The sequence below is a fragment of the Niabella ginsenosidivorans genome, assembly GCF_001654455.1.
Taxonomy (GTDB): Bacteria; Bacteroidota; Bacteroidia; order Chitinophagales; family Chitinophagaceae; genus Niabella; species Niabella ginsenosidivorans.
On sequence record NZ_CP015772.1, the window covers coordinates 3,863,988 to 3,979,330 of the forward strand.

A 115,343-nucleotide genomic window follows, 5' to 3' on the forward strand; every position below is an offset into this window, starting at 1 on the left:
TGTATAATTTAATAGCATCAGGATAGATCAATTCTTTAGTACAACGGAACAGCCTGACAACTGAATACAAATGTTTCCTTTCCAATTTCATATTCCTCATTTCTTATTTATTATTCCTAGAAGGAATAGATCGCCGCTAATAAAAATGTTCCGGTGCTTTTGGTATCAGCTCCTGAATTTTTTGAAAAGATCGGGTCTTTGGCACTGTCTAACCGGAACTCTGGGATTAGGGTGAGCCCTGTTACCGGTTTAATGTTAAAAGATAATGTGCCCTGCACAACTGAAGTTCCTACTGCAGTAAAGCCTTTCTTATCGTCAAAATATTCGCCACGCAGGGTAATGCCAAATTTTTCTGACGGATCCACATTGAAATATAATGCAGATCCCCACCAGGAACCAGATCCTCCCGTAACCGGATCAATAAATTTCACTGTGCCATCATATCCGATAGAGAACTGATCTACGATCTTTGCCGTAACCGTAAGCCCCAGCTGGTTACTGTTATTATTGGCTGTGTCCTTACCGCCTACATAGTTTAAATAAGCGCTTACCGATTCAGAAGTTTTGCTGAGCTGACCGATAATATTCTTTTTAGCAAAGGAGGCTGATAAAAAATCAGTCGGGTTTGTTACCCCTGCCATAAGACCAAAGCCATCGCCCAAAGTAACATTGGCCTTGAGCCCGGTATGTGAAAAAGGTCCGTATGAGAACATATAGCTCATGCTATAGTTCCTGTTCAGCTGCGGATCCAGCACCTCATAGCCCAGGTGCGTTCCCCATTTACCTGCAGAAAAAGTAAGATAATCTGTAGGAGAATAAGTTACATAAGCCTGTTTGATCGCCTGGGAAATTCCGCTTTCAGCATAGGCAAACTCCTTTGCCCGCGGGCCAAAGCCCAGGTCCACCACTACTCCGGCTTTTCCTTTTGTATAGCTGGCCTTTACCGAAGCCATGCCCAGCTCTATTGAATTCTGGGAATTGGTAAAACTGGTAACATTGTTGTTCAAAACACCGGAAGAGGAAGACTTCGCGTTTTGAAAATTGTACCGGTAATAGACATCTACGGAACCGTTGATCTGCAGGTCGCCCTTTTCCTTAATATCAACAGTTGTTGTATCCTGGGCAAACACTGCGCCCGAAACAAGAATGGTCTTTGTAAGCAATAAAATCCTCCTCATTAAACAAAAATTTAATTTATTTATAATTTGGTTTATAGTTTTTCTTATGACAAATCGTAAACCCAGGTATAATTGTGTTTTTTTACCAGCCAGCAGTATTTTAAAACGTTTTCAAATATATATTATTAAATATTTAAATATAATATATTATAAAGAAATTATGGTAATTTTTATAATTGTAACATATATTTTCAATATAATGTGAATAAAAATATATAATTATTACAAAAAACACAAAAATATATTCATATATTTATATCTATAATATGTATTAAACTTCTTTCATGCCCCAGTCAGTATACTTTTTTTGCCTGTGTTTTTGAGAACTTGCAGGCATCAGCTATCTTTGCCGCCTCAAAAAAAATTAAATGGCAAATACTTCCGACATCAGCCGCGGCATGATCTTGAAGCTCGATGGCAACCTTTATTCAGTAGTTGAGTTTGGCGAAAACAAAACTGCCCGTGCAGCAGCAAAAGTTTGGGCGAAATTAAAAGGTGTAGATAATACCCGTACTATTGAAAAAACATGGAACTCCGGGGATACCATCTTCCCGGTACGTGTTGAGAAAAGAGCGTTCCAGTATTTATACAAGGACGATACGGGCTATAACTTCATGGATAACGACACGTTTGAGCAGATCAGCGTTGCCGAAAACCTGATCGATGCGCCCCAATTCTTAAAAGAAGGACAGGAAGTAGCTATTGCAATGAATACCGAAACAGAGTTGCCGGTTAGTGTAGAACTACCTGATAAGATTGTGATGCTGGTAACTTATACCGAGCCGGGATTAAAGGGAGATACAGCAACCCGTACTTTAAAGCCGGCTACCGTTGAAACCGGGGCAACCATCAGCGTTCCCCTGTTTGTAAATGAAGGAGAGCTGATCCGGGTGAACACGAAGACCGGGGAATACGTTGAACGTGTAAAAGATTAATTTAAAATATCATCAAAAAATGGCTTAAATCGACCGATTTTAAGCCATTTTTCGTTTAAACCAAGGTATTTTTGGTAAAATATCGTTCAAAATGTAGTTGAATTACTTACCTTAGCTTTTATCTTTTTGCATACGTTCTCCATTGGTTCTTTATACAGAAAAATCAGACTACAAACTCATTAATAAATCTTGAATAATTATGGACTTTAAGCAAATCCAGGAGTTAATCAAAATGGTTAACAAATCCAATATTGGCGAATTAAGCATTGAACAAAAGGACTTCAAAGTAACCATCCGCCAAAAGGAAGAATCCGTTACACAGGTAGTAACAGCCGCCCCGGTTCAATACCAGCAACCCCAGGCTCCGGCCCAGCTTCCTTCTCAAACTGCACCAACTCCACCTGCCCAGGCTCCCAAAACTGCTGAACCCCCGGCCAATACCATTACTATAAAAAGCCCGATGATCGGTACTTTTTACCGCAAACCGGCTCCGGATAAACCCAATTTTGTTGAAGAGGGCGATGTAGTAAGCCCCGGAAAGGTCATCTGTGTTATAGAAGCCATGAAACTGTTTAATGAAATTGAAAGCGAAGTGAGCGGAAAGATCGTCAAAGTACTGGTAGAAGACGCCTCACCGGTAGAATTTGACCAGCCGTTGTTCATTGTGGAACCCTGATTTAATGTGATAATTTGCCAATTTGAGAATTTGAAAATAGCTCTACTATTTCCAAATTGTTTGAGTTGGTTTTTATTTTCAGATTAGCACATTTTCAAATTATCAAATTTGTTCAATGTTTAAAAAAATATTAATTGCCAACAGGGGCGAAATTGCCCTGCGTGTTATAAGAACCTGCCGGGAAATGGGCATTCAGACAGTAGCCGTATATTCTACAGCAGACAGCGAAAGCCTGCATGTAAAATTTGCGGATGAAGCCGTTTGCATCGGAAAACCGGCCAGCATTGATTCCTACTTAAATGTGCCCAATATAATGGCAGCCGTAGAGATCACCAACGCGGATGCCGTGCACCCGGGTTACGGGTTCCTGGCCGAAAATGCGAAGTTTGCCCAGATCTGTAATGAGAACAAAATAAAATTCATTGGCCCTACTGCCGAAATGATCAATAAGATGGGTGATAAGATCACCGCCAAGGAAACTATGATCAGGGCAGGCGTACCGGTAGTTCCCGGAGGTGAAGGACTGCTGCATAGCCTGGATGAGGCAAAAGGACTGGCTAAAGAGATCGGCTACCCGGTTATCCTGAAAGCAACAGCCGGCGGTGGCGGCAAGGGTATGCGCGTTGTATGGAAGGAATCCGATATGGAGCATGCCTATGATACGGCTAAAGCGGAAGCCGCAGCAGCGTTCAAGAACGATGGCATTTATATGGAGAAATTTGTGGAAGAGCCCCGCCATATTGAAATACAGGTTGCCGGCGACCAGTACGGAACCATCTGCCACCTCAGCGAACGGGATTGTTCTATCCAACGCCGTCACCAGAAACTGGTGGAAGAGTCCCCGTCTCCTTTTATGACGGATGAATTGCGTTATAAAATGGGGGAAGCCGCCAAAAAAGCAGCTGCTGCCATCGGGTATGAGAGCGTGGGCACCATTGAGTTCCTGGTGGATAAGCACCGGAATTTTTACTTTATGGAAATGAACACGCGCATACAGGTAGAGCATTGTGTAACGGAAGAGGTGATCAATTTTGACCTGATCAAAGAACAAATCAAGATCGCAATGGGCGAGAAAGTTTCCGGGGCCGACTACTACCCTGAAATGCATGCTATTGAATGCCGCATCAATGCGGAGGATCCTTATAATGACTTCCGGCCTTCACCGGGAAAGATTACCAACCTGCATGTACCGGGCGGGCATGGAGTGCGCGTAGACAGTCATGTTTATGCAGGCTATACCATTCCTCCCTACTATGATTCCATGATCGGGAAACTGATAACGGTAGCCCGCACACGGGATGAAGCCATTGATACCATGTACCGGGCGCTGAGTGAATATGTCATTGAAGGGGTTAAAACAACCATCCCTTTCCATCTGCAATTAATGCAGAATGAAGACTTCCGCAGTGGCAACTTTAATACCAAGTTCATGGAAAGCTTTGTTATGAAGAAATAAGCTGTATAAAAATTGTGAAAACCGCTGCTAATCCGGCGGTTTTTTATGCATTCACAGATCCGCTGCCGGTATCAGCAGCCTCGCATCACTTAAATTAGTCATTTTTTACATGCGTGATCCTGCGTAAATTCAGGTATTGAAACATTTACCTGTAAACGCAGTTAATGGCTACAATTACCAATACGGATACTAATGCCGCGGACAGTCATCCTGCTCCCAAAGCATCCGGATACAGCCTGCTGGCAACAGCTATCTCAGGGGTCATTGCAGGTTCTGCCTTAATTTACCTTGCCTACCGTGTAGGGCCTGCGCCCGATATTTACCCGATCACCTATCTTATTTGCATTTTCGGTTATATAACCGGCTGGATCATAGCTATTATTTCAACGCCCATGAATAAATATGATGAAACAGATCTGGGCAAGTTTACTAAACTATTGGGCAGTTTTTTGACCGGTTATATATTAAGCAAGTGCGATAAACTGCTTGAAACCATTCTGGATACCAGCAATGTGTTCATGACCATTACCGGTGCCCGGCTGCTGCTTTTCTCCTGTTGTTTCGGGCTTACCTTTATACTCGTTTTTTATTACCGGAGATATAAATGGAGGTTTAACCGCTGACCGGTATTCCTACCTGAACAATAATGCGTGCTCTATAATAAAGAGCATAACATTTTTGTGGTTGGAATGGCGCGTGATGACACGCGCCACGGCGAAAGGCCACTTTGTGTCACGAACCGAAAAATGTTATGTACCTCAGGAAATGCAGTCCCCCATTAATTCCGTATTTTTATACAGGCTGCCCTACAGCAAAGAAAGGCCGCCAATTCTTTTACAGGTACGGCTGGTGCAGCGCCAACGATAGAATAGCGGTGCGTTTGCCAATGTTCTGAAGCTTCAGAATTCAGGAAAACGTTCTATTCAGCACCATTCTGCGGAAGTATTTCTACCGATGTTGTAAACCTCATATAGCACTATTTATCAAATGCCCGGTCCGTTAAGCAATAAATTTCCGTTTACAGCAGCTCAATGGCTTCAATATAAAAATTATTTTAAGCGCATCACCGTGCCTTCAAAAACGGTGCTTTTAAACGAAGGCGCTGTTTCAAAGAAGCTATACCTGATTGAAAAAGGCTGTATCCGTGTTTGGTTTAACAATAACGGTAGGGATATCACGTTCCAGTTTTTCTTTGAGAACGATACGGTTGCCTCTATTGAAAGCTTCCGCAAAAAGATTCCCAGCCTTGTTACCATTGAGACCATTGAGCCCAGCACACTCTGGTGGATCTATAAAAAAGATATGGACAGGATCATTGAAGAAGTGCTGACCACACCTGCTTTAAGAGATCAGTTCATCAATGCAGTATTTGAGCGGACATTCGACTATATGAAGCATTTCTTCTCCTTTATCCGGAATACCCCCGAACAGCGCTATACCCACCTGCTTAATGAACGGCCACAACTCATACAGCGCGTGCCGCAACATTATATCGCTTCTTATTTAGGGATCACGCCTGTGCACCTGAGCCGTATAAAGAATAAGCTGGCAAAAAACAAACCTCCCCGCTGATTTCATAACAAATGTTATTGCCCGGGCAATAACCACCTGATAGCTTTGCTGCATTAAAATTAAGATAACATGAAAGCAGCAATATTATTTGAAAAAGGCGGCATACCTCGATACACAGAAGATTTTCCCGAACCGGCAGCAAAAAACGATAAGGAGTGTTTGTTGTTTGTGAAAGCCGTATCCATTAAACACTTTGATAAATTAAGGGCTGCCGGCAAACATTATGCTGCAGCGCCTGAAGAAAAGCCGGCGCAGATAATAGGCGGGGATGGTGTTGGCCTGCTGGAGGATAGTACCCGGGTATTTGCCTTTAACGGTAAAGGCATGATGGCTGAAAAGGCCATCGTGGAGAAGAATAAAATAATTCCGTTACCCGATGGTATTGATGACGCCGCAGCTGCTGCCCTGCCCAATGCGGTTGCCGGTTCTGTAATGGCGCTTCGATTCAGAGCCGGTATGAAAGAGGGTGAAACCGTACTGATCAACGGAGCTACCGGTTTTACCGGCAAAACATCCGTTCAGGTGGCAAAGCTCCTGGGTGCAAAAAAAACCATTGCAACCGGCAGGAACGAGGAATCCTTACAAGCACTGGCAGCATTGGGAGCGCACGAAATTGTTTCCCTGAAACAGGACGATGAGCAATTTATTACGCAAATCCAAAAGATACACAGAGCTACCCCTGTTGATATCGTTATTGATTATCTGTGGGGACATACCGCAACATTGCTTCTGCAGGCGCTGAAAGGCAACGGGTCTTTTACACATAAAACACGGTTCGTATCTGTAGGCGCCATGACAGGAGATACAATTGTACTTTCATCAGAAATATTAAGAAGCACTGACCTGTACCTGGCAGGATCAGGAATAGGCAGCTGGACAAAAGAAGAAATACAGCAATTGTTCCATGAAATACTACCGCAGTTTCTTCAGATGGCTGCCGATCATAAGCTGATCGTTAATACCCAGACCGTGCACTTACAGGATATTGCAGCATTTTGGGACACCGTTGCTTCGGGGGGCAAACGGTTAGTGGTACTGATCTGAAAAAAGCCCCGGCAGATAACTGCCGGGACTACAACTATAAACTATACACCCAAAACTCCTCCCGCCGGTTGGCAGGATTTGAATTTTCACAGGAATCAGTCTGGTTTTTTACCATCCAGAAAGGTGTTAATGGTATTGATCTGACCCTGATTCTTGTCATCGGAGCTTACTTCAAACTTACTGTAATAGCTTTCTATGTGACTGGTGTTGTCCTGCAACTCCATATTACGGCGGATGTAGGCGGGTATGGTCTCATATTCGCTGTTGGGGTCGCTGTTATTTACATTAAAAGAAAGATTGCGCAGTTTTTGCAAACGCTCTACCTGTTTGCGCTTTTGCAATTGTAATTCTTCCTCTGCCGATAATTGGGGCTGTACAGGCGGTTCTTCCTGCTTGCCGCTTACCCGGCTGTATAGGGTGGCAGGCGCTTCTTCTCTTTTTGCTTCTTCACGCTCTACCAGCTCCATCTTCTCTTCACCATATACCGGTTTTGCTGCTTCTTTATTTGCAGCCGGCTCTTCTTTCCTGGGCTCTGCGTAGATGTTGGAAGGTTTTGCCAGATAGCTGCGCACGCCTGCACCTGCTGCATAATCCGGCTCAGCCTCCGGCTCTTTCACAATGGGCTGCTCCATTACGCGGTCTTCAGCCGGAATCGCAGGTGAATAAAATGCTGTATCTTCTTCTGCAACGATCTCAACCACTACTTCTTTCTCCGGTTCTGCATGTGCCCCTATTTTTTCATTGTCTTCTGCCGACAATGTATAGTGCACCTCTGCATTATTGGCATATTCCAGATCAGAAATATCTTCCAGTGTAGGCATTGGTGCATCAAAATAAGGCTCATCTACCAGTTTGGGCATCATCGGATCCGTGGGTATGCCCAGGCTTTTTTCTGCTTCCTTTAGTTCATGCTCCAGCACTTCCGGCTGCGTTACTTTATTTTCAATTTTAGGGGCTGTATTTTCCTGGGGCGTTAAGGTCATTACAATTTTCCCTTCTGCCTGTTCTTCTTTCTTTAATACCGGTTTTACAAACGGGTCTTTATTCTCAAAACCGGTTGCGATCAGCGTAATACCTATTTCATCTCCCAGTGAGTTATCATAACCCAAACCAAGGATCACATCTGTATTTTCACCGGCCTGGCTCAGCAGGTGCGCCTGGATCACTTCCACTTCATCCATTGTAAATTCTGAATCTCCTTCAGCTGAGTTGATATTGATCAGGATCCATTTTGCGCCACGGATATCGTTATCATTAAGCAGCGGAGAATTCAATGCTTCTTCAATGGCCCGCTGTGCCCGGTTTTCACCGGATGCGGTTGCGCTTCCCAAAATAGCCACGCCACCATTTTTCATTACGGTGCAAACATCCGCAAAGTCTACGTTGATCTGGCCGGTGCTGTTAATAACATCAGTAATACATTTGGCGGCAGTTGCCAGCACATTATCTGCTTTTTCAAATGCTTCGCGCATCTTCAGGTTTCCAAACTGATGGCGCAGCTTGTCATTGCTGATCACCAGCAGGGTGTCTACATATTGCTTCAGGATCTTAATGCCTTCTTCTGCCTGCTTGTGCCGTTTTTTTCCTTCATAGGCAAAGGGCATGGTCACAATGCCCACTGTAAGCACACCAAGGTCCTTGCAGATCTTTGCAATGATGGGCGCGCCACCGGTACCGGTACCTCCTCCCATTCCGGCGGTAATAAAGGCCATTTTGGTATTTACCTCTACAATGCGTTTGATCTCTTCTAATGACTCTTCGGTTGCCTGGCGGCCGATCTCCGGGTTAGCACCGGCCCCCAAACCGGAAGTCAGCTGTGGCCCTAACTGAATGCGGTTGGGTATCTGGCTGTTAGACAGCGCCTGGGCATCCGTATTACAAATAATAAAATTTACTCCGTCGATGTTTTGACTGAACATGTGGTTCACAGCGTTACCACCACCGCCGCCAACACCAATGACTTTGATAATGGATGACTGTTCTTTGGGTAGATCAAAATGTATCATCTGTTAAAAAAATTTGTGGCTCACACCTTTCTGTGAAAACCTGTTTAGTAAATGGGTTAGGCCTCACTTCCGGCCCGTCTTCAGAAAAGAAGGAACAGGAGTGAAGAGTTATAGTTGAAATTTTTTTTTAAACTTATAGCCTCATCTCAGCACCTCTCCTCCAGGGGAGAGGGTTTGAGAAAGAGGATTTAGTAACAATTAAAAGAGCTACAAATGCCGCGTGTCTTCCGCACCTTTCAGAAGATGCGCGGCATATCTGTTATTTACAAGTGGCCATCTTCTTCTTCCTTAAAGATGTCGATAATGCCGTTTTTAAATTTGTCCCAGAAATTTTTCAGCGGTTGTCTTTTTTCAACGGAGGCCGTAGCAATATTTTCTTCAGGACCGGCTATTTCAGCCACGTCACCTGCCAGTGCCGGCTGCTTAATCAGGTCCTGCGGTACCGGAACAGTGATGAAGCTTTTTTCAAACACTTTACGGTTATTTTCAAAATCATCATATCCTTTCAGGATCAGCCCCAGACAGGTAGAATAGGTCGGCTTTGCCAGTTCTTCAATATGCCCTGCTGCCAGGTGCTCGTTGGGCAGGCCGATCCTTGCAGGCAAACCGGTTACATATTCTGTAAGCTGGATCAGGTGTCTTAGCTGTGAGCCACCGCCGGTAAGTACAATACCGCCGTTTAGCTGACGGTTGTCCATCCCGATCTGTTTTAAATGGTAGGTAACAAAATCAAGGATCTCGCTCATTCTGGCCTGAATGATATTTGCCAGGTTTTTAACACTGATCTCTTTTGCAGGCATCCCGCGCAGACCCGGGATGGTGATATAAGCATTGGCTTTTGCCTCATTGGCCAGCGCACTGCCAAACTGTGTTTTCATCTGCTCTGCCTGGCTTTTCAAAACGCCCAGCCCGGTTTTAATATCATTGGTGATATTTTCTCCTGCAAACGGAATTACTGCTGTATGGCGCAGTACCCCATCCGCAAAGACAGCCAGGTCCGTAGTACCGCCACCTATATCCACAATGGCCACTCCTGCTTCCAGGTCTTCCTGCCCCATCACTGCCGCTGCCGAGGCCAAAGGCTGCAATACCAGGTCTTTTGTATACAAACCTGCTTTTTCAACACTGCGGTTAATATTCCGGATAGCATTCTTATCTCCGGTGATAATATGAAAGTTGGCACCCAGTTTTACACCACTATACCCGATGGGCCGAACAATGTTGGGCATATTATCTACCGTATATTCCTGTGGAATGACATCAATGATCTGATCCCCTGCAGGAATATAGGTCTTATACTGCTTACTTACCAGCAGGTCTACTTCTGCCTGGGTAATTTCCTCTTCTTCATTTTCCCGCACAATATCACCGCGGGTTTGCAAACTCTTTATATGATGCCCGGCAATACCCACATATACTTCACTGATGTTCAGGTTTGGATTTACGGTCAGACAATTTTCCAGAGCCGTTTTAATGGCTTTTATGGTTTCATCAATATTCAGTACCTGGCCATGCTTTACCCCGTTGGAGTTGGCTTTTCCAAAGCCCAGTATTTCCAGTTTTCCAAATTCATTTTTACGTCCTGCAATAACAGCAATTTTTGTGGTTCCTATGTCCAGTCCTACGATAATGGGTTGTTCAGCATTCATATACTTCGTTTTTAGTTGTTTTATTTAATGAGTGTTTTTCTTTGTAGTTGCCTTCTTCCTGTCTGCCACCTTAGTACCTGTTGCATGAGCAGATTCCGATGCCGGCGTTTTTGTTCCTTTTTTCAGTTCTGTCTTCTTCTTTGCCGCGGGTCTGCTCTTCTCTTTCTGCGCAGCCGTATGGGCCGGCTTTACCGCCTCTTTTTTTACTGCTGCTTTTTTGGAGCTCGTTTTTTCTGAAGCCGGACGGTCTGATCTGTTTGTTTCCCGTTTTTCCGGGTTCTTCTTTTCCTCTGTTTTTTTCACCTCCCGGGGCCTGGCTGCCGGCTTTTGCTCCGCTTCTTTTTTTACAGCTTCTTCACCGGATGCTGACCCGGCGGGTACAGGATCCTGCTTCACACCTACCGGCATCAGATCCAGCGTATCCAAGCCATCATCATTTACCGGTGGTGTATACAATTCCCTTGCATCTGCCAAAGTATCTATATCCATTTTCATTACTCCGGGCATGGGATGAGCTACTTCTATAAGATCATTTGCCTGGCGGGATTGCTGCAATAACTGTTCAATATTTTTACGAAGCTGAATAGAATCCAGCTTGGTATAAGCACCTTTAATACCCACAACCTGTCCGTCATATTGCACATCCACCATTTTATATTTGTCAAAGCCTGTACGTTTTAATACCTGGTCATAAAACAGGTACAGACGATGAAATTTGGAGGCAATCTCGCTGCCATCGCCCAGGTCTACACGGTGGTTGCCTACTACCGGGATCATTTGCATGTCCCAGCAATCCTTACCGCAACTGCGGATATCAATTTGCGAAACCTGGGCTGCCCAGAAAGAGTCGCTATTGATAAATGATGCCGCAGCGATCATATTTTCTAACAAAGAACTGTCTGATGCTTTCATGATCTTGTTATCCGGATACCCTGTAAAGACCGGTACCTCCAGCGTCACCTTATCAGAAAGCGGGATCTGCTTTCCGGCCTCGTCAATATAAAAGGACCGGCCTCCTGCTGTAAACACTCTTGCCAGGGGTTTGCGCTCTGTTACATTTACCCGAAGCATTTCTTTATTATCAAAATAGAGCTCAGCATTGTACACCCATGCGCTTTGCTCCAAAAGATCTTCAATACGAGGCAGGTCAAAGCTGCTTTTTCGCTGGCCTTTAATATTACCCCTGGTGGCTTCTTTTAATAATTTTACGATCTGGCCCTCAGAAGTAAATAAACTGCCGCCTCCGCCAGCGCCTTTTATATTAATGTCATATCCTGCGCAAACACTATCATCCTGAACACGCATTGCGGCTGCTATTACGATAAACATCCCAATACCAACACCCAGCCACATAAGTGTTAATAACATTCGTTTTATTGCCCTTTTCGTATTCACTTTAATTTTCTAAACTGCTTTTTATGAGTCCTACCAGCTTATCTATATCTCCGGCCCCGGCGGTAATGATCACTTCTCCAAACGCTCTGTTCCTTTTCTCCGAAAATTCATTTCCAACCCAATCCAATAGTTCGTCTTTCGTCATGATTTCAGGGGCTCCTCCATCCATCTTTTCAGCAATGCGATTGCTTTCAATTCCGGGGATCGGTTGCTCCCTTGCAGGATAAATCGGCAATAAGATCAACTTATCAACCCTACTCAAAACAGCAGCAAATTCCTGGGCAAAATCTTTTGTACGGCTGTACAAATGCGGCTGGAAAATTAGTGTACATTTTTCTTGGGGAAACAATGTTTTTACACCATTTATCAACGCCTTCAATTCTTCAGGGTGATGCGCATAATCATCAATAAAAACCAGACCTTTCCGCCTGATGATATACTCAAACCTGCGCTTTACGCCCTTAAAGGAAGCTACCGCTGCTTTTATTTTATCCTGATCAATATTTAAAGAACTTGCTACTGTTATGGCGGCGATCATGTTCTCTACATTGTGCATTCCTCCCATATTCAACCGAACGCCGTCTATGATTTGTGAGGGCAGCACCGCATCAAACCGGTACCCGCCATCTTCTATTTTTATATTTGCAGCATAAGCATTGGCCTGGTCGTTCTGCAAGCTATACTGCCACATACGTTCTGCCTTTAGCTCTTTACCAATTCCCAGCTTCCTTATTAAGAGCCCACCGGGCTTCAGGCGCTGTGCAAAATCAGCAAAGGCCCGGCGCACATTTTCCTCTGTTCCGTAAATATCCAGGTGATCCGGATCTACAGCTGTTACAACCGCTATATCCGGGCTCAATCTTAAAAAACTACGGTCGTATTCATCCGCTTCAATAACACAAACTTCTTTTTCACTGCCCCAGAAATTGGTATTGTAGTTTGCAGCAATTCCACCTAAGAACGCATTACAGCCATAACCACTGTCCCGCAGCAAATGAGCGATCATGGTGGTGGTGGTGGTTTTGCCATGGGTGCCTGCCACACATATATTAAAAGAACTTTCTGTTATCTGCTGAAGCACCTCACTCCGCTTGAGCACTGTATATCCCCGCTCCTTATAAAAATTCAGCTCTTTATGATTTTTGGGCACAGCGGGTGTGTATACCACCCAATCCGCATCCTTTGGAGCCTCATTTATATCATCCTCATAATGCACCGGTATGCCTTCCTGCTCCAATGCTTTTGTTAAGGGCGTTTCCGTTTTATCATAACCGCTTACGGCAATGCCTTTTGAGTGAAAATAGCGTGCAAGCGCACTCATTCCTATGCCGCCGATCCCTATAAAATAAACCTTTCTTAAGGCTCCTGTTTCTTTTTCCTGCACGTTATAGCTGTTTTAATATTTCATCCGCTATTCTTTCATCTGCGTCCGTAACGGATAAGCCGGACAGGGCCTCGCTCATATACCTGCGGGTAGCTGTGTCTTTTGCCAGCTCAATCACTTTTGCAATGGCTGTATCCTTTGCTTCACGATCCTTTACCAGCCAGGCAGCGCCCTTGTTTACCAACTGCATAGCATTTGCCGTCTGGTGATCCTCTGCTGCAAACGGGTAAGGAACAAAGATCACCGGCTTTTTTGCCACGCAGATTTCAGCTACCGTCATAGCCCCGGCCCTTGCCATAATGATATCTGCCGCGGCATAAGCATGCTGCATTTCACCAATAAAAGGGTTGGCCCATATCTCCTTATGCTCTACTGCTATTTCAGCAGCTTCTTTTGCCAGGGTATTGCCTGTTTGCCAGATCAGTTGCAAGCCTGCCTTCAGCAGCTCATTATAATGGGCGATCACCGCTTCATTAATAGATCTTGCTCCCAGGCTGCCACCTACCACCAGCACGGTCAGTTTATCCGGGTCCAGAGAAAAAAAGCTGATCCCTTCTTTCCGGCTTACCTTCATAGCGGCAATCTGCCGCCTTACCGGGTTTCCCGTTATACGGATCTTATTTCCCGGGAAAAACTTTTCCATTCCCTCCGTTGCGGTAAAAATCTTTGTGGCTTTTTTTCCTAACAGGATGTTTGCCCTACCGGCAAAGGAGTTGGATTCATGAATAAAAGTGGGAATTCCTTTTGACTGCGCATATCGTAGCACAGGAAATGTTGAATAGCCTCCCACACCAACCACTGCATCCGGCTGAAAAGACCTGAAGATCTTTTTCACCTGGAAAAAGCTTTTCACCAGCTTAAATGGCAGCGATATATTTTTTATCAAAGAACTACGGTTCAGTCCCGCAATGTCTAATCCTTTTATTTCATAACCGGCCTCCGGCACCTTCTTCATTTCCATTTTTCCTTTTGCACCAATGAACAGGATCTGTATCGAAGGATCTTTTTTTTGTAGCGCATTGGCGATAGCAATGGCAGGGAAGATATGCCCCCCGGTTCCACCACCTGCTATGATTATTTTTTTACTCATTTACTTTTCTGCTTCAATGGGCTCTTCTGCTGCCACCACTACTTCCTCGGCCTCATCAGTAGCTGCTGCCACGGGCTTTGGCCGTTCCAGGCTTTCCACGTTCCTGGACACACTTAAAATAATTCCTATTGCCAGACAAGTGAACAGGAAGCTGGATCCGCCCATACTTACCAGCGGCAGTGTTACCCCTGTTACAGGAAACAGGTTCACCGTTACTGCCATATTGGCCACTGCCTGTATGGCCAGTGTGAAACTCAGCCCCAATGCCAGGAAAGCGCCAAATGCAAACGGGCACCTCTTAAAGATCCTTATACAGCGGTAAAGGAACACGATGTATACAAACAGGATAAAAGCGCCTCCTACCAAACCATACTCTTCAATAATAATAGCGAAGATAAAATCATTATATGCCTGCGGCAGGTAATCCCTGGTGGTGCTGTTGCCCGGGCCTACGCCGAAAAGGCCACCTCTTGAAATAGCGATCTTGGCCTGGTTTACCTGGTACATTTCATCATTGTCTGCTTCTTTGCCACCATATATAAAGTTCTCAACACGACCAATCCAGGTACTTACCCTTCCTGTAAGCCCGCTTCCGGATTTCTTTGCTGCATCGGAGGTAGCCGTTGCTGCCGCTGCCCCGTCTCCTTTTTTATGCTGCACCACTGCTGCCATAATCAGCATCATGATGGGTATTAGGGCAAGGCCAATAACGAGCAATATGTGCCTGACGCTTACACGCCCTATAAATAATAACAGCAGGCAACTGGCGCCCAGCAACAACGCTGTTGACAAATTTGCCGGGGCAATTAATAAGCAGGTAATACCCACCGGCAGGATTACGGGCAGAAATCCCTTTTTAAAGCTTTTGATCACCTGCTGTTTCCGGCTGAGCAAACGTGCCAGGTACATGAATAAGGCCAGCTTTGCAAGATCGGAGGTCTGCATGGTCATATTGATCAGCGGCACTCTTATCCAGCGGCTGCCTTCATTCATTTTTACACCAAAGAACAGGGTATACGCCAGCAGCGGAATGCTTAATATGAACAGGATCCTGGCCACCTTTGAATAAATAGTATAATTGACCCTATGTGCAAAGTAAACAATAGCAAAGCCCAGTAAAATAAAGATGACCTGTTTAAATAAATAGACCTCTGTATTCCCTTTATATTTTTTATAGGCCAGAGAGCCTGTTGCACTATACACTGCCAGCAGGGAAATGAGCGTCAGCAATACCACCAGCGCCCAGATCACTTTATCGCCACGGGCATGTTGATCCAGTCCTCCTTTCCAGCCCTTCAATTTAGCGGCTTTCTCTTCCGATGTTATTTCTGCTATTGCCGACATCTTAACAATTCATTTATAATTCGATCACGGCGCGTTTGAACTGCCTGCCCCGATCTTCATAATTTTTAAACAGGTCAAAGCTTGCACAGGCAGGGCTTAATAAAACCACGTCGCCTTTTTCAGCATGTGCAAAAGCGGCGCCCACTGCCTCTTCAGCACTGGTGGTGTCAATAATAATGGATACCGTATTCCCGAATGCTTCATGTATCTTTTTATTATCCACACCCAGGCAAATAATGGCTTTCACTTTTTCAGCCACCATTTCCTGCATCAGCGAGTAATCATTACCCTTGTCAACGCCTCCAAGGATTAACACGGTGGGTTTGGTCATGCTTTCCAAAGCATACCATGTAGAGTTTACATTGGTGGCCTTACTGTCATTAATAAACTCTACCCCACGGATGGTGGCCACATGCTCCATACGGTGCTCCAGGTTCTGAAAAGTCTGCACTGCTTCCCGGATCTTTTCCTTGCGAATGTCCATTGTTGCCGCCGTCACACATGCTGCCATAGTATTATACTGGTTGTGTTTACCTTTAAGCGTAAAGTCATAAATGCTCATATTTATGAAATCTTCGCCCGTTCTTACATACATGTCCCCATCTTTTATAAATGCCGCGCTGTTTTCATTCTCCATGCTAATCGGTAATTGAATTGATTGAATATTGAATTTGTCTAATGATCTTTTTGTTACTTCATCGTCTGCGTTATATATAAAATAATCCGTTGCCTGCTGATTCCTGATAATGCGGAATTTGCTGGCTATATAATTATCGAAATTGTATCCGTAACGATCCAGGTGATCCTCCGTAATATTGGTCAGCACGCTGATATAGGGCCTGAACTGATCAATATCATCCAGCTGAAAACTGCTTACCTCCACCACGTAAACCGGTTTGGGATCCAGCGCTACCTGTTTTGCAAAGGACATGCCTATATTGCCTGCCAGCGCAGCATCCAGCCCTCCTGTTTTTAAAATATGATGAATGAGGGCCGTTGTGGTGGTTTTACCATTGCTGCCGGTAATCGCCACAATTTTACTGCTGCCTGCAAAACGATAGGCCAGCTCTATTTCACTGATCACCGGAATGCCCTTTGCCCTGATCTTTTGCATCAGCTCATTTTTTTCAGGAATACCGGGGCTTTTGACGATCTCATCCGCCACCAGTATTTTTTCTTCCGTATGACCGCCTTCTTCCCAACTGATCCCTTCCTGTTCCAGCTCGTTACGATATACTTCTTTCAAAGAACCTCCGTCTGATAAAAAAACCCCGTAGCCTTTTTGCCGGGCCAGTATTGCTGCTCCAACACCACTTTCTCCGCCACCCAGTATAACCAAATGTTTTTCCATTGCCTACCTTAGCTTTAAGGTTACGATGCATACAACCACCAGTAAGATCTGCACGATCCAGAATCTTGTTACGATCTTTGCCTCATGATAGCCCAGCTTCTGATAATGATGGTGCAATGGGCTCATTAAAAAGATCCTCCTTCCTTCCCCATATTTCTTCTTTGTGTATTTGAAATAAGCCACCTGTAGCATCACGCTGATATTCTCTACAAGGAACACCCCGCAAAAAATAGGAATCAGCAGCTCTTTATGAACAATGATTGCTATTGACGCAATGATACCACCCAGCGTTAAACTGCCCGTGTCGCCCATAAAAACCTGTGCCGGATAAGAGTTGTACCAGAGGAAACCCACACAGGCCCCGATCATTGCGGCAAGGAAAATAGACAGCTCTCCCAGGTTGGGGATGTACATAATATTCAGGTAATCTGCAAAATTGAAGTTACCGCTGGCATAAGCAAAAATACCGAGCATTACCCCGATCAATGCTGATGTTCCTGTGGCCAGCCCATCCAGCCCGTCTGTTATATTTGCACCGTTTGAAACCGCTACAATAATGAACACGACAATAGCGATATACAATATCCACGAATAAGGCCGCAACGGTTCCGGCAGTAACTTTGAATAATTAAATTCATGAGTTTTTACAAACGGAATAGTGGTAACAGGCTCTTTGGTGGCTACAAAATGCTTGGTTTTATTATTAACGGTCTTGGTGATCACTTCTGTTTCAGAAGGGCCCGGCGTACCTATGAATTCGCGCCAGATCTTTACATTGCTGTTGAAATATAAAACAGCGCCTACAGTAACCCCCAACACCACCTGTCCGAAAATCTTAAATTTCCCGGCCAATCCATCCTTATCGCTTTTTTTATACACTTCCCCTTTTTCTGCTGCCTGTCTTTTGGCCCGCAGCTTCAGGTAATCGTCCGTAAAGCCAACCGCCCCTAACCAGATCGTTGTAAAGAGCATTAGCAAAATATAAACCGTATCCAGTCTTGCAAAGAGCAATGTAGGCACCAATATGCCCAGTATAATGATCAGTCCTCCCATGGTAGGCGTTCCTTTTTTAGCCTGCTCACCGGCAAGACCAAGGTCCCTGACGGTTTCCCCTGCCAGCCTTCTGCGCAACACGTTGATCAGTCGTTTACCAAATATCAGCGTGATGGTAAGCGCCAGCAAAACCGCCATCATTACCCGGAAGGTGATAAAATCCATCAGGTTCCTTCCCGGGAAATTGATCCCCTGCGCTTTCAACCACTCAAATAAATGATATAACATATTTTAATTTAATGTGCTAATTAGCTAAAGTGCTGATCTGCCAATAAGTTTACCCTGTTCACTTAACAACCGCACAACTGATCAACCAGCCTCAGCTTCTACTTCCCCAACAATTCAAAAACTTCCCTTACTGTTTCTTTATCGTCAAAATGAGTTCGTACTCCCTTCACCTCCTGGTAGGTCTCATGGCCTTTACCAGCTACCAGCACTATATCCTCTGTACCCGCCAGGCTGATTGCCGTCTTTATAGCCTCTTTCCGGTCTGCAATAGAAAGGCATTTTCTCCTGCAACCCGCACTTACCCCGGCCTCCATGTCTTTAATGATTTCCTGCGGATCTTCATTCCTTGGGTTATCACTCGTAAAAATTATTTTATCGCTATACTCACAGGCTACTTCTGCCATTACCGGCCTTTTTGTTTTATCCCTGTTGCCGCCACAACCTACCACCGTAATCACCTGCTCAAATCCTTTTCTCAGTTTTTTGATAGTGGCCAGCACATTCAGCAAGGCATCCGGTGTATGCGCATAGTCAATAATACCGATCACCTTATCTTTTGCAGAAATAATATAATCAAACCTGCCTGCCGCACCGCTTAAGGTACTCAGCGCCTGCAGCACATTGATCTTGTCCTCACCCAAACAAACCGCAGCGCCATAAACGGCCAGCAGGTTATAGGCATTGAACTCACCGATCAAACGGAAATGCACTTCCTGGTCATCTACCATCATGTGCAGGCCCATAATATTATTGTCAAGGATCTTTCCTTTAAAATCACTGATGGTCTTTAAACTGTAGGTTCTGATTGCCGCAGCCGTGTTCTGCATCATCACCATTCCGCGTTTATCATCTGTATTCGTTAATGCAAATGCCTGTTTGGGCAAATGATCAAAGAATGCTTTTTTTACACGGATGTACTCATCAAATGTTTGGTGATAGTCCAGGTGATCATGCGTAATGTTGCTGAAGATACCTCCTGCAAATTGCAGCCCTTCTATCCTGTGCTGGTGAATGGCGTGCGAGCTTACTTCCATGAAAGCATAAATACAGTCCTTTTCCACCATCTGTGCCAGCAGGGCATTTAAACTAACCGGGTCGGGTGTGGTATGTGTGGCCGCCAACGCTTCATTGCCCACCCGATTCTGAACCGTACTGATCAGACCGCTTTTATACCCCAGTTGGCTAAACAACTGGTACAGTAAGGTGGCAATAGTGGTTTTACCATTGGTACCGGTAACACCAACCAGCTTTAATTTTTCAGAAGGCTGCCCGTAAAAATTATGCGCCAGGATGCCGGCCGCTGCCGCGCTGTTTGCTACCTGTACATAAGCAACTGCCTCCTGCATTTGCTCCGGAAGTGTTTCACAGACAATAGCCACCGCTCCGCCTTGAACCGCATTGTCAATGAACTGGTGCCCGTCCGTTCCTCCTCTTACTGCTATAAAAACCGCACCGGGCATTATTTTACGGGAATCAATACAAACCGCATTTACCTCCACAGCCCTGTTGCCCTGCACGGATTGTAATTGGGTCTTATATAATAACTCCTGTAACTGCACGTTTTTTATTATGCCAGATTTAAAATAACCGCCTGTCCTTTTGTGAATGCTGCGCCGGGCAAAATAGACTGCCCTGCAACCTTTCCGCTTCCCTGTATCCTTACCCGCAGCCCCATTTTTTCCAAAAGGCTGATGGCGTCTCTTAACCCCATTCCCTGCACATTCGGCATCACATTGCCTTTTACCGTACTGCCGGTAACCACTGGTTTAAACCGGTTGGCATACATGGTCACCCACTGATCTGATTGTGTTGAATCCACATACGGAATGCCCAGTATATTCAGCACATTCCGCACCGCTTTTGCGCTGCCTGCATAAAAGTAGGTGCTGCTGTCCTTTGACCCTTCATAGCCCTTGGGCGTTTTCCGGTCTACATACATGCTATAGATCTTGGTAGCAATTTCCCTGAACACCGGGGCGGCCAGCAGACCACCAAAATGTACGGCAGCACCGGGATGTGTACGAATGACAACAATACACGTATACTGTGGATTATTTGCAGGAAAATAGCCCACAAACGAAGCCTGATAAACATTATTCCCGTATTTGATATTTCCATCTGCCACATGCGCCGTGCCCGTTTTGCCGGCTACCGGAAAGGGCAGATCCTGCAAGGCCTTTTTGGCAGAACCTTCTGTAACCGTCATTCGCAGGCTTTCCTGTGCCGCTTTTAAGGTGGAGGGCTTACAAAGCGGATCCAGCAGCACTTCCGGGTGCATTTGCTTTACAACCACACCCTGGTTGCGAATGCTGTTGACCAGGTAAGGTTTTACCATTACCCCGTTATTTGCCACCGCATTATATAAAGTCAATGTTTGCAGCGGGCTTACCTGTACTGCGTAACCAAAGCTCATGGTAAGCATATTCATTAACCCGCCATGATCTGCAGCCAATGGCGCCATACGCGGCCTGGGCACATTTGCAAGGTCTATTGGCGATTTGGTATCCATATGGAACTTGTGCAGGTATTCTCCAAACTCAGCAGGGTTTTTTCCAAATGCTTTGAGGGCCACCTTGCTCATCCCCACATTGGAACTGTGCGCAATACATTCTTCAATGGTCATCACCGGCTTGGGCATCCGCTCCGCATCCGTAACCATTCTTGGTCCCACCTGCATACGGCCTGCGCTTCCCACTTCTACCAGGTCGCTTGGCTTTGAAGAACCTTTGTCCATGGCAGCCAGGAAGGTGACCATTTTTATAGTAGACCCGGGTTCCGTAACCCGCAACGCATAATTATCATTTTCCCAATAAGTGGTATCATTGGGATTACGCCCCAGGTTGGCGATGGCTTTTATCTTACCTGTTTTTGTTTCCATAACAATGGCGGTTCCGTACTCACCCTGGCAGGTCATCATCATACGCAGCAATGCCGTTTCTGTTATGTCCTGCATGTTCACATCAATAGTGGTATAAATGTCCCTGCCATTTTCGGGCTCTACCTGGAAGCCCTCCACCGGCACTGCACCACCGGAAATATAACGGACCACCCGCTGGCCATTCTGCCCGTTCAGTAAACTGTCGTAGCTCATTTCCAGGCCTACATTCATCTTCTTTATCTTGCCATCGCTGTTTACATATTCCCGGCTCAGGCCAATGGTACGGTTAGCCAGCAAACCAAAAGGAGCTATGCGTTTGCTGGTTTCCTCAACAATGATCCCGCTTTTGTTTTTACCAAGGCGCACCAGGGGAAACTGCCGTAAGGATTTATAATCTTCAAAGGAAAGTTTCTTTTTTAATGTATAATACCGGCTTCCTTTTTTATAGGCCTCATCAAATTCCTTACGGTACTCTTTTGCCGTTTTATCTTTAAAATAGCTGGCCATTGCAGCTGCAAATGAATCAATATTCTCTTTATATACCTTGCCGTTCTTATCGCGCAGCCCATCTGCCATAAAGTCCATATATATATCAAACTGGGGCAGCGACGTGCTCAGCATCTGTCCGTCTTCACTAAAAATAGTACCGCGGTCGGCGTTAATTTCCACGATCTTCTGGTGCATACTATCCCCCATATTGCGCCAGTGATCGCCCTGCACCCGCTGGATTACTGTTGCTTTACCCAATACAATGATGCACAGCAGCACGATCCCTATAAAACAGAGATACACCCTCCACAATATGTCTTTCTTAATTTCCAACGCCTGTTATTATTTATGAGCTGTCTGCATATATTCTTCCAGTGAATCCTTTAATACATAAGGAGACTCCTGCAATTCGTTCAAGCCCAACGGCTGCAGGGCTTTCGTTAGTTCGCTGGGCTTGCTCCGGAACATCACCTCGCTTTTCAGGCTTTTATACTCCCATTGTAATTCTTTTACCTCTTTTGCGGTTGCATTTATTTTGCGAACGGTTTTATCCGCCATATGCCCGTTGTATATATATATGATGGCAAGAAAAGCCAGATAAAACAGGAAAGGCACCTGTTTTACAATAGACTGGTAGTTCAGCAACTTTTTCCAGTTCCACCGGCTTCTTTTCTCTTTTTTTTCTGCCACTGTTTCTGTTTTTATTTTGTCAGCTTTTGAATTGCTATCATCCCTGTTGTGTCACTCACTGCAACACCTCAACAGATCTCAACTGGTTCATGAATCATAGTTGATGGCCCATCCATGAACTATCGGCTATGAACTATATCCGTTCCGCCACCCTCAGCTTTGCGCTCCGTGCTCTAGTATTGCGCTTCAGCTCTTCCTCACCGGCTGTTACGGGTTTTCTGGTAATGATCTTAAATGTTTTTTCAGCACTGTGCTGCATAAAGGGATGCTCCTCTTTTTCTTCAAAACTTCCGTCCCTGAAAAAATTCTTTACCAGCCGGTCTTCCAGCGAATGAAAGGTGATGATCGCTACCCGTCCTCCCGGCTTCAGGATGTCCTTTGCCTGTTCCAGCAATTCTTTTAATGCCTCCAGTTCCTGGTTCACCTCAATCCTCAATGCCTGGAAGACCTGGGCAAAATACCTGTTCGGGTTGCCCTTTACTACGGGGCGCAGCGCATTCTTAAAGCCATCCACTGTTTTCAATGAAACGTTGTTCCGCACCTCAACAATTGTTTTTGCCAGCGTTCTGGCATTCGTTACTTCACCATACTGCTCAAACAGTTTATGCAACTGCTGTTCAGAATAGGTTTGCAAAATGTCAAATGCTGTCTGTTGCTGCCGCCTGTCCATCCGCATATCCATATCCGCATTAAAGCGGGTGCTAAAGCCCCGCTCCGCTTCATCAAACTGGTGACTGCTTACCCCCAGGTCTGCCAGTACCCCATCTACCTGGCTGATCCCGTGCAGGCGTAAAAAGCGTTTCAGATGCCGGAAGTTCTGCGGAATAAACAGCACCCGTTCATCCTCCGGCAAATTGCGCTCCGCATCCGCGTCCTGGTCAAAAGCCACCAGCCTGCCGCAGGGGCCCAGTTGCTGCAGGATAGCTGCTGAGTGGCCGCCACCACCAAAAGTGACATCTACATAAATCCCTCCGGGTTTTATATGCAGTCCTTCAACAACTTCATGAAGAAGAACCGGGATGTGATAGCTGACCGGTTGGTTCGTTGATAAGTTGACCAATTTTCCCGTGTTTTTATTCTTTGCCATACTACCAGCTTTTAAACGGATCAACCCAGTCCGCCTCCCATTACCTGGGCAGCCAGATCACTGAACGATTCAGGCGAGAACGCATCAAAGAACTCTTTGTATTTAGTTGTATTCCAGATCTCCATACGATTGCCGGCCGGCACCAGCACAATATCTTTTTCAAGCGCCGCATACTCTTTCAGGTTAGCCGGCAATAACAGTCTTCCGGCAGAATCCGGCTCCACAAGGGTAGCGCCATTTAAAAAGTACCGTTTAAAGGCCCGGGCTTTCGGATCAAAATCATTCAGCGCATTTATCCGCTCTGCCAGGGGGCTCCAGGAACTAAGCGGGTAAAGGCTCAGGCATTTTTCAAATCCCCTGTTTATGACAAAGCGATCCGCATCCTCCGGCTGCAGCTGCTTTTTAAAGCCAGCCGGCAAAAGGAAGCGTCCCTTTGAATCTATTGTTGCCTCGAATTCGCCGAGAAAACCTGTCATAAACCGGAAAAATTTAAACCTTTCATTAAACTAACACAAAATAACACTTTTTCCCACTTACTGACCAAATTTAACGCTTATTCATTTATCCACAAATTAAATCAGGCTAAAATGCAGTACAGCATTATGTTTCACAGGTTTTAACGATTGTTTGGAAGTTTTTTATGTGAATATGTTGTGAATATATGTGCAAAACAAGTGCAAATATCGGGTAAAAATGTGTAAATCAGACAGAGACCCAAAAACGATTTTTCATAAAACATTAATTATCATATACATAAAACCCAATTGAAAAATATGCGTTTTCCATGATCAGTTATCCACATTTACAGGAAGAAAAGCTGTGAAACAAAGGCAAGGATGCATACCGGAACGCATGGCTTCCGCCGGTCCGTTAACCAGCTGGCACTCTGTTATTAACCGGCGTTGCCAGAGGGGTAAATTTTTCACCAAGCATTCTGGTTACCACCATAGCAGCAACGGTGTTACCGGTAGCGTTCAATATGGTTGCCAGCGGGTCAACCAGTGTACCAATAATCATTACCAGTGGCACCACATCCGCCGGAAGGTGATAGGCGGCAATCATCAGCAGTTCCCCTATATAGCCCCCATTGGGAATGCCGCCTTCCACAATACTGCACAAAACAGTAATGCCTAAAGCAATCAGAAGGTTTTGAGGCTCAAAAAGATCCCAGCCCATTACCTGGAATACGGCATAGATTTTTACAATAGCAGAAATGGACGATCCGTTCTTATGCAGCGAAGTGCCCAAAGGGATTACTACATTAGCTATAGCAGCAGGAACGCCGATGCGCTCCGCAGCTACAAGATTAGCCGGCATTGTGGCCAGGCTGCTGCAGGTGCTCACTGCGGTCAGTGAGGGAAGGATATTGTTTTTCCAGAATAAGCGCACACCGGTACGGCCATTGCCAACAAAAGCATAAAGTGTAAAAAAAATAAAGAAGTATAAAAAACCGGTACCATAATATAAGGCCATCGGACGGGCATACAGGCCAAACAACTGCGGCCCCAGGTCGGCCGCCTGGTAAGCAATATAGGCGCCCAGTCCTACAGGCGCTGTTTTCATGATCAGCAGCAGCAGGTTTTTCATAACTTCATTTCCTGCTGCCAGAAAATCCCGGAAGGGTTGAGCTGCAGGCCCGGATTGGCGCACCGCCGTTCCCAATAAAAATGCAAATACCAGCAGGGCCAGCATGTTTTTCCTGGATAGCAACTGATAAAATTCGCCTACGGTAAAAAAATTTACCAGCACCTGTCCCCAGGACTCCTGATTTGCCAGGCGTTCTGCTACGGGCGCTGCCTGCAAATTCAGTTTTCCCATCGGGAACAGATACCCTATAAAAACAGTAAACAGCGCCGCCAGCAGAATAAAAACCAGGAAGGTAACCGCCATTGCTCCTAACACTTTGCCCAGTTGGTGCTTCTGTTCAATGGACGCTACGGATATGGCTATGGCAAAAAATACCAATGGGATCACCGTAACAAAAAGCAGGTTCAGGAAAATATCTCCAATAGGTTTCAGGTAGATGACGGCTCCCGGAAAAAGCGCGCCCACAAAGCCTCCGATAAGCATTCCTGCCAGCAGCAACAGAATGCCGGAATAATTCTTCCATAATTGCTTTCCTGAAAATTGCGTCATATACTGATTCTATAAAAATAGACAAAATCAGCGTATTGGCTTCACGTTCGTAAGGAGCTTCTGGTATTTTTTAAATGATGGGAGGCATTTAAGAAAATGCACAGGTCGTAATCCGGCAATGCTCTATAACAAAGAGCCCCTTCCGCTACCATCCTATCATGTGCGCACAATTTTTTTTCAAAACGATGTTACAGGCAGCAACATACCAGAGAATAAACTGAAACGGCGGCAATGGATATCACGCCGCACTGCGGCTCCATAAATATACCGGTGCGCTGCACCTTCAAGAGGCGCCCGGGGTATCGCAGGAGCAGCAGGATCCCGGAAGAAGCCATCTCATTCAAATGCTGCGTCCCGGATGCCCCCCGGTTTTTCTTTTGAACATCTATACTGCAAAAATGGTGGCACCTTTAAAATCTGACCGTTTAATTGGCACCGTGGGGGCTATAAATATACCGGTGCGCTGCACCTTTAAGATGCACTTAGGAAAAGCATAGCTGCAGAGCAGCCGGATATTCATAGCAACAAAACAACAGTGCCAAAAGGCGCGTAGCGCCGCAATATTAAAAAATGTGATTGAGATGGTGCAACCAATGACCGGGGGAATGCTTCTGACGAAACTAAAAACGATCATTGGTATCAGAACTATTTTAGAGATGTGTGCACACAACAGGCTGAAAGCGGGATGACTCTACTTCTTCAAATATCCATCCACATGCCTTACTTCCCTTACATTGATCAAATGTGCAGCTTCTATTAGTTTTTGCAGCAGGAGGGTAGTGGGCAGTATGGTGCAATTACCTTTTCCACGATTTGTGGAAAGCGCTGCCTCTGTTGCCCCTCCCAACAACTTATCCAATTTTGCACCAACTGATAGTGAAAAAATTTATGAAATACTATATAAGGATTGCTATACTCCTTTTGGGTAAGCCAGCTTTGCGTATCTGGCGACCTGTAAGACAGTGGCGTAGCGAGAGAGAGCTATGAGGTCTTACTAATCGCCCGAGCGGGGTTCATAATCCGCAAAAGGTGTTTCCGCAATTATAGGCAATTGCTGTAGTTTTATTTTTTCCCCCGCTCCACTTTCTTTCTGCCAACAGGATTAGCTGTGTTGCTAAGAAGGCTATTGTAACTGCTATAAATTAACCAATTATTCGGTTAACTTTGCCCTTTCTCCAATAAAACAGTTCGCTTTTGCATCCGAGAAACCTGAATATATCCGACTTTACCTATCCCCTCCCGGAGGATAAAATTGCTTTTTTTCCGCTGGAGCAACGGGATCAGTCCAGGCTGCTCATCTATAAAAACGGTGCGCTTTCAACGGACATTTATCAGCATATTGACCAATACCTTCCGGCTGGCTCCCTGGCTGTTTTTAACAACACCAAAGTGGTAGAAGCCCGGCTGCTTTTTAAAAAACCCACAGGTGGCCAAATTGAGCTGTTTTGCCTGGAACCGCATGAATCCTATGCCGACATTACCACCGCGATGGCACAACAGAGCAGGGTTTTATGGCTTTGCCTGATCGGCGGCGCTTCCAAATGGAAGAACGGCCAGGTGTTACAGCTTTCTATTCCGGATCAGCCCCATACCATTGTTCTTGAAGCACGGTTCATTGAGAAAACAACGGATTGTTTTGTGATTGAACTGAGCTGGGAACCTGCATTCCTGAGCTTTGCTGAAGTGTTGCATAAGGCGGGACAGATCCCTTTACCTCCTTATATAAAAAGAAAGGCAGACAGCAAAGATGCAGAACGTTACCAGACCATATATGCCCGGTACGATGGTTCCGTGGCAGCTCCTACTGCCGGCCTGCATTTTACTGAAGCGGTTTTGCAAAAACTGGCTCAAAAAAGTATTCAAACAGACTTTGTAACCCTGCATGTGGGCGCAGGCACATTTAAGCCGGTAAAGGCTGATACCATGAAGGATCATGAAATGCATGCAGAATTTATTGCAGTAAAGCCTGCACTCATAAAAAAAATAATGCAGCAAAAGGATGCGCCTGTTATTGCAGTCGGCACTACTTCCTTAAGAACCATTGAATCACTGTACTGGCTGGGAGCCCGGTTATTGCGGGATGCACATTGTTTTGACAACCAATTCCCCTACCTGCATCAATGGGATGCCTATGAAGCAACATTGCAAAACTTTTCATTAAAGGAATCATTCAGCGCGATCCTGAATTATATGGAGCAAAGGAACCTGCCGGAGCTGATGGCAAAGACACAGATCATCATTGCGCCCGGGTATTCTTTTAAAGTGGCAGCAGGATTGGTGACCAATTTTCACCAGCCCGCTTCCACGCTTCTTTTGCTGGTGGCTGCATTTATCGGGGAAGACTGGAGAAAAGTTTATGAATATGCATTGGAAAATGATTTCCGCTTTTTAAGCTATGGCGATGGCAGTTTGTTATGGAGGAAGTATCCTTAGACCGTCATGCCGAGCGAAGCCGAGGCATCTCCTCAATTATAGGGACCTTTCGACTACGCTCCGCTTCGCAAGATGACGACACTCTTTTTTGCCATTTTCCCATTGATTTTGCTACGCAAATAGAAAACTCAGGGTGACAGATATTCGTTAACATAATCCCTACACAGCAGGATCCTGCTGGCTTAAGCAATGGAAGCTTCCGAGGCCCCAGATAATTTCGGTAGAATCAATGCCCAGCACTTCCCGGTCTTTAAAACAGCTTTGTATTGTCTGCAATGCTATATCATCTTTACTGCACCGGTAGGTAGGCACGATCACTGTTTTATTGGCTATATAAAAATTGGCATAAGAAGCCGGGAGCCGCTGCTCTTCCCAGATCACCGCATCCGGCATAGGGAGCTCTATAATATTGAGCTGTTTGCCGGTCAACAGGCGCATGGCTTTCAGCTGCCCCAGGTTTTTTTGCAACAATGCATAATTCTCATCTCCTTTATCTTCTTCAATTACAGTTACCACGGTATCTTCATTTACAAACCGGATGGTATCATCAATATGCCCATCGGTATCATCCCCTGCAATGCCCTCATCTACCCAAAGCACCTGTTCCCCGCCATAATAATGATACAGGTATTCTTCAATCTGCTGCCGGTTCAGGTGCGGGTTCCGGTTTTCATTTAACAGGCAGGCTGTAGAAGTCAGAATAGTTCCCTTACCGTTAAATTCCACAGAGCCGCCTTCCATAACAATACCGGGATGAAAAACGGGAATGTTCAGTTGCTGCCCGATCCTGGTGGGAATAATATCATCCAGATCATAAGGAGGGTATTTATTGCCCCAGGCATTATAATTCCAGTCTACAATTACTTTTTTATGCGCTGCAGCAGGGTTCACCAGGAAGGCCGGGCCATGATCCCGGCACCAGGCGTCATTGGTGGCATTAAAATAAAACTCCACTTTTGAAAGATCAACGCCCGCAGTTTTCAGGTGACCGGAGGCTTCCTGCTTCAGCGCCTCATCGGCAACATTGATCCGCACAATTTCCCCCCGGGTCAGCTCTTTTACAAAGGCCGCGTAATAAGGAAAAATGCTTGCTATCTTCCCGGGCCAGGAGGCTTCTTTATGCGGCCAGCTCAACCAGGTAGCTTCATGGGGCTCCCATTCAGCCGGGAAGCGGTAACCTTGTTGTTTGGGGGTGAGTCCGGAAGTTGGGAAGTCGGAAAGGTTCGGGTCCAAAGCTTTTTTATTATAAAGAAAATCCATGTTTATGCTATTATTTTTTCAAAGCAGATACTATTAGCAACGTCAATATATTGTCCATAATTTGGTATTTCAATATATCCCTGTTTATTATAGAATCTTATTGCACCGATCATCTTTCTTCCCGTTTCCAGAATGCATTTTTTGTATCCCAATTCTTTTGCCCATCTTTCTAATTCTTTCAAAACCAAGGTAGCTGCTCCCTCGTTTCGGTATGCTTCTTCTGTAAACATGCGTTTTATTTCAACAACGCCTCCCCCTTCTTTTTTAAAGGCTCCGCATCCTATAGGTATAGTATGATCATATGCCAGCACAACATAATGCAACAGCGCAATACCATTATACTGATCATAAAATCTATGTTCTTTTCCATCTATGGCTGCAAGATAAGCGTTCAGCTTCTTCACCAACGACACAAAATCACCATTTGCAGAAGAAGTTCGCAGTATGTGCAGACCTTGTTGCTTCATACTATATCGTTGAAACTAATCTTCATCAATATATCGCCTGGTTATGGGTGCGTAGCTATCAATTCGCCGGTCTCTTAAAAAAGGCCAGTGTGTCCGGTACACATCGGTTTTTGCAAGATCCAGTTCCTGAACATGGACCTCTTCCTGGTCATGCGGAGCCAGGTATTCTATGGTACCAAAGGGGTTGGAAATAAAAGAGCCACCCCAGAATTGCATCACACCCTCCTGCTCAAGCCCTACACGGTTCACGCTGACCACATGCACCCCGTTGGCTACGGCATGACTTCTCTGGATCGTTTGCCATGCGTTATATTGTTCTGTATTGGTAGCTTCATCCTGTGTAGTGGCCCAACCGATTGCTGTGGGATAAAATAAGATCTCGGCGCCCATCAGTGCTGTGATCCTTGCGCCTTCCGGGTACCACTGATCCCAGCAGATCAGCACCCCAATGGTTGCAAATTTTGTTTTGAATACCTTATAACCCAGATCTCCGGGTGTGAAATAAAATTTCTCATAATAAGCCGGATCATCCGGAATATGCATTTTCCGGTATTTTCCCAGGTAACTACCGTCTGCATCCAGCACTGCCGTTGTGTTATGATACAATCCTTCTGCACGTTTTTCAAACAACGAAGCGATGATCACCACCCCCAGCTCTTTTGCAAGTTTCCCCAACACATCTGTTGACGGGCCGGGAATGGCTTCTGCCAGTTTAAAATTTTCATAATCCTCTACATCGCAAAAATATAAAGAGGTAAACAGCTCCTGCAGGCATACGATCTGCGCTCCTTTGGCTGCCGCTTCCTTTATTTTTTCAACCGCTTTGCCCAGGTTTGCGTGCTTATCAGCAACACAGCTCATTTGTACCAGTCCAACTTTTACTTTTGCCATGACCCGTATTTTAATCAATAAAAAATTATATGCAGTGATCTTTTACCGCAGCCGGTTCAAATCCCTTACGAGCTTTTGATCCCTGCGGATGCCTTTTAACGCAAAAAAGAACCCAACCAGTATGCCAAAAGTTAATAATGCGGTAAGGGATATCCTGCCACCCGGTTGAAAGTTTTTTATATAACTGACGTATAGCGCAATTAAGCCCACTGCCGCCAGCAGACCGATAAAGGCCAACCGGAGCTGTAATTTGCGGTTTTTGTATAAAAAAATGTCAACAATGCTGAGCAAAGCAATAGCGCTGGTAAGCAATAGTAACCAGATATTATCAGTGGCAGTAATTTCTGCTCCTGTTACCCCTTCTGTGCCGTTAATGACCGTTCCGTTATAAAAAGGGAGCTTAAAAGTAAGCACAGCGCAGATCAGAGACAGTAATAACCACAGGGTTTGCTTTCTTTGAATCATATTAAATAGTTTTAGGCCTGAAGCCTGCCTCGCCGGCAGGCGGTTTAAAGTTTAAAGTTCTATTCAGAATTACTTTTAATAAAACGAAGTTCAGCGGTCTGATAAAGCGCCACCAACCTGCCTCAAACAATACAATTAAGATAATTCCGGGTATAATGGAAATTGTTGCATAAATGATCTTACCCCTTCTTTTACGGATGCGATCACGGCCTCATTATCTGTATTCATTAACACTTTATCAATCAGCTCCACCACATGCACCACATCGGCTTCTTTCATTCCCCGGGTGGTAACCGCGGGCACACCCACACGGATACCGGAGGTTACAAACGGCGATTTGTCATCAAAAGGCACCGCATTTTTGTTTAACGTAATATGCGCTTTGTCCAGCGTTTCCTGGGCTTTTTTGCCGGTAAGGTTTTTATTGCGCAGGTCAATCAGCATCAGGTGGTTATCTGTTCCATCGCTGATGAGTTTATATCCTTTATCCACAAAGGCTTTGGCCATGGCCTGTGCGTTGGCAACAATTTGCTTCCCATACTCCTTCCAGTCGTCAGACAAAATTTCACCAAAAGCAACCGCTTTTGCTGCAATAATATGCTCCAGCGGGCCGCCCTGTATACCGGGGAAAACAGCCAGGTCCAGCAACTGGCTCATGGTACGGGTATTTCCTTTAGGGTCTTTATATCCCCAGGGATTTTCAAAGTCATTCCGCAGCATAATAATGCCGCCTCTTGGCCCGCGCAGGGTTTTATGGGTGGTACTGGTAACAATATGACAATGTTCAAACGGGTCATTCAGCAAACCAGCGGCAATCAGTCCCGCAGGGTGCGCAATATCTGCCATTACCAGGGCGCCTACTTTATCAGCCACGGCACGGATACGCGCATAATCCCAGTCGCGGCTGTAAGCCGATGCGCCACAAATGATCATTTTGGGCTTTTCTGCCAGCGCTTTCGCTTCCAGGTCGTCATAATCTATCAGGCCCGTATCCTTTACAACTCCGTAAGAGATCACCTGGTAATGTTTCCCGCTGAAATTTACGGGGCTGCCGTGCGTCAGGTGCCCGCCCATGCTCAGGTTCAGTCCCATTATTTTATCTCCCGGGTTCAGGACTGCAAAGAAAACAGCAGCATTAGCCTGTGCCCCGCTATGGGGCTGTACATTGGCCCAGCTAAGATTAAAAATCTTTTTTAAACGATCAATCGCCAGTGACTCTATTTCATCTACCACTTCACAGCCGCCATAATAGCGCCTGCCGGGGTAGCCTTCAGCATATTTATTGGTTAATACGGTTCCCATTGCTTTTATTACCGGCAGGGAAGCAAAGTTTTCTGAAGCAATGAGCTCAATGCCATTACGTTGGCGGTCTAATTCCTTGTTAATAAGGTTAAAAACGATATTATCCTGTTGCATGGCGCAAAGTTAAGGGTCTGGCTTCTTTGTTCCCATTGAATTTGTCCCCGTTTACCAAGATTTTAAAAAATTCAAAAGGCCCTGTATGCAGCAGCGCCGGCTTTCTTTATCTTACTTAAAGTTTACTCCGGAATAATATCCCCTGTCTAGTAAAAAACGGCTATTCATAAACCGGTTATTCCGCAGAAGCCTTAGTTTTAATACGTTCTAAAATAATTGAATCTATCATATGGAGATTGTCTTTTTTATTGGCATCGTCATTACCCTCATGCTGGTATTTTCGAAAATAAAGAAGAACTGGTATATCCACCTTATTATATTTGGTCTGATATACGCCTTTATAGCTGCTTTATGGATCAGCCTGTTCATACCTCAAAACGAGGGTAATTATCACAGAGGCGACCCTGACCTTGGAGCCGGCTTATTGACGCTTTTTATTACGCCCATCCTTGTATGTGTTCATATCATTTTTCTTTTGCTAAACAGAAAAGAGGGCGACAGGCGGGTGCTCCGGATCCATGTAACAGGGCTGATCTTCAGTGCATCAGCTTTTCTGTTCCTGGGCATCGAATCCGGTTTCTTTACAAGCATTTTCCGCTAAATCTTCTAATATATATATTAATCATTACTGTATTTAGTTCTTGTTTTTAATTTATGGGGCCGGCTACAGCGCTACTATTAAACTTCCTTGCGTCGCACTCTTCATCTGTAGTACTACTATCCGTATCTTCTGCCTAATATCAACTAAATTGATTGTTCATTAATACGTAAGGAATAAACCCGGTTTTATCAGTCAGCCATCTTTCTTGCCTGATAATAATCGGCTATCAAGATGCAATCGCAAGTGGTTTTGTGCGGACACAAACCACGGCCCACGCCGGGGCTGACCAAAAAGTCCCCTTTGTCATGCTGAATTTATTTCAGCATCTAAAATGGCATCTGATTGTCAATAGATTCTGAAACAAGTTCAGAACGACAATCTGCTATAAACAGACTTTTTGGTCAGCCTCAAAGAGAAATGACTTTGATACCGATTCTGTATGGTACCAGAAAAAACATATAGCCTGCGAAGCTGGAGATTGTGCAGAGCAGTCAAACAAGCAGCAGCGCCGGCTTTTATGAAACAATGACTTTTTGAGTTGCTGCCTCCTCTTTTTTTGTCACCCGTTTTACGATGGAGGGCAATATGAGCCCCTGGCCCAAAATGGTAATAATGACCACAACGGTTGCTATAAAAATAATATCGTCCCGCATCGGGAACGGGCTGCCATCGTCCAGGTTTTTGGGCAACCCGATGGCAATGGCCAGGGATACAATGCCCCGCATACCTGACCAGCTGATAATCACACTTTCCTGGAAGGAAAGCAATGCAGATGCTCTTACTGCCCGGCGGCTGTTCTGTAATTTTGGATCATGGAAGCCCTTTTCAAGACGTTTGCGCTGGCCAAAAACACGGATCATGCGGATCAGTATCGTAACGATCGTAATTAAAAAAGCATACCCGATATAGGGAAGGAACAGGGCCCGGTCAATATTGCGGATTACTACCGGGAACTCAAGACCGATCAGGATAAAGATCAGCCCGTTCAGCAGGTAAACGATTACTTCCCACATGGTCTTTGATGGTTCCATAAGCGGCTGGAATTTTTTTTCCCGTTTCAGCATCGCGATGATGAAACCAAGGAGCACCACGGCTATTACACCGGAAACATGCAATTCTTCTGCAACCAGGTAGGCGGTAAAAGGCCCCATCAGCATAAAGCTCAGCACCGCCATATTACTGCTGCGCACATAATACAGGATCAGCATCAGTAACCGCCCCAGCAGGAAGCCTACTAAAAAGCCACCTGCCATTAATAACAAAAAAGTAAGCCCGGCCTTCCACCATATAAATACAGCGCCCTGAACCGCTGCAATGGCAAAACGGTAGGCAACCAATGCGGATGCATCATTGATGAGGCTTTCTCCTTCAAGAATGGTGGTGGTATGTTTTGAGAGTCCCAGGTTCTTTGTAATGCTGATTGCTGCTACTGCATCCGTAGCTGCAAGGATGGCGCCTAATACAAAGGCCAGCGGCCAGGTCATTCCGGGTATCATATAATGCGTAAGCACTGCAACCCCTGCAGTAGTCAGAAATACCAGTCCTATTGCCAGCCCGGATATAGTGCCCAGGTTTTCCCTGAAATCCTTAAACTGAATATTAAAGGCCGCGTCATATAATAACGGCGGCAGAAATAACAGAAAAATAATATCCGGATCGATCTCCAGGGGCGGCATAGATGGCAAAAAACCGATCCCGATCCCGGCAATGATCAGGATAATGGGGGAAGCGATCTTTATTTTATCTGCCACTACCGTCAGCATTACCATCACCCCCAGCAATACCAGTATGATTGTGTAGTTATCCATCTGCTTTATCCTTTAACTGCAAATTATCATTTGTTTTTCAGGGTTCCCGGCCGCCTGCCTGTTTTTTTATTATGCATTATTACCGGTTGATATGTCTTTACTGGCATTGCACTTACCTTTGCCACGCTGATCCATAAACGGGTTAAAGGCCCTGCGCTGCTGCCGATAGCCTGCCCGCACAGCTTTACACAATATCCAATATTTTGTGTCATTCATATAAAGCGAGTTACTTATCGAATTCCCGTTAAAATAATTTTCAAATTGTTATACCAATTTAACAATACTAAATATATTTACCGCCTAAAGATCAAACCTGTGAAATATATTCTCTGTTTTGTTTTGGCAGTTTTGCTCGTTTTGGCATTAAATGCCCAAATGAAAACATACACATTCAGGAAGGCTGCCATGTATCAGCTGACGCGCGATTTCTATTCTGATTATCTCCGTATATTTTCAACGCCTGACGATACCGTACATCTCATTGCTATAGCAACCCCGATGAGCGATAGGGCCGTGCTCAACATTGGAAAAGATTATTTTGCCGTGTATTCTGACGATGGGGCGCTTTTCAAAATAGATATTGAGGAAACCCTCAACCGGAACAAATATAAAGGAAACGATGAACCGGGTATTAACCTGGAAGGCAGAAGGCGTTCTTACGCCATAAATAAAACCAATAAAACAGATTCTTTTGGTGGTAAACGGTATCCTATCTACCAGGCCATCAGCAAAGAGAACGCAAGCGATACTACGGAGATTTGCATAGACACTTCCTCAAACATGAACACTGTGCCATTTTTATTCCCTGCACTGGAAATGAAGGGCCTGATTTATCGTATCGGTAACAAAACGGTTCTAAAAGAACAGGGCACTATTGAGGATGTACCGGAGCAAGAGGATGCCAAAGAAGGAAAGGAAAGTGAAGAAGAAAACAGCTCAAAAGCGGCATCCAAACCGCATGATTTTATCATCCGGTTTGACCGCGTTTCTGCAGTAAGAGAATACAAAAAGGCTTACCATGAAAAAAACAAATCATTCCGGCCGTAATGGATGCCCTTAAGTGTGAAAAAGAAAATACTTAACTTCATGCCCGGATATGGCGCGGAACACGCCAGGACAGAACCAGGCAAACCTCAATTTTTTAAAAGAAAGGACTATTTTACATGAAGGCTATTATTCCTGTAGCGGGAGCGGGAACAAAATTAAGACCACAAAGTTATACCCAACCCAAGGCATTGATCCCTTTGGCGGGGAAAACGGTTTTGAGCTTTATTATTGACCAGCTGAAAGCTGCGGGTATTGAAGAATTTGTTTTTATTGTAGGCTACCTGGGTGAGAAAATCGCTGATTATGTAAAAGAGCATCACCCGGATATAAAAGCACATTACGTAAACCAGCAGGAGCGCCGGGGCATCGGTCATGCGATCAATCTTACCAAGAGCATTATTGAGAATGATGAGGTATTTATATCATTGGGCGATACGATCTGTGAGTATGATGTAACCGCTGTTCTGAACAATGAGCATTCAATGATCGGCATACGTAAAGTAGATAATCCCCGTGATTTTGGCGTGGCCGAGATCGATGAAAAAGGATTTATTGAAAGCGTAGTTGAAAAGCCCCATATACCAAAGTCCAATATGGCAATGGTAGGTATTTATAAAATAAAGGAATCGGAGCTGTTGTTTGATTGCCTGGCTACCAATATCCGGAAAGGATTACTGACGCATGGGGAATTTACAATAACGGATGCCCTGGATTGTATGATCCGGAACGGCGTGCAGTTTGAAGCGTTTAAAGTGGATAACTGGTTTGATGCCGGCAATAAAGAAACCTTATTAAGGTCTAATGCCACCCTGCTGAGGAAATACCGCGTCACTGCAGATGCAGCCCAATATGAGAACTCAGTCATTGTTGCTCCGGTCAGCATTGCAAAAGGCTGTGTGATCCGAAACTCGATCGTAGGGCCCAACGTAACGCTTGGGGAAAATACACTGATCGACCAGTCCATTGTCCGGAATTCAATTGTGGGCGCTTATTCCAACCTGTTTGATATTGTGCTGGAAGATTCGCTGATTGGTTCTGATACCAGCCTGAAAGGAGAAACAAGAACGCTGAATATTGGCGATAACAGCAGTATTGATCTCGGGTAAGGGGAAGTGAGATATGACAACTGAGTGATCAGTGCTCAGTTGTCAGTGATCAGCCCCGACAGCTATCGGATCGGGATCAGTTGCTCATTAAAATAAGAAACCTGATACCGGGAATAGCAAACTTTAAATAACAAACAGCACCTTGTTTTCAAATCGCATTACACGGTTATTGAACATCACCTACCCAATCATACAGGCAGGGATGGTATGGGCAAGCGGATGGCGCCTTGCAAGCGCCGTCAGCAATGCAGGCGCGCTGGGCATTATTGGTGCGGGCTCCATGTACCCGGATGTGCTGAAAGAACATATCCGGAAATATAAAGCAGCATCCGAGCAGCCATTTGCCGTAAACCTGCCGTTATTGTACCCGGATATTGAAGCGCATATAAAAACAGTCATTGAAGAAAAAGTGCCCATTATTTTCACAAGCGCCGGCAACCCTAAAACATGGACGGGTATTCTGAAAAAAGAAGGTGTTATTGTAGTGCATGTGGTCAGCAGCAGCAAATTTGCTCTAAAGGCCCAGGAAGCAGGCTGTGATGCAATTGTAGCCGAAGGCTTTGAAGCTGGCGGGCACAATGGAAGGGAAGAAACTACAACAATGGTGCTCATACCGCTTGTTAAAGAAGCCGTGCACATCCCAGTAATTGCCGCCGGTGGTATTGCCAGCGGACGGCAAATGCTGGCTGCAATGGTCCTGGGTGCAGAAGGCGTACAAATGGGCAGCCGTTTTGTTGCCAGTGAAGAGGCTTCCAGCCATATCCGCTTTAAAAACAGGATCATTACTGCCGGGGAAGGAGATACCGATCTTTCATTGAAACAGCTGACGCCTGTCCGGCTGCTGAAAAATCAATTTTATGAACAGGTAAAGCAACTGGAATCAACAGGAGCATCTCCTGCTGACCTGAAGGCATTGCTGGGGCACGGAAGGGCAAAAAAAGGAATGTTTGAAGGAGACCTGGAAAACGGGGAACTGGAAATAGGCCAGGTGGCAGCAGGCATCCGTTCTATTCTGCCCGCTGAAAAAATTTTGCAGGAGATATGGCAGGAGTTTTTAACCGCCAGGCAGGCACTGTATACCTCTCTTTAGTTTTTTACAGGAAACAGTTTCTGCATGAAAAACGATCTCCTGCTGTTGCATTGGCACCTCTTCATTTCTCATTCCAAAAACAATACTACAGATAAACAAATCAACTAAAGTGCGTCCCCTGCTTTTCATAGCCTTATGGTCATTTCTGCCCTTACACAGTTGCTGCCAGTTTTCAGGGCCCGATAAGAAAACAGCAAAGAATGATAGCATCAATAGCTATAACCCACGGGAAAAATTGTTTAATTATTCGTTTATAGGGATCACCACAAACACCGGCGCCGGGCCTTTCTTACGAAAAACCCCGGGCATGCACCTGTACAGGCCTGTGGTACCAGTCATCGCCAAACAGTTCTACAGCCCGCGCTATACAACGCCGGATGAAAAAACAACATTGCCGGATAAGCGCACCACTGTTTACTGGAACCCGGAAGTAATCACCGACCAGAACGGAAAAGCGGTCGTTTCCTTTTATACTTCTGAAAGCAGCAGCAGCAGCTATATGATCATTGTACAGGGCACCAATCTTACTGGCGGCCTGGGTGTGCTCTACCAGCCATTAGTGGTTCAATAAAATATACGCTGGGTATTTTACAGGTATTTCCCCGTATAGCTGCTCTTTACTTTTTTAATACCTGCGGGCACTCCTTCATACACCAGCTCACCACCGCCATCACCGGCATCAGGCCCCAGCTCAATCAGCCAGTCGGCACTTTTGATCACATCAATATTATGTTCGATCACCAAAACGGAATGGCCCTGCTCGATCAGCGCATTAAAAGAGGCCAGCAACTTTTTTATATCATGAAAGTGCAGGCCGGTTGTAGGCTCATCAAAAATAAACAATACCTTATTGGTACTTTTTCCCTTGCCCAGGAAGGAAGCCAGTTTTACCCGCTGCGCTTCCCCCCCGGAAAGCGTGTCTGAAGACTGCCCTAACTTTACATAACCCAACCCCACATCGCTCAGGGGTTGTATAGCTTCGGCAATCTTTTTTTCATCTTTAAAAAATTCAATCGCTTCATCCACGCTCATTTCCAGCACGTCATGGATATTCTTTTCTCTATATTTTACTTCCAGCACTTCTTCCTTAAACCGTTTACCTCCACAGCTTTCACAAACCAGGTGCACATCCGCCAGGAACTGCATTTCTACAATCTGCTCCCCTTCACCTTTACAGGTATCGCACCGGCCGCCGTCTACATTAAATGAAAAATGCCTTGGCTGAAATCCCCGCATTTTGCTGAGTGGCTGCTTTGCAAACAGGTCACGTATTTCATCATAGGCCTTTATATAGGTAACCGGGTTGCTGCGAGATGATTTGCCGATAGGGTTCTGGTCTACCAGCTCTATTTGCTGGATACTTCCGGTATCACCGGTGATTGCCTTATGAAAGCCTATCTTTTCCCCGCTGAATTCTCCTTTTAGCTTTTGCAGGGCCGGGTAAAGGATCTGTTTGACCAGTGTTGTTTTACCGCTTCCGCTAACCCCGCTTACCACCGTAAACACATTGAGCGGAAAAGTAACCGTAATATCCTTTAAGTTATTATGACGCGCGCCTTCTACTTTTAGAGAGCGGTTCCATTTGCGCACTGTCTTTGGCGGATCAATTGAAAATTGACCGCTCAGGTATTTTCCTGTTAGGCTATCTTTATCACTGATCAGTTCTTTATAAGCCCCCTGTGCAACAACCATCCCTCCCAGGTGCGATGCCAGCGGCCCCATGTCAATGATATGATCGGCATGCCGCATGATCATTTCATCATGCTCTACTACAACCACAGTATTATTCAGGTCGCGCAGTTCTTTCAGCACTTTGATCAGGTTCTCCGTATCCCGTGAATGGAGCCCGATAGAAGGTTCATCCAGGATATACAGGGAGTTGGTAAGATTGCTGCCCAGGTTACGGGTCAACTGGATGCGCTGACTTTCTCCCCCGCTCAAGGTATTGGCAACCCGGCTCAGGGTCAGGTAGCCCAATCCTACTTTCAGAAGCGTATCCAGCCGGTTATTTATTTCCAGCAGGATGCGCTTTGCAATGGCAGCCTTGTGCTCAGAGAGCTTCAGTTTTTCAAACCAGGTTTTCAGATCCCGGGCAGGCATTTCGCACAGCTCACCAATATGCTTACCACCTACCTTTACATACAATGCTTCTTTACGAAGGCGGTATCCATGACAATCCGGGCAGGTGGTTCTGCCGCGGTACCGGCTTAGTAACACCCGGTATTGCACCTTGTACAAATTCTGTTCTACCTCTTTAAAAAAATCATCAATACCATAAACGCTGCTGTTCCCTTTCCACAGTAGTTGATACTGCTCCGCGCTCAGATCCGCAACGGGCTTATGTATCGGAAAGCCATAGCGGGCAGCATCCCGTATAAAACGATCCTTCCATTTTCCCAGTTTTTCTCCCTTCCATGGCGCTACGGCGCCTTCAAACACACTCAGGCGCTTATCCGGTATCACTAGATCGTCGTCAATACCCAATACCAGGCTAAACCCCTCGCAGGTAGGGCAGGCGCCCAACGGATTATTAAAAGAGAATAAATTGGGCTGCGGCTCTTCAAATACAATACCATCCAGCTCAAAACGATTATTAAAGCTGAGCAGCCGGTTTTTATCATCAGACAGGGCCGTATGCAAAAACAGCTCCCCCTCTCCTTCAAAAAAAGCCGTGCCCACAGAATCGCCCAGCCTGTGCCGGTCATCTTCATCCAGTTCCCGCACAATAACGCGGTCAATTAAGATATAGATGGCTTTGGAAGATTTTGACCGTACGATGTTCAACCTCTTTTCCAGGGCAGGAGTATCCAGCTCCAGCAGCTCTTCAATATCCAGTATTTCAACACCTGCTTTTTCTTCTTTGGCGGAACTGAGGGCAGGCGTTTCTTTATTACCAACCGCCAGCCTTGTAAAACCTTTTTGCAGCAGGATGTTCAGCTCTTCACGAACATTCCGGTTAGAATGCAGTTTAAAAGCCACCAGCACAAAAACCTTTGCTCCCTCCGGCAGCCTTTCAATTGCCTGGATCACATCCGCAACATCGTCCTTCTTTACTTCTTTTCCGGATACAGGAGAAATAGTAGTTCCAGCCCTTGCAAATAATAAACGGAGATAATCATATATTTCCGTCATGGTGCCAACAGTGCTCCTTGGAGTGCGGGTAATGACTTTTTGCTCTATGGCTATGGCCGGGCAAAGATTCTTGATATAATCCACATCCGGCTTGTTCATACGGTTTAAAAACTGGCGGGCATATGCGCTTAAGCTTTCTGCATAGCGTCTCTGGCCCTCTGCATAAAGCGTATCAATGGTGAGTGAAGATTTTCCGGAACCTGAAACACCTGTTACTACAATAAACTGATTTCTCGGAAACCCGACTGTAATGTTTTTAAGGTTATGCACCCTTGCGCCTTTTACCAGAATCTCGTCTTTCTTCTCCTCTGTTTTTACCTTGGCCATTCAGATCTTTTGTTTTAAAGGACACAAATTTAGCCCATAAATCCCTGAAAAGAAGACAGAAGTTTTCTGCCATTCCCTCCGGTCATTGATCGCACCCTATCCACCTCATTTTTAATATTGCGTACACGTTTTTTAAAGCCCCGGGCTTGTTTGCTGCCAAGATCCTGCCTGCTGCAGCTATGCTTTCACATAGGCAGTGCACACCGGAACTATTTACAGATTTATCAAAAACGATCACAGAGCCGCAGCGCGGCATGATATAAGCCTGTTCAGGTTATCCGTATGTTGCTGCAATATCATTTTGAAAAAAATATTCTGTGCCCAATAGGGTATGATATACCGGGGCAGCCTTCAGAGTTATCAAAAACCGTGGCAGGATCAAACCATTTTACAACAATTTCATTATAAACAAATTACACATATTGTTAATCAATTTTAACAATATTTTGAACATTCAGGGGACAATTTTTGGACAAAAAGAAGTTCCGGTAAACGATGAAACTACTATTTTCGCAGCACTCGTTTACCTCGGTAAAAGAAAAAGTGAAGAAAGGGGTAAATCCGGAGGTTATTGAAATAAGTTTTAATCTTAAAAATGCAGATCCCAGGATCTGGTTACAATTTTGAAAGAATGTTAACTTACTTAAAGAAGACTGATAACGAGCTAATAAATTTATTTACAAAAGGACATACTTCTGCACTGGATTCCCTGCTGAACAGGTACCAGGATAAGCTTTTCAATACAGTGCTTTTTTTAGTAAAGGACAAATACCATGCTGAGGATATTTGTCAGGATGTTTTCATAAAAATTATTGAAACACTAAAAAGCGGAAAGTATAAGGAAGAAGGAAAGTTCCTGCCCTGGGCAATGCGGATTGCGCATAACCTTTGTGTGGATTATTTCAGGAAATTAAAGCGCCTTCCGTTTACGAAAAGCAGTGTTGATAATGAAGTGCTGGACACGATCAATTCCTCTGAGCAGAATGTGGAGGAAAAGATCATCACCGTTCAGAATATCGGCAAGGCACAGGATATGCTGGAGCAGTTGCCGGAAGAGCAAAGAGAAGTAATTATTTTACGTCATTTTGCCAACCTGAGTTTTAAGGAAATAGCAGAAATTACCGGGTGCAGCATTAATACGGCTCTTGGAAGAATGCGTTATGGTTTACTGAACCTCAGGAAAATGATGACAGGCAAATAAAGAGACTGTCATCCTGTAGCTCCGCGTGGAGAACAAATTCGAAGATGTAACTACAAAATTTCATCGGATTTATTTGCCGAATACCTATCGGTTGTTACAGGATGACGACTAACTGAACCGCTTCAGGAATTCTGAAGCGGTTTTTTATTATACTCAGCCCAATATACTTCATCAGAAATAAAAATGTGTAATAGCCTCATTTCCTGGAATAAGTCATAAGCAGCCATTGAGGGCCTTATCATGAAAGCCTCCATCGCAAACGTTTTAGTAAAAATATTGAGCCTGCGTTCCGGAAACTTACCAGGTAACAACTAAATTAGCTTTTGAAGCTATTCAAAAAACATGAGATAACAGCAGCTTCATAACGATTGAATATCGCCCGGTTTTTTCAAAAGCCCTCTAATCAAAAAACCTTTATACGCGCTCTGTTCAAATTCTAAACCCGATTTTAAACGATTAAACTTTCAGTAATGAAAAAGAGAAAAGCTAACAACCGCTTTAAGCGGCTTTTATTCTATGGCTGCCTGCTACTGTTTGGCAACCCGTTGTTCGCCCAGAAAGCCACACATATGGTTACAGGTCAGGTTCAGGATTCAACCAGGAAGCCTCTCGCTGGTGTTACTGTTTCTTTAAAGGGCGCTTCAAAAGCTACGACAACAGATGATACAGGTAAGTACAAAATAGAAGGAGTTGCGGAGAACGATATACTCGTATTCAGTTACACAGGATATACAGAGAAAGAAGAGAAAGCCGGAAAACGCAATACCATCAACGTACAGCTTTCAGGTACAGCAAGCTCACTTGATGAGGTGGTTGTGATTGGCTATGGTACCGCTCAGAAAAAAGACCTGACAGGTGCCGTTGCCCAGGTAAAAGCCTCAAGGCTGGAAAACGAAAACCCTTCAAGCGTGCAGGACATTCTACGGGGGAATGTGCCGGGCATCAATGTTTCCCAGGGCATTTCTGCAAAAGGTGTGGGAGATATTCTGGTAAGAGGCAAAACCTCTTTAAAAGCCGGCACCAGTCCTCTGATCGTTTTAGACGGAGTTATTTATCAGGGCCAGATGTCTGACATCAACCCTAATGATATTGCAACAATTGATGTTTTAAAAGATGCAAGCTCGGCCGCTGTTTTCGGATCAAAGGCCGCAAGCGGGGTGATCATCGTTACCACCAAGAAAGGAAGCACAGGAAAACCTCAGATCACTGTTAATACCAATGTAGGCTTTGCAGCGCTCTCGATGAACCAGCCGCTGTATGACGGCCCCGGTTTCCTGAACTGGCGCAGCGATGTATTTAAAAGCATGAACGCTGCCTCCTCTAAAAAATATATTTATGACAACCCCGATCATCTTCCGGATAGCGTTTCACTGGACCGGTGGATGGACGGGCTGACGGGCGACCCCACAGAAATATGGCTGACCCGCATCGGGTTAAAACCGGTGGAGATCGCCAACTACAAGGCCGGCAAAACAGTGGATTGGTATGATCTTATGTTTCAGAAAGGGTTCAGGCAGGATCATACCGTAAGCCTTTCGGGCCGGTCTGATGCGGTAAATTACTATATGTCTGTCGGATATACGGACAATAATGGGTTCATTACCGGAGACCGGTTCAAGACGTTGCGTTCCCGCATCAACCTTGAAGGAAAAGTAACTTCCTGGCTCTCTGCCGGAATGAACGTACAGTTTGCAGACAGGGATGAAAGCCAGGTACCGGTAAACTGGGACCAAATGGTCAATGCCTCTCCCTATGGTTCTATTTATAATGACGATGGGGTAACGCTAAGGGATAGTCCCAATGACGACATTGGTAATAATGCAAACCCGTTTATGGACAACACCTACACCAACCGGTTGCGGAAAACCAATACCCTATTCGGAACCCTGTACTTAAAGGGGATGCTTCCATACGGGTTTTCCTATCAGGTCAATTTCACACCCAATTTTGAATTTTACAGGTATTTTAATGGTATATCCGCAGATCATGTAAGCTACCGGGCCAGAGGTGGCTTTGCAGAACGGTTGACACAAACCACCTATAACTGGCAATGGGACAACCTGATCAAATGGAACCGCACTTTTGGCGAGCACCAGTTTGATGTTACTTTTTTAATCAATGCAGAAAAGTTTCAGTCCTGGCAGGAAGATATGCAGAATGAAGGGTTCACCCCCAGCGATGTGCTGAGCTGGCATAATATCGGAGCCGGCATCAAACCGATCATCACCAGCGATGACCAGGTAAGTACCGGCGATGCATTAATGGGCCGCCTGAACTATACTTTTAAGAACCGGTACTTATTAACAGCATCCGTGAGAAGAGATGGTTATTCAGCATTTGGACAGGGAAATCCCAGGGCTACATTTCCGGCCCTGGCAGCCGGATGGATTTTCACCGATGAAAAATTCATGAAAAATCAATCCTGGATCAACTATGGAAAGCTGCGCTATTCCTGGGGGATCAACGGGAACAGGGATATTGACCGGTATATTGCATTAACCAATCTGGCCACAGGCAAGTACCAGTACGTAACACCAGACGGAAAAGTGGTACTGGTATCCCAGTTATGGGTAGACAGGATGGCGAACCCGGGATTAAAATGGGAACAAACAACCTCTAATAACATCGGGCTCGATTTTGGGTTCCTGAATAACCGGCTGAACGGATCCGTTGATTTTTATCTGAAACAAACAAAAGACCTGCTGGTGCTGCGGTCGCTTCCCAATGTAAGCGGGTTCACCAACAGAATGGACAATCTTGGCGGAGTACAGAATAAAGGATTTGAGCTGGCTTTGAACTCGGTAAATATCCAGCATCAGAATTTCTCATGGAGGACCAGTTTTAATTTCTGGCTGAACAGGAATAAAATAACCAGTTTATATGGCTTGTCCAACGACTATGATGCAAACGGAAATGTGATCGGGCAAAGCGAAAAGGACGATATTGCCAATAAATGGTTCATCGGGCATGACATTGATGCCATCTGGGATCAGAAAGTTATTGGCGTATGGCAGGAATCTGAAAGAGCTGAAGCAGCAAAATATGGTGTGGCACCCGGGGATTTTAAAATTGAAGATGTAAATGGTGACGGAACCTACTCCGATGCTGACCGGCAGTTTTTGGGATATTCCACTCCCCGTTTCCAATGGACGCTCCGGAATGAGTTCACGATTCTTAAGAATTTTGAACTGGCCTTTATGCTGTATTCCAACTGGGGACAGTTAAGAGCTTATAACCAGGCAAAAAACAATTCCGGCTTCCAGGACCGGCAGAACTCATACATACTTCCTTACTGGACGCCGGAAAACCCAACCAATGAATATGCCCGTTTATTTTCCAGTAACGGCAGCGCATCCTATAGCGTGTATCGTAAAGCTTCCTTCATCCGGCTAAGTACTGTTTCCATTGCCTATAACGTTCCCAAAAAAATACTTGACCGGGCAAAAATAAAAGGGCTTAAAATCTACGCAGGAGTCAGCAATGTAGCTGTTTATTCTCCGGACTGGGATTTCTGGGACCCGGAATATGTACGGACAAAATCCGATTTTATCACGCTTAGCGATAATAATTACGGGCCCACACCGGCCCCGCGGAATTTCAATTTTGGCCTGAATGTAAATCTCTAATTTTAAAAACTTAGTGATATGAATTTTTTAAAAACATCCTTCCTCATCACTACGGCTGCAGTTGCAACAAGCCTGTTGTCCGGTTGCAAAAAAAGCTGGCTGGAAGCCAAGCCGTTATCCTTCTACACTCCCGGAAATGCTTATATTGATGCTAATGGTATGCGGGCTGCCCTGGTAGCCTGCGCCAGGAATACCCGCCTCGAATATTACGGCGACACGCCTCCCATTTTAACAGAGATGCTTTTCTCTGAAATAACGGTTGATGGCATTACTGATAAATCAGGGCCGGCACAGGACCTTAACCTTGTTATTAATCCTGATTTTGCGGCAAAGTATGATGACGCCGATCATGCACGGTTACTGTTTTACTGGCAGGAAGCCTATAAACAGATAAAGTATGCCAATACGGTAATTTCAAGGATTGATAGCGCACAGTACAGTTCCGAAGAAGAGCGCAATGCAATTCTTGGATCTGCTTACTTTTACCGGGCAGCAAAATATTACCGGCTCACACATCAGTTCGGAGACGTTCCCGCGGTGATGAAAGAAGAAACCGAGCCCAAGCTGGACTACTATTCCACCAAAAGGGAAGTCATCCTTAAAAAGATAAAAGCCGATCTGGAATTTGCAGATCAGTGGGTCACAGACAATGTGAACCGCGGGGAAGTAACAAAAGGTGCTGTAGATCATTTGCTGACCAAGGTAAACCTGGCCCTGGGCGATTTTGATGCGGCCATTGCCTCCGCAAGCAAGGTAATTGATGGCGGCGTTTACCAGTTGATGACCGCTCCATTCGGCAATACCAAGAAAAACGTGATCTGGGACCTGCACCGCCCGGAAAATAAATCCATAGCCGAAAATAAAGAAGGCCTGTATATGATCATCGACCGTTTCGGGGATGGAGCCTACGATGGGGGTACTTCAATCATGAGGCAGGCGGTACCCTATTGGGGCACTTATATTACCACCCCTACCGGCAAAAAAGGAACCAACGATGGTGTGATCAGCGGAATGGATCTCATTCAGTCAAACCTGGTGGGCCGGGGCATTGGCAGATGCCGGCCCACCAACTACAGTCAATACGAGATCTGGACCGATCCCAATGATCTGCGACATGCAAAAGGCAACTGGATGAACATGGAAGACCTGCTGTACAATGAACCTGAATTAAAGAAAAACAATGATCCGTATTATTTAAAACCTTTGCAACTGCGGGGTGCTAATGGATCATTACTTTGCTCAGATACCATCCGTTGCTGGTTCGGCTGGCCCCAGTATAAAACTTTTATACCGGACAATGAGCATACTCCTATGACGGGGGGCCATAGTGACTGGTACTTATTCCGTCTGGCTGAAACGTACCTGTTACGCGCAGAAGCCTATTTCTGGAAAGGGGACCAGGCCAGTGCGCTGGCAGATCTGAACAAAGTACATACAAGAGCCGGTGCTGCACCGCTTACCGGGCCTGTAACAATTGCCACCATCCTGGATGAGCGGGCCCGCGAGCTTTTTTATGAGGAGCCGCGTAAAACGGAGCTCACACGCATTGCTTATATTTTTGCAATGACCGGTAAACCTGCCGACAACGGAAAAGTGTACCACCTGAACAACTTTTCTGACGACAATTATTTTTATGACCGGGTAAAGGCCAGGAATAATTTCTACAGGGATGGAGTGATCACCAATCACAATGACAAATACACCATCAGCCCTTACCATGTATTGTGGCCGGTGCCCTCCAGCGCCATCCAGGGCAATATCAATGGCAGGATTAACCAGAATAAAGGGTATGTGGGTTATGAGCTCAATAAACCGCCATTAGACACGATCCCGGATGCATAAAACCGTTCTTCCCAAAAGAAAAACCGGCAATACTTCTTTCCTTACATTTGAAGTAGTGCCGGTTGCTTAAAAGTTTTATTCTATTAAAAAAATGCTTTATACAAAACGCTCATCCCTGATACCGCCCTTAATGGTTTTTACCTGCTGGCGTTTTGTTTACAGGCTATTAAGAATACAGGTTCTTCCTGATTAAAATTTCATACAATATGAAACATGTAAAAAGCAGAAGACAGTTTCTCAAAAGTTCCGTCAAAATTTCGGCGGGTGCGCTGCTGCTTCCCCGGGCACCCTTGATTGTTCCCGCTTCCTTTTTTACAAAAGATGCCCCCAGTAATAAGATCAACATCGGGCAGATCGGTTGCGGGCGTATTGCTGTTACGCATGACCTGGCAGAAACCTTCAAACATGATGCAGCAAGAATTACTGCCATGGCTGATGTTGACCGTTACCGCCTTGAAAACGGTAAAAGCCGTATTGAAGGGTGGTATGCAAAGAAAACCGGCCGTTCAAATTATATTGATATAAAAATTTATGACAACTATCAGGAGTTACTGGCTCAAAAAGATATTGACGCGGTCATCATAAGCACACCGGATCACTGGCATGCGCAACCCGCCATGGAGGCGGCTTTGGCGGGCAAGCACATTTATTTGCAAAAGCCTACTTCCCTTACCATTGAAGAAGGCCGGTCTATGAGCGATGTGGTGCGCAGGTCCGGCGTCACCTTTCAGTTAGGCAGCCAGCAACGCTCAGTCAGCCCCTGGCCCCAGTTTAAGAGGGCCTGTGAACTGGTACGGAACGGCCGCATCGGAAAACTACATACAGTCCATGTTGGCCTGCCTGCTGACCCGCCGGGCGGCAACACAACAGAAATGCCTGTTCCTGCAGGTTTTAACTATGATCTGTGGCTGGGCTCTACTCCATACATTTACTATACGCAAGACCGTGTACATAACCAGAAATATATTGAGTCGCGCGGAGGATGGCTGCGGATGGAGCAGTTTGGCGCAGGCATGATCACCGGCTGGGGCGTACATCACATTGATATAGCGCACTGGGGCATGGATACGGAACTCACCGGGCCCATTGAAGTTGAGGGTACCGCAGTATTTCCAAAAACCGGTTTATGGAATGTACACGGTGATTATGAAGTAACGGCAAAATATGCCAACGGCGTCACCCTGCTCATCAACAGTAAAAACCCAAATGGCGTCCGGTTTGAGGGCAGCAATGGCTGGATCTTCGTTTCAAGGGGCGATGTGGGCGTAACCGCTACCGATCCCGGTGGCAAGCAACAGGAGGCATTTAAAGCAAGCGATCCTAAAATATTAACCTCAGTAATAGGTCCTAATGAAACACACTTATATGAAAGCCCGGAGCAGCATGCCAACTGGCTCAATTGCATCATCAATAAAAAACCAACCATCAGCCCCGCAGAAGTGGCGCACCGTTCCTGCAGCGCATGCCTTGTAGCGCATGCCGCTATGAAAATGGGCGCCCGGCTCTACTGGGATCCGCAAAAGGAGGTCTTTAAAGATAATATTGAAGCTAATAAGCTGCTTTCAAGACCGCAACGCGCACCTTACGGAACAAATTATGTACTGGATAAAATAAAAAACAAATGAAACCATTAACGCTATTTTGCATGCTGGCAATACTGATCACCGCCTGCAAAAACAAAAAAACAGAGCAGGCAGCAAACAAAGAGCTGATCAGGCTTCTAACACTGGACCCCGGTCATTTTCATGCTGCATTGGTACAAAAAGAAATGTACCCGAATGTAGACAGTAATGTGTATGTATACGCCCCTCAAGGTCAGGACCTGGATCTTCATTTAAAAAGGATAGATGCCTACAATGCACGCTCAGAGCATCCTACCCACTGGAACGAGCACGTATATACAGGCTTCGATTTTTTCAATAAAATGATCACTGAAAAAAAAGGGAATGTGGTGGTAATGAGCGGCAACAATCTAAAAAAAGCGGAATATATCTACAATACGATAGACGCGGGGATGAATGTACTGGCTGATAAACCAATGGCCATCGACAAAGCGGGTTTTGAGCTGATCAAAAATGCTTTCGCCAAGGCGTCTCAAAAAAATGTTTTCCTGTATGATATCATGACAGAACGGTTTGAGGCTACCAATGAATTACAGCGTGCATTTGCCCGTATAAAAACGCTGTTCGGGGATCTTGAAAAAGGCACTCCGGACAATCCGGCCGTTACCAAAGAAAGCGTTCATTACCTGTATAAATCAGTTTCAGGTACCGTACTGCAACGACCAGCCTGGTTCTTTGATATCTCCCGGCAGGGAGAAGGCACGGTAGATGTGGCTACTCATCTTGTGGATCTGGCACAGATCGAGTGTTTCCCGGAACAGGCCCTGGATTACCAGAAAGATATTGAACTACTTTCTGCAAAACGATGGACAACGCCCGTAACGCTAAGCCAGTTTGCTGAAATAACAAAAGAACCCGCTTTCCCTGATTACCTGAAAAACAATGTAAGCAGCGATACGGTTTTAAACACTTATTTTAATGGATCCTTTACCTATAAGCTCCGGGGTGTTACTATTAAGATAACCGCTACCTGGGCCTATAAAGCGCCGGAAGGGTCAGGCGATACCTATTATTCGGCACTGCGGGGCACAAGGGCTTCTTTAATTATCCGCCAGGGACCGGAGCAGCATTATCACCCCGTTTTATATATAGAGCCGGCAAAAAAGAAGGATGCGGATTTTGAAAAAGACCTGAACAACGCCTTAGCAGAAATACAGGCAAATTATCCCGGCATCGCAATAAAGAAAGCCGTAAAGGGATGGCAGGTACTTGTTCCTGAGAAATACGATACCGGTCACGAAGCGCATTTCGGGCAGGTAATGCAGCAATACCTCCGGTTCTTAAAAGAAAAGAAAATGCCCGAATGGGAAGTGCCGAACATGATCGCAAAATATTATACGACCACATCCGCCCTTGAAATTGCCAAAAAATCCGGGACAAAATAACAATGTATGAACAGATTTTTATCTTTTGTACTGGCCTGTTTTATCGTTGCTCCTTACGGGGCCAATGCACAACGGATCAATAGCTGGCAGGTCACTACCACCGGTAAAGAAAATTTCGCGATTCCAATGAGCATCGACCTGGATGCCATTACTTTTGAAGCAGACAGTACGCTCCAACTGGTTGAAACCACCGGAGGTAAAAGAATACCCGTTCCTTTTCAAACAGAAACAAACGGAAGGCGCAGGCTCTGTTGGCTGCTCACTCCCGGCAGGCAAAGGACCCGCTCGTATGAACTGGTAAAAGGAAAGAGCGCCCCTGCCCCGTCAATGGCACCGCTTATTGAAAACGGTGCCGTTACGCTCAGGAACGGGAATCAGTCTTTATTGCGTTATCATTTTGAAACCGTATACCCGCCAAAAGGAGTGGACACCGCGTATAAACGCAGCGGGTTTATACATCCCCTCTGGACGCCCAACGGAGAAGAGCTTACCCGCATCAACGCGCCTGATCATTACCACCACTGGGGGCTATGGAACCCCTGGACACATGTTTTATTTGAAAAAGACACTGTTGACTTCTGGAACCTGAAGGACCGGAAAGGCACCGTTCGCTTCGGGGGATTTGCAGGCATTTTTAGCGGTGCTGTTTATTCCGGGTATCAGGCATTGCATCAGCACATCGTTTTTAAAAAAGACGGATCAGAAAAAACAGCAATGAACGAATTGCAAACCGTAAAGGTCTATCGTTCCGAAGAACCGGATGCGGGCTATTATATCATGGATATCACTGTTCAGCTCAGCTGCGCCGGCAACAGCCCGGTAAAGCTGCTGGAATACCGTTATGGTGGTCTGGGAATACGGGCAACCGCTGCCTGGAACAAAGATAACAGTATTATTTTCACATCAGAAGGAAAAGACCGTAAAGAAGCTGATGGCAGCACGGCAAAGTGGTGTGTTGCAGAAGGCCGGCTCAACCGGCAATACGGCGGGCTGGAAATGATGAGTTATCCCGCCAACTACAATTACCCCGAACCCCTGCGCGTATGGCCTGAAAATATGAACCAGCGGGGAGATGTATTCCTCAACTTTTCTCCAACAAAAAACAAGGACTGGTTGCTGGAGCCCGGGAGGCAATACCTTTTGAGATACCGGTTCCTTGTATTTAACAACCGGCTTACAAAAGAAAAAGCAGAAGAAGCCTGGCAGGCCTTCGCCCATCCGCCAAAAATTCATATTAACCAACCTGTTAAGAAATGAAAAGATTTTTATCCCTGTTACTTGTTATCAGCATCAATATTCAAGGCTTCCATTCCGATGCACAGACTGTAAACTGGAAAAAAGTAAAAATACTGGTATATACCAAAAACGGCAAAGGATATGTACATGACAATATACCTTATGCAGCGGCAGCCCTGCAGCGCCTGGGCATCCGATATGGGTTTAAGGTTGATACCAGTGCTGATCCTGCTGTGATGAACGAAAGAAATCTGCAGCAATATACCCTGCTGGTATTTCCCAGCACCAATAATGATGTATTTGATACCGATGAACAGCGGGTGGCTTTCAGAAGATATATGGAAGCCGGTGGCGGATTTGTTGGCTTACATTCCGTAACCGGAACAGAACGTAACTGGCGCTGGTTTAAAATGATGCTGGGCGGCACTTTCTCCTGGCATGCACATTTCCAGAGATTTACGGTTCGTATCATAGATCCCCGGCATCCATCCATGCAGGGCCTGGCGCCCATTTGGCAAAAAGAGGATGAATGCTATTTTGAAAAAGAACTGTATCCCGGTCCTAAGGTGCTAATGGTTCACGATCTGCGCACCATTGACACTACTAACGCCCGGGAAAAACAGGTATTCCTGAAAAACAAGGGCTATTACGGCGATTTTTACCCGGCCGTATGGGAACAGCAGTTTGATGGAGGGCATATATGGATCACTACGCTTGGACATGATAAAAAGGATTATAAAGACCCGGTATATTTAAAGCATCTCATAGGCGGTATCCGTTTTATTGCCAGCCGGGTTAAGATCATTGACTTTAAAAAAGCCTATGCCACGCACCGGGACGATGCGATAAGGTATTGACCGGTTCATTGCAGATCAGCAGCCCGTTATTCCCGTTTAAAGCAACACACCTCCTTTTTTAATAAATACTTTCTTTAACTGATCATAATTTCCGGCGTCAATAGGCAATACCGCCCTTTCAAGGATCACAGCCTGCATGCCCAGCTCCAGGGCATCTGTTGCCGTAAAATAAACGCAAAAATCAGCCGCCAGGCCGCAAACATGCACTTCACTGATGCCCCTGTCTTTTAAATACCCGTCCAGGCCCGTTGCCTTTAGGTGCCCGTTATCATAAAACCCGCTGTAGCTGTCAATTTCCGGGTTCATCCCTTTCCGGAAAACGGCCTCTACCTGGTGCTGGTCGATCTCTTTATGGATCTCTGCTCCATGAGTACCCTGCACACAATGATCCGGCCACAATGTCTGCTCCTGACCGTTCAGCTCTGTTATTTCAAATACCTTTTTGCCCGGGTGTTGGGAGGCAAAGCTTTTATGATCCGCCGGATGCCAGTCTTGTGTGGCCACCACCAGTTCATAATCTTTCTGCAACCGGTTAATTATCGGGATCAGTGCATCACCACGGCCAACGGCCAGTGCGCCACCCGGCAAAAAATCATACTGCATATCTACAATGATCAGGCATTTCATAGCATATTCATTTAAAAAGGAAAGATAGGGTATAGAATTGAGATGTCAGCATTCAGTTTGTCAGTATTCAGTTATCAGTTGTCAGTGTTAATCCCTGCTATTGACCATCCGCTATGAACTATTGAGAATTGAGTATTGAGTATTGAGCATTGAATATTGAGTATTCAGCATTCAGTTATCAGTTGTCAGTGTTAATCCCTGCTATTGACCATCCGCTATGAACTATGAACCATCAGCTCATTGAGTGTTGAGTATTGAGTGTCAGTTATCAGCATTCCGTAGTCAGTTGTCAGCCTTTAACGCCCCCTACCAGCTATTAACTACTTTACTATCCACCACCCGCCCCTACTTCTTACTTGCCACTTGCCACCCCATTTTACATTCCAAATTCAATATTCCACATTTTACATTTATCCTTCTCCCCCTTTTACATTTCTTATTCCTTATTTATTATTTTACATTTTTTCCCCATAGTGTTCCCGTTACGCAAAGGATTAAGTAACTTGCAGCCACTAAATCAAATTTTAAAAATTATTTTAATTTCTTCCAATGAGTTACATTTCAGAGGTATTCGCAAGACAAATTTTAGATAGCCGCGGCAACCCTACTATTGAGGTAGATGTTCTAACAGATGAAGGCGCTTTGGGCCGCGCTGCTGTTCCAAGCGGTGCCAGTACCGGTATTCATGAAGCAGTTGAATTAAGGGATGGCGACAAGAAAAAATATTTAGGCAAAGGAACCCTTAAAGCAGTAAAAAATGTAAATAACACCATCGCGCCGGCATTATTAGGGTATGATGTGGCGGATCAAACTGGGATCGACCAGCTGATGATCGAACTGGATGGCACTCCCAACAAAGGAAAACTGGGCGCCAACGCTATATTAGCCGTAAGTATGGCTGCTGCCAAGGCCGCCGCTGAAGAAGCAGGATTACCCTTATACCGTTATGTAGGCGGTACCAATGCCAAAACATTGCCCATCCCTATGATGAACATTTTAAATGGCGGAGCACATGCTGATAATAAGATCGATTTCCAGGAATTTATGGTCATGCCTGTTGGGGCTTCTACGTTTAGCGAAGGCCTTCGCTGGGGCGTGGAGATCTTCCATGCATTAAAATCCGTTTTAAAGAAAAAAGGCTTCAGCACCAACGTGGGCGATGAAGGCGGATTTGCGCCTAATATCCAAAGCAATGAAGAAGCGATCGAAACTGTATTGGCAGCTATTGATGCAGCAGGTTACAAAGCCGGCTCCCAGATCGTTATTGCGATGGACGCGGCCAACAGTGAGCTTTGGGATGCCAAAAAGAAAAAATATGTATTCCACAAAAGCAGCGGTAAAGCGCTTAGCAGCGATGAACTGGTAAAATACTGGGAAAGCTGGGTAAAACAATACCCCATTGCAAGCATCGAAGACGGTATGGCAGAAGACGACTGGAAAGGCTGGGCAGCTCTTACAGAAGCCCTGGGCAGCAAATGCCAGCTGGTGGGCGATGATCTTTTTGTAACCAATGTAGAGCGTTTGCAGCAGGGTGTTGATAAACACATTGCCAACGGGTTACTGGTAAAAGTAAACCAGATTGGTACCATTACGGAAACCATCAACGCAGTTACCCTGGCACAGCACAATGGTTATAATACCATTATGAGCCACCGGAGCGGTGAAACAGAGGATACGACTATTGCGGACCTGGCGGTAGCATTAAACTGCGGGCAAATTAAAACGGGTTCCGCAAGCCGTACCGACCGCATTGCAAAATACAACCAGTTGATCCGTATTGAAGAACAACTGGGTGAAAGCGCGGTTTATCCGAAAGGAAGGATTAAATTTGGTAAAAAATAATTATCAGGCCGGCTGTAATGCTCATGGCAGCTTTGTTGCTACGCTCAGTTTATCGTCCCGTTCACAGGGCAGCAGTCATCAGCATACCAGCACATCAGTACATTAATTATGGAAGAATTTGTTGACTTTGTCCCGGAAAAAGAACCTGTACAGGAAACCCTTCCCAAAAGGCCGCGGAAAGCGTTAAGTAAAATATCAAGGTTTTTAACCAATAAATTCTTTTTGGCAACCGTAGCCTTTTTAATGATCATGCTGTTCCTGGATAAGAATGACCTGTTCACCATCATGGAGCGCCGCAAGGAGCTGAATGACCTGGAATTGAGCAGGGACCATTACAGCAAAGAACTGCAGGATCTGCACAAGATCAAGAATGACCTGGAAACGGACCCGGCCACCATTGAAAAGCTGGCCCGGGAAAAGTACCTGATGAAGCGCGACAATGAAGATATCTTCCTCACAGAAGACAATAATACCAAATTAAAACAGGCAGAATAATTTTACTGTAAAAGAACATAAGAACATTCAAAAGGCTGTCCGCAGGTACGGACAGCCTTTTTTGTATCAGGACCCGGCATTATAAAACCATTGAGATGTTAAGGATCATGAAGGCTTACTGCTTCAAAAACTGTTTTTGAGATCAGCGCCACACTACTTCAAACCCTCTTTTCTTTACCCGGTTATTTTTAAAAACAGACCGGGTTACAAAGTAACCAAGCGCAGCGCCTATCCATACATCACTGCTCCAATGACGGTTGTGATAAATACGGCTGACCCCTGTCAGCCCCGCAATACCATAAGCGGCCCAGGGCACCCAGGGATGCTCTTTTCCAAAAGCTTCAGATACCGCAGTAGCAAGCGTTGTAACGGTTAGTGTATGTCCGGAGGGAAAGGAAGTATGCTGCGGGTCACTGGAAAAAGGTGCGTTAAAATCAAAATTATTATCAGTATAAGCAGGGCGGTTCCTCCGGCCTATTGTTTTGGACAGCAAATACAGAGAAGTAGATATGGCATAGGATTTAAAGGTGAGCAACGCTGCATTTTTTAATTCCTGGTTTTGGATAGCAGCCCCCATTACAAACATACCCGCCATTATATAAGGAGAATAGCGGTTCCCAAAGGGCTCCACAATACTGGCTACCCTGCCTGTAAAGCCATGCTGGTTACTTTGAACTATTTTTTTTATCTCCTTATCCGCCAGCATAAATGCGCCGGTTGTGCCCAGTACAATGCCCAGATTACGAAAATCCTTTTCCTGCCAGTGTGCAGGCCGGCTCACCACATAGGCCGCGTCAGAAAAAATGCTTTTGAAAAAAGTGCCGTTTAAATGATACTGGATCAGGCTGTCTTGTCCGGGCGGGGAATCTGTTGCCAACGTCCTGTCAGCCGGTGAACCGGGAGCAGCAGAAAATACCGTTACAGTATCGGCATTGCTTTGTAAAGCATCTTTTTGCAGGTAGCTGCTGTCCGTTTGTGCCCGGCACAAACAGGACCATGCTATAAAAAGCCAGCAGTAAAAAATAGTTTTAACAGCGTACAGATGAAACGTGTTTTTACAAAAATAGGGGAATGCAACTCAATCCAGCATACCTTAAATCCGTAAAAAATTATTCCTTTATTATTTGTCAATGATCCTAATAACCATTGTGTTTGAACATGGGTTCGCAGGTGGTACATTCACAACCGGGTAGTTGCAGCCCAATACCATTGTTTGAACATAACAGGGTCGTAAGCGCTTAATTCCTTACCGGCTTCCCGGTTTTGATCACACTTTGCAAACGCTCCAAAGTTTTCCGCTCCCCGCAAAGAGAAAGAAAATTCTGGCGCTCCAGGTCCAGCAGGTATTGCTCAGATACAATGGCCGGCTCACTCAGGTCGCCCCCGCACATTACATAGGCCAGTTTTTTAGCTACCAGGGCATCATGATCCGTTGCGTAATTCCCTTTTTGCATTCCGTTAATACCTGCCAGCAAGGCGCCCAGCGCGCTGCGCCCCAAAACTTTTATATCCGTTCTTGGAACAGGCGCTATATACCCGTTATCATATAATTCAATCACGCTGCGTTTGGCTTCAGCAATCCGCCGGTCCTGGTTCATCACTACCTCATCAGTACCCTTCCTGTAATACCCCAGGTTAAACGCTTCCAGGGCCGACGTAGCAACCTTAGCTGTTGCAACAGTAAAAAAACGGTTCTGCAACGGGATGTTTTCCGGTTCACCCTGTTGCATTTCGTCGGAAGCGCGCAACGCGAACTCTTTGGTACCGCCGCCGCCGGGTATAAGCCCTACTCCCAGCTCTACCAGACCGGTATAGGTTTCTGCCGCCGCAAAAACCTTGTCTGCATGCAGGCTCAATTCACAGCCGCCCCCCAACGCTAATCCATGCGGTGCTACCACAACCGGTACGGATGCATACCGGGCCCGCAAAGTAGTGTTCTGGAACAAACGTACGGCCATATCCAGTTCATCATATTCCTGCTCTATGGCCAGCATAAAGATCATGCCCACATTAGCGCCTGCAGAAAAGTTGGTGCCTTCGTTCGCAATCACCAGGCCCTTAAATCCTTTTTCAGCCTTTTCAATAGCCGTTTGTATACCGGTCAATACATCTCCGCCAATAGTGCCCATTTTGGTATTCCACTGCAGGCCCAGCACATCGTCGCCAATATCGTATACCCTGCAACTGTTGTTTTTCCAAACCGTTTTGTTGCCATAGTTGCTTAAAATAATAAAAGCATCGCTGCCCGGCAGTAGTTTGTAGCTTTTACTTGCCGGGTCATAAGCTTTCCGTTTACCGTTTTCAACAATGTAAAACGTTTTGTTACCGGCTGCCAGCATTTCATCTACCCAATCAGCTACTGAATAACCAGCCGCTTTCATTGCTTCCACTGTTTTGGCAACGCTCACCGCGTCCCAGCTTTCAAAAGCGCCTATTTCCCACCCGAAGCCGGCTTTCATGGCATCATCCAGGCGGTAGAGCTCATCGCTGATCTCGGGAATACGGTGGCTGACATAAGAGAACAGGCCATAATGGAATTGCCTGTAAAATTCTCCCGCCTTATCCTTGCCGGCCATCAGCATTTTTAATTTTGAAGGCAGGTCTTCCATCAGCTTTGCGGCATCAATGCTGCCGAATTTTGGTTTTTGCCGTGGCTCATATTCAAACGTTTTCAGGTTCAGCACCAATATCTCTGAAACGCCTTTATCATTTTTGATCTTCTTAAAAAATCCCTGGCCGGTCTTATCTCCCAGCCATTTACGGGCAACCAACTGGTTCAGCCATTCCGGGATCTTAAAGATCTGCCTTGCCTCATCAGCCGGGCAGTTTTCGTAGACACCGTTGGCTACCTTTACCAGGGTATCGATGCCTACCACATCAGCAGTACGGAAAGTGGCCGATTTAGGCCTTCCGATCACCGGGCCGGTTAATGCGTCAATTTCATCAATGCCCAGCCCCAGCTGATCCATCAGGGAAAACAGGTACATGATGCTAAAGACCCCGATCCGGTTAGCGATAAAGGCTGGTGTATCCTTGCACAACACGGTTGTTTTGCCAAGCATCCGGTCCCCAAAGTCCAGCAGAAAATCGATCACTTCTTTATCCGTTTCCGGTGTGGGTATAATTTCAAGCAGACGCAAATAACGTGGCGGATTAAAAAAATGCGTTCCGCAGAAATGTTTCTTAAAATCCTCACCCCGCCCTTCTGCCATCAGATGAATAGGTATGCCCGATGTATTAGAAGTGATCAGTGTTCCGGGCTTCCGGTATTGCTCTGCTTTTTCAAAGAGCTGTTGTTTGATATCCAGCCGCTCCACTACTGCTTCAATGACCCAGTCACAACCGGAAATATCCTTCAGGTCATCATCGAAATTACCGGTGGTGATTTTTTGTACCACCGCTTTGGTATACACTGGCGACGGGTTGCTTTTTATTGCAGCCACCAACGCGTCATTTACAATTTTATTTTTATTATACGGTTGCCCTTCCCCACCGGCAGGCACAGGAGAAGCTATGTCCAGCAGCAGCACCGGAATACCTGCTCCTGCAAAATGACACGCAATCCGGCTCCCCATAACACCACTTCCCAAAACGGCAACCCTCTTTATAACCCTTTTCATCTGTTTATTTTTATGTTTAATAATATCAGGCAGGATGCTGCATAAAACTCCGTTATTACCGGTACCTGGAATCTTATGCCTTATTTCATATAACTGCTTTAAAATTAGTTAGCTAAACAACTATCTACTGTGAAGATAAGTATAAAAAAAACGATTTACAATAGCAGATCGTCGGGTTCTTTTTCATCTCCGGCGCCGCAGCGCCTGCAAAATGCAGCTGTCCTGTTCCCGGGAAAGCTTCCATTACAGAGAGCGGTCTGCTCTTATTCTGCCCTGTTTTATATATTAATCGTCTGGAATGCAATACCCGTAAAGGTTTCAACCAAGTGCCCGGTAATCGTTGCCCGGCAGATGCGCCTGTATGTTTTATTCCGGAACCCGTTCGTTCCGGTCTTTTAAAATTGCAAACAACAGCTTGCGGTATAAAAAAAGCTTGTTCACCGATTTTATTTCTTGCGCCCGATCAATAAATAATACATTTGAAACAATAAAACGGGAAGATCATCCATGAGCGTATTAACCACCACTGGGCTTTCAAAAAACTACAGGGCCGTTCAGGCCCTTTATCAGGTCAGCATTAACGTTCCCAAGGGAGCTGTTTACGGGATCCTTGGGCCGAACGGAAGCGGCAAAACCACCCTGTTAGGAATAGTGATGGATGTATTGAAAGCTACTGCAGGCTCCTATTTATGGAACGGGAAGGAAGGCAGTGAGGTGCAGCGCAAACAAATAGGTACACTGCTGGAAACGCCCAATTTCTATCCTTATCTGAGTGCTGAACGCAACCTGGAAATTGCGGCAGCTATAAAAGGCTGCGACAAAAAGGATATCCCGCGCGTATTAAAGCTGGTGAATCTTTATGAGCGGAGGGATGCAGCATTCAGCACTTATTCGCTGGGTATGAAACAACGGCTGGCCATTGCGTCCGCATTGTTAGGCGATCCGGAGATCATTGTTTTTGATGAGCCGACTAATGGACTGGACCCTGCCGGTATTGCTGAGATCCGGCAGCTCATTTTACAATTGCACAGATCCGGCAAAACTATTATTATGGCCAGTCATATACTGGATGAAGTGGAAAAAGTATGCACGCATGTAACCATTATCCAAAAAGGGATCGTAAAAGCAAGCGGTACAGTTGCAGAAGTGCTGCATTCGGATGGTGAGCAAGCCGCCATTATAATCACTATCGCTGCTGATGACCTGCAGTTGCTCCAGGCGGTCGTTGCGCAAATGCAGGGCATAAAAGAGGTGCTACCGCAACAGGATCATTTAAAGATTATAGGAGATCCATCCATAACACCCGGGGCCGTTAACCAGTTCTGTTTTGAAAAAGGGATTCTTTTAAACCACCTGTCCTTACAAAAGAAGAACCTGGAAGCACGTTTTCTTGAAATAACCGGTACCACCAGCGACTGTTAATCATTAATTGTAATACATTTTTTATGGTACAACTTTTCAAAACGGAGTGGCTCAAAATAAAAAGCTATCGAACTTTCTGGATATTGTTTGCATCGTTCTTTGTTTTTCTTCCGTTCACCTTTTTAATGACGGCCGACCGTTTTATGCGCCAGTTCGAGGGCAAAAGTATGGAGGCGGAAATGATCAAGCGGCTGATGAACGCCCCGTTTACATTTCCCAACGTCTGGCATGGAGCCGCCTGGTTCGGAGGGCTATTTTTTATTATCATCGGTATGCTGTTCATTCTGCTGATTACCCATGAAGTACAGTACAAAACACACCGGCAGAATATTATTGACGGCTGGAGCCGCATGGATTTTATTGCCGCCAAGGGAACTGTATTATTATTTTTTGTGATCACTGCTACCATTATGGTATTTCTTACCGGGCTGCTTTGCGGCCTGGTCTTTACGCCAGATCTTTCTTCCGTTGCAATCTTTGAAGGCTTTCACTATATAGGTTATTATGCGCTGATGGCCACTCAATATCTCGTTGTAGCATTTATAATAGCCATCCTTATAAAAAGGACCGGATTGGCGATTGTCATTTATTTTGCGTACGTCTTTATTATTGACAACCTGCTATGGCTGGCATTAACCTTTCGTAAGGGCCAGGCCGGTTATTTTTTGCCACTGGAAAGCACCGACTCATTAATACCCAACCCGTTCAAGCCGGGCATTATTGAAACCCGTACGGTTTCTGACCTGAGCCTGATAATTACGGCGGTACTCTATGGTGTTGTGATGCTATATATTGTTATCCGGTATTATAAAAATGCAGATCTTAAAAATTAACTCCCGGAAAGCAACAACCTAATAATCCATAATGAACCAGGATCAAAAAATAATGAATTCACTTCCGGTTCGTACAAGCACCATAACCGCTAATTCAAAAGCGGAAGCACCATTTTTGTGTGTTGCCGGGCAATTTTAATAAAATTGATCCCAACCTGTTATCCGTATCTATTGCCCTTTATAAGATCCTGCAAAGCCGGCTCAATTTCTGCAAACCGGAACTGAAACCCCATATCCATTACTTTGCGGGCGCTTACAGTAGCGCTTTTCAGCACTTCAGTGCTCATTTCTCCAAGCACCAGTTTCAGCGCCCATGAAGGTATATGTATTTTCATAAATGATTTGCCATACATTTCCCTTGCAAGTGTCAGCATGAATGCTTCATTGGAAACCGGCTGCGGGGCAACGGCATTGTACGCGCCTGTAAAGGCCTCATTTTCCAATGCGGTCATATACAGGTTGGCAAGATCATCAATATGAATCCAGCTGACCATTTGCTTTCCGTGTCCAAGAACAGCAGCCAGCTTCATTTTAAGCGGCTTTTTAAATTCAGCCAGCGCTCCGCCTTCATTGCTCAGCACAATCCCGGTTCGCAGGTACACGGTTCTTACTCCTGCCTTTAAAAGCGGTTGGGTACTCCGCTCCCACTCATAGCAAACTGCTCCCAAAAAATCACCGGCAGGCGGCTGCTCTTCTTTAAATGGTGCCGGATCGGGCACCTGTGGGTCAGCGCCATACCAGCCAATAGCAGAGGCACTGATAAATGCTTTTACCTGATGGGAGTTTTGCAGCAGGTATTCAGAAATCAAAAGCCCGCTTTCAGTACGGCTGCTCAGAATCTCCTGTTTACGTTTTACAGACCAGCGCTTATCTGCCACACCTGCGCCTGCTAAATGAATGACAGCATCAGCACCGGATAATATCTTTTCATCCAGTTCCCCGGCATTAATGTTCCAATAAGAATACAGGCGCCCTCTTTCAGTCTTTTTGTCTTTTGCCTTGTCCCGGGTAAACACAATTACTTTATAGCCCTTCTGAAGCAGCTTTTTTATTACCACCCTTCCAACCAGCCCTGTACCGCCTGTAACAACTATCGTTTGCATAACCAGCTATTCTTCAATTAAAAACCCGTTCCAATTTTATTGAAACGGGTTGCGAACATTATTCATTCCAAAACTATTTTTTCCTGGACCCGCCCAACGGTTTTTTCGGCAATGGTGCAGTGCCCCCTTTTCCCTGGATAGGATCATTATGCCCGTGAAAAGGGTCATGAGGTTTTTCTTTAAACTCATCCGGTACCGGGTCTCCTTTTTCTTCAGGCAACAGAATAACGGTTTCTTCCACAAAGGTTATTGGCTCTTCCTGGTCTTCAGGGAAATCATCATCTTCTTCCTCTTGATCCTCATTCATTATTTCATCAACAGTGCTTTCATCCACATGAGCTACCTCGCTTAATTCAGAAGGTTCCATTACAGGGGCAGCAATAATCGGCTCTTCAAAATCGGTAACCGATGTCTGCAATGTATCGGCTATTGTTAAATTATCCTGAGGTGCCGGCGCTTTCTTTTTAGAAACTGCTTTTTTAGTAGCCGCTTTTTTTAAGGGTGCCTTTTTTCGTGGTGTTACAGCTTTTTTAGAAGCGGTCTTCTTTACCGGTACCGTCTTTTTAGGTGCGGCTTTCTTTGACGCAACCTTCTTTGAGGCAGTTTTTTTAGCAGGAACCGCCGTTTTCTTGGCTGTTACCTTTGCACCGGCTTTTTTAGCAACCATCTTTTTTGCAGGCCCCGTTGTTTTAGCTTTTGCTCCGTTTTTTGACGGTGCAGTTTTTTGGGAAACAGACTTTGCTTTTGCTTTCTTCGCGTTTTTATCACCATTTGCTTTTTTAGCCTTTGGCAGCGCCGCCTTTTTCAATTTATCTTTTTTCTTTCCTGAAGATTTTTTGCTACCGGTCGTCATTGCTGTTTTCTTCAGCTTTTTTAGATCCGCTTTTTTAGAAGACTTTTTAGATTCAGCTTTTTTAGTGCTTTCTTTTTTAGACCTGGTCTTTTTTCCGGTGTCTTTTTTAGCACCCGTCTTTTTTGAGGAATTTTCCTTTTTTGATGCCGCTTTTTTTTGCTTTGCCATAATAGCAAGTTTTAAAATGAATAATAAGATTCTCTAAAACTTATAAAAAATAGCCCAATAATTATACCATTAAAAATAAAAAAAGATCTTCACTAAAATGAAGATCTTCTGATAAACTTTTTTATAACCCGTTAAAGTTGGTTAATTTTCCTGAACCTGGAAGGTGATCGGTTGCTTACGGTAGGCTTTCACCTGGCGGCCGTTCTGGATGGCCGGTTTCCATTTACCTGATCTTTTAATTACACGTACTGCCTCATCACCCATACCATAACCCGGATCTTTTAACACCTTTACATCGCTCACATTTCCCTGAACATCCACTACAAACTGTACAATTACCTGGTAACTGCCCGGGGCGGCACCATTATCAACAGGAACTTCGCCGCGTAAATTGGTTTGAAGATACCTGGGCCAGTCACCCGGATATTCGGCATCTTTTTCCACTTTTGTAAAGATTTCCGGCTCTTTTTCCACCGGTTTTGTTTCCACGATCCCTTTACCGCCGTCAACACCTGCCGGGGGCACTACAACACCCAGGTCTTTAACACCTGCCTGATCAATAGTCCCGATCTTGGTTTCTTTCAATTCTTCCTGAACGGGAGGCGGTTGTTTTACTTCCTCATCTTTTACGATTTTAGGAGGTGTAAACGCCTTTGTTTCAATTTTGGGCGGTGGCTCCTGTTTGGGTGGGGGAGGTGGTGGCGGAGGAGGTGGTTCTTTCTTTTCCTCCGGCTGATCTATTTTCTGAATTGTAACCTCCTCCATTTTTACTTTTTGGGGAGCATTGGACTTCATTTTGCTTTGCAATATCACCAAACCCGCAATGACTATAGCGGCTATAACCGTTATAACCAATGCTTTCCAGATACGTTTATTGTAAGTGCGCCGTAGCTCGTAAGCTCCGTAATCCTTATTACGCCCTTCAAAAACAATATCCAGAAGATCTGAAGATAAAATTTTATTGGCTTCCATTATTCAATTACTTTTTTATTATGATGCATGAATCTAAAAATTCCATAAAGGAATTTTTATTTGGCCGGCGGTGTAGCAGGCGTAGCTGCTGCGCCACCTCCCGACAATTTTACTGCGTCCAACTCGGTTGGGAAAGGTTTCACTAATGCATAACGGGCTACCTTATTGATGGTCATTTCATCCAGTATATCCACAACATTTTTATAAGTTGCGTCATCTGTTGGTTTAATTACCACGAAGAAATCCTTTTGTTTACAATCATCAATTGATTTGCCTTTTGCTTTAGCTTCCTGCTCACATGCGGGGTCCTGCACATAGTGGGAAATGACTTCCTTCTTTTTACGGATAATCTCGTCTCTGATATCCTTGTAGGTAGCACTTTTAAAGTTGGCCCCTGTAGGATCCATCTCACCCTCATAATAGAAAATCTTATTATCATTGGCCAGGATGATGCTCAATGAACCGGATTGCTTGATCTTGGTTTCCTCATCTTTCTTGTCAGTATCTTTCGGCATGTTCAAATCCATTGTAGTGGGATTGCTCATGGTTGCCGTAAAAATAAAGAAGGTAATCAACAGGAATCCCAGATCCACCATGGGGGTCATGTCCACTCTCGTGCTCAGCTTTTTGGCCTTCTTGACCCCGGGGCCTTTCTTATGTCCGTCATCACCGCCAGTATCTAAACTTGCCATATTTAACTATTTTAACTACACAGGTAGTGTGATTTAAAAATTTTATTTATTTCCCTCTTAAACGATCCAGATACAGCTCTGTTCCCTGTGGGGCATCCGTTGGCATGGTAACCAGGTTGTATTTCTGCTCATCATTCCTTTTCATAGCATCTACCAACGCGCTGAAAGTGGGGTATTTGGATACATTATCTCCCTTTACCAGGTATTTCAACGGCTCGCCGGTAAATGCCCATTTTGCAGCACCTATCCAGTAAACCAGCTCATTATGAGCCGAGTCCAGCACCGGAATACCATCCTGTTTTACCTTGGCCTGCTCAGCAGGAGCAAGGGCAAGAAAGCTTTTCAGCTTGTTGAAGGGCATTCCCAGCATCATTCCATCTGAATAATGTGTTAGATCTCCATCCGTAATAGTTACCCCTGCACGTTTTGCCGCTTCCTTTATGATGTCTTTTCCTTTCTGCACATCGGATTTGGACATAATACTGAAATACACTTTGTTATCTTTATCAATGCTCATCATAACCGCATTGTTATCTGGCATTGTCTGAGAAGATACAGAGTTCGGAGTTTCAATGGGAACTGGCTCAGCCGGTTTGAATTTCGTTGCCATGATAAAGAAGGACAGGATCAGGAATGCCACATCCACAAAGGGTGTCATATCCGTATCTGTTGACTTCTTTTGTATTTTTGCTTTTGCCATTATTGACTTTATTTTGATATAAGACTAAAAATCTGTTTTATTCCACAAAAATCCCCGCCCGCTTGTATAAATTATTTATACAGGGAAGCGAATGATTGGGTCAATGTGAAACCAGATTCGTCAATACCATAAGTAATGCTATCAATACGGGTAGTAAGCATATTATAGAAAATCAGGGCCAGGGCTGAAGTACCGATACCTAATGCCGTGTTATACAGGGCCTCGGAGATACCTACCGCTAATTCTGATGAGTTACCGCCACCGCTTTCACCCAGGTTGGCAAAAGAGCGGATCATACCCATTACTGTACCTAATAACGCAATCAATGTACCGGTAGAAACGATTGTTGAAAGGAATACCAGATTTTTCTGAAGCATTGGCAGTTCCAGGGCAGTAGCTTCTTCTACTTCTTTCTGGATGGCGGCAATTTTTTGATCTGTATCCAGCCCTGTTTCGTTGATCATTTCTTTATAACGGCGCAGGCCGGCTTTCATTACATTACCTACAGAGCCTTTTTGTTTATCGCATTCTGCGATAGCTGCATCTACATTTTTGTTAGCCAGGTGATATTGCACCTTGCGCACAAAATTATTAATGTTACCAGTACCCAATGCTTTTGCAATGGTCAGGAATCTTTCAATAGCAAATACGATTACCATTAACAACATACCGATCAGTAACGGTACGATAATACCACCTTCATAGATTCTGTGGAATTGTCCGATGGGGCCTTTATGATTGGGCCAGAAGCCACCATTTTTGTCTGGCTGTGCAAATCCACTATCAGCACCAATTACAAAACGCCAAATACAATACCCGGCAATAATACACAAAATAGGCGCTACCCACGAAATCAGGTTGCTGCTTTTTTTAGGTTGAACAGAAGTAGTAGCCTTTACGGGCTTCGCTTGATTTGTCTCAGCCATGATCTTAGTTTTTTAGTTTTTAAATATTGAACAAGTTTTATTTGCGTGTACAATTCTAACAAAAAAAATCAAACAACAAAATTTTTCGTCATTATTTTTTTTGATCGTTTGAAGATAGTTTTTTTTTACGATTCATCAAAAAAAACCGCAAAATGCTAACAGTTCTCTATGTATTGTCCGTTCCGGTTTTTAAATATATAACAAGCCGGTTCAATCGCAATCCATTCATTATTCATACCGTAAAGCCTCTATGGGATTTAGTTTGCCGGCCTTTACGGCGGGGTATATGCCTGCGGCCAGTCCAACAATTGTACAAATGACAATACCATAGATGACCCAATCCCATGGAACAACAAAACCGGTTTTTAACAGCAGTGAAAAAAGATTGCCAATAATAATGCCCAGCAGAATTCCCAGCAACGCTCCAAGCACGCTGATGATCATGGCCTCTAATAAAAACTGCATTTTTACGGACCTTTTTTTGCCTCCCAGGGCTTTCACAAGACCTACCTCTTTTGTCCTTTCGGAAACAGCGACCAGCATAATGTTCATTAACCCGATAGCGGCACCTAATAATGTTATAACGCCAATAACGATGGCGGCCCAGCGAATGAACCGCAATACGTTCATAAGGGTTTGAACGGTGCTGTCACTTTTATCAAGAACAAAGTTGCTGTCCTCCGTAATGCTGTTCTTCCGGATGGAGCGGAACAGAATTTCCGCCTCGCCCATTGCTGCATCCAGTTGCTTTATGTCATTGACTTTAACGGCTACAATATAGGAGGCATTGGGATTGCCAAAATTCCGGCTCCAGTTATTATATCCTATAAAGGCCATATTGTCCCGGCTAAAGCCAAATGTAGCGCCTTTGGGCTCCAGTATTCCCAACACTGTATAGGGTATATTATTGATCCTCACTTTGGTATTCAAGCCCTTATCTACCGCCTCGCCAAAAAACAGTTTGGCAACATCAAACCCGAGCAGGCAAAGGTTCTGCCCGTTGCTGATTTCCGCTGCCGTCAGGTTCCTGCCATAGAGGATCCTGAAGGAATTCAGGTTCAGGTACGCTTCATCACCTGCCAGTAATGATACGTTGGGATTGGTCTTTTTCTGATCAAAGGATAGCACATTGCTGCCTCCTCCAAAGATGGAGATACCGGATTCTGCGCCCGGAAAGTGATAGTTATTAACAAAGTATTCTGCCTGCTCTTTCGTAATAGCCTTGTTAAGATTGGACTGCTTTTCTTTTTTTCCTTTTTTGGAAACGGTTAACCCGCTGCCCCTGTTATTTCCAAAATTTGCATTCCGCTCCTTAAAGCGGATTGTAAACCCGTTGGCGCCCATTGAGGAGAAGCTTTCTGTAAATTTCTGGTTCATGGCTTTTATAGCAGTAATAATACCTACCAATGCCATAATTCCAAATGCAATGATGGTTACGGTAAGCCCGGTACGCAGCCTGTTACTCCTTACAGTACGAAATGCAAGCAGCAATGTATCAATAAATTTCACCTTGCTAAGTTATACCATTTCTGATTTAAAAATGATACGGTTGCCTGCGGCATGATATGGGAATGGCATTTAATTCAGACCAAAAAGTTTCCGTAAAGCCACCCTGGCATCCGGAAAAACAGGGGTGAAAAGTTTGTTCAGGTCTGCAACAGATTTCACTTTTGTATAATAACTGCTGCCGAAGCACTGCGCGTTGATCGTCCCTGGCAAGCCCGTTCGTCCGGAGTTTTGATTCTGCATCCGGGGCCTGTTAATGATAAGCAGATAAGTTGTTGAAAATGAGTCTAAATAAAGTATACCAACCGGATCCGGCGTCTGCGCACAGTACCTGCTATGGAACCCGGGCCTGAAAAAGCAAACAGCGTGGTAAGAAATTACTGCCGAAAATTGTGGCCGGCACCCGATAAATATCCGGGGCTGGCTAAAAATAGAGGTAACTGAACACGATATTGGGGAACAGACCTATGAGCACTACCAGTATACAAATAGCTATCAGCACCCCTTTTTCAAAGGAAGATATTCCTGTAAAATTATCAGGCCCGTCTTTAAAATACATTGCCTGTATCACCCTGAAGTAATAATAGGCGCTTACCGCCGCCATCAGCACGCCAAAGATCACCAGCCACAGATAGCCACCCGATTGTATAACAGCCTTCAGCATATAAAATTTTGCCAGGAACCCTGCCGTCATCGGAATACCGGCCAGGGATAACATATATATGGTAACACACAGTGCAACGAGCGGATGGTGTTTTGCAAGGCCGTTGAAGCCATCAAAAGAATAATCGGTCATCTTGCTGACCACGCCAAATACGCCTATTGTGGCAAGGCAATAAGCCAGGGAATAAATCAGCAACCCTTCATAAGAGGTCTCATTCATTGCTACCAGGGCAAACAGCATAAAGCCAGCCTGAGAAATACTGGAATAAGCCAACATACGCTTTACGCTTTGCTGGAACACAGCGGTAATGTTTCCTATAAAAAGCGTAAGGGCTGCCAATACTGCCATCCACACTTTCCATTGCAGTGTCAGTTGATTAAACGCAGTGTAGAACAGATGGATGAACCCGATAAAGATGCCCACCTTTACAATAGTTGCCATAAAGGAGGTAAATACATTGGGTGCACCGTCATAAACATCCGGCGTCCAGAAATGAAAGGGAGCTATTGAAACTTTAAAGCACATGGAGAACAGCAGCATGAGCATTCCTGCGGTAAGCAAATGCGATTTCATTAGCTGCGCCAGGTTCATTTTTTCGATATCAAAAGTGCCGGTTGCGCCATAGATCAGTGCAATGCCCATCAACATAATACCGGTAGAAAAGGAGCCCATCAGGAAATACTTTAATGCGGCCTCATTGCTCTTCAGGTCTTTCTTTGCCGATCCGGTTAAGATATACAATGGTATGGAAATAATTTCTATGCCTATAAAAAGGATCAGCAGGCTGGTAAAAGAAGTTACCAGGAAAATGCCGGAAAGAATAAAGAAGAGCAACGCAAAATATTCTGCATAATGATCACCTACTTTCTGCATATCCTTTGATGAGATCAAAAAGAAAACAAGCGTTGCGAAAATTGCAATGGAATTAAAAAACAGCGAATAGCTGTTAAAAGCCATAAACCCGGATGTATTAATTGAAAAGAAATGCACTCCCTTTGATTCCAGAACATTGGCTATAAGCAGAAGGATGGCTCCGGCAATCGCCAACACACGCACCGGCGCTTTTGTCTTTGACAAAAAACTGGTGAACATCATCACTACACCTAATAAACCTGATATTATTACTGCGTTCATATCTTTTCTCTTAATGCTTCTTTAATAAATAAAGCACATCTGAATGTTTTAAAATGGATTGACTGATCTGATCGAATGAATGTAACAGCGGTTGCGGGTAAACGCCTATAATTAAAATAGCGCCCACAATAATTGCCAGAACGGCTTTTTCATGAAAGGTGATATCGGTTCCCTTTTCCGTTAATGCATTGGTGTTACCAAAAAACACCCTGCGCCCCATATTCAGCGTATATACCGCACCCAGAATGATCCCCAGGCCAGCAGTAGCCATTAAGGGAATACCGTATTGTGTAACTCCTGAGCTCAGGATACCATTGAACATCATGAACTCGCCGATAAATGCGTTGGTCAGCGGTAAAGCAATATTGGCAAAAGCAATGATTACAAAAAAGAAAGCAAGCGCCGGAGCTTTTTGTGCAATACCGCCCAAGTCAGACATTTTGGTGGTGCCAAATTTGCGTTCGATGACCGCCACGATCATCCACATTCCCAGAATATTGATCCCGTGAGAGAACATTTGTATCAGAGTGCCCTGCAGGGCGCTTTTGTCTTCTGCAAATACAGCCAGACACATCAGCCCGATGTGGGCAATAGATGAATAGGCCACCAGCCGCTTCATATCGTTTTGCCGCAGGGCTATTAATGATGCATAAACAATCCCGGTTACAGCCATGGTAGACACAGTATCTCCCCAGCTATAGGAGGCAACCGGTAATACCGGCAACAGCCATCGTAATAGCCCCATCACTCCCATTTTTACCATTAATGCGCTTAAAACCATTGTGCCGGCGATGGGCGCCTGCTGATAAGTATCCGGCTGCCAGGTATGAAAAGGAAATACAGGCATTTTTACGGCAAAGGCCACAAAGAATAACCAAAAAAGCCATCCCTGCTCTTTAGGAGCAAGCCCTGTATTATAGAATGCAGTAATATCAAATGAATTGCCCGCCGTTTTTGAAGAAATATACAAGATACCTACCAGCATTAACAGCGAACCAATGAACGTATAAATAAAGAATTTAAAAGTGACCGCAATACGCTTTTCGCCTCCCCATTGAGAACAGATAAAATAAACAGGGATCAAGGCCAGCTCCCAGAAAAAATAGAAAAGCAGCGCATCCATTGCAAGGAATACCCCCATCATCCCTGCCTGTGCCAGCAACATCAGTCCAAAAAAATTGTTTATCTTTTTATAGGCAGTCGTCCAGGTAGAAAGAAAAATAACAGGGTACGATAATGCTGTCAGCATACAAAGCATAATGCCCATACCATCGCCGCCAAGAGAAAAGCTGCTATTGAGCAAACCCATCCATTGGGCTTTGAAGGTCCAGCTATCCGGGGTGCTATATACGGCTACTCCCAGTATGGCAATAATGAATGTTATAATAGCTGACAGCAATGACCAGGTACGAACCTGCTCTTCCCTCTTTATACAAAAAGTAACCAGTCCGCTCACTAAAGGCACCAGTATCAACAACAATGCGATCATATTTCAGTATTCAGATTTTCAGTATTCAGTCCCGATAACTATCGGGATCAGTGTTCAGATGTAAGATCTCTTCTATTCCTATTCAATGCCTGTTACTTCCTTAAAAAAAACTGTACAATAAAAATCAGTACCATTCCCAGCACCATCATGAGAATATACGCTCCGGTTTGCCCACTCTGCAACCAACGCAACTGGCGGCCACCATAGCGCACCAGTTTTCCCACTCCGTTTACAATACCGTCTATTACCTTTTTATCAAATACATTATTTAAAAAAGTACCAAAAGCATTAACAGGTTTTACAATGATCGCATCATACAATTCATCAACATACCATTTGTTCTCCAGTATTTTTCCAAGACCTGTAGCCTCTTCCAGATCCGGTTTTCTGGAAAACCGGCTCCAGGCAAATGCCACTACAATAATTACCAATACAGATGAGAGCCCTGCCAGCAACCATTCTGTACTGTGCGTTGCTTCATGAACAGGTAACAGGGCATAAGAATCCTTAAAAACAGGTTGTAAGAACCCGGCCAGGGAGTGCGCCCCCTGTGCCATAAATTCCGGAATACCCACAAACCCGCCGATCACAGAGAGAATGGCAAGCAGAATGAGCGGAACCGTAATGGCAGCAGGGCTTTCATGTAAATGATGCTCCTGCTCTTTTGTTCCGCGGAATTGACCATTAAAGGTGGTTGCATACAGCCGGAACATATAGAACGCAGTCATTAAAGCACCGGCTAAACCCAAAACATACAGAACGGGTGATTTAGCAAAGGCACCGGCCAGGATCTCATCTTTAGAAAAGAATCCTGAAAAACCGGGAATGCCTGCAATGGCAAAACATCCGATCAGGAAAGTAATATTGGTCACTTTCATATATTTTGCAAGTCCGCCCATCTTACGCATATCCTGCTCGCCCCCCATTGCATGGATCACGCTGCCGCTTCCCAGGAACAGCAATGCTTTAAAGAAGGCATGCGTCATTACATGGAAAACGGCTGCTACATAAGCACCGCTTCCTATAGCAAGGAACATGTAGCCTAACTGGCTTACAGTTGAATAGGCCAGCACTTTTTTAATATCATTCTGCTTCAACGCAATGGAAGCAGCCAACAACGCAGTAGCAATACCAATAACCGCAATTGCGTTTAATGTTGCAGGGGCCATGGAAAACATCAGGTTACTGCGTGCAATCATATAGATACCCGCGGTAACCATTGTAGCTGCATGGATCAAAGCGGATACCGGTGTTGGCCCTGCCATGGCATCCGGCAGCCAGGTGTACAGGGGGATCTGTGCACTTTTACCGGTGGCACCAACAAACAGCAGCAGGGTAATGGCCGTGATTTCCTTAGTTGAGAATTTTGCCAGTGAAGCATTGGTAAAAACCTCGCTGAATGTGGTAGTGCCCAGCCTGTTGATCAGCATGAATAAGGCCACCAGGAAAGCAAGGTCGCCAATACGGTTCATAATAAAAGCCTTGTTTGCTGCCCGGGCATATTCATCCCTTTTAAACCAAAAGCCGATCAGCAGGTAAGAACAAAGACCAACCCCTTCCCAGCCGATAAACATGATGACAAAATTAGCTCCCATTACCAGCAGCAGCATGGAAAATACAAACAGGTTCAGGTAAGCGAAGTACCTTCCAAAATGTTCCGGTTTTTCATCATGCATATAAGAGGTGGAATACACATGTATCAGAAACCCAACACCTGTAATGATCAGCAGCCATATGACAGATAGCTGGTCGATCTGGAACGCAAAGGGTATTTTTAAATTACCTACATTAATAAAAGGAAAATATTCAGCGGTATGTGTATTGCCGGCGCGTACCTGAAAAAAAGCCCAAAGGCTTATGGCAAACGAAACCAGGATTACACCGCTTCCAATAACCCCTGTAGCGCCTTTGGACAGGCTTTTTCTTCCCAGCCCGTTTATTAAACAGCCTATTAATGGTAACAACGGAATTAAATAAACGATATCTAACACATTCTTCATAATAAAACGGGATCCTGTTAATGTTTCAACCTGTTTAAGAAATTAATATTTATCGAGTGCACATTTCGGTACATCATTACAATAATAGCCAGCCCCACGCTTACCTCTGCGGCGGCTACCACCATAATAAAGAATACAAACAGCTGACCATCTGTTCCTGTAACAGCCGCAGCTCCTTTGGCTATATGGTGCATTTTTGAAAAAGCAACGAGTAACAGGTTTACAGCATTCAGCATCAGCTCAATGCACATAAAAACAATAATGGCGTTCCTGCGCGTTAAAACCCCCACCACACCAATTGCAAACAAACAAAGTGCAAGGGTTATGTAATAATTTACTGGCATTTCAGTTTTCAGTTTTCAGCTATCAGTATTAATATTTATTATTCCTTATTCTTTTTTCCCAATAACTACTGCTCCCACCATGGCACTTAAAAATAAAATGCTGGCGATCTCAAACGGGATAACGAAAGTAGTAAACAGCTCATGCCCGAGGTTCTTTACCAACCCGATATTACCGGTACCCATTTCTACAAGGTTCTTTTTTACTTCCGTATTTCTCAAAGCAGCTACCAGCACCAGGAACAGGCACCCTCCTGCAATGGCGCCTACGATCTGCATCCATTTATTTTTTAACGTTTCTGTTGCTTTGCTTAAATTCATTAACATGATCACAAAAAGAAAGAGCACCATAATGGCACCCGCATAAACAATAATGTTTACAATAGCCAGAAACTGTGCATTCATTAAAATATAATGACCGGAAATGGCAAAGAAAGTTATGATCAGCCCCAGGACACTATACACGGGGTTCTTGCTGGTAATGACCATCAGTGCGCTGCCGATTGCGATCACTGTAAGTATCCAAAATAAAAGCTGTGTTATATTCATTTTGATCTTTAATTAGAGCTTCTAAACTTCTTCCTTTTCTCTTTTAATGGTTCCCAGTGCCTTTTTATAGCCTTCAGGATCTGTAACGGGGTTGGGGATCAACAGATCCTCTTTTTTATAAATAAACCCTTTGCGGGTGTAATTAGACGGGGTAAAGGTTTGAGAAAGATAAATGGCATCTTTGGGGCAGGCTTCTTCGCAATAACCGCAAAAGATGCAGCGCAGCATATTGATCTCATAACGGGCTGCATATTTTTCTTCGCGGTACAGGTTTTCTTCTCCCTCCTGCCTTTCTGCTGCTTCCATTGTAATGGCTTCTGCCGGGCACGCAACGGCGCAAAGGCCGCAGGCAGTGCATCGTTCACGCCCTTCTTCATCCCGGTTCAGGATATGAAGCCCGCGAAACACTTTACTGAAGGGCCTCTGTTCTTCGGGGTACTGGATGGTCACTTTCTTTTTAAAAAAGTGCTTCAGCGTAATCGCCATCCCTTTAAAAATATTCACCAGGTAGCTGCGCTCCACCCAGTTCATCGGTCTTCGATCAACGGGTTTGCTTCTGTTTGTTAATTGTACGCCCATACCTTTATTAATTGTTTAACTTCTTTTAATTTCTTGTTTCCGAACTCAATTCACTATTGTCGATCTATCTCACACTGCTTACTTCTTCAGCCATAATACCACCAATGCTGTAATGATCATATTCAGCAATGCCAGCGGTATCAGGCGTTTCCAGCCCAGATGCATTAGCTGGTCAAAACGGAAGCGCGGAATGGTCCAGCGGATCCACATGAACACAAATACAAAAATCAGCGCTTTCAGAAATAAACAGAGGAACGTCAGCACAGCCACCCAATTCCCGCCTATCTGCATGGCCAGCTTTGCCTCATTTACAAACGGGATATCATAACCTCCAAAATAAAGCGTGGACATAATAACACCGCTTATAAACATATTGATATATTCGGCAAACAGGTAAAATCCAAGTTTCATACTGGAATACTCCTGATGATAGCCAAAATTCAGTTCGTTTTCTGCTTCAGCAAGGTCAAACGGAGTACGGTTGCACTCAGCTAGCGCACAGATAAAAAAGATCAGGAATCCCAGTATCTGCCAGCCGCCGCCAAAGATATTCCAACTGGCCAGGTCACCTAATGCACCGCCCCGCTGCGCATCAACAATAGCGCTCATTTGCAGGGAACCGGTAAGCATCAGTATTGCAATCAGGGACATCCCCATTGCCAGCTCGTAAGAGACCATTTGCGAAGCGCCGCGAATGGCTGCCAGTAAGGAGAACTTATTATTAGAGGCCCATCCGCCCAACATGATGCCATATACTCCCAGGCTTACCACACCAAAAACGTAAAGGATGCCAATATTTACATCGGCTACCTGAAGCGGCACCATACGCTCACCGATCTTTACAGCTGTTCCCCAGGGAATAACCGCGCTGGTAAGCAACGCCGTAATCATGGCCAGCATCGGTCCCAGTATGAATAAAAACCGGGAAGAGGCCAAGGGAATGATTTCCTCCTTAAAAAAGAGCTTGCCGCCGTCTGCAAGTGGCTGCAAAAGCCCAAAAGGGCCTGCCCTGTTAGGACCGATACGATCCTGGATAAAAGCCGCCACCTTTCTTTCGCCATATGTAGCATACATGGCTACCACCATTGACAGCGTAATAATAAGCGCGATCAGCACCAATTTCTCAATAATAAAAAACCAATCAATAGCCAGTAGATACATATTTAAAAAATAGCTTGTTAATCTTTTCGTTCTTCAATTAATTTCTTCTTATTGAACACATCGCCGGTAGCGGGGCCAGGAATTTTGCTCAGATCAATATCCGGGTCATTCACATCGCTTACGCTGTGAATATCCATTAATAATTTTGGTGCATGCCCCATTACTTCACCGATCGTTTCCTTGGGCATATCCAGCACTTCATAGTGATTGGCGCCAATTACAGAGCCGCGTGCTACTTTTGTTGGCCCTTCAATTACCCAATCTTTCACATCTTTCTTTTCAAAACGGCATTCATTGCAAATCCAGCCGGTTTTACCATCTTCAGCGGGTAAAATCTCACCCCATTGATCTTTACGTGCCGTTACCCGCAATACTTCGTGACCACGTGCCCACAACGTTACCTTTCCGCAGCAGGTTGGGCAATCACGATGCGCATCTACAGGTTTTGTAAACCATACCCTGTTCTTGAACCGGAATGTTTTATCCGTTAACGCGCCCACAGGGCATACATCAATGACATTACCGATAAATTCATTATCCAGTGATTTTTCGATATAGGTGGCGATCTCCGCATGGTCTCCGCGATCCAGCACTCCATGCTGGCGTTTGCTGGTTAACTGGTCTGCCGTAAACACGCAACGGTAACAAAGAATACAGCGCGTCATGTGCAGCTGAATGTATTTGCCCAGGTTGTGCTTTTTAAACGTACGTCTTTTAAATTCATACCGGGTGCCGCTTTTACCATTCTCATAGCTCAGATCCTGCAATTTGCATTCACCGGCCTGGTCACAAATAGGGCAATCCAGCGGGTGGTTGATGAGGAGGAATTCCACAACGCTGTTACGGGCAGCAATAACCCTTTCACTGGTAATATTCTTTACCTCCATGCCATCCATAACAGTAGTACGGCAACTGGCTACCAGCTTTGGCATAGGGCGCGGATCCTTTTCTGATCCCTTGCTTACCTCTACCAGGCAGGTACGGCATTTACCGCCACTGCCCTGCAGCGGGGTATAGTAGCACATGGCCGGGGGCGCCACTTCACCACCAATAAATCTTGCTGCCTGCAAAATGGTGGTGCCAGGGGGCACTTCTATTGTAATATTATCAATAGTTACCTTAAAGTTTGCAGGTGGTTGTTGTTTTACTTCGTCCGCCATATTTATTTCTCGCAGCGACCACAGCAAAGCAGCGGCGCGGCTTTTATAGTTTATTCACAATTCTTTTTATCCCATCTTTTAACAGGCTTACATTAAAATTGACTAAAATACCAGGTTTCAGATTGGTCAATTTCAGATAAGTAAGTACCTGTTTATAATGCACATCTGCAACAGCCTCTATACTTTTTAATTCGAACAACACTTTTTCATAAACAATAAGGTCTGCTCTAAACCCTACTTGCATTCTGAGTCCTTCATGAATAACAGGAATTCCATGTTGTCTTTTAAATGGAATACCGGCCTTTGTCAATTCATAACACAATATCTCTTCATATACGCTCTCAAATAATCCGGGCCGTATTGCCTGTGCATTTTAAAACAAAGATCTAAAACTCCGGTGGCTATATCATTTTCGGTTAACATCTACTGGTTGATCCACAACTGCAATAAAAGAGATACATTTATTAAACCCTTTATTCAATCTTTTCTTTACCGCGATCGCTATTCCATTGCGTCGTTGCGAGAAATGCACTACACCGCTACAGGCTCCGGTACCGGCAGCGGATCTGCATAATGGGCCAGCCCATAATTCCTTTGCTGCGCTTCTTCCGGGTGGGTAACGTGCCATTCAAACTCATCACGGAAATGCCTGATGGCTGCTGCAACAGGCCAGGCTGCCGCATCGCCCAGCGGGCAGATCGTATTTCCCTCTATTTTACTCTGTATATCCCACAACAGGTCAATGTCGCTCATTTTGCCATGCCCCTGATCCAGCCGCAGTAATAATTTTTCCATCCAGCCGGTCCCTTCCCGGCAGGGAGAGCATTGCCCGCAACTTTCATGACGATAAAAACGCGCTAACGTATACGTGTGCTTTACCACGCACTGATCCTCATCAAATACGATGAAACCACCGCTGCCCATCATGGTTCCGGTTGCAAAACCTCCGTCAGAAAGACTTTCATAATTCATCATCCGCTGCTCGCCTTTTGCGGTCTTGAGCAAAAGATTCGCAGGCAGGATAGGCACCGAAGATCCACCTGGTATACAGGCTTTCAGGCGCTTGCCATTCTTTATGCCGCCGCACCATTCATCGCTGTAAATAAATTCCTCAACGGAAATGGTCATGTCTATTTCGTAAACACCGGGCTTATTGATATTACCGCAGGCCGATATTAATTTAGTACCGGTAGACCGGCCCACACCAATTTTCGCATACTCCTCACCTCCCATATTCATAATGGGCACAACGGCTGCCAGTGTTTCTACGTTATTGACCACCGTTGGCCGATCCCAGGCCCCTTTAACAGCAGGAAAAGGAGGTTTGATACGCGGATTGCCACGCTTTCCTTCCAGTGATTCAATCAACGCGGTCTCTTCTCCGCAGATATAGGCGCCGGCACCTCTCTGAACATAGATCTCACAATCAAAACCGGAATTCAGGATATTCTTTCCCAGGAAACCATTGGCTTTTGCCTCTGCTATAGCCTGCTCCAGGATATCAGGGATCCAGGCATATTCCCCGCGGATATAAATATAGGTGGTATTGGAACCCAGTGCATAACTGGAAACGATCAATCCTTCAATGAGCAGATGCGGGATAAACTCCATCAGGTAACGGTCTTTAAAGGTTCCCGGTTCGCTTTCATCTGCATTGCACACCAGATGGCGGGGAACGCCTTCCGGCTTTGCTATAAAACTCCACTTCATACCTGTCGGGAACCCGGCACCGCCGCGCCCCCGGAGGCCGCTTTTCTTTACTTCCTCCACCACGTCTTCCGGAGCCATTTTTAAGGCTTTTTCAACACTTCTGTAACCTCCGTTCTTCCGGTAGGTGTCAAAATACCTGATCCCTTCTATATGTGCGTTTTCTAAAAGTAGTTTTATACTGCTCATTATTCTTTATCCTTTTCAAAAGTTAAATTGCCATACAATTAACTTTTTGGCTTATCGTAGTTAAACATCCAGCTGATCCCGAACCGGTCTGTTACCATACCAAATTTAGCGCCCCAAAAGGTATCCTGTAATGGCATGGTTATAGTGCCTCCCGCTGCCAGCGCCTCAAAGGTTTGAGTAATGGATGCTTCGTCTGTAAAATTCAGCGCCAGGCTTATATTGGTTCCACTGGTAACCGGTTCTGCGCCTGGCGCACAATCACTCACCATAAAATTCAATTCACCGGCGCTAAACAATGCATGCATAATTTTATCCTTATGCGCATCCGGGCTTGGAAAATCAGCCTGCGCTTCTCCGAAGGTTTGTTTGTGCACCACCTGCCCGCCCAGCGCAGCTGCGTAAAAATCCAATGCTTCTGCAGCATTGCCGTTAAAATTCAGATATGGAGTAATTACCTGCATTGTACTTTATTATTAATTCGATGCCGAAGCATTATTCCTGCATTCGGCAATAATTGCATCCACTTTTTCTTTTGTAAGGTGCTCTTTATAATATTTGCCCATCTGCATCATAGGTGCATAGCCACACGCACCCAGGCATTCCGCCGTTTTCAGGGTAAACAGTCCGTCTTCCGTTGTTTCCCCCGGTTTTATATTCAGTTTTTCCCCGATATAGGCAATGATATCATCGCTTCCCTGGATCATACAGGGACCGGTCTGGCACACTTCAAAAACATATTTGCCAACCGGTTTCAGGTTGTACATCGTATAAAAAGTTGCCACCTCGTATACTTCAATCGGTTCAATCTTTAAAAGCGATGCCACATAGTCCATCGTTTCAGTGCTCAGCCATCCAAACGCTTCCTGGGCCAGGTGCAATACCGGCAGCAGGGCGCTTTTCTGCCTGCCTTCCGGATACCGGGCAATGATCTGGCTCACTTTTTCCAACTGTTCCTGAGAAAACTCTATCATTGTTTCATTCATCAATTATAAAATCTGTTTATGCATCCATTTCTCCTGCTATCAGGTTCATGGATGACATTACTACAATAGCATCGCTCAGCATGGCCCCGGTTACCATTTCGGCATATGCCTGGTAATAAATAAAACAGGGCCTTCTGAAATGCAGCCGGTAGGGCGTGCGGCCGCCATCGCTTATAAAATAAAAACCCAGCTCTCCGTTGGCTCCTTCTACTGCATTATAAACCTCCCCCGGAGGCATATCTATTTCACCCATAATGATCTTGAAGTGCCAGATCAGGGCTTCCATTTTTGTATAAACATCCTTTTTGGGAGGCAGGTAATATTCCGGAATATCAGCATGGTACTCGGTGGCCTCTCCTCCTTTCAGGTTGCCGAGCTTTTGCATGGCCTGTTCAATGATGCGCAGGCTTTGCCACATTTCATTGTTGCGCACCAGGAACCGGTCGTAAGAATCCCCCTTTGACCCTACGGGAATATCAAACTCAAACTCCTCGTAGCTGCTGTAAGGAGCTGTTACCCGAACATCATAATCCACACCGGCGGCCCGCAGGTTAGGGCCGGTAAACCCATAATTCAATGCCCGTTCTGCGGAAATAGGGCCTGCGCCTATTGTGCGGTCCATAAAGATCCGGTTGCGGGTAAACAGGTCTTCAAATTCCTTCAGCACAGCGGGATATTCTTTTAAAAACCGTTCAATTTTTTCAAAAGCGGCATTGCTGAAATCTCTTTCAAAACCGCCGATACGGCCAATATTAGTGGTAAGGCGGGAACCGCAGATCTCTTCGTAGATCTCATACACCAGTTCCCGGTACTGCATTACGTACAGGAAGCCGGTATAAGCGCCGGAATCTACGCCCATAATGGAATTACAGATCAGGTGATCCGTAATACGCGCCAGTTCCATAATAATAATCCGCAGATAATCCACGCGTTTGGGCACCTGTACCTTTAATAATTTTTCGCAGGTAAGGTGCCAGCCGATATTATTAATTGGAGCAGAACAATAATTTAAACGATCTGTAAGCGGGGTGATCTGGTATAAGGGCCTGCGTTCGGCTATTTTTTCAAAAGCCCGGTGAATATAGCCAACGGTTGAATCTGCCGAAACAATCTTTTCTCCATCCAGTTCAATAATGTTCTGGAATACACCGTGCGTTGCCGGGTGCGTAGGGCCCAGGTTTAGTGTAGTTGTTTGTTTTTCTATACTGCCACTGGGCAATAAAACATGATCACTCATAATCTATATTCAAAATTAACCCTCTTTCCTTTTTATTTATAAGGCTCCCCTGCCAAACATTTCATCATCTTTATCAATACGGCTCTGATCTTCCAGCGGGTATTCTTTTCTCAGCGGGAAATAGTCCATTTCATCCACGTTCAGGATGCGCTTTAAATTTGGATGCCCTATAAAGTTGACCCCATAAAAATCATATGTTTCGCGCTCCATCCAATTGGCTGCCGCAAAAAGCCCGGTAGCCGTATAAACATCAGGCTGATTGATACTGGTATATATTTTATACCGCACACGCACATTCTCCAGCAGGTTATGCAAATGATACACTACGGCTATTTCCTTTCCCTTATGATCAGGATAATGAACGCCACATAAATCAGTAAGAAATCCAAACTGAAGCGAAGGCTCCTCTACCAGAAAGTTCAGCACCTTCAGGTTGAGCTCCTTATCAGATGCAAAGCTCAGCAAACCATACTGTTCCTCAAAATCAAAAACCTGATTGCCAAATTTCTCAACCAGTTTTTCTTTTATATGCTCATTGGTCAATCCCATACCCAAACCCCTGAAGGGGCGTTTATTTTTTTAATTCCCTCTTCCTTTAGGGCTGAGGGCTATTGTATTCCATAACTTTCCAGCAAGGCCTTGTATTGCTCACCGTTTCTTCTTCTAAGGCTTTCCTTACCCACCAGATCCTGTATGCGCATTACCCCGTCCAGTATTGCTTCCGGTCTTGGAGGGCAACCCGGCACATATACATCTACCGGAACCACCTGGTCGATTCCCTGTAACACGCTGTACGTATCAAAAATACCTCCGCTGCTGGCACAGGCTCCTACTGCAATCACCCAACGGGGCTCTGCCATCTGAAGGTATACCTGTTTTACAACCGGGCCCATTTTTTTGGCAATGGTGCCCATTACCATCAGCAGATCACACTGGCGGGGAGAGAACCCCACGCGCTCACTGCCAAACCTCGCCAGGTCATAAGTGGCTGCCATTGTAGCCATAAATTCAATGCCACAACAGGAAGTGGCAAAAGGAAGCGGCCATAAGGAATTCTTACGGGCCAGACCAATTACACTATCTAATGTGGTGGCAAAAAAACCTTCTCCCTGATGACCATCCGGCATATCTGCCATCATCAGGCTGTCTTTCAGATCCGCCTTTTTAGGCTTAATATTGTATGATACAGGTCGCATAATTTCTTAGTTTTTCTACTACAATAACAAAAAAACAGGATTAAAGATCAGCTTTAATCCTCCCATTTTAAGGCTCCGCGTTTTATGATATAAATAAACCCGCAGAGGAAAAAAGCCACAAAGAGGAGCACTGCATAAAAGCCGCCCCAACCCAGTTCCCTGAAATTCACTGCATAAGGATAAAAAAAGATCACCTCTACATCAAACAACACAAAAAGAATGGCTGTAAGGAAATACTTAATAGCTACGGGCTGGCGTGCCTCACCGTGCGATTCAATGCCACTGGCAAAGTTCTGCAGCTTATCAGCAGTTCTTCTTTTTGGCCCCAGTAAGTGAGTAACTCCCATTAATGTGGCGATCATGCCTACCGCAAAAATAATTTGCAACCCTATTGGTAAATAGGAGCTTGAGGTATCCAAGCCCGCTTGTATAACTAAACTAATCATCTCAATTATGCAATACGCAAAAATAAGGTAACCTGCTAACAAAACCTTTTTTTAATGTGCCAAAAAGCAAACAGCCCCGAAAAATTCCGGAGCTGTTTAATACAATATCTAAAATAGCTGTTATTTCTGCGACTTAGGAGGCTTTGTGCCGGTAGAATCTTTTGTGCCGGTAGAATCTTTAGGTGCGGTACCTGTAGAATCTTTTTGGGGTGCCGAGCCGCCTGAAGCGCCTGACGATTTTCCACTCATTTTACCTACCTGATCTATAAAGCCCTGTAATTGCTGCTGTACGCCGGCATCATCCGTAGCGCCTTTTGCCAGGGTCAGGTATTTCAGGCCATTTTCCCTGTCGCCAGCCACATTCACATAATAGGTGGCCAAAGTTGTTGCTGCGCTGAACAGATTCTTCTTTGCATCAACGGCTGTATCCTTTTGTGAAAATGCAATTAATTTTTCTCCATCAGGTACTAAAATATTTTTAGCATTGGTCGAATCAAAGATCCGGCTGCTGTTAAATGCCCACAAATAACCATAATTCACATCAGGGTGTTTGGTACGCATCGCATCAAATACTTTCCAGGCTTTCTCGTAGTCCTTTGCCTGATAATATCCGGTATATCCTGCATCAAAATAATCACGAATACCTGGGTCAGGTTTGATCTTCAATACTTCTGCCAACAGATCTCCCTGCACTTCATGGTTGCCTTTATCACCAAAGAATTTTGCACCTTCCTGCAGCATTTTCACCCTGTTCACGGTTGAAGTATCTGATTTTAAACCGTCCATATAAGCCTGTAACACTTCATTTTCTTTACCGGGCGTAGCGGCGTAGGCCATAGCCTTCAGGTTATAATCCTGCGGTGACAGATCTTCAGGATCTGTTTTTGCAAAATATTTTTCAACAAAAGGCAATGCTTTTGCAGCTTCTCCTTTATCAATATAAGCATAGCCTAATAATTTATATACTTTGGCAGGAGTCTGCTCGCCCATTTTTTGCACAATGCCATTGGCAGAAGTAATAGCCTGATCATATTGTTTATTAAAGTAGAAAGTCTGTGCCTTATAATAATCGTTGAACGGGGACGGATCAGAGTTGGCTATGATTTTGTCAGCCACACCTTGTGCTCCGTTAAAATCGCCTGTTCCGATTTTATATTCATACAACGCATCATAAGCAGGTACAAACGCAGGGTTTGCAGCAACTGCCTTATCTATATTTTGCTGGAACAGGTCATAATTTTTCTGAGAACGGAAAATTAATGCAGTTCTCAGAAATGCTTTTGCAAAACTGGGATCAGCTGTAGTTGCATCGCTGTAAGCACTATATGCTTTGGTACCATCTCCCGGGCTGGCCTTACGGTAAGCATCGCCCAGGTTCGTTAGTATATCGGCCCTTAACCATTCATCCTTGCTTTTTTCAGTAAGTGATTTTGCTTCCTCCAGCTTCTGCACCGCATAATTAATGTCTCCTACCTTATCAATATTATTGTAGATCCTGGTAATAGCCGCACCTATCGCATTCAGGATCTCCGGGTCGTTGCCTTTCCTGCCTTTACTTGCAGTCAGTGCTGCTTCAAAGCTTTGTTTTGCTTCATCTGCCTTTTTATCAGCCAGTTGCAGTTCTCCTTTAGCTACCAGCAACCACGCATCGTTGGGTTTGGCTGCAAGGGCTTTATCCAATGCTGCTTTGGCTCCGGCAGTGTCCTGGTTCGTTAAATCTGCATTCACCAGCCAGTACGTTGCTTCCGGTTTATCTGCCTGTTTTTCAAAAATTGACTTAGCTCCCAGTACCTTGCCCTGGTACAGCTGCTTTACACCATCCTGTACGGATTGTGCATTTGCCGCTACACCCAGGATCATTGCCAATGCAAGGAGACGGATTTCTTTTTTGATCATTTTTCTAATTTTATAGTTTTACCAGTAAATAATAGATTTTGTAAATATATTGTTTTTCAGTTATTCTTTTGTTTCTGCAGGCCTGACAATGAAATTTCTTCTTCCAGGCATCAGGTATGCTTTTTTGAAAATCAGTTGCCCTATCTCACCGCTCATGAAATCTGCAAACCCCGTGCCTAAACCTCTGTGCCCTTCTTTTAATATATAAGTCAGATCTCTTGTCATCGGATAGCGCTTTGTATAGATATTTGCCTGTACAGGTAAGACATATTTATCCGGTTTATCGCTGCTTTCCAATTGCACAATTTTAACTTTTTTTAAGAAGCTCAACTGGCGGGCATCATCCTGGTTGCCGATCCAGCTTACCCCGATAAAGCCGATTGCGTCGGGGACCTTTGCCACATAATTAATGACAGAATCGCTGGTATTGGCGCCCTTTGCCTTATCTGTTAACTTTTGCCCCTTCAAAACACTGTCTACCAGAAACCGTATGGTACTTGTAGATCTTAATCCATCCAGCACCGGCACCAGCGGCCGGGTATAATTTCCTGTAAGAATCATCTGTATTTCTGCCATTGTAAGCAATGTGTCTTTTGAAGCGGGATTTGCAATTACCGCTACCGCATCCCTTGCCACAGGCAGTTGTTTTACCACTATATGCATTGAATCAACAACAGACTGTACCTCAGCATCTGTCAGCTTTATTGTTGAAATAACCATCCTGATGCTGTCATTCCAAAGATCTTTGATGCATTCCGATTCCGGCTTATACTGCACATTAATTTTTGTGCTGTCATTATTGGACTCATACACCTGAATCAGCGCATCTACAATGGGTTTGAACGATTCATCAGCACTGATCGTGATAGTTCCTTTAACCGGTGTATCTGTGTATTCCTGCCTTCCATCACCAGGCCCGCAGGCAAATAAACCAACCGCCAGCACAAAACTCCCTATTATAAAACGCAATGCCTGCATTCCTGCCCTTCTATTTAAAATAATTTTTTTTATATCCCCTGTACACCCTCCACGCACCATAAATTACAAAAAGAATTCCCAAAAGCAGATCAATGATATCCGGCGGGAACCGTTTATTTAAAGCAAGGTCAAATTTGTTGCGTACTATCAGGAACACCCCAACAAATATGATTAACACCCCCATTGTATAATCCAGCATTGACCGCATACCGGCAACCTGTTTGTTCCGCTGCCGTTCGTAATCTTCATTTGATTTTATTGACATATTTCCTATGAGGGTTGGCAATTTATTGATTTTTCTAATTAGATACAAAATTTTAAAATTCCATAACAGTCTTTCTACCAGCCGGGGTACAGAGAAGGAGCAAACCTACAGATTAACCAGAACGTCAACGGATAAGACTCCACATACACGAATGAGCGTGAAAAACGCCGTTTATGCCCTATTAGGAACACACATCTGTATTGTATTTAGCTCTTATTCTGACATTTATGATACTGTCAAAAGTATTTTCCACCTCGAAACCGGGCGTTGGCACTTGCAAATCAAACAAATGTTAACAACATTGCAACGCGGAGCTCCTTTTTAAGGGATCATACCCTGAATCCCCGGCACTGCCTCTGATAAACACTTCTGTTCTACAAATAGTATCTTTACAGGCACTATGTATTTTGTTAAAACGCCCTGGTGGCTAAAAAAAATATATGCTGCTTATAACTGGGATATTCCTGTTTCAGAAAAAAAGATATTTTTAACATTTGATGATGGTCCTCACCCTGTGGCTACTCCTTTTGTATTAGAACAACTAAAGGCCTATAATGCAAAAGCTACCTTTTTTTGTATTGGTAAGAATGTGGCAGCCGGGCAAAGCATTTACCAGCAGATCCTGAATGAGGGCCACAGTGTTGGTAATCATACTCATAATCACCTGAATGGGTGGAAAACCAAAACAGCTGCCTATATAGATAATGTAGCAGAGGCCTCAAAAGTGATCCGGTCCGGCCTGTTCCGGCCGCCCTACGGGCGCATCAGTAAAGAACAGGGTCGCCTGTTACGCCGGGTAAACGGGTTCCGGATCATTATGTGGGACGTATTAAGCGGTGATTTTGACCAACAGCTTCCACCCGAAAAATGCCTGGGCCATGTTTTACAAAAAACCACAAGTGGATCGATCATTGTTTTCCATGATAGCCAAAAGGCATTAAGGAATATGCAATATGCACTTCCGGAAGTCTTAAAACATTTTTCTCAATCCGGTTTCTCATTTGAAGCCATCACTGAACTGACGTTTCCATAACAAAGGGCCTGGGTGAATACCCAAGCCCGATTTTTAATCCGTACCCTATGAAAACTTGGTAGTGAAGTTATACTGTTTTACACACATAGGCAAAAAAAAAATTTGTTAATATTGCCGTTTTCTACCTTAAAGAACGGGAAATGCTGATTGATACACATGCGCATATTTATTCAGGAGAATTTGACAGCGACAGGAAAGAAATGCTTGAGCGGGCCTTTAATGCCGGCGTGGACCAGATCTTAATGCCTGCCATTGATAAGGAAACACATGCTTCCCAATTAGCGCTGCAAACAGCTTATCCGGGCAAATGCCTTTCTATGATGGGTCTGCACCCAGTATCTGTAAAGGAAGACTTCCGGAATGAGCTGAGGATAGCTGAGGAATTTTTAAAGCAGGGCTCATTTATTGCCATTGGCGAAACCGGGCTGGACTATTACTGGGACCTCAGCTTTAAACAACAGCAGTTAGAAGCATTTGAACAGCAGGCACAATGGGCGGTTGATTATCATATTCCTATTGTAATACATAGCAGGGAATCAACAGATGATTGCATTGCCGTCATCAAAAAATATACGCCTAAAGGCCTGCGCGGCGTTTTTCATTGTTTTAGCGGAACGTTGGAACAGGCAAAGACGATTATTGCTGAAGGATTTTACCTGGGGATCGGCGGGGTGCTGACCTTTAAAAAATCGGGACTGGATGCCGTTTTGAAAGAATTATCTTTAGATCATATCCTTTTAGAGACTGATGCCCCTTACCTGGCGCCTGTTCCTTACCGTGGTAAAAGGAATGAGCCTGCATATGTGGTACAGGTTGCGCAAAGACTGGCTGATATAAAAGAAATGCCATTGAATGACCTTGCAGCTATTACAACTGCCAATGCCAAAAAATTATTCGCTTTATAGCACCGGAAACCGTATTTTTGCAGCCCTCCCGATGATTTTCGGGATCAAACAGAGAGGTGTCCGAGTGGTTGAAGGAGCACGCCTGGAAAGTGTGTATACGGGAAACCGTATCGAGGGTTCGAATCCCTTCCTCTCTGCAAAGCTTTATGGTCCGGCATGGGTCATTTTTTGTTTGTTTTCAGCCATGTAAAATGAAATTTTACCAAAGCGGATGGAGTAAGGGTAACCGGCGCAAAATGGCGCCATAAAAGATCGTATCAGGCATCCGGTCCCTTACTTACTGAACATGCATTAATGTACGCTGTATACAGCAGCTTTATTGATACCGGGAAATACATGAAACTCAAAGAAGGGTTTTGCTTCCTTCCTCATAAGAAGTGTTGGTACCACTTTATCAGTATAGGGATGAATTTCAATGGTATTTCCCCGTTTTAAATATCTTTTTGAAATAAGGGAATCAATATCAGCCGGTCTCAGATGAATACAGCCATGCGATTCCTCCAGCACAAAATCTTTTTTGCCAACAGCCGTGTAGGCCTCATCATAAGGTGTGGTATGAATAAAATCGCTCATAAAGGTTTCCCGGCCTTTATTCAGCACCCGGTCGCCATTTAAGTCCCGGAAATATTTAATTGTTATATGGCCAAAATCGTTAAATACCCATCTGTCTGGCAATGCCTTGCCATCTTTGTACTTAAATGAAGCATAGTAATCCTTTAAATAATCCGTCAGTTCCTTTTCCGTTTTAAAATATTTTGAAGTTTTAACGACAGCTGATAGTTTTTTCCATCCTCCATTCATGTTCACTTCCATGGCTCCGTCTTTCCCCGTCCGGAGCGCCGCCCCCCAGGGTACCCGCGAAAAAGGATATGCTGATCCCTGTGTAACATGCTGATCAATCAGGCCAATGATATACCTGCCCGCTCTTGTTGGAGTTGCCTCATTGCCACCACGGTCCTTATATTTTGCTACAGGGCCTCCATGAGCATCTATTTCTGTGATTCTTTGTAATTGTGGCATTTTTTACTGATTATAACATAAGTCAATCTTGTTGATCTCAAAGTTCCGGTATCCCTCTTTTGGCATGGAACGATCCGGATAGACTTTTACAGAACTTATAGCATGGGGCGTTTTTACAGCTCCCTTAAATACAAACGGATAGACCTGCTGCAGTGTCAGTTGCTGAAATTCTTTTTTTTCTATTTCAGAGGCACCAAACTTTTTCTTAAAGTCTTCAATTGACAAACCAGCCCTCAGTTGCGCCGGAAGGGCAGTCACCTGCAACACACAGGTATTCCCGGGATAAAAGGCGCTGTCAAGATACATATAGACTGCAGCTGTGTCAATGATTTCATCACTGGCATTCACTTTGATAATGAACCGTTCCGATAGCGAAGCCAGCAGCCCTTGCAGTCGGGGAATGGTTGTTGCTGAAGAGTCTGCAACGATAGCAGCAGCGTCCTGTAATGCCTGCAGCAATGTATCTTTTGGAAGCATACGCGGTGTGATCCTTGTTGCTTCAGTACCCTTGTCGGGCGTTCCTTTGCTATTGACATCAGCACAGGAAATGAGCACCTGCAGGAACAGCACAAAAACCAAAAACCGGAAAACTGCATTCATCATTATTAAGTCTGTTTAAATTATTGAACAATGCTGTGTACCAAATGAAAACCGAGCCGGCAGTCATCATTCACGTTTACAAAAAATCGCCCCAACCCAATGAGGCGATCATAATATATTTTAAAAAACGATTGCAAATAATTATCACACCCGTTTCCTTTTTTCAAATTTACTAAAGATGAGCTACAGGTAAAGAACAGAGCTTCAACCTTTTCGAAAAACTCCCTCCCAAAGCAACCCGTCAGGCCTCATCAGGCCAGTTGTTCTTATAGGTGGAATCGTTCAACCTGATTTCTTTTGCACTCAATTGTAAGGAGATCTGCATAGGAAATTCACTATCATGATTATATTCTTCATGGTAATCAACACAATGGGCGTCTGAGAATTTTAATACTTTTAATTTGCTCATATTGTCCCTGCGGTAAAAGGTGATCTGCCCGCTTTTTGTTTGTGTGGCGCTTACCATCCAATCAAACAGGTTGGTGCTCCCGGTGCTTTCAATGGTAACATCAATCAGCCCGCCCATCGGAATGGATGTGGGCCGGTTAGTCCGGTCTGTTTCCTGGGAAAACCGGAACTTACAATGAAGCACGGTTGACTCTTCCCCATCCGCTGAAAATTTTGCTAAGAATGACATAGATAATTATTTAATAACCCGACCCTTTCGGATCGGGTTATGATTTAATTAAAGATCTTCAACTTATTGTAATCCAGATCAAACAGCCCACTGGTTTACATGGGAAGCATTACCCATAGAAATTTCTTTCGCAGAAATTGTGAATGTTTCTGTGATCGGGTTTTCGCTTGTAGAACTAAAATTCTCCCTGTAATCTACCAGGTATCCTTCTTTAAAATTCAGCTCTTTCATTGTTGCGTCTGAATCTCTCTTTGTAAAAGTGATCTTACCGTCTTTTCTTTCAAAATTGTTGCACATCCATTCGAAGAATTTGGTATCACCAGTAGATTCTACTGTAATGTGAATTTTGCCTCCGCGGGTAATTGTAGATGGACGACCGGTCGCATCTGTTTCCTGTTTCAAAGCATAGCTGATATCAATTACATTGTTTTTCTGACCAGCTACTTCTAATTGTGCTTTAAATGACATAATTGTACATTTTAGGTTAAAAAATAAAAAGTATAAAAACTATAAATAAAAAACTGGGTTATGTACAGTCAATACGTCACTTGTCCACTGCACGCTGTATGCTGGCTTTGTTCCTTATGTTAGCTCCACAAAATCATTCTCTTAATTATTTTCCTTCCTGTTCGTATTTCGACATCCATTCCACACCGTCAGGATCGTCGCCTTTTTGCCCTTCCAGCTTAATAAGGAACGTTTTAGCCGGGAAGTAAGGTTTTAAATGTATATCCAAATGGATCCGGTCTTTCTGAACGGGATCCTGTTCAAATCTTTTAATAGTAAAATTTTCAATAAGCTTGCTTGGTCCGGTAATGCCGTCCAGAAATTTCACAATCTGGGAATTCAGTTCCTTTCTTGTATTTGCATTAAAATTCTCAAATGCCCGCCTGTTCAGGAAGTCCATCATCACTTTGGCAACATAATCAAATACCCTTACAACCGAATAGGTCTGTAAACCAATATTGTCACCATTAAACAGGGTCTTTGCCGAAAAAGCCATCACTTTCCCGTACTCTTTTGCCATTGGGATCAGCCCCAGCTTCTCCAGGCTGGCTATCTCACTCTTTTTCAGATCAAATTTCACGCCATCTACCTCATTCATCGTTCCGTATTTCTTACCTGCGGTCACCTGCGACATTAATGTATAATAGACTTTACCTGCCAGGGAACTTGACGGCGGAACATATAAATGATCTTCTTCGCCAACAGCATCTACCTTTCCGCGGCCTACCAGCCAGTTACAGGCCATCATTACATTAGAACGATAGGGATCGCCACCAGTCAGATTAGCGGCCTCAAACAGTTCCATTACATCATCAGGCGTATCCAGGTTCTCAAAATCCGTTATCAGCATTACTTTATTATCATGCGCGATCTTGGCCCATTTCTCAACCACTTTATTAGAACCCAAATAACCGGGCAATACCAGTATGCTATAGTTATTGCGCAGATCAAGACGGTCATAGTTATTTACCAGTTCGGTCTGAATATGATCAATGAAGCGCGTATTGTCCAGGTCTTTTAACTGATCCAGTTCCGCGTTCATAATAGAAACATTCTTCACTTTCTGGCTTTCGGTGTTTTTGTAGAACAAAGCCACAGACCGGTAAGAACGTTCCAGTTCCCTGGTACGATCCAGTGCTTTCCTCAGGTTTGCTTTTAATGTAGTATCAGCGATACCTGCCTGTTTATCGCACTCGTTCACCATTTCACTCAGATCGTCAGTCTTGCTCAACACATCAATCCACCAGCTCAATGTTTTTTTCAATTCATTGCGCTCTTCCTTTTTGGAAGACTCTTCTAAAAAGATCTTCTTCCTTGCCTTCCGCTCCGGGTTCAGGTTCTGAACATTGTCAATTGCCGACTCCAGCAGATCAAAACCGCCCAGTCTGGCAAGCGCATCCAGGTGCGTTTCCAGCGATTTAAGTTCTTTTACTCCGGGTTGTTTAAACTCTTTCTGAACACTTTGTTCTTCCTGAGCGGGATTATTTTGAGCAGTTGCCATATTTTATTGTTCGAATAGATTAAATATCGGAAATCAGTTATTTAGAATTATCCAGTTCCTGAACCAGCACTTTTAATGCCGCCAGCAGGTTTTCCTTGGTTTCTTTATCTGCCAGCGCCTGTTTTAACAGCTTATTGGTCTTTAACTGCTTTACAATTTTCTGATATTGCTTGCGCTTCATATCCAGCTCACTTAAATAAGTGCTCTGATGGGTAATGCCGCCAGCCCCAAAATCCTGCAGACCTTTAAAGTGCAGATCTTCCCGTTTGGTAGCGCCTTCTTCTGTTTCAAAATCCATGGTTACGGATGGAGCAAAATGTGCAAACACTGCTTCCACACTTGTAAGGCCCTGTACTATTTCCGGCTTAACAGGAGGCAGATCAGTTAATTTTTCTGCTAATAAGACGCGATTCTGTGGTATATCTGCAAAGGCTTCAAAGGCATCTGTTTTTACTTCTGTACCACCAATACCGTAAGGCTCTAAAGGCATAGCTTTTAACTTTTATAGGTCTGAATGAAATATCTACTTTAAAGAAGGCTCTCAGAATATTCAGCATCAAGTTGTAGCATTAGCGCATTTTTCTGAGTTAGCTCCTCTCAAAAATAGGGATTAATTCCTAAATAAATCTAAAAATAAAAATAATTCAATAATAATTTATCATTAAAAAACACTGCATACCCTTCTGCTTTCTAACCCGGTAATATGCAAAGTTTGGGCCAGATTCTATGCCCCATTCTCCCAAACAAGCTCCTCATTTTCAACCTTTAGCAGCGCCCTGGAACCTGGTAAAAGCTCTCCGGAGATGATCTTCTTTGACAGCGGGCGCCTGATCTGCGAACGGATGACCCCGTGTAAAGGTCTTGCTCCATACTCCGGTGTAAAGCCCATTACCGCCAGCTTCTTCCGTGCTTCAGGGGTGATTTCTATGCTAACCTGTTGTTTTTCAAGAGCTGTATATAAGGACTTGAGGTTGATGTCCAGGATCCGTTCCACCATCTGCTCCTTCATGGGTGCAAAGGGAACAATTTCCGTTAAACGTCCCAGGAATTCCGGCCGGAAATGATTTCCCATAATATTGAGCAAACTGACCGGATCAGGTGGCGTTCCGTTCTGATTAAATGCCTCCACCACATGCCGGCTGCCGATATTGGAAGTAAAAATGACCAGGGAGTTTGAAAAATCGCCTTCTTTGCCCAGCTTATCGTGGATCTTTCCTTCATCCATCAGCTGAAGAAAAATATCAAACACGGAAGGGTGTGCTTTTTCTATTTCATCAAAAAGCACTACAGAATAGGGCTGCTGCCGGATTTTATTAACGAGCAGGCCACCTTCTTCATACCCCACATACCCCGGAGGGGCCCCATAAAGCAGGGCGGCAGAATGTTCTTCCTTGAATTCCGACATATCAAAACGGATGATATTGGTTTCATCCTGAAACAGGAAATCGGCCAGGGCCTTTGCCAGCTCTGTTTTACCGGTACCGGTAGGCCCCAGGAAGAAAAAGGAACCGATCGGCTGCCCCGGCTTCCCTAATCCTGAACGGGACTCGAGGATCGATTCGCTGATGATCTTTATAGCATGATCCTGCCCTACCACTCTTTGCTTCAGGATTTCTTCTATATTCAGCAACCGTTCCTTTTCCTGCGCCTGGATCTTTCCTAAAGGGATACCTGTTTTATCTGCTACTATGGAAACCACATCGTGCTTCTCCAATGTTGCCCGGTCCTGCTCCACCAGCGGTTTCAGGGTCTCGTAGACGGAATCAAGATATTGAATGACTTCGTCCGCCGTTTTCATTTCCAGGGGGTTCTCACCTGCCGGAACAGCGCTCCATATAACGGGGCTCATCCCGTTTTTCAATTGCTGGTAATGCCATTGATAATCTTCAAGGCTTGTAGGGGTTTCACCATTCTTAAAGGCTTCAAATTCGGCTTTCTGTGTTTTCAGTACCAGGGCACCCGTATCTTTTACCAGTCTCAATGCCGCCATGGAACGGTCGGCCAGGTCAATGGCGGCATCCGGCAACCTCCTGTCCTTGATATACCGTTTTGCCAGACGTATGGATTCATGCAGGGTTTCATCGGGTGCATTTATTTTATGATGCGCTTCATACAGTGGCATTACGATCTTCATCATCCTGAAAGCCACTCCGGGCGCAGGCTCTTCAACAGCCAGGGGCTCGAACCGGCGCGCAAATGCTTCATCTTTTTCCAGGTGCTTCCTGTATTCATCCATTGTAGTGGCCCCTATAATGGTAATGGCTCCTTTAGCCAGCTCGGGTTTCAACAAATTGGCAGCGCCAGAGAACGGGCCATTTTTATCCAGCAGCACATGGATCTCGTCAATAAATAAAATGCCTTTTTCCAGTTGTTTTATTTCATTAAGCACTGATTTCAGACGTTCTTCCGTTTCGCCTTTGTAGGAGGCGCCTGCGGCCATTGTGCCATTATCCAGCTCAAACACTTTTGCATTTTTCAGGAAGGCCGGCACCTGCCCTTTTTGAATGGCAATGGCAAATCCGTCTGCCAGGGCTGTTTTGCCCACCCCCGGCTCACCTATTAACAGCACATTGGGTTTTGTACGGCGGCTGAGAATCTCCGCCATCATCCGGATCTCTTGTTCCCGCCCGATGATGGGATCCAGTTTACCTTCAGCAGCCATCAATGTTTTATCAATGCAATATTTCTGCAATGCCTGCCTGCCGGATGCCGTTTTCCCGGTACCTGTTTCCACTGCTTTCTCTACTTCATTCAGCAGGTTGATGCCACCCAGGGAAACGGATGCCAGGTTTATCAGTTGCTGGCGCTGCACCGGAAATGTTTTCAGTTGATCAAAAGAAAATGCAATCCCCGGCGTACTGATGGACGCCAGCACGTGTATCGGCTCTATTGCATCATCCTGTGTTTGTATACGGATATTATCCGCATCATCCAGCACTGCAGCCATCTCATCAGCAGCAGGAATATCTTCCTTAAGTGCAGCCGACTTGGGATAGCTTTCCATGCGCACATCTGCCCAGTCTGCAAGGTAATACACATCCACATCTGCCTGAACCAATACCGGATCCAGCTCCACATCCTTATGCAACAACGCTTTTAGTACATGTGCGGCGGCATAGCTGTTGTGCATGTTTTCCCGGGCAATAGCTTTGGCAATATGAATTGCTTTTTCGAGTGTTTTTGAAAATTGCATTATGGTCTTTTATTTGTACCTGGTTTTATTACAAATTCCGTTGGGCCCATTTTAAAAGCCCGGCTTTTACTTTTGCAATCACGGATATCTTTACCACACAATTATTGGAAGGGTTGGTAAAGATCTGTGTGTGCAGTGAAAGGTCATCCGCTTTTTTAACGGCTTTTATTTTTTCAAAGAATTCCTGGAAAGTGATGGCATTGCCATTCAGAATAACCGTTGTGTTGATATTGTTATCACAGAAATATTTCTGATAATCGGTCACCCTTCCTTTACCACCGGTAGAAGCACGCATCATCTGATTAAATGTTGCAGGTTCCCAGCCGGGATATTTTTTTTCCGGTACAATAACAGGATCTGTTGCCGGTGATTTCTTAGCGGTATCCATGCCCTGTGGCAGGATTGGCGGGGGCAGTTGTCCGCCCGTTTCTCCCCGCAGCGGGCGCGGAGGGCCCAGTGGCAGCGATGACGGTTTCTTTGGCAATACCACCAGCCTTCTTATAACAGCCTTTCCTGAACCGTTGATCGTTACAGAGATCGTTTTAACTCCTTCTGTTGTGAACCGTGTGGTAAAGATGCGTTCTGCCGAGCTGTTCAATGAGTTTGCATCCCCGTAGCGCCAGTCCCAGGACCTGGCTTTCTGGGAAACTTCTTCAAAGGTAACGGGATCACCAACATAGGCTGAGTCCGGCATTTTAATGATCGGCAATACCGTAGAATCAACTATTTCCGGTGCTTCTTCAATTGTGATTGTTTTATATGCGTAACACCGGCCATCCTGTATTAAAGTGATCACATACTGACCCGGAGCATCATAGGAATGCATTGCTGAAGCGATCTCTGTAAAATATCTTTGCTTCTGATGATCACCAAAGTCCCATTCCAGGCGTTTGAAATCTTTTACATTGGCTGAAAATCTTATAATGGTACCGGTTTGAAAATTGGTACCGGAAATATCAATATCAAAATCTGTACAGGGCTTATAATTTTTATAGCGTATCACAAAGGCTAAGGACGCAAGTATGCAGACAGCAAGTAACGTAATGATGACATTATCATCAAGACGAAAAACCATATATTGCTTTTTTTGCATATTATTTTACATTTAAAATCTTAATTTTATCGCTCCTTTTACTTAAGAGCAGTTAATCATGAACTACAAATTTTCTTTAATCATTCTGATAAGCACCCTACTCTTAAGCGGCTGCTTTCTAAGCAAAAAGGGATCGAAAACAGCGTCCTCAAAAGAAGATCCCTATAGTTCTATTATTTATGTTACAGACCCCAAACAGGATTCTATTGCAAAGGCACGGGCAGCCCAGCAACATAAACGGGAGCTTCTTTTCCATGAGGATTCTTTGTTAAAGGCGAAATATGCCCGTAATATGCAGATTCCGCCGGACAGTATCCGCGATGTAAGCCTGCCGCTTTACCGTTTTATTGACAACTGGATTTATACTCCATACCTGTGGGGGGGCACTACCCGAAAGGGCATCGACTGCTCTGCATTTGTACAAAGGCTTTTGGCAGAAGTATACGATGTGGAAGTACCGCGCACTTCGATCCAGCAATACCTTACAAGGAATGTGATCCCATTCAGGGGCCTTGATCGTTTAGAGGAAGGGGATCTGATCTTTTTCAAGACCATTGACGGTAACCCCATCACCCATGTGGGCCTGTATCTTAAAAACGGTTATTTTATCAATTCCGCATCAAAAGGGGTAACAATAGCCAATTTAAGAAGCGCCTACTGGGCATCAAAATATGTTTCCTGCGGAAGGATCAACCTTGCAAAGTCCACACGTATCAGAAATGTATCAAAGAACTAATTGATGGTTGTACTGCTCCTAATGCAGCGGGGCAGTGTTCATCAGCGTACGAAGCTGTGCGTTACAGTCGTTATAATCACGTGTCAATTGTGCATTTTCAGCTTTTAACGCTTCTACCTGGCGGGGCGCATCTCCCAGATCTGAAATGGTATTGGATGCTTCCAGGTAACGCTGGAAAACATCAATAACACTTTTGTTTAACCGGGAATACATGCTGCTGTCCTTGTATTGCAGGTTGTTCAAGACCCTCAGCTTTTCGCCGATAACAGAATTCAGATATGCTTTCTGAGCGCCCGGTTTCCTTAAAGAATCGATCAGAACCTTTGTTTCCTCCATCGTCTGCACAAAACGATCCTGTGCAGCCTCCTGCAGCTTAAAGATATTCAGTTGCTGGCGCATCATCCTGTTATCCTTTGTAGGCACCAGGGTATCAAAATAAAAAGCCACTAAAACAAACGCCATAGCCAGTATAAACAGCAGTAAAAACTTCCAGAATGCCTGCTGGCGCTCTTTTGCATTGATTACAATTTGTGCCATCCTCTATTTTATTATTTTGTCTGTTAAACGGATTATTAATCTGCCAGGAAAAAGCCCCGTTTTCTGGCCTGTACCTCTTCTTCCGGAACAATGAGCTTTTCTTTCACAAAAATTCCGGTTTCCTTTTTCTTACCAATATAATCAAGAGCGGCAAGGTTCGTGAACAACTGAAGGATGAGGGCGCAGAATTTTATATTCTTTTCGATCCCCTGGCGGATATTTAAGTGGTCATACCGGTAGTTGGTAATGCTGGTAATCTCCTCTTCAAGTTCCCCCTGGTTCACATTGCACCATTCTGTAAAATAATTGATCATTTCTTCTTTTGCAGAGCCCACATAAATATCTATTGCATTCTTTATGGTCCTTGCCAGGCCGGAAACTGACGTCATTAAATACACCGGTGTTCCAAACAGGACGCTGTGCCGGTAACTGCCATGTACCTGGGAGATATAGAACAGCACCTGCTCACTTAATTTCTGCACCGGTCCTATAAGATCGTTCTGCTGGTTCTTCTGAAGGATCTTTTGCAGGATCTGCAGGGTGTTCAGCTCCATTCTTCCAAAAAACTGTTCTGTTTCTGCATGATGCTGGATCAGGCTCTCATGACTGTTTACAGAAGTGCAGGGGGGAATATAGTCTTCCTCCAGGGAAACGGACTGATCCCTTATTATAACTTTCCCAACCGGCAGTTGAAACTCGCCCAGGGAGTTTAAAGAAGTTTCTGCAACAGGAAGCAATGACACTGAATAGGCCGGCTCCGTAAACGGCAACCGGATGGGCTGCTCCTCCGGGTTGGCCACACCCGAAGGAACGGGATTATACGGATCTACGGAAATAATAACATAATATTCTTCAGCCCTGCCCTGCAGTTCCCTGAACGGCACGCTGAGGCCGGGGATCTTTGCGCTTAGCTGGTTTACGTTTTCAGAAGAATCTGAGTTGAACTGGATCACATATCCGCCCCTGGTAATGGCGGTGCAGGACATGATACGTACATGTACATGCTGCATATTGTCTACACTTACCCAGATCTTTGGTGGCTCAATGGCTGTGCTGATCGGTAACAGGCCATAGTTATGATCATTCAGAAAAACGGTATTGCTTAATGCCTGCTGGTAAAGCGTTGCATTGTGCTGGGCAATGAAATGATTCTTATTGATCTTCATTCCGTTTACCCAGTTCACGGGTTTATATTCCTGTGCGCGGTTCATAATGCTTCATTTTTCAAGATACCCGAGAACAAATGATGATATCATTTTCTCTTATCTTATTAATAAATATGGTTCTTTCCGGATCAATATACTTTGTAAACAATGTATACCATTTCGGTTTTTTAAAGAAGATCCACCCTGACGATTCTCCTTTCTCATTGATATAAGTAATCGTTGCATTGGGATGCCGGTCATTATAATCATTAATAAAATAATAGAACAGCTCCCCAAATTCCATATCCATCGGCGCCTTTGCGCGAAAGTTGGTAAAATGCTTATCATTCCCTTTCTTATAGAATTCAAAACTGATCACCAAAAGGTTTCTCAGTTTTTTTTCATCCACCTCTGCCACCTCTGAATGAGCCGGGTAGTGCCACTGCTTTAAGATCTTGAACGGAATGGCTATAGCGCTCCTGTAAGTATAGTAAACGATCAGCGGAACAAAAAAGATAACAGCAGCAGTGGCCATTGTAATATCCATTCCGTTTTTTCTGAAAAGACGATAGGTCATCAGGAAGCACAGCGCGCCAAGCAGCGTAATGGCCAGAGTAAGAAAGACTTCCGCCCAATAGGTTTTCTCATTTACCCATTTGAGTTTTGTTGTTAATGTATACACATGTAATATTCCCAATGCCAGAAAAAGGAGCTGGAACATAAGAAACAGCTGCGTATTACTTTCAAGGAAATTGAACCAAGACATCAGTCCGATAATGGCAAAGCCGGCGGCATACAGTAAAATATAATAAACAGTAGGCTTTGTAAAGGGTTTAAAGCTGCCCCTGATCCTGGAAACAATCAGCCCCATAATGACAGACATGCTTATGAAGCTTACCCCCAGGTAAGGCAATGCTGATTTTAAAGATGGCGAAAACCAGTTTTCCATTTATTGATTGCTTTCTCTGAATTCTTTAAATAAAAAATACACCTGCTTTTACATAACTGAAGAATATCCTAATATTACTTCACTGCCCTCATCAAAGGTCATTCCTGCGGCCTGCTGATCTACCAGTATTTCCACTTCAATATCTGCTTCAACAGGTGCAAAATAATTATTAAAGGTCTGAATAAGGATGTCCTTTTCCTTATCATTAATAAAATCACTTACTTTTCCTTTTTTCAACGGACCGATCTTGTACAGAAGCACAGGATAATCTTCCATAAATTCCGTTCCGCAAACCATATAATCGCCCAGGGGTTGCTCTCCCAGCCCGCTGCCGGTGCCCAAACCTTCCACTTTTGCCACATCAATTATATCCGGCTCCTTTCGTACGATCTGTACCGGCTCATTCAGGAGCGCCTTAAGACAGGATTCCATAACAGGCAGGTTGCCGTTGATCATATACGCATAAGGAAGTAATAATAAAAAGGAAGCCGCTTCATGTGTTTTAAGGGTGGCCGGTAACCCCCAGAAATTTAAAAAGTATCTGGTAAGGATCTTGCTTTTTAAAATATCCAGCAGGTTGATCTCTTCTTTTTCCAGCATCATTTGCTGATAGAAGAATTCATTTTCAAACGGCTGAAAAAATTTTCGGATACCTGCTTCTTTTGCAAGATTCTTTTTATACCGGTCAATCATTTCTGCTACACCTGCGCGTTGCCGGAACTCGCTTGTTTCCGGCTGGTGGAACAATGCTTCCGGAAGCATATCATAGAATCCCGGCCGAGACAGTTTTACCTCAATGAAAGTGCGGTACCAGTCATCTTCAATAACAGTGGCATCAAAAATATCCTTTACAAACTCCCTGTAAAAAAAACCACTGTTCCTTACCACATGGCTCTGCTCGGGAAAGCCGTTTTCCAGGGCGTGATTCAGTAAGACCTCTGCCCTGATATCGGTATCCCTTTCCTGCAACAACTGCGACAGATAATATATTTTTTCTTCCTTCTTCATTATTTAAAAGCCTGGCGCCTCTTTTATAAACACCCTGTAAGGGATAAAAGCCATTGACCGTTCTGTTAGCTGTGCCGCTAATTCCTTTTCCCACTGTGCGATCTCTCCTTTTTCCTGCGCTTCAATAAATTCTTTTCTTCTCAGGGCAACAGTAACATCAATTGTTTTCATAAAGCCCTTGGTCGTTTCAGGTGAAACCATAAAACCTTTTTCCACTTTTACTTCCTGCACCATGTTGCCCAAAAATAATTTGCAGTAAAGAATGATGTCATTCCTGCTCATGACCCGGTCTTTGGAAAGCAGCGCATATTTATAGGCCACCACACTGTCCGTCTGGCTCAGCCTGTTTTTACCGTTCTGCGTATTGGTCAGCAAGAACACGGAAGAGTGATTGACGGAGCCCGTTTTATAAGGCTGCAGGCGTGTGCCCGGCCGCAAGCCATTAGCTGCATACCCATTGGTGCTCCAGTATTCTATGTATAAAAACCGGGAATGGGTTTGCTTCTGGTTCCTTATCATCAGATAAGGGGTATATGCAGACTGATTGCCTGTATTTTCGCCAACCAACTGCTCTATTTTTGTAATGGATTGCTGCAGGGTTTTTATTTCCTGGGAAATAAGATCTTTACCCAGCTTTGAGAATGCTGCGCTTTCATCCCGCAGCAATTGCACAAGGTTTTCAATAACAACAGTGGCATCCCGTTCATCAAAACGGCCGGCACCGCCGTTACGGAGCAGAATGCTCATTTTGCCGGCATCCTCTTCCGTATTCTGCCGGGTATGCAGAAAACGGCCTGTTTCATCTGTAATTTCACCCAGATCATAGAACTGGTCATCGCCGGTAAGCAGCGGAATAACGTTGATCATTTCCTGAACGCGGTAGGTAATTTCATGCAACCGCCTGTTTACAACAGGAAAACAATTAGAAAAAACACTTACGTCTTCCAGCATCGTGCTGGTGATATTTTCCGGAAAGCTGATCCTGATCCAGCACAGCGGCTCGTTAAGGGCCTGTAATACCCGGGTTCCAAAAACCGTTTTTATTTCACCGGGTATTTCCTTTTCTTCTGCCGTATATTGGTGCACAAGGGGATCTTTAATGCTTACAAAAGACTCTTCATATAATTCATTTACCAGTTTTATATAACGGGTAGTGGCACTGGCTTCCTGCTGGATCAGCTGTGTGGCATACCAGTCAGGATTGTTATTGGGGCTTACATTATAGCCCTTGTGGATATTTAAAGGATGACCTGCCACCTTCCAACCGGTATTTTTAAGCTGGTTATAAAAAATGGCACGGTTCACCTCGCTCCGGTACTGAAAATAGAACTGGGTGTTATTCAGGTTCAGTTCCTTCTGATCAACCGCAATCCATAAAACTGAAGGCGCCAGCCACTGCTGCTCCTCTGCCATCCCCATCAGCTCCTTGGTAACACCCCCGGGATAGCGATAAATCTTGTTACCGGTTGCGGCAAACCGGACTTTGCATTTATTAATGATGAAGTTATCTGTCGGTGTAAAAAAAATATCGGTGGTCCTGGGCGCTTCATCTGTGCTGCTTCTCACATTCTGGGTAATGAAAAATTGCTCTTTCGTTGACAATACAGCAACATCTTCCAGGCTGTTTGCGTTTAAAATTGCGGATGCCAGCCTGGGGCCTGTCAGCACATCCGGGGCCAGCAGCTGTACAATGCGCTCCATTACCCGGTTACGGGAATGATAGATTTCATTGGACAAACGCTCCAGTTCCGCTGCGTTTGCAGACAAAAGCAACCCGACAAGCGGATCAAAACTGGAGGCCTCCTCTGTTTCCGCGTATCCCCATATCTTGGCTGCATTCTGCAGCATCCGGTTCCTTATATGTTCCCTGCTCTCGTTCATCCTCTCTGTTTAGTTGTAGGCTAACGGGCTTATAAAGAACCCGTCCCGATAGGTGATCGGTTCATTGGTTGCGCTAATAACAGCGGTAATAGTAAATTCAAGCTTCCGTTTCATGCTGGGATCTGCTGTTCCGGAAGGAGTTTCCTCCTGCTGAACGCTCATCTCTACTTTCACCTTTTCCAGTCGTTTCTCAAACCTGGTGATTGTTTTACCAATCGATATTAATATTTTCTCCTTTTGCTTATTCCGGTATGAAACATTATCAAAATCTTCATCCCATAATTTGTTGCCAAACTGCTCATCACTTAACAATTCCCCGAAAGAAGTGGTAAGCATTAAATGCAGATGGTGCGCTATAGAATCTTTTAGTGAGCATTTCCGGACCTCTTTCCGGCTCACAATATTTTCCAGCTCCAGAGGTAATTTATAATATGGATTCAACATGCCTGACACTTTGTATTTTGATTCAGATATTGCGATTTGCCAGGCTCAAAAGATATTTTCTTGATAGGTAAACACGCGGTAGAGTTTAGGCTCCCCTACGGCAAATATGATTTTTTTTGAGGGATTTTCCCAGTTTTGCCGTAGTTTTTTAAAAAAATTACCATTTTACAGGTACTTCTTTTATCTACTGAATTTTAAAGAACTATTGCTGAAGATCTGCCGCATTTATCCACCCGGCAACCTGATAGTTGGGATCCGCAATACTATGAAAAACAGCATAATAATAGTTTTTATACTTTTTTGAAACACTTACTTTGTTTCCGGCTGTCACATATTTATTGGTTTTGATGAGCTTCTGTGGATCCTCATAAAAAAATGCTTTGGGAGCCGATACGATCATTACTTTACTGGCAAGTGTAACCGCGCCATCGGGACCGGTAGCTATTTTGTCCTTTGCCGGCGGCGCTTTAATCATCCAAACCACCGAACCTGCAATCAGTAAAAGACAAAGGGCAATCAGCGGCCAGTTATTCTTTTGGGAAGCTGCTGCAGGCTTTTGCTGCTTTATCGTTTTAAAATTTTTTTCAGCTCTCAGGTATTCCTGTTTGGCTGTAATATAAGCAGGCACCTGCTCTTTTATTGCAGCCATTTCCGCATCCTGATCTGTTGTTTCCTCAACAATGGGGGCCGGTTCTGCTGCTGCCTCTTCAAAAGCAGGCGCGTTTTCAGAAGGTTCCTCTTCTGCTTCGGGCCGGAATGGTTCCTTTGCAGGCTCCGGCTCTGCTGCTGAAGCCGTAGAGGCCGGTTCAGGGGGCGGCGGTGTTGCTGTTTCCTGGAAGGTTCTTTTTGCTGCCCGCTTGTGCTCATCATATACCTGGTCATATTCTGCGCGCAACTGAGGGTCACTCAATACTTCAAAAGCTTCAATGATCTTCTTTGACCAGTCTTCAAAATAAGTGTCCCCAACGTTTTTGTCGGGATGAAATTTCAGGATCAGTTTACGGTAAGCCGTTTTTATCTGCTCATCAGTTGCAGACCGGGGCACACCAAGCGTTTCGTAAAAATTTTTTAATGTTCCTGCCATTTTTTAGATGTCTTTCCAACCGTCTACCTTGTTATTAAGGAGTATAACTTCTGTATGATTCTGTTTCCCGTTTGAACCTACCTGGTGGTACACCCATTTTTCTCCTGTACCGTTATAAACCGTTAAAGCGGCAGTTTCGGCAGGCTTTCCCCAGGCCATCAATAAAAACTCCGAAGGCATACCAACAGAAATCATTCCATCTTTTATATCCTGTATGTATTTTTTACCAAATTTCTTATCGATCTGCTCAAACAGGGATTGCTCCAGCTTTTCATAAGCCGTTTTTTTTTGTGCCAGCTCTAAAGAAGCCTTTTCAAGTACCGGATCCGGAGGATGCGGCAGCCTGTCGGCCCTGTTTAAAAACAAAAACACCATAAAACCGGCTGCAAGGGCTATAATCAGTATCGGTATCAGGAGCATATTGTATTTCAGATGGTTTTACAGATTAACAAAAAGTTATACCTTTCAAAGATAACTGCAATCAGCAAAAAAACAAATTCCTTTCCCACAACAGCGGTTAACGGCAAAATTTTTTTGTTTTGTTAAAATATTTAGTATTTTGCACTAAAATTATTAGCCATGTCAGTTGCCAACAAAAATCTGAAGTATCTAAGAAAGCTCAGGGGCTGGACACAGGATGAATTTGCCAATAAATTAAACATCAAACGTTCCCTGCTGGGCGCATACGAAGAAGAGCGTGCTGAGCCCCGCCTGGAGGTGCTGGAAACCATCTGCGATATTTTTAAGCTGACGCTTGATGAAATTCTGAGAAAAGATCTGAGCGCAAATACTGATAATTATCTTGCAAAACGCCGCGCTCTTAAGCTTTCCAACACAGCCGCCCGCATTCCGTTTGTTCCTGTAAAAGCTGCGGCCGGGTATCTGAACGGGTATGCAGATCATGAATTTATTGATGAGCTGAACACGTTTACATTGCCCATGGTAACCGGCGGTAATTACCGTGCCTTTGAAATTATTGGTGATTCCATGCTTCCTACACCCAGTGGCTCTATTATAGTAGGAGAAAAGGTGGAGGCTCTTGATCATGTAAAGAATAACACCGCCTGTGTTGTTGTTTCAAAGAATGACGGGATCGTTTATAAGCGCATTCAGAAAAACGGGAAAGCCAGGAACAAAATATTACTGCTAAGTGATAATCCAACTTTTCAGCCTTATTCCATCAGCTCGGAAGATGTGCTGGAAATGTGGGAAGCCCAATTCATTATCTCAAAAACCAATACTGCCCAGGGGTGGAATGTTGGTCAGTTAGTAAATATTGTGGCAGACCTGCAACAGGAAGTGGCCGGTATGAAAAAGAAAATGAACTGAGTTTTTTTATTTTTTTTTATAGAGCAGGCAGGAGCTAATCATCGCTCCTGTTTATTTTTTTACGGCTTTCCTTTAATTGCCCTTTGCGCTTTTTTGCATGGATCCGGTGTTCCACAGCAGCTTTTGAAATACCCGTAGCAATGCGAGCTTTCTTTTTGCGAAGCGCAGCTGTTATTATTTGGTTGATCTTCATAATGGCATCTGCCTTATTCTCCAGTTGGGTGCGGTAGGTTTGCGATTTTACCTGTAAATACCCTCCCGAGACTATCTTTCTGCCTGATTTTTCTTTTAGTATTGCTTTTTGCGCTTCGGTCAGGATGGCAGAATCATCTATATGAAACAGTGCAATTACTGCGGTTTCCACCTTATTTACGTGCTGCCCTCCTTTACCGCCGCTACGGGTGGTTTTAAACTGAAGCTCTTTAGAAACATCCATAATAAAGCATTTAAACGCTAAAACTACTTCAATATTTCCCGACGGCCTAAACGCTGCAAAACATTTCTGGATTTTATACAGGCCTTATGAACCCTATAAGCCCCTGCTGTTTCACAGCCTGTTCCTTACGTTTTACGTCCTCCGGATATATTATGCATTGGTGCGCAGATTCTGGATTACGATGTGGTTTGAAATTTTGGCAATATCGATCGTTTTGACCCTGTATATCTATGTGTTCACATTAATGCGCTGCCTGCATGTTTGTATCATTAATTTTGAAGCATTATCTTACAGTTATGAAAGTAGTCATTCAAAGAGTGCTGGAAGCCAGTATTATGATTGATGGCGTCCTTTTTTCATCCATCTCAGAAGGGCTGATGGTCTTACTGGGGATTGAAGATGCGGATACGGATGAAGATATTCACTGGCTCAGCCAGAAGATAATACAGCTCAGGATTTTTGACGATGACAAAGGCGTTATGAACCTCTCTTTAAAAGAGGTCCAGGGCGAATTACTGCTGATAAGCCAGTTTACGCTGCACGCCTCCACAAAAAAAGGGAACCGCCCCTCTTATTTAAAAGCAAGCAAGCCCGGTTTTGCAATTCCCGTTTATGAAAAAATGATCCGGCAATTACAAACGGACCTGGGAAAAGAAATCAAGACCGGCGTTTTTGGTGCAGACATGAAGGTACGATTAATCAACAACGGGCCGGTAACCATCATTATCGATTCAAAAAATAAAGAATAAAAATCATGACAATAAGCGAGGCGCAGGCAGCAGTAGACCACTGGATAAAAACGGTTGGTGTAAGGTATTTTAGTGAACTGACGAATATGGCCATTTTAACGGAGGAAACGGGGGAACTTGCAAGGCATATTGCCCGTATTTACGGCGATCAGTCTTACCGGAAACCGGAAGATGAAAAAAATGCAAAAACAATGATGGCCGATGAAATGGCCGATGTGCTTTGGGTGCTGCTTTGCCTGGCGAACCAAACAGGTGTGGACCTGACAAAAGCACTGGAAAAGAATTTTGAGAAAAAAAATATCAGGGATTTTGACCGCCATGCAAATAATGAGAAACTAAAATAAAGCTTTACGAAGAAGGGCCTTCTACCGGCTGGTGCTTCAAAAGTTTGTGTAAAGCGGCAAAAACCTCTTCGGCGCTTACGGTACTCAGGTCCCTGGTTACGGGTGTATAATGCCAGAACGGCTGCTGTTTATTTGCCTTCCATTTTTTAAGAAACGGTTTGGCATAAACGGTTTTTGCATTTTTTATACCAGCTTCTTCATAAGTGGTAAAACGTGGATAGTTATTTCCCCCCGAAACAATAATAACTGGTGTGTTACATGAAATAGCAAGATGAGCGGCCATAGAATCATTACAAACAGCAGCATCGGCATTTTCCATCCAACCGATTACCTCAGTCAATGTGGTTTTTCCTGTAATATTTATAGCCCCTGTCATTTTTTCTATGTCTGCAGCTAATGCTGCATCTGCAGTACTGCCGGCAATTACTGCTTTTGGTAAACTGTTCTGTTGAATAAACTGTACGAACCGGACCCATTGGCTTACAGGCCAACGCCTGCTTTTATGAGCAGCGCCGATGCACAGTAATATATATGGCGTTTCTATCAAAGGGCCGGAACCGGTCCGTTTTATTTCAGGACGGCAAATGTTCCATTCTATACCTGTGCTCCACTTTACAAATGCTTTGTTAAAATCAAATTCATGTAAAACCGGGTCATTTTTAAATAACTGTTTGTAGCACTGATCTGAGAGACTGTTTATATACGGATTTTTAAAAGTATTGCCTGCCGCACGGCTATCAGGTGCGCCGGCGGCCAGCATGCAAATATCATCCAGTAAAAGCGGCCTTGTCCTGGAAGGGTTGATGACCACATCAAACTGCCCGTTGCGCAATTGCTGCCATAACTCATTTCTGTAATCCGCATTGTTGAAATAATGTTTCTTGTCTACCCATATTGCGTTATCAGCAAATGACTGATCCAGCATGTCGAACAGTGGTTTTACAACGCCATTTCCCAAAAAAGTGATCTCATATTGGCTCCAGGCTGCAGACTGTTTATATGCCGGCAAAAAATTACGAAACAATAAATAATCGCCTATATCATCCAGACGGATCAGTAGCAGCCTTTTCGCCCCGTCTTTCCTGCGCGGTACCGGCAGTTTTTCCAATGAGCGCTTCCAATCCAAAAATAGTGCTGCCAGGCGTCTATCCGCTTTGGCTCTTTGAATTTTACGAAGTATAACAGAAATATCCCGGATCATTAATAACAAAAATCGGAATATGTTATTATATCCTGAAAAGAAAAAATCCGGCAAGTGCAGCTTCGTTTACCGGCCCAGCAGGGTTTTTATCTGGCGGTACAAAAGCCCGCGGTCGCCGGGGCGCAGCATTTTGCTGTTTAAAACAACTCCGTTCTGATCCAGCAGCACATATCTTGGAATACTAAAGCCGCCGTTCTGTTTCCAGATAACCCTGGAAAGGTCATATTGCAATGCATTGTTTGCGCGCATATGCAGGCCACCTACTTTAAAGTATTTCAGTAACCGCTTCCATTGATCCTCCTGCCCGTTATCATCCATGGAAATATACAACATCTGCACACCCTGTTCCTTTAAGAACGTGGTCAGCGAGTCTTTATAATAAAATTCTTTCCTGCAGGGACCACACCAGCTTGCCCATAGATCAATAAATACGGGGGTGCCCTTTAATTTTTCTTTTAATTGCTTAAAGGAATTTATCTGATCATAACCCGGTAAAAATACCAGGTCCGGGGCATAATCATCTCCGGCTGTCTTTTGAACTGCAATAGAATCCCCCGCTGCCGCCGGATCAATCTGAGCCAGGGCTGTATTATTGATTACGCCAACAAAAAGCATCAGGATCAAAAAACGTTTCACATCCATACTTTCACCAAACAAAGGAATAACGAGGGCGCTCTTTAATACCGTCCATACCTGTTTTGGAAAAGGGCTACGTTTATGCCTGCCCGTACTATAGGAATGATCCGCACGTGCTCTTCCCCGTTGGGCCCGTAATCCACATCAACGTAGGGACTGTTGCGGTCTTTAAGCACATCTGCCAGTATGGATACATAAAAAAAGGTTGAATTGCCTTTTGCTCTTCCCAGGCAGTAACCGCCACCTAACAATAATGAAGGAGCATTGGCATTATAGCTTCCGGACGGTCTTACACTTCTGGGAGAAGCTGTATAACGCTCACTGGTAAAATTTTCTTCAAACTGCGCCTGTAAGAACAGGAAATTAACAGGATACCCTCTTACAAAAACACCAGGCCCATATACATGCTGCCGCAGCTTATCGTCATAATCATATATATCCCTGGCGCCGGTATAAACATAGTTAAGTACAATTCCGCCGTCAAAATAATCATTAAAGGCATATCCCAGCATCGGGTTAACTCCCAATACCGTTCCGCCGGAATAAAAGGAGGCAGTAACACCTCCGCCGGTAAACAGCCGTTCTTTTTTAAACCCTTTTTCCTGGTAAGGTTTTATATAACCACGGTCCTGTACAGCAACAGAATCATCCTGGGCCATAGCCGGTACAATTATTAATAAAAAGGTTATGCTAAGCACAAAGGCTATGCCTGCTGATTTTTTCATAAAAGAAGATTTATTTTTTACAACAATGCTGCTGTTTCAACCACTGCATCAAATATCTTTCCGGCGTTCAGGATGTTATTGGGGTCAAAGGCCCTTTTAATTTCACGCATCAGCTGCATCTGGCGCTGTTCAAAAACAATATCCATATAGGTCTTCTGGATCAGCCCAATGCCGTGCTCACCACTGATGGTGCCGCCCAAACTTTTTACTAATTTAAACAATTCCCTAAGAACCGCGTTCATTTCAGGGTCATCCAAACTGTTTTTATTGCCTTCTTTCTTTATGCGTACATGCAGGTTACCATCGCCTGCATGTCCGTAGCAGACGGCATGGAAGTTGTATTTTTTTCCCAGCTCCTTTACTCCCTTTATAAGCTTTGGCAGCTCTGCACGGGGCACCACTGTATCTTCTTCTATTGTATACCCCACCGATTTAACGGCTTCGGCCGTTCTTCTGCGTAGTTTCCACAATTCCTCTTTTTGCTGGGAATCGTCCGCAAAAAATAATTCGCCTGCTTCATATTGTTCCAGCAGCATTGCGATCTGCTCCATTTCCTGCATCAGCACTTCCTGGTTGTTTCCATCAACCTCTACAATTAAATGCGCCGCAATGGTATCATTTACCGGTACTACATAACTGTCTACCATGCTGCTGACAATCTTTAATGCATCAATTTCCACCAGTTCCAGTGCGCTTGGATTAAATCCTGCCCTGAATATGGCACTCACTGCCTCGCTCGCTTTTTCCAGAGACGCAAAAGGGGCCAGCATCAGCAGGTCATATTTGGGCAGGGGGATCAACCGCAATACGATCTTTGTAACTACTGCCAGCGTTCCCTCACTCCCAACAATCAATTGTGTTAAATTGTAGCCGGTAACATTCTTTAAAACGTTCGCCCCTGTCCATATAATTTCTCCTGTAGGCAATACCACCTCCAGGTTCAGCACATAATCTTTTACAACACCATACTTCACCGCCTTGGGGCCGCCGCTGTTCTCTGCTATATTGCCACCGATAAAACAGGTGCCCCGGCTGCTGGGATCAGGTGGATAAAACAACCCTTTTTCTTTTACGGCATTCTGCAATACCTCTGTAATGACCCCTGGTTCTGTTGTCACCTGCAGGTTCCGCTCATCAATTTCAATAATACTGTTTAACCGTTCGGTGGAAAGCACCACACCGCCTAAATGCGGCAGTGCCCCGCCACTTAAGCCGGTACCGCCACCTCTTGGAGTAACGGGGATCAGGTCCCGGTTACAGATTTTAAACAATTCTGAGATTTCTTCCGCAGTTCGGGGTTTCAGCACAACATCCGGAATAAAATGCAGGGTTTCGGTCTGATCGTGTGAATAATCTGCTAATGAATCTTCGTCTACAAGTACATTTGCATTGCCCACAATTTGTTTAAATGCTTCAATATGCTGGGCGGTAATCTTTTTTTCGGCCATTATTTGTGAATAGTCTATAAATTAAGGAGGCCAAATTTCGGGGAAAAAGAGCAAAGGAAAAAATCGGCTTTATTGGAGGCAGGGTGCCTGCATAAATCTGTGTTTCTGCCACTGATGCTTATTTCAGCATCTAAAATGGCGCCTGATTGTCAATAGATTCTGAAACAAGTTCAGAACGACACTCAACATATGGACAAACTTTTGGGTCGGCCCCGGGGGGACTATCGGGGTTGACGAAGACCCTTGATTGTTTATATCCCGTCAGGCTATTTAATGACCCATTTCAAATGGGCTGAACGTGAATGTATTAGATCGTCATCCGAGCTATCGGATCCGAGCGCAGCCCCCCAACTGGCCGATAGGCGGGGAGGCATCAAGGGCCTTTTGGGTCAGCACCGGCAATTGTATCCTAAGAAATTTTGCTCCAGGCGGTCTTCCCTTTTTGAGAATGCAAAAAGTTCCTCATCATTTCATGCCCGGGCTGCGACAGGTCAGGATCTTCCTTTAAGATCCGTTCACAAAGCTCTTTTGCAGTGTTGACCATTACCCGGTCGTTTACAATATCCGCCAGTTTAAAGCTCAATATCCCGCTTTGCCTTGTACCTTCAATATCCCCGGGACCCCGCAGTTCCAGGTCCTTTTCCGCAATAACAAAACCATTACCGGTGCTGGTCATAATTTTCATACGCTCCCGCGCCTCATTGCCCAGCTTCTTACCGGTAAGCAGGATGCAATAGCTTTTTTCCGCGCCCCGGCCTACCCTCCCGCGCAGCTGGTGCAATTGTGAAAGCCCGAATTTCTCAGCGCTTTCGATCAGCATTACCGATGCATTAGGCACATTTACCCCCACCTCAATAACTGTGGTGGCCACCATGATCTGCGTATCATGCACCACAAAACGCCGCATGTTTTCGTCTTTCTGATGCACCGGCATTTTACCATGTACCATACTGATCCAGTATTGCGGTTCAGGAAAATAGGTCTTTACCACGTCATAGCCTTCCATGAGATTTTCATAATCCAGCTTTTCGCTTTCTTCAATCAGGGGGAAAATAATATATACCTGTCTGCCCAGTGCGATCTCTGCTTTTAAAAAATCCATTACCAGGCTGCGGTCATTTTCATAACGGTGCACGGTCTGTACCGGTTTCCTTCCCGGTGGCAGTTCATCAATCACACTGTAATCCAGGTCGCCATAAGCGGTCATTGCCAGTGTGCGAGGGATGGGCGTTGCGGTCATCACCAGCACATGCGGTGGCAGGGTTGCTTTTTCCCAAAGCCTTGCACGTTGCGCCACTCCAAAGCGGTGCTGCTCATCAATAATGACCAGCCCCAGGTTATGGAACTGAACAGGGTCTTCTATAACCGCATGCGTACCTATCAGAATCGTTATTTCGCCCGCCGCCAGCTTCTCTAAAATACGTTTGCGCTCTTTTCCCTTTGTTGTTCCTGTTAAAATAGCCACTTCCGCAGGCAGCGGTTCCAGCAATTCCTTTATGCCCTGGAAGTGCTGCCGGGCAAGGATCTCCGTAGGCGCCATTAATACGGACTGATAGCCATTGTCTGCTGCCAGCAGCATGCTCAGCAGCGCTACAATGGTTTTACCGCTGCCCACATCTCCCTGCAGCAGGCGGTTCATTTGTTTTCCCCGGCCGGTATCCACCCGTATTTCTTTCAGCACTTTTTTTTGGGCATTGGTCAGCTCAAAAGGCAGGTGCTGGTTATAAAAGCGATTGAACAGATCCCCTACTTTTTCAAAAACGACACCTTTTGAGAAACGATGCCGCTCCAGGCGTACCAAATTCAGCCGCAACTGGGCAAAAAATATTTCCTCAAATTTTAACCGCCGCACAGCGCCTTCATATGCTGTTGTATTCTTTGGAAAATGGATGTTCTGATAGGCCTGGAAACGGGGCATTAATTTTAGTTCTTCCAGCATTGACGGCGGCAGGTTTTCAGGAATATCTTTTTCAGAAAGATGCTGCAGCAGCACCGAGGTTAGTTTGCTTATCTGCCGCCCGCCTAAATATTTTGATTTTAATTTTTCAGTTGACGGATAAATGGGCTCCAGGAAATCCTTTCCTTTTATTTTTTCCGGATCCCAGGGCTCCATTTCAGGATGCACCATCTGCGGCTTGCCCATAAAGAAAGATACCCGGCCATATACCAGGTAGGGCTGACCGGGCTGGATGATCTTTTTTATAAGGTTGATGCTCTGAAACCAGACCAGGTCCAGGGTTCCCGTTTTATCCTGTAACAGAGAGACCAGCCGGCGGCCTCTTTTTTCACCGGCCGTTTCAAGCGGCGCAAGAATACCGGCCACTTGTACATATTCATCACGCGGGCTTATATTGCCAATAGGAGTAAGTTTCGTTTTATCAATATGACGAAAGGGGAAGTGATGCAGCAGGTCATTAAACGTAAAAATGTTCAGCTCCTTCTGCAACAGCTCTGCACGCTGCGGCCCAACACCTTTTAAGTAGGCAACAGGGCTTGATAATATGTTATTACTCCCTGAAATAAATGCGCTTTTGACAAAAATAGAGGGTTTTTTTAGGTAAAACAGAACAACTTTTATAGCGGGGAAGGGCCATTAATAATTACCGGAATAATCTGCCGACAACAGGCAGCGCCTGGAGCTCTTTCTTCTCAACCCTGCTTACGAAGTATAAGAACAGGCACATAAATAGTGAAGCAAAGGCTGTCTTTAACCAGAAATTATGCGTGAACGATGTAATCTTTTTATTGATCAAAAAAAGTACTATTGTTATTACCAGATAGGCGACCAGTTTTTTCCAGGCATAAGGAATGGGGTAATATTTTTGCCCTAATAAATACGCCAGAATTACCATGGTACCATAACACGTCATAGTGACCGTTGCACCGGCATACATTTCAAATTTCGGAATGAAGAAATAGTTGCCAATAATAGTAACCACGGCTCCTGCAGCGGTAATAATAATACCCCAGTACATTTTATCAGTGAGCTTATACCAGGCTGAAAGATTATAATAAA

104 protein-coding genes and 1 tRNA gene (1 of these 105 only partly in view) are annotated in these 115,343 nt (G+C 44.7%); 30 read left to right on the top strand and 75 right to left on the bottom strand.

Features of this window, described 5'->3' with window-relative positions; translation table 11 throughout:
* Positions 1 to 116: 116 nt before the first annotated feature.
* Entirely contained in the window at positions 117 to 1,178 is a 1,062-nt protein-coding gene (locus A8C56_RS16225; RefSeq protein ID WP_067758245.1) for a porin, read from the bottom strand.
* A gap of 368 nt (positions 1,179 to 1,546) precedes the next feature.
* Here A8C56_RS16225 and efp point away from each other — a divergent pair, with 368 nt between their 5' ends.
* The 6 genes from efp to A8C56_RS16255 all read left to right on the top strand — a co-directional run bounded on the left by efp (position 1,547) and on the right by A8C56_RS16255 (position 6,861).
* The gene (gene efp, locus A8C56_RS16230) at positions 1,547 to 2,113 is read left to right on the top strand and encodes an elongation factor P (RefSeq protein WP_067758248.1); all 567 of its coding nucleotides are present in this window, start codon (positions 1,547 to 1,549) and stop codon (positions 2,111 to 2,113) included.
* 199 nt (positions 2,114 to 2,312) lie between these two features.
* Positions 2,313 to 2,789: an acetyl-CoA carboxylase biotin carboxyl carrier protein gene (gene accB / locus A8C56_RS16235; protein WP_179946946.1), complete on the top strand. Its 477-nt coding sequence runs from the start codon at positions 2,313 to 2,315 to the stop codon at positions 2,787 to 2,789.
* Between the two features lie 115 nt (positions 2,790 to 2,904).
* Positions 2,905 to 4,245: an acetyl-CoA carboxylase biotin carboxylase subunit gene (gene accC / locus A8C56_RS16240; protein ID WP_067758255.1), complete on the top strand. Its 1,341-nt coding sequence runs from the start codon at positions 2,905 to 2,907 to the stop codon at positions 4,243 to 4,245.
* A 164-nt stretch (positions 4,246 to 4,409) separates the two neighbouring features.
* Positions 4,410 to 4,868, top strand: a complete 459-nt coding sequence (locus tag A8C56_RS16245) for a hypothetical protein (protein WP_067758258.1) — start codon at positions 4,410 to 4,412, stop codon at positions 4,866 to 4,868.
* A 364-nt stretch (positions 4,869 to 5,232) separates the two neighbouring features.
* On the top strand, positions 5,233 to 5,817 hold the full coding sequence (locus A8C56_RS16250) for a Crp/Fnr family transcriptional regulator (RefSeq protein WP_067758260.1): 585 nt from the start codon (positions 5,233 to 5,235) through the stop codon (positions 5,815 to 5,817).
* A gap of 69 nt (positions 5,818 to 5,886) precedes the next feature.
* Positions 5,887 to 6,861, top strand: a complete 975-nt coding sequence (locus tag A8C56_RS16255) for a quinone oxidoreductase family protein (RefSeq protein WP_067758262.1) — start codon at positions 5,887 to 5,889, stop codon at positions 6,859 to 6,861.
* Between the two features lie 95 nt (positions 6,862 to 6,956).
* Here A8C56_RS16255 and ftsZ read toward each other — a convergent pair whose 3' ends face one another.
* From ftsZ to A8C56_RS24525, 15 genes are all read right to left on the bottom strand, one after another.
* Positions 6,957 to 8,867, bottom strand: coding sequence for a cell division protein FtsZ (gene ftsZ / locus A8C56_RS16260; protein WP_067758266.1), 1,911 nt, complete (start codon positions 8,865 to 8,867; stop codon positions 6,957 to 6,959).
* Positions 8,868 to 9,130: 263 nt separating this feature from the next.
* Positions 9,131 to 10,516 (bottom strand): cell division protein FtsA, encoded by a 1,386-nt coding sequence (gene ftsA, locus A8C56_RS16265; RefSeq protein ID WP_067758269.1) that lies wholly within the window; start codon positions 10,514 to 10,516, stop codon positions 9,131 to 9,133.
* A 24-nt stretch (positions 10,517 to 10,540) separates the two neighbouring features.
* Positions 10,541 to 11,884 (bottom strand): cell division protein FtsQ/DivIB, encoded by a 1,344-nt coding sequence (locus A8C56_RS16270; RefSeq protein ID WP_084490445.1) that lies wholly within the window; start codon positions 11,882 to 11,884, stop codon positions 10,541 to 10,543.
* Positions 11,885 to 11,912: 28 nt separating this feature from the next.
* Positions 11,913 to 13,295 carry a UDP-N-acetylmuramate--L-alanine ligase gene (gene murC / locus A8C56_RS16275; protein WP_071609343.1) on the bottom strand — a complete coding sequence of 461 codons (1,383 nt, stop codon included), beginning with the start codon at positions 13,293 to 13,295 and terminating at the stop codon, positions 11,913 to 11,915.
* 1 nt (position 13,296) lies between these two features.
* The gene (gene murG, locus A8C56_RS16280) at positions 13,297 to 14,385 is read right to left on the bottom strand and encodes an undecaprenyldiphospho-muramoylpentapeptide beta-N-acetylglucosaminyltransferase (protein ID WP_067758274.1); all 1,089 of its coding nucleotides are present in this window, start codon (positions 14,383 to 14,385) and stop codon (positions 13,297 to 13,299) included.
* Positions 14,386 to 15,729 carry an FtsW/RodA/SpoVE family cell cycle protein gene (locus A8C56_RS16285; protein WP_067758276.1) on the bottom strand — a complete coding sequence of 448 codons (1,344 nt, stop codon included), beginning with the start codon at positions 15,727 to 15,729 and terminating at the stop codon, positions 14,386 to 14,388. It lies immediately after the preceding gene.
* Between the two features lie 13 nt (positions 15,730 to 15,742).
* A complete protein-coding gene (murD, locus tag A8C56_RS16290; protein ID WP_067758278.1) occupies positions 15,743 to 17,080 on the bottom strand; it encodes a UDP-N-acetylmuramoyl-L-alanine--D-glutamate ligase in 1,338 nt (445 codons plus the stop codon).
* A 3-nt stretch (positions 17,081 to 17,083) separates the two neighbouring features.
* Entirely contained in the window at positions 17,084 to 18,361 is a 1,278-nt protein-coding gene (mraY, locus tag A8C56_RS16295; RefSeq protein WP_067758280.1) for a phospho-N-acetylmuramoyl-pentapeptide-transferase, read from the bottom strand.
* Positions 18,362 to 18,459: 98 nt separating this feature from the next.
* Positions 18,460 to 19,920 (bottom strand): UDP-N-acetylmuramoyl-L-alanyl-D-glutamate--2,6-diaminopimelate ligase, encoded by a 1,461-nt coding sequence (locus A8C56_RS16300; protein WP_067758283.1) that lies wholly within the window; start codon positions 19,918 to 19,920, stop codon positions 18,460 to 18,462.
* An 8-nt stretch (positions 19,921 to 19,928) separates the two neighbouring features.
* A complete protein-coding gene (locus tag A8C56_RS16305; RefSeq protein WP_067758285.1) occupies positions 19,929 to 22,061 on the bottom strand; it encodes a penicillin-binding protein in 2,133 nt (710 codons plus the stop codon).
* 9 nt (positions 22,062 to 22,070) lie between these two features.
* On the bottom strand, positions 22,071 to 22,418 hold the full coding sequence (locus A8C56_RS16310; protein ID WP_067758288.1) for an FtsL-like putative cell division protein: 348 nt from the start codon (positions 22,416 to 22,418) through the stop codon (positions 22,071 to 22,073).
* 133 nt (positions 22,419 to 22,551) lie between these two features.
* Positions 22,552 to 23,505, bottom strand: a complete 954-nt coding sequence (gene rsmH / locus A8C56_RS16315; RefSeq protein WP_067758291.1) for a 16S rRNA (cytosine(1402)-N(4))-methyltransferase RsmH — start codon at positions 23,503 to 23,505, stop codon at positions 22,552 to 22,554.
* A gap of 20 nt (positions 23,506 to 23,525) precedes the next feature.
* Positions 23,526 to 23,981, bottom strand: coding sequence for a division/cell wall cluster transcriptional repressor MraZ (gene mraZ / locus A8C56_RS16320; protein WP_067758294.1), 456 nt, complete (start codon positions 23,979 to 23,981; stop codon positions 23,526 to 23,528).
* A gap of 394 nt (positions 23,982 to 24,375) precedes the next feature.
* Positions 24,376 to 25,641 (bottom strand): dicarboxylate/amino acid:cation symporter, encoded by a 1,266-nt coding sequence (locus tag A8C56_RS16325; protein ID WP_067758297.1) that lies wholly within the window; start codon positions 25,639 to 25,641, stop codon positions 24,376 to 24,378.
* 691 nt (positions 25,642 to 26,332) lie between these two features.
* Positions 26,333 to 26,500 (bottom strand): hypothetical protein, encoded by a 168-nt coding sequence (locus A8C56_RS24525; RefSeq protein WP_157098012.1) that lies wholly within the window; start codon positions 26,498 to 26,500, stop codon positions 26,333 to 26,335.
* 335 nt (positions 26,501 to 26,835) lie between these two features.
* Between A8C56_RS24525 and A8C56_RS16330 the strand changes: the two genes are divergently transcribed.
* Positions 26,836 to 28,074, top strand: coding sequence for an S-adenosylmethionine:tRNA ribosyltransferase-isomerase (locus tag A8C56_RS16330; RefSeq protein ID WP_067758300.1), 1,239 nt, complete (start codon positions 26,836 to 26,838; stop codon positions 28,072 to 28,074).
* A gap of 159 nt (positions 28,075 to 28,233) precedes the next feature.
* Here A8C56_RS16330 and A8C56_RS16335 read toward each other — a convergent pair whose 3' ends face one another.
* From A8C56_RS16335 to A8C56_RS16355, 5 genes are all read right to left on the bottom strand, one after another.
* The gene (locus tag A8C56_RS16335) at positions 28,234 to 29,334 is read right to left on the bottom strand and encodes an agmatine deiminase family protein (protein ID WP_084490247.1); all 1,101 of its coding nucleotides are present in this window, start codon (positions 29,332 to 29,334) and stop codon (positions 28,234 to 28,236) included.
* Positions 29,335 to 29,336: 2 nt separating this feature from the next.
* Positions 29,337 to 29,801 (bottom strand): GNAT family N-acetyltransferase, encoded by a 465-nt coding sequence (locus tag A8C56_RS16340; RefSeq protein ID WP_067758303.1) that lies wholly within the window; start codon positions 29,799 to 29,801, stop codon positions 29,337 to 29,339.
* A 15-nt stretch (positions 29,802 to 29,816) separates the two neighbouring features.
* The gene (locus A8C56_RS16345; RefSeq protein ID WP_067762173.1) at positions 29,817 to 30,692 is read right to left on the bottom strand and encodes a carbon-nitrogen hydrolase; all 876 of its coding nucleotides are present in this window, start codon (positions 30,690 to 30,692) and stop codon (positions 29,817 to 29,819) included.
* Positions 30,693 to 30,734: 42 nt separating this feature from the next.
* Positions 30,735 to 31,157: a DUF4293 domain-containing protein gene (locus A8C56_RS16350; RefSeq protein WP_067758306.1), complete on the bottom strand. Its 423-nt coding sequence runs from the start codon at positions 31,155 to 31,157 to the stop codon at positions 30,735 to 30,737.
* A 135-nt stretch (positions 31,158 to 31,292) separates the two neighbouring features.
* Complete coding sequence (locus A8C56_RS16355; RefSeq protein ID WP_067758309.1) at positions 31,293 to 32,573, bottom strand: serine hydroxymethyltransferase; 1,281 nt, start codon at positions 32,571 to 32,573, stop codon at positions 31,293 to 31,295.
* 229 nt (positions 32,574 to 32,802) lie between these two features.
* On the opposite strand from A8C56_RS16355, the gene A8C56_RS16360 reads away from it, so the two are divergent.
* Positions 32,803 to 33,174, top strand: coding sequence for a hypothetical protein (locus A8C56_RS16360; RefSeq protein ID WP_157098013.1), 372 nt, complete (start codon positions 32,803 to 32,805; stop codon positions 33,172 to 33,174).
* 515 nt (positions 33,175 to 33,689) lie between these two features.
* On the opposite strand, the gene A8C56_RS16365 is transcribed toward A8C56_RS16360, so the two are convergent.
* Complete coding sequence (locus A8C56_RS16365) at positions 33,690 to 34,982, bottom strand: Na+/H+ antiporter (RefSeq protein WP_067758316.1); 1,293 nt, start codon at positions 34,980 to 34,982, stop codon at positions 33,690 to 33,692.
* A gap of 375 nt (positions 34,983 to 35,357) precedes the next feature.
* Here A8C56_RS16365 and A8C56_RS16375 point away from each other — a divergent pair, with 375 nt between their 5' ends.
* The 4 genes from A8C56_RS16375 to A8C56_RS16390 all read left to right on the top strand — a co-directional run bounded on the left by A8C56_RS16375 (position 35,358) and on the right by A8C56_RS16390 (position 38,796).
* Positions 35,358 to 36,029, top strand: a complete 672-nt coding sequence (locus A8C56_RS16375) for a hypothetical protein (protein ID WP_084490248.1) — start codon at positions 35,358 to 35,360, stop codon at positions 36,027 to 36,029.
* 116 nt (positions 36,030 to 36,145) lie between these two features.
* Complete coding sequence (locus A8C56_RS16380; protein WP_067758332.1) at positions 36,146 to 37,135, top strand: sugar phosphate nucleotidyltransferase; 990 nt, start codon at positions 36,146 to 36,148, stop codon at positions 37,133 to 37,135.
* A 142-nt stretch (positions 37,136 to 37,277) separates the two neighbouring features.
* Positions 37,278 to 38,225: an NAD(P)H-dependent flavin oxidoreductase gene (locus tag A8C56_RS16385; RefSeq protein ID WP_157098015.1), complete on the top strand. Its 948-nt coding sequence runs from the start codon at positions 37,278 to 37,280 to the stop codon at positions 38,223 to 38,225.
* Between the two features lie 109 nt (positions 38,226 to 38,334).
* The gene (locus tag A8C56_RS16390; RefSeq protein ID WP_067758339.1) at positions 38,335 to 38,796 is read left to right on the top strand and encodes a hypothetical protein; all 462 of its coding nucleotides are present in this window, start codon (positions 38,335 to 38,337) and stop codon (positions 38,794 to 38,796) included.
* Between the two features lie 17 nt (positions 38,797 to 38,813).
* Here A8C56_RS16390 and uvrA read toward each other — a convergent pair whose 3' ends face one another.
* On the bottom strand, positions 38,814 to 41,684 hold the full coding sequence (gene uvrA, locus A8C56_RS16395) for an excinuclease ABC subunit UvrA (RefSeq protein ID WP_067758342.1): 2,871 nt from the start codon (positions 41,682 to 41,684) through the stop codon (positions 38,814 to 38,816).
* Positions 41,685 to 42,315: 631 nt separating this feature from the next.
* Here uvrA and A8C56_RS16400 point away from each other — a divergent pair.
* From A8C56_RS16400 to A8C56_RS16430, 7 genes are all read left to right on the top strand, one after another.
* Positions 42,316 to 42,885 (top strand): RNA polymerase sigma factor, encoded by a 570-nt coding sequence (locus A8C56_RS16400; protein ID WP_067758344.1) that lies wholly within the window; start codon positions 42,316 to 42,318, stop codon positions 42,883 to 42,885.
* 470 nt (positions 42,886 to 43,355) lie between these two features.
* A complete protein-coding gene (locus A8C56_RS16405) occupies positions 43,356 to 46,511 on the top strand; it encodes a SusC/RagA family TonB-linked outer membrane protein (RefSeq protein ID WP_067758347.1) in 3,156 nt (1,051 codons plus the stop codon).
* 18 nt (positions 46,512 to 46,529) lie between these two features.
* Positions 46,530 to 48,353: a RagB/SusD family nutrient uptake outer membrane protein gene (locus A8C56_RS16410; RefSeq protein ID WP_067758350.1), complete on the top strand. Its 1,824-nt coding sequence runs from the start codon at positions 46,530 to 46,532 to the stop codon at positions 48,351 to 48,353.
* 206 nt (positions 48,354 to 48,559) lie between these two features.
* The gene (locus tag A8C56_RS16415) at positions 48,560 to 49,978 is read left to right on the top strand and encodes a Gfo/Idh/MocA family protein (RefSeq protein WP_067758353.1); all 1,419 of its coding nucleotides are present in this window, start codon (positions 48,560 to 48,562) and stop codon (positions 49,976 to 49,978) included.
* Positions 49,975 to 51,360: a putative oxidoreductase C-terminal domain-containing protein gene (locus A8C56_RS16420; RefSeq protein ID WP_067758356.1), complete on the top strand. Its 1,386-nt coding sequence runs from the start codon at positions 49,975 to 49,977 to the stop codon at positions 51,358 to 51,360. The genes A8C56_RS16415 and A8C56_RS16420 overlap by 4 nt, the downstream gene beginning before the upstream one ends.
* A 6-nt stretch (positions 51,361 to 51,366) precedes the next feature.
* Positions 51,367 to 52,617, top strand: a complete 1,251-nt coding sequence (locus A8C56_RS16425) for a DUF6807 domain-containing protein (protein WP_067758358.1) — start codon at positions 51,367 to 51,369, stop codon at positions 52,615 to 52,617.
* Entirely contained in the window at positions 52,614 to 53,453 is an 840-nt protein-coding gene (locus A8C56_RS16430; RefSeq protein ID WP_067758360.1) for a ThuA domain-containing protein, read from the top strand. Before A8C56_RS16425 ends, A8C56_RS16430 begins: the two co-directional genes overlap by 4 nt.
* A gap of 36 nt (positions 53,454 to 53,489) precedes the next feature.
* On the opposite strand, the gene pncA is transcribed toward A8C56_RS16430, so the two are convergent.
* Complete coding sequence (pncA, locus tag A8C56_RS16435) at positions 53,490 to 54,080, bottom strand: bifunctional nicotinamidase/pyrazinamidase (protein WP_067758362.1); 591 nt, start codon at positions 54,078 to 54,080, stop codon at positions 53,490 to 53,492.
* Between the two features lie 549 nt (positions 54,081 to 54,629).
* Here pncA and eno point away from each other — a divergent pair.
* Together eno and A8C56_RS16445 are read left to right on the top strand one after the other, a co-directional pair.
* A complete protein-coding gene (gene eno, locus A8C56_RS16440; protein ID WP_067758364.1) occupies positions 54,630 to 55,922 on the top strand; it encodes a phosphopyruvate hydratase in 1,293 nt (430 codons plus the stop codon).
* Between the two features lie 108 nt (positions 55,923 to 56,030).
* Positions 56,031 to 56,417 (top strand): FtsB family cell division protein, encoded by a 387-nt coding sequence (locus A8C56_RS16445; protein ID WP_067758367.1) that lies wholly within the window; start codon positions 56,031 to 56,033, stop codon positions 56,415 to 56,417.
* Positions 56,418 to 56,559: 142 nt separating this feature from the next.
* Here the strand turns inward: A8C56_RS16445 and A8C56_RS16450 are convergent, their stop codons facing one another.
* Complete coding sequence (locus A8C56_RS16450; RefSeq protein WP_067758369.1) at positions 56,560 to 57,405, bottom strand: phosphatase PAP2 family protein; 846 nt, start codon at positions 57,403 to 57,405, stop codon at positions 56,560 to 56,562.
* A gap of 250 nt (positions 57,406 to 57,655) precedes the next feature.
* A complete protein-coding gene (locus A8C56_RS16455) occupies positions 57,656 to 60,037 on the bottom strand; it encodes a 3-hydroxyacyl-CoA dehydrogenase/enoyl-CoA hydratase family protein (protein WP_067758371.1) in 2,382 nt (793 codons plus the stop codon).
* 507 nt (positions 60,038 to 60,544) lie between these two features.
* Here A8C56_RS16455 and A8C56_RS16460 point away from each other — a divergent pair.
* Together A8C56_RS16460 and A8C56_RS16465 are read left to right on the top strand one after the other, a co-directional pair.
* Positions 60,545 to 61,459: an ABC transporter ATP-binding protein gene (locus tag A8C56_RS16460; protein ID WP_067758373.1), complete on the top strand. Its 915-nt coding sequence runs from the start codon at positions 60,545 to 60,547 to the stop codon at positions 61,457 to 61,459.
* Between the two features lie 23 nt (positions 61,460 to 61,482).
* Positions 61,483 to 62,292: an ABC transporter permease gene (locus A8C56_RS16465; RefSeq protein ID WP_067758375.1), complete on the top strand. Its 810-nt coding sequence runs from the start codon at positions 61,483 to 61,485 to the stop codon at positions 62,290 to 62,292.
* Positions 62,293 to 62,450: 158 nt separating this feature from the next.
* Here the strand turns inward: A8C56_RS16465 and A8C56_RS16470 are convergent, their stop codons facing one another.
* The 26 genes from A8C56_RS16470 to A8C56_RS16595 form a co-directional block, all read right to left on the bottom strand.
* Positions 62,451 to 63,395, bottom strand: a complete 945-nt coding sequence (locus A8C56_RS16470) for a TIGR01777 family oxidoreductase (protein ID WP_067758376.1) — start codon at positions 63,393 to 63,395, stop codon at positions 62,451 to 62,453.
* Between the two features lie 73 nt (positions 63,396 to 63,468).
* The gene (locus tag A8C56_RS24530; protein WP_067758379.1) at positions 63,469 to 64,416 is read right to left on the bottom strand and encodes a hypothetical protein; all 948 of its coding nucleotides are present in this window, start codon (positions 64,414 to 64,416) and stop codon (positions 63,469 to 63,471) included.
* A 141-nt stretch (positions 64,417 to 64,557) separates the two neighbouring features.
* On the bottom strand, positions 64,558 to 65,388 hold the full coding sequence (locus A8C56_RS16480) for an energy transducer TonB (protein WP_067758382.1): 831 nt from the start codon (positions 65,386 to 65,388) through the stop codon (positions 64,558 to 64,560).
* A gap of 56 nt (positions 65,389 to 65,444) precedes the next feature.
* Positions 65,445 to 66,080 (bottom strand): ExbD/TolR family protein, encoded by a 636-nt coding sequence (locus A8C56_RS16485; protein WP_067758385.1) that lies wholly within the window; start codon positions 66,078 to 66,080, stop codon positions 65,445 to 65,447.
* A gap of 46 nt (positions 66,081 to 66,126) precedes the next feature.
* Entirely contained in the window at positions 66,127 to 66,780 is a 654-nt protein-coding gene (locus A8C56_RS16490; protein WP_067758388.1) for an ExbD/TolR family protein, read from the bottom strand.
* A gap of 71 nt (positions 66,781 to 66,851) precedes the next feature.
* Complete coding sequence (locus A8C56_RS16495; RefSeq protein ID WP_067758391.1) at positions 66,852 to 67,706, bottom strand: MotA/TolQ/ExbB proton channel family protein; 855 nt, start codon at positions 67,704 to 67,706, stop codon at positions 66,852 to 66,854.
* Between the two features lie 228 nt (positions 67,707 to 67,934).
* Positions 67,935 to 69,215 (bottom strand): ABC transporter permease, encoded by a 1,281-nt coding sequence (locus A8C56_RS16500; protein WP_067758394.1) that lies wholly within the window; start codon positions 69,213 to 69,215, stop codon positions 67,935 to 67,937.
* Positions 69,216 to 69,636: 421 nt separating this feature from the next.
* Complete coding sequence (locus A8C56_RS16505; protein WP_067758396.1) at positions 69,637 to 71,010, bottom strand: NADH-quinone oxidoreductase subunit N; 1,374 nt, start codon at positions 71,008 to 71,010, stop codon at positions 69,637 to 69,639.
* Positions 71,011 to 71,020: 10 nt separating this feature from the next.
* Complete coding sequence (locus A8C56_RS16510; protein ID WP_067758398.1) at positions 71,021 to 72,499, bottom strand: complex I subunit 4 family protein; 1,479 nt, start codon at positions 72,497 to 72,499, stop codon at positions 71,021 to 71,023.
* A gap of 92 nt (positions 72,500 to 72,591) precedes the next feature.
* A complete protein-coding gene (gene nuoL, locus A8C56_RS16515; RefSeq protein ID WP_179946947.1) occupies positions 72,592 to 74,499 on the bottom strand; it encodes an NADH-quinone oxidoreductase subunit L in 1,908 nt (635 codons plus the stop codon).
* Between the two features lie 17 nt (positions 74,500 to 74,516).
* Positions 74,517 to 74,843 carry an NADH-quinone oxidoreductase subunit NuoK gene (gene nuoK, locus A8C56_RS16520; protein ID WP_067758400.1) on the bottom strand — a complete coding sequence of 109 codons (327 nt, stop codon included), beginning with the start codon at positions 74,841 to 74,843 and terminating at the stop codon, positions 74,517 to 74,519.
* A gap of 45 nt (positions 74,844 to 74,888) precedes the next feature.
* Complete coding sequence (locus A8C56_RS16525; RefSeq protein WP_067758401.1) at positions 74,889 to 75,389, bottom strand: NADH-quinone oxidoreductase subunit J family protein; 501 nt, start codon at positions 75,387 to 75,389, stop codon at positions 74,889 to 74,891.
* 21 nt (positions 75,390 to 75,410) lie between these two features.
* A complete protein-coding gene (gene nuoI, locus A8C56_RS16530; RefSeq protein WP_084490249.1) occupies positions 75,411 to 75,968 on the bottom strand; it encodes an NADH-quinone oxidoreductase subunit NuoI in 558 nt (185 codons plus the stop codon).
* 78 nt (positions 75,969 to 76,046) lie between these two features.
* The gene (gene nuoH, locus A8C56_RS16535) at positions 76,047 to 77,129 is read right to left on the bottom strand and encodes an NADH-quinone oxidoreductase subunit NuoH (RefSeq protein ID WP_179946948.1); all 1,083 of its coding nucleotides are present in this window, start codon (positions 77,127 to 77,129) and stop codon (positions 76,047 to 76,049) included.
* Positions 77,130 to 77,146: 17 nt separating this feature from the next.
* Positions 77,147 to 78,289, bottom strand: coding sequence for a 2Fe-2S iron-sulfur cluster-binding protein (locus A8C56_RS16540; protein WP_067758406.1), 1,143 nt, complete (start codon positions 78,287 to 78,289; stop codon positions 77,147 to 77,149).
* Positions 78,290 to 78,332: 43 nt separating this feature from the next.
* On the bottom strand, positions 78,333 to 78,611 hold the full coding sequence (locus A8C56_RS16545) for a GxxExxY protein (protein WP_317041077.1): 279 nt from the start codon (positions 78,609 to 78,611) through the stop codon (positions 78,333 to 78,335).
* A 209-nt stretch (positions 78,612 to 78,820) separates the two neighbouring features.
* On the bottom strand, positions 78,821 to 80,185 hold the full coding sequence (nuoF, locus tag A8C56_RS16550) for an NADH-quinone oxidoreductase subunit NuoF (protein ID WP_067758409.1): 1,365 nt from the start codon (positions 80,183 to 80,185) through the stop codon (positions 78,821 to 78,823).
* A 38-nt stretch (positions 80,186 to 80,223) separates the two neighbouring features.
* Positions 80,224 to 80,646: a VOC family protein gene (locus tag A8C56_RS16555; RefSeq protein ID WP_067758412.1), complete on the bottom strand. Its 423-nt coding sequence runs from the start codon at positions 80,644 to 80,646 to the stop codon at positions 80,224 to 80,226.
* A 12-nt stretch (positions 80,647 to 80,658) separates the two neighbouring features.
* On the bottom strand, positions 80,659 to 81,156 hold the full coding sequence (locus A8C56_RS16560; protein WP_218917194.1) for an NADH-quinone oxidoreductase subunit NuoE family protein: 498 nt from the start codon (positions 81,154 to 81,156) through the stop codon (positions 80,659 to 80,661).
* Between the two features lie 28 nt (positions 81,157 to 81,184).
* The gene (locus A8C56_RS16565) at positions 81,185 to 82,405 is read right to left on the bottom strand and encodes an NADH-quinone oxidoreductase subunit D (protein ID WP_067758416.1); all 1,221 of its coding nucleotides are present in this window, start codon (positions 82,403 to 82,405) and stop codon (positions 81,185 to 81,187) included.
* A gap of 36 nt (positions 82,406 to 82,441) precedes the next feature.
* On the bottom strand, positions 82,442 to 82,954 hold the full coding sequence (locus tag A8C56_RS16570) for an NADH-quinone oxidoreductase subunit C (RefSeq protein WP_067758419.1): 513 nt from the start codon (positions 82,952 to 82,954) through the stop codon (positions 82,442 to 82,444).
* 59 nt (positions 82,955 to 83,013) lie between these two features.
* Entirely contained in the window at positions 83,014 to 83,601 is a 588-nt protein-coding gene (locus A8C56_RS16575) for an NADH-quinone oxidoreductase subunit B (protein WP_067758422.1), read from the bottom strand.
* A gap of 53 nt (positions 83,602 to 83,654) precedes the next feature.
* Positions 83,655 to 84,020, bottom strand: a complete 366-nt coding sequence (locus A8C56_RS16580) for an NADH-quinone oxidoreductase subunit A (protein ID WP_245645546.1) — start codon at positions 84,018 to 84,020, stop codon at positions 83,655 to 83,657.
* A gap of 147 nt (positions 84,021 to 84,167) precedes the next feature.
* On the bottom strand, positions 84,168 to 85,943 hold the full coding sequence (locus tag A8C56_RS16585; protein ID WP_067758429.1) for a tetratricopeptide repeat protein: 1,776 nt from the start codon (positions 85,941 to 85,943) through the stop codon (positions 84,168 to 84,170).
* A gap of 60 nt (positions 85,944 to 86,003) precedes the next feature.
* Entirely contained in the window at positions 86,004 to 86,921 is a 918-nt protein-coding gene (locus A8C56_RS16590) for a PstS family phosphate ABC transporter substrate-binding protein (RefSeq protein WP_067758431.1), read from the bottom strand.
* Between the two features lie 10 nt (positions 86,922 to 86,931).
* Positions 86,932 to 87,186 carry a hypothetical protein gene (locus A8C56_RS16595; protein WP_245645548.1) on the bottom strand — a complete coding sequence of 85 codons (255 nt, stop codon included), beginning with the start codon at positions 87,184 to 87,186 and terminating at the stop codon, positions 86,932 to 86,934.
* A gap of 400 nt (positions 87,187 to 87,586) precedes the next feature.
* Here A8C56_RS16595 and A8C56_RS16600 point away from each other — a divergent pair, with 400 nt between their 5' ends.
* From A8C56_RS16600 to A8C56_RS16610, 3 genes are all read left to right on the top strand, one after another.
* A complete protein-coding gene (locus A8C56_RS16600; RefSeq protein ID WP_067758434.1) occupies positions 87,587 to 88,219 on the top strand; it encodes a polysaccharide deacetylase family protein in 633 nt (210 codons plus the stop codon).
* A 140-nt stretch (positions 88,220 to 88,359) separates the two neighbouring features.
* Complete coding sequence (locus A8C56_RS16605; RefSeq protein ID WP_067758437.1) at positions 88,360 to 89,124, top strand: TatD family hydrolase; 765 nt, start codon at positions 88,360 to 88,362, stop codon at positions 89,122 to 89,124.
* A gap of 50 nt (positions 89,125 to 89,174) precedes the next feature.
* Positions 89,175 to 89,261: transfer RNA gene (locus A8C56_RS16610), tRNA-Ser, on the top strand.
* 154 nt (positions 89,262 to 89,415) lie between these two features.
* Here A8C56_RS16610 and A8C56_RS16615 read toward each other — a convergent pair.
* The 8 genes from A8C56_RS16615 to A8C56_RS16650 all read right to left on the bottom strand — a co-directional run bounded on the left by A8C56_RS16615 (position 89,416) and on the right by A8C56_RS16650 (position 97,675).
* Positions 89,416 to 90,144, bottom strand: coding sequence for a L,D-transpeptidase (locus tag A8C56_RS16615; RefSeq protein WP_067758440.1), 729 nt, complete (start codon positions 90,142 to 90,144; stop codon positions 89,416 to 89,418).
* Between the two features lie 3 nt (positions 90,145 to 90,147).
* A complete protein-coding gene (locus tag A8C56_RS16620; RefSeq protein WP_157098016.1) occupies positions 90,148 to 90,747 on the bottom strand; it encodes a hypothetical protein in 600 nt (199 codons plus the stop codon).
* 238 nt (positions 90,748 to 90,985) lie between these two features.
* The gene (gene tssD / locus A8C56_RS16625; RefSeq protein ID WP_067758445.1) at positions 90,986 to 91,381 is read right to left on the bottom strand and encodes a type VI secretion system tube protein TssD; all 396 of its coding nucleotides are present in this window, start codon (positions 91,379 to 91,381) and stop codon (positions 90,986 to 90,988) included.
* 78 nt (positions 91,382 to 91,459) lie between these two features.
* Positions 91,460 to 91,849, bottom strand: a complete 390-nt coding sequence (tssD, locus tag A8C56_RS16630) for a type VI secretion system tube protein TssD (protein ID WP_067758448.1) — start codon at positions 91,847 to 91,849, stop codon at positions 91,460 to 91,462.
* A 145-nt stretch (positions 91,850 to 91,994) separates the two neighbouring features.
* Positions 91,995 to 93,389, bottom strand: coding sequence for a DUF5458 family protein (locus A8C56_RS16635; RefSeq protein WP_067758451.1), 1,395 nt, complete (start codon positions 93,387 to 93,389; stop codon positions 91,995 to 91,997).
* A gap of 37 nt (positions 93,390 to 93,426) precedes the next feature.
* On the bottom strand, positions 93,427 to 93,879 hold the full coding sequence (locus tag A8C56_RS16640; protein WP_067758454.1) for a hypothetical protein: 453 nt from the start codon (positions 93,877 to 93,879) through the stop codon (positions 93,427 to 93,429).
* Between the two features lie 234 nt (positions 93,880 to 94,113).
* Positions 94,114 to 96,582: an ATP-dependent Clp protease ATP-binding subunit gene (locus A8C56_RS16645; RefSeq protein WP_067758457.1), complete on the bottom strand. Its 2,469-nt coding sequence runs from the start codon at positions 96,580 to 96,582 to the stop codon at positions 94,114 to 94,116.
* A 28-nt stretch (positions 96,583 to 96,610) separates the two neighbouring features.
* Positions 96,611 to 97,675 (bottom strand): hypothetical protein, encoded by a 1,065-nt coding sequence (locus A8C56_RS16650; protein WP_067758459.1) that lies wholly within the window; start codon positions 97,673 to 97,675, stop codon positions 96,611 to 96,613.
* Between the two features lie 58 nt (positions 97,676 to 97,733).
* Between A8C56_RS16650 and A8C56_RS16655 the strand changes: the two genes are divergently transcribed.
* Positions 97,734 to 98,411, top strand: a complete 678-nt coding sequence (locus A8C56_RS16655) for a C40 family peptidase (protein WP_067758461.1) — start codon at positions 97,734 to 97,736, stop codon at positions 98,409 to 98,411.
* Positions 98,412 to 98,429: 18 nt separating this feature from the next.
* Here A8C56_RS16655 and tssO read toward each other — a convergent pair whose 3' ends face one another.
* The 8 genes from tssO to A8C56_RS16695 form a co-directional block, all read right to left on the bottom strand.
* Positions 98,430 to 98,948: a type VI secretion system TssO gene (tssO, locus tag A8C56_RS16660; protein ID WP_067758463.1), complete on the bottom strand. Its 519-nt coding sequence runs from the start codon at positions 98,946 to 98,948 to the stop codon at positions 98,430 to 98,432.
* Positions 98,949 to 98,983: 35 nt separating this feature from the next.
* Positions 98,984 to 100,159 carry a hypothetical protein gene (locus tag A8C56_RS16665; protein ID WP_067758466.1) on the bottom strand — a complete coding sequence of 392 codons (1,176 nt, stop codon included), beginning with the start codon at positions 100,157 to 100,159 and terminating at the stop codon, positions 98,984 to 98,986.
* A 13-nt stretch (positions 100,160 to 100,172) separates the two neighbouring features.
* Positions 100,173 to 101,042: a TssN family type VI secretion system protein gene (locus A8C56_RS16670; RefSeq protein WP_067758469.1), complete on the bottom strand. Its 870-nt coding sequence runs from the start codon at positions 101,040 to 101,042 to the stop codon at positions 100,173 to 100,175.
* 48 nt (positions 101,043 to 101,090) lie between these two features.
* A complete protein-coding gene (locus A8C56_RS16675) occupies positions 101,091 to 102,050 on the bottom strand; it encodes a hypothetical protein (protein ID WP_067758472.1) in 960 nt (319 codons plus the stop codon).
* Between the two features lie 3 nt (positions 102,051 to 102,053).
* A complete protein-coding gene (locus A8C56_RS16680; protein ID WP_067758475.1) occupies positions 102,054 to 103,931 on the bottom strand; it encodes a type VI secretion system baseplate subunit TssF in 1,878 nt (625 codons plus the stop codon).
* A 9-nt stretch (positions 103,932 to 103,940) separates the two neighbouring features.
* Positions 103,941 to 104,375, bottom strand: coding sequence for a GPW/gp25 family protein (locus A8C56_RS16685; protein ID WP_067758478.1), 435 nt, complete (start codon positions 104,373 to 104,375; stop codon positions 103,941 to 103,943).
* A gap of 202 nt (positions 104,376 to 104,577) precedes the next feature.
* Positions 104,578 to 105,459, bottom strand: coding sequence for a J domain-containing protein (locus A8C56_RS16690; protein ID WP_067758481.1), 882 nt, complete (start codon positions 105,457 to 105,459; stop codon positions 104,578 to 104,580).
* Between the two features lie 3 nt (positions 105,460 to 105,462).
* Positions 105,463 to 105,879 (bottom strand): hypothetical protein, encoded by a 417-nt coding sequence (locus tag A8C56_RS16695; RefSeq protein ID WP_067758488.1) that lies wholly within the window; start codon positions 105,877 to 105,879, stop codon positions 105,463 to 105,465.
* Positions 105,880 to 106,038: 159 nt separating this feature from the next.
* On the opposite strand from A8C56_RS16695, the gene A8C56_RS16700 reads away from it, so the two are divergent.
* The gene (locus tag A8C56_RS16700) at positions 106,039 to 106,788 is read left to right on the top strand and encodes an XRE family transcriptional regulator (protein WP_067758491.1); all 750 of its coding nucleotides are present in this window, start codon (positions 106,039 to 106,041) and stop codon (positions 106,786 to 106,788) included.
* A 34-nt stretch (positions 106,789 to 106,822) separates the two neighbouring features.
* Here the strand turns inward: A8C56_RS16700 and arfB are convergent, their stop codons facing one another.
* The gene (gene arfB, locus A8C56_RS16705) at positions 106,823 to 107,224 is read right to left on the bottom strand and encodes an alternative ribosome rescue aminoacyl-tRNA hydrolase ArfB (RefSeq protein ID WP_067758494.1); all 402 of its coding nucleotides are present in this window, start codon (positions 107,222 to 107,224) and stop codon (positions 106,823 to 106,825) included.
* 296 nt (positions 107,225 to 107,520) lie between these two features.
* Between arfB and dtd the strand changes: the two genes are divergently transcribed.
* Positions 107,521 to 107,973 carry a D-aminoacyl-tRNA deacylase gene (gene dtd, locus A8C56_RS16710; protein ID WP_067762183.1) on the top strand — a complete coding sequence of 151 codons (453 nt, stop codon included), beginning with the start codon at positions 107,521 to 107,523 and terminating at the stop codon, positions 107,971 to 107,973.
* A gap of 5 nt (positions 107,974 to 107,978) precedes the next feature.
* On the top strand, positions 107,979 to 108,317 hold the full coding sequence (locus A8C56_RS16715) for a nucleotide pyrophosphohydrolase (RefSeq protein ID WP_067758497.1): 339 nt from the start codon (positions 107,979 to 107,981) through the stop codon (positions 108,315 to 108,317).
* 4 nt (positions 108,318 to 108,321) lie between these two features.
* On the opposite strand, the gene A8C56_RS16720 is transcribed toward A8C56_RS16715, so the two are convergent.
* The 6 genes from A8C56_RS16720 to A8C56_RS16745 all read right to left on the bottom strand — a co-directional run.
* Complete coding sequence (locus A8C56_RS16720; protein WP_157098017.1) at positions 108,322 to 109,518, bottom strand: glycosyltransferase family 9 protein; 1,197 nt, start codon at positions 109,516 to 109,518, stop codon at positions 108,322 to 108,324.
* Positions 109,519 to 109,584: 66 nt separating this feature from the next.
* Entirely contained in the window at positions 109,585 to 110,154 is a 570-nt protein-coding gene (locus A8C56_RS16725) for a TlpA family protein disulfide reductase (protein WP_169818791.1), read from the bottom strand.
* A 41-nt stretch (positions 110,155 to 110,195) separates the two neighbouring features.
* Positions 110,196 to 110,879, bottom strand: coding sequence for a hypothetical protein (locus A8C56_RS16730; protein ID WP_067758506.1), 684 nt, complete (start codon positions 110,877 to 110,879; stop codon positions 110,196 to 110,198).
* Between the two features lie 17 nt (positions 110,880 to 110,896).
* Positions 110,897 to 112,327 carry an FAD-binding oxidoreductase gene (locus tag A8C56_RS16735; protein WP_067758509.1) on the bottom strand — a complete coding sequence of 477 codons (1,431 nt, stop codon included), beginning with the start codon at positions 112,325 to 112,327 and terminating at the stop codon, positions 110,897 to 110,899.
* Between the two features lie 409 nt (positions 112,328 to 112,736).
* Entirely contained in the window at positions 112,737 to 114,773 is a 2,037-nt protein-coding gene (gene recG / locus A8C56_RS16740; protein WP_262492425.1) for an ATP-dependent DNA helicase RecG, read from the bottom strand.
* A gap of 154 nt (positions 114,774 to 114,927) precedes the next feature.
* Positions 114,928 to 115,343, bottom strand: partial view of a lipopolysaccharide biosynthesis protein gene (locus A8C56_RS16745; RefSeq protein ID WP_245645550.1) — the final stretch only. 1,036 nt of this gene lie beyond the right edge of the window; only the last 416 of its 1,452 coding nucleotides appear in the window; its start codon lies off the right edge, out of view; it ends in the stop codon at positions 114,928 to 114,930.

Excerpts from the sequence above, each read along its gene's own strand:
- efp (WP_067758248.1), top strand. The coding sequence starts at position 1,547 with ATGGCAAATACTTCCGACATCAGCCGCGGCATGATCTTGAAGCTCGAT.
- A8C56_RS16585 (WP_067758429.1), bottom strand. The coding sequence starts at position 85,943 with ATGATCAAAAAAGAAATCCGTCTCCTTGCATTGGCAATGATCCTGGGT.
- A8C56_RS16270 (WP_084490445.1), bottom strand. The coding sequence starts at position 11,884 with ATGTTATTAACACTTATGTGGCTGGGTGTTGGTATTGGGATGTTTATC.
- A8C56_RS16355 (WP_067758309.1), bottom strand. The coding sequence starts at position 32,573 with ATGCAACAGGATAATATCGTTTTTAACCTTATTAACAAGGAATTAGAC.
- A8C56_RS16655 (WP_067758461.1), top strand. The coding sequence starts at position 97,734 with ATGAACTACAAATTTTCTTTAATCATTCTGATAAGCACCCTACTCTTA.
- A8C56_RS16360 (WP_157098013.1), top strand. The coding sequence starts at position 32,803 with ATGGAGATTGTCTTTTTTATTGGCATCGTCATTACCCTCATGCTGGTA.
- A8C56_RS16365 (WP_067758316.1), bottom strand. The coding sequence starts at position 34,982 with ATGGATAACTACACAATCATACTGGTATTGCTGGGGGTGATGGTAATG.
- accB (WP_179946946.1), top strand. The coding sequence starts at position 2,313 with ATGGACTTTAAGCAAATCCAGGAGTTAATCAAAATGGTTAACAAATCC.
- ftsA (WP_067758269.1), bottom strand. The coding sequence starts at position 10,516 with ATGAATGCTGAACAACCCATTATCGTAGGACTGGACATAGGAACCACA.
- A8C56_RS16620 (WP_157098016.1), bottom strand. The coding sequence starts at position 90,747 with ATGATGAATGCAGTTTTCCGGTTTTTGGTTTTTGTGCTGTTCCTGCAG.
- uvrA (WP_067758342.1), bottom strand. The coding sequence starts at position 41,684 with ATGGCCAAGGTAAAAACAGAGGAGAAGAAAGACGAGATTCTGGTAAAA.
- A8C56_RS16505 (WP_067758396.1), bottom strand. The coding sequence starts at position 71,010 with ATGAACGCAGTAATAATATCAGGTTTATTAGGTGTAGTGATGATGTTC.
- A8C56_RS16590 (WP_067758431.1), bottom strand. The coding sequence starts at position 86,921 with ATGCAGGCATTGCGTTTTATAATAGGGAGTTTTGTGCTGGCGGTTGGT.
- nuoK (WP_067758400.1), bottom strand. The coding sequence starts at position 74,843 with ATGCCAGTAAATTATTACATAACCCTTGCACTTTGTTTGTTTGCAATT.
- A8C56_RS16465 (WP_067758375.1), top strand. The coding sequence starts at position 61,483 with ATGGTACAACTTTTCAAAACGGAGTGGCTCAAAATAAAAAGCTATCGA.
- A8C56_RS16245 (WP_067758258.1), top strand. The coding sequence starts at position 4,410 with ATGGCTACAATTACCAATACGGATACTAATGCCGCGGACAGTCATCCT.
- A8C56_RS24530 (WP_067758379.1), bottom strand. The coding sequence starts at position 64,416 with ATGGCAAAGCAAAAAAAAGCGGCATCAAAAAAGGAAAATTCCTCAAAA.
- ftsZ (WP_067758266.1), bottom strand. The coding sequence starts at position 8,867 with ATGATACATTTTGATCTACCCAAAGAACAGTCATCCATTATCAAAGTC.
- A8C56_RS16560 (WP_218917194.1), bottom strand. The coding sequence starts at position 81,156 with ATGATAGAGTTTTCTCAGGAACAGTTGGAAAAAGTGAGCCAGATCATT.
- A8C56_RS16510 (WP_067758398.1), bottom strand. The coding sequence starts at position 72,499 with ATGATCGCATTGTTGTTGATACTGGTGCCTTTAGTGAGCGGACTGGTT.
- A8C56_RS16600 (WP_067758434.1), top strand. The coding sequence starts at position 87,587 with ATGTATTTTGTTAAAACGCCCTGGTGGCTAAAAAAAATATATGCTGCT.
- A8C56_RS16640 (WP_067758454.1), bottom strand. The coding sequence starts at position 93,879 with ATGCCTTTAGAGCCTTACGGTATTGGTGGTACAGAAGTAAAAACAGAT.
- A8C56_RS16525 (WP_067758401.1), bottom strand. The coding sequence starts at position 75,389 with ATGAATATAACACAGCTTTTATTTTGGATACTTACAGTGATCGCAATC.
- pncA (WP_067758362.1), bottom strand. The coding sequence starts at position 54,080 with ATGAAATGCCTGATCATTGTAGATATGCAGTATGATTTTTTGCCGGGT.
- tssO (WP_067758463.1), bottom strand. The coding sequence starts at position 98,948 with ATGGCACAAATTGTAATCAATGCAAAAGAGCGCCAGCAGGCATTCTGG.
- murD (WP_067758278.1), bottom strand. The coding sequence starts at position 17,080 with ATGGAAAAACATTTGGTTATACTGGGTGGCGGAGAAAGTGGTGTTGGA.
- A8C56_RS16715 (WP_067758497.1), top strand. The coding sequence starts at position 107,979 with ATGACAATAAGCGAGGCGCAGGCAGCAGTAGACCACTGGATAAAAACG.
- A8C56_RS16445 (WP_067758367.1), top strand. The coding sequence starts at position 56,031 with ATGGAAGAATTTGTTGACTTTGTCCCGGAAAAAGAACCTGTACAGGAA.
- A8C56_RS16700 (WP_067758491.1), top strand. The coding sequence starts at position 106,039 with ATGTCAGTTGCCAACAAAAATCTGAAGTATCTAAGAAAGCTCAGGGGC.
- A8C56_RS16250 (WP_067758260.1), top strand. The coding sequence starts at position 5,233 with ATGCCCGGTCCGTTAAGCAATAAATTTCCGTTTACAGCAGCTCAATGG.
- eno (WP_067758364.1), top strand. The coding sequence starts at position 54,630 with ATGAGTTACATTTCAGAGGTATTCGCAAGACAAATTTTAGATAGCCGC.
- arfB (WP_067758494.1), bottom strand. The coding sequence starts at position 107,224 with ATGGATGTTTCTAAAGAGCTTCAGTTTAAAACCACCCGTAGCGGCGGT.
- A8C56_RS16690 (WP_067758481.1), bottom strand. The coding sequence starts at position 105,459 with ATGGCAGGAACATTAAAAAATTTTTACGAAACGCTTGGTGTGCCCCGG.
- A8C56_RS16420 (WP_067758356.1), top strand. The coding sequence starts at position 49,975 with ATGAAACCATTAACGCTATTTTGCATGCTGGCAATACTGATCACCGCC.
- nuoI (WP_084490249.1), bottom strand. The coding sequence starts at position 75,968 with ATGGGCGTACAATTAACAAACAGAAGCAAACCCGTTGATCGAAGACCG.
- A8C56_RS16565 (WP_067758416.1), bottom strand. The coding sequence starts at position 82,405 with ATGAGTGATCATGTTTTATTGCCCAGTGGCAGTATAGAAAAACAAACA.
- A8C56_RS16480 (WP_067758382.1), bottom strand. The coding sequence starts at position 65,388 with ATGGAAGCCAATAAAATTTTATCTTCAGATCTTCTGGATATTGTTTTT.
- A8C56_RS16680 (WP_067758475.1), bottom strand. The coding sequence starts at position 103,931 with ATGAACGAGAGCAGGGAACATATAAGGAACCGGATGCTGCAGAATGCA.
- A8C56_RS16555 (WP_067758412.1), bottom strand. The coding sequence starts at position 80,646 with ATGCAGGTAATTACTCCATATCTGAATTTTAACGGCAATGCTGCAGAA.
- A8C56_RS16410 (WP_067758350.1), top strand. The coding sequence starts at position 46,530 with ATGAATTTTTTAAAAACATCCTTCCTCATCACTACGGCTGCAGTTGCA.
- A8C56_RS16495 (WP_067758391.1), bottom strand. The coding sequence starts at position 67,706 with ATGGCTGAGACAAATCAAGCGAAGCCCGTAAAGGCTACTACTTCTGTT.
- A8C56_RS16685 (WP_067758478.1), bottom strand. The coding sequence starts at position 104,375 with ATGTTGAATCCATATTATAAATTACCTCTGGAGCTGGAAAATATTGTG.
- A8C56_RS16670 (WP_067758469.1), bottom strand. The coding sequence starts at position 101,042 with ATGGAAAACTGGTTTTCGCCATCTTTAAAATCAGCATTGCCTTACCTG.
- A8C56_RS16470 (WP_067758376.1), bottom strand. The coding sequence starts at position 63,395 with ATGCAAACGATAGTTGTTACAGGCGGTACAGGGCTGGTTGGAAGGGTG.
- A8C56_RS16575 (WP_067758422.1), bottom strand. The coding sequence starts at position 83,601 with ATGCGACCTGTATCATACAATATTAAGCCTAAAAAGGCGGATCTGAAA.
- A8C56_RS16635 (WP_067758451.1), bottom strand. The coding sequence starts at position 93,389 with ATGGCAACTGCTCAAAATAATCCCGCTCAGGAAGAACAAAGTGTTCAG.
- A8C56_RS16490 (WP_067758388.1), bottom strand. The coding sequence starts at position 66,780 with ATGGCAAAAGCAAAAATACAAAAGAAGTCAACAGATACGGATATGACA.
- A8C56_RS16485 (WP_067758385.1), bottom strand. The coding sequence starts at position 66,080 with ATGGCAAGTTTAGATACTGGCGGTGATGACGGACATAAGAAAGGCCCC.
- mraY (WP_067758280.1), bottom strand. The coding sequence starts at position 18,361 with ATGTTATATCATTTATTTGAGTGGTTGAAAGCGCAGGGGATCAATTTC.
- A8C56_RS16345 (WP_067762173.1), bottom strand. The coding sequence starts at position 30,692 with ATGGCAAAAGTAAAAGTTGGACTGGTACAAATGAGCTGTGTTGCTGAT.
- A8C56_RS16615 (WP_067758440.1), bottom strand. The coding sequence starts at position 90,144 with ATGCCACAATTACAAAGAATCACAGAAATAGATGCTCATGGAGGCCCT.
- A8C56_RS16595 (WP_245645548.1), bottom strand. The coding sequence starts at position 87,186 with ATGTCAATAAAATCAAATGAAGATTACGAACGGCAGCGGAACAAACAG.
- A8C56_RS16570 (WP_067758419.1), bottom strand. The coding sequence starts at position 82,954 with ATGGGATTGACCAATGAGCATATAAAAGAAAAACTGGTTGAGAAATTT.
- tssD (WP_067758445.1), bottom strand. The coding sequence starts at position 91,381 with ATGTCATTCTTAGCAAAATTTTCAGCGGATGGGGAAGAGTCAACCGTG.
- A8C56_RS16285 (WP_067758276.1), bottom strand. The coding sequence starts at position 15,729 with ATGTCGGCAATAGCAGAAATAACATCGGAAGAGAAAGCCGCTAAATTG.
- tssD (WP_067758448.1), bottom strand. The coding sequence starts at position 91,849 with ATGTCATTTAAAGCACAATTAGAAGTAGCTGGTCAGAAAAACAATGTA.
- A8C56_RS16645 (WP_067758457.1), bottom strand. The coding sequence starts at position 96,582 with ATGCAATTTTCAAAAACACTCGAAAAAGCAATTCATATTGCCAAAGCT.
- accC (WP_067758255.1), top strand. The coding sequence starts at position 2,905 with ATGTTTAAAAAAATATTAATTGCCAACAGGGGCGAAATTGCCCTGCGT.
- A8C56_RS16695 (WP_067758488.1), bottom strand. The coding sequence starts at position 105,879 with ATGCTCCTGATACCGATACTGATTATAGCCCTTGCAGCCGGTTTTATG.
- A8C56_RS16460 (WP_067758373.1), top strand. The coding sequence starts at position 60,545 with ATGAGCGTATTAACCACCACTGGGCTTTCAAAAAACTACAGGGCCGTT.
- nuoF (WP_067758409.1), bottom strand. The coding sequence starts at position 80,185 with ATGAGCAGTATAAAACTACTTTTAGAAAACGCACATATAGAAGGGATC.
- rsmH (WP_067758291.1), bottom strand. The coding sequence starts at position 23,505 with ATGGCAAAGAATAAAAACACGGGAAAATTGGTCAACTTATCAACGAAC.
- A8C56_RS16350 (WP_067758306.1), bottom strand. The coding sequence starts at position 31,157 with ATGATTCAAAGAAAGCAAACCCTGTGGTTATTACTGTCTCTGATCTGC.
- A8C56_RS16605 (WP_067758437.1), top strand. The coding sequence starts at position 88,360 with ATGCTGATTGATACACATGCGCATATTTATTCAGGAGAATTTGACAGC.
- A8C56_RS16375 (WP_084490248.1), top strand. The coding sequence starts at position 35,358 with ATGAAAACATACACATTCAGGAAGGCTGCCATGTATCAGCTGACGCGC.
- A8C56_RS16405 (WP_067758347.1), top strand. The coding sequence starts at position 43,356 with ATGAAAAAGAGAAAAGCTAACAACCGCTTTAAGCGGCTTTTATTCTAT.
- dtd (WP_067762183.1), top strand. The coding sequence starts at position 107,521 with ATGAAAGTAGTCATTCAAAGAGTGCTGGAAGCCAGTATTATGATTGAT.
- A8C56_RS16430 (WP_067758360.1), top strand. The coding sequence starts at position 52,614 with ATGAAAAGATTTTTATCCCTGTTACTTGTTATCAGCATCAATATTCAA.
- A8C56_RS16340 (WP_067758303.1), bottom strand. The coding sequence starts at position 29,801 with ATGAAGCAACAAGGTCTGCACATACTGCGAACTTCTTCTGCAAATGGT.
- A8C56_RS16335 (WP_084490247.1), bottom strand. The coding sequence starts at position 29,334 with ATGGATTTTCTTTATAATAAAAAAGCTTTGGACCCGAACCTTTCCGAC.
- nuoL (WP_179946947.1), bottom strand. The coding sequence starts at position 74,499 with ATGAAGAATGTGTTAGATATCGTTTATTTAATTCCGTTGTTACCATTA.
- A8C56_RS16665 (WP_067758466.1), bottom strand. The coding sequence starts at position 100,159 with ATGAACCGCGCACAGGAATATAAACCCGTGAACTGGGTAAACGGAATG.
- A8C56_RS16225 (WP_067758245.1), bottom strand. The coding sequence starts at position 1,178 with ATGAGGAGGATTTTATTGCTTACAAAGACCATTCTTGTTTCGGGCGCA.
- A8C56_RS16325 (WP_067758297.1), bottom strand. The coding sequence starts at position 25,641 with ATGACGCAATTTTCAGGAAAGCAATTATGGAAGAATTATTCCGGCATT.
- A8C56_RS16415 (WP_067758353.1), top strand. The coding sequence starts at position 48,560 with ATGAAACATGTAAAAAGCAGAAGACAGTTTCTCAAAAGTTCCGTCAAA.
- mraZ (WP_067758294.1), bottom strand. The coding sequence starts at position 23,981 with ATGACAGGTTTTCTCGGCGAATTCGAGGCAACAATAGATTCAAAGGGA.
- murG (WP_067758274.1), bottom strand. The coding sequence starts at position 14,385 with ATGAGTAAAAAAATAATCATAGCAGGTGGTGGAACCGGGGGGCATATC.
- A8C56_RS16380 (WP_067758332.1), top strand. The coding sequence starts at position 36,146 with ATGAAGGCTATTATTCCTGTAGCGGGAGCGGGAACAAAATTAAGACCA.
- A8C56_RS16735 (WP_067758509.1), bottom strand. The coding sequence starts at position 112,327 with ATGGCCGAAAAAAAGATTACCGCCCAGCATATTGAAGCATTTAAACAA.
- A8C56_RS16255 (WP_067758262.1), top strand. The coding sequence starts at position 5,887 with ATGAAAGCAGCAATATTATTTGAAAAAGGCGGCATACCTCGATACACA.
- A8C56_RS16650 (WP_067758459.1), bottom strand. The coding sequence starts at position 97,675 with ATGCAAAAAAAGCAATATATGGTTTTTCGTCTTGATGATAATGTCATC.
- A8C56_RS16675 (WP_067758472.1), bottom strand. The coding sequence starts at position 102,050 with ATGAAGAAGGAAGAAAAAATATATTATCTGTCGCAGTTGTTGCAGGAA.
- A8C56_RS16400 (WP_067758344.1), top strand. The coding sequence starts at position 42,316 with ATGTTAACTTACTTAAAGAAGACTGATAACGAGCTAATAAATTTATTT.
- A8C56_RS16720 (WP_157098017.1), bottom strand. The coding sequence starts at position 109,518 with ATGATCCGGGATATTTCTGTTATACTTCGTAAAATTCAAAGAGCCAAA.
- A8C56_RS16730 (WP_067758506.1), bottom strand. The coding sequence starts at position 110,879 with ATGAAAAAATCAGCAGGCATAGCCTTTGTGCTTAGCATAACCTTTTTA.
- A8C56_RS16455 (WP_067758371.1), bottom strand. The coding sequence starts at position 60,037 with ATGAAAAGGGTTATAAAGAGGGTTGCCGTTTTGGGAAGTGGTGTTATG.
- nuoH (WP_179946948.1), bottom strand. The coding sequence starts at position 77,129 with ATGTATCTACTGGCTATTGATTGGTTTTTTATTATTGAGAAATTGGTG.
- A8C56_RS16540 (WP_067758406.1), bottom strand. The coding sequence starts at position 78,289 with ATGGCGGACGAAGTAAAACAACAACCACCTGCAAACTTTAAGGTAACT.
- A8C56_RS16425 (WP_067758358.1), top strand. The coding sequence starts at position 51,367 with ATGAACAGATTTTTATCTTTTGTACTGGCCTGTTTTATCGTTGCTCCT.